The organism is Pseudomonas sp. NPDC086112 (assembly GCF_044746425.1).
Classification (GTDB): domain Bacteria; phylum Pseudomonadota; class Gammaproteobacteria; order Pseudomonadales; family Pseudomonadaceae; genus Aquipseudomonas.
The window spans coordinates 53,968-163,511 of sequence record NZ_JBIVCD010000009.1 but is presented as its reverse complement, the minus strand read 5'-3'; the positions used below and the strand labels follow the sequence as shown (position 1 = coordinate 163,511).

The 109,544-nt window shown below is 59.4% G+C and carries 98 protein-coding genes and 2 pseudogenes; 59 read left to right on the top strand and 41 right to left on the bottom strand.

The genetic code is table 11. The annotated features are described in order from the left end of the window. From ACIPLA_RS09640 to ACIPLA_RS09620, 5 genes are all read left to right on the top strand, one after another. Nucleotides 1-191: hypothetical protein (locus ACIPLA_RS09640; protein ID WP_401173015.1), on the top strand; the 191-nt coding region annotated here is incomplete at its 5' end. Between the two features lie 374 nt (nucleotides 192-565). Continuing rightward, nucleotides 566-1,453, top strand: coding sequence for a threonine/homoserine exporter RhtA (gene rhtA / locus ACIPLA_RS09635; protein ID WP_218397417.1), 888 nt, complete (start codon nucleotides 566-568; stop codon nucleotides 1,451-1,453). 168 nt (nucleotides 1,454-1,621) lie between these two features. Then, nucleotides 1,622-1,903 (top strand): hypothetical protein, encoded by a 282-nt coding sequence (locus ACIPLA_RS09630; RefSeq protein ID WP_192344142.1) that lies wholly within the window; start codon nucleotides 1,622-1,624, stop codon nucleotides 1,901-1,903. A gap of 98 nt (nucleotides 1,904-2,001) precedes the next feature. Then, on the top strand, nucleotides 2,002-2,742 hold the full coding sequence (locus tag ACIPLA_RS09625) for an SDR family oxidoreductase (RefSeq protein WP_123497452.1): 741 nt from the start codon (nucleotides 2,002-2,004) through the stop codon (nucleotides 2,740-2,742). A gap of 36 nt (nucleotides 2,743-2,778) precedes the next feature. After that, entirely contained in the window at nucleotides 2,779-3,375 is a 597-nt protein-coding gene (locus tag ACIPLA_RS09620) for a 2-hydroxychromene-2-carboxylate isomerase (protein WP_401173014.1), read from the top strand. Between the two features lie 58 nt (nucleotides 3,376-3,433). Here the strand turns inward: ACIPLA_RS09620 and ACIPLA_RS09615 are convergent, their stop codons facing one another. The 4 genes from ACIPLA_RS09615 to ACIPLA_RS09600 all read right to left on the bottom strand — a co-directional run bounded on the left by ACIPLA_RS09615 (nucleotide 3,434) and on the right by ACIPLA_RS09600 (nucleotide 7,651). After that, nucleotides 3,434-5,242 carry an aminopeptidase P family protein gene (locus tag ACIPLA_RS09615; RefSeq protein ID WP_218397420.1) on the bottom strand — a complete coding sequence of 603 codons (1,809 nt, stop codon included), beginning with the start codon at nucleotides 5,240-5,242 and terminating at the stop codon, nucleotides 3,434-3,436. A 55-nt stretch (nucleotides 5,243-5,297) separates the two neighbouring features. Further along, the gene (locus tag ACIPLA_RS09610; protein WP_401173013.1) at nucleotides 5,298-6,464 is read right to left on the bottom strand and encodes a cysteine desulfurase family protein; all 1,167 of its coding nucleotides are present in this window, start codon (nucleotides 6,462-6,464) and stop codon (nucleotides 5,298-5,300) included. Nucleotides 6,465-6,669: 205 nt separating this feature from the next. After that, a complete protein-coding gene (locus ACIPLA_RS09605) occupies nucleotides 6,670-7,284 on the bottom strand; it encodes a LysE family translocator (protein ID WP_218397424.1) in 615 nt (204 codons plus the stop codon). Nucleotides 7,285-7,381: 97 nt separating this feature from the next. Next, complete coding sequence (locus ACIPLA_RS09600; protein ID WP_008075566.1) at nucleotides 7,382-7,651, bottom strand: hypothetical protein; 270 nt, start codon at nucleotides 7,649-7,651, stop codon at nucleotides 7,382-7,384. A 223-nt stretch (nucleotides 7,652-7,874) separates the two neighbouring features. Between ACIPLA_RS09600 and ACIPLA_RS09595 the strand changes: the two genes are divergently transcribed. From ACIPLA_RS09595 to ACIPLA_RS09555, 9 genes are all read left to right on the top strand, one after another. Then, nucleotides 7,875-8,333: a VOC family protein gene (locus ACIPLA_RS09595; RefSeq protein ID WP_192344136.1), complete on the top strand. Its 459-nt coding sequence runs from the start codon at nucleotides 7,875-7,877 to the stop codon at nucleotides 8,331-8,333. Between the two features lie 359 nt (nucleotides 8,334-8,692). After that, nucleotides 8,693-9,898 (top strand): PepSY domain-containing protein, encoded by a 1,206-nt coding sequence (locus tag ACIPLA_RS09590; RefSeq protein WP_192344135.1) that lies wholly within the window; start codon nucleotides 8,693-8,695, stop codon nucleotides 9,896-9,898. Continuing rightward, a complete protein-coding gene (locus ACIPLA_RS09585; protein ID WP_218397426.1) occupies nucleotides 9,895-10,437 on the top strand; it encodes a thiamine pyrophosphate-binding protein in 543 nt (180 codons plus the stop codon). The genes ACIPLA_RS09590 and ACIPLA_RS09585 overlap by 4 nt, the downstream gene beginning before the upstream one ends. Continuing rightward, nucleotides 10,434-10,763 carry a hypothetical protein gene (locus ACIPLA_RS09580; RefSeq protein ID WP_218397428.1) on the top strand — a complete coding sequence of 110 codons (330 nt, stop codon included), beginning with the start codon at nucleotides 10,434-10,436 and terminating at the stop codon, nucleotides 10,761-10,763. Before ACIPLA_RS09585 ends, ACIPLA_RS09580 begins: the two co-directional genes overlap by 4 nt. Next, entirely contained in the window at nucleotides 10,760-11,335 is a 576-nt protein-coding gene (locus ACIPLA_RS09575) for a DUF6162 family protein (protein ID WP_218397429.1), read from the top strand. Before ACIPLA_RS09580 ends, ACIPLA_RS09575 begins: the two co-directional genes overlap by 4 nt. Before the next feature lie 35 nt (nucleotides 11,336-11,370). Further along, nucleotides 11,371-12,300: a metal ABC transporter substrate-binding protein gene (locus ACIPLA_RS09570; protein ID WP_401173012.1), complete on the top strand. Its 930-nt coding sequence runs from the start codon at nucleotides 11,371-11,373 to the stop codon at nucleotides 12,298-12,300. Between the two features lie 74 nt (nucleotides 12,301-12,374). After that, nucleotides 12,375-13,133: a metal ABC transporter ATP-binding protein gene (locus tag ACIPLA_RS09565; protein ID WP_401173019.1), complete on the top strand. Its 759-nt coding sequence runs from the start codon at nucleotides 12,375-12,377 to the stop codon at nucleotides 13,131-13,133. Further along, entirely contained in the window at nucleotides 13,133-14,032 is a 900-nt protein-coding gene (locus tag ACIPLA_RS09560) for a metal ABC transporter permease (RefSeq protein WP_218397434.1), read from the top strand. The genes ACIPLA_RS09565 and ACIPLA_RS09560 overlap by 1 nt, the downstream gene beginning before the upstream one ends. Then, nucleotides 14,033-15,004 (top strand): metal ABC transporter substrate-binding protein, encoded by a 972-nt coding sequence (locus ACIPLA_RS09555; protein ID WP_401173011.1) that lies wholly within the window; start codon nucleotides 14,033-14,035, stop codon nucleotides 15,002-15,004. Nucleotides 15,005-15,208: 204 nt separating this feature from the next. On the opposite strand, the gene ACIPLA_RS09550 is transcribed toward ACIPLA_RS09555, so the two are convergent. From ACIPLA_RS09550 to ACIPLA_RS09530, 5 genes are all read right to left on the bottom strand, one after another. Beyond that, nucleotides 15,209-15,436 carry an MbtH family protein gene (locus ACIPLA_RS09550; protein ID WP_007934245.1) on the bottom strand — a complete coding sequence of 76 codons (228 nt, stop codon included), beginning with the start codon at nucleotides 15,434-15,436 and terminating at the stop codon, nucleotides 15,209-15,211. Between the two features lie 81 nt (nucleotides 15,437-15,517). Continuing rightward, nucleotides 15,518-16,930 (bottom strand): aspartate aminotransferase family protein, encoded by a 1,413-nt coding sequence (locus ACIPLA_RS09545; protein ID WP_218397438.1) that lies wholly within the window; start codon nucleotides 16,928-16,930, stop codon nucleotides 15,518-15,520. Between the two features lie 143 nt (nucleotides 16,931-17,073). Beyond that, on the bottom strand, nucleotides 17,074-17,559 hold the full coding sequence (locus tag ACIPLA_RS09540; protein ID WP_218397440.1) for a GNAT family N-acetyltransferase: 486 nt from the start codon (nucleotides 17,557-17,559) through the stop codon (nucleotides 17,074-17,076). 263 nt (nucleotides 17,560-17,822) lie between these two features. Then, nucleotides 17,823-19,148, bottom strand: a complete 1,326-nt coding sequence (locus tag ACIPLA_RS09535; RefSeq protein WP_063341056.1) for an ATP-binding protein — start codon at nucleotides 19,146-19,148, stop codon at nucleotides 17,823-17,825. Then, nucleotides 19,145-19,825 carry a response regulator gene (locus tag ACIPLA_RS09530; protein WP_008075588.1) on the bottom strand — a complete coding sequence of 227 codons (681 nt, stop codon included), beginning with the start codon at nucleotides 19,823-19,825 and terminating at the stop codon, nucleotides 19,145-19,147. Before ACIPLA_RS09530 ends, ACIPLA_RS09535 begins: the two co-directional genes overlap by 4 nt. 336 nt (nucleotides 19,826-20,161) lie before the next feature. Here ACIPLA_RS09530 and ACIPLA_RS09525 point away from each other — a divergent pair, with 336 nt between their 5' ends. The 5 genes from ACIPLA_RS09525 (at nucleotide 20,162) to dsbG (ending at nucleotide 25,494) form a co-directional block, all read left to right on the top strand. Next, nucleotides 20,162-20,857, top strand: a complete 696-nt coding sequence (locus ACIPLA_RS09525; RefSeq protein WP_218397444.1) for a hypothetical protein — start codon at nucleotides 20,162-20,164, stop codon at nucleotides 20,855-20,857. Nucleotides 20,858-21,033: 176 nt separating this feature from the next. Continuing rightward, nucleotides 21,034-22,002, top strand: a complete 969-nt coding sequence (locus tag ACIPLA_RS09520; protein WP_401173010.1) for a tetratricopeptide repeat protein — start codon at nucleotides 21,034-21,036, stop codon at nucleotides 22,000-22,002. Between the two features lie 140 nt (nucleotides 22,003-22,142). Beyond that, on the top strand, nucleotides 22,143-23,885 hold the full coding sequence (gene dsbD, locus ACIPLA_RS09515; RefSeq protein WP_401173009.1) for a protein-disulfide reductase DsbD: 1,743 nt from the start codon (nucleotides 22,143-22,145) through the stop codon (nucleotides 23,883-23,885). Continuing rightward, on the top strand, nucleotides 23,885-24,751 hold the full coding sequence (locus ACIPLA_RS09510) for a TlpA disulfide reductase family protein (protein ID WP_218397450.1): 867 nt from the start codon (nucleotides 23,885-23,887) through the stop codon (nucleotides 24,749-24,751). Before dsbD ends, ACIPLA_RS09510 begins: the two co-directional genes overlap by 1 nt. Continuing rightward, on the top strand, nucleotides 24,727-25,494 hold the full coding sequence (gene dsbG, locus ACIPLA_RS09505; RefSeq protein WP_123497518.1) for a thiol:disulfide interchange protein DsbG: 768 nt from the start codon (nucleotides 24,727-24,729) through the stop codon (nucleotides 25,492-25,494). The genes ACIPLA_RS09510 and dsbG overlap by 25 nt, the downstream gene beginning before the upstream one ends. Nucleotides 25,495-25,614: 120 nt before the next feature. Here dsbG and ACIPLA_RS09500 read toward each other — a convergent pair whose 3' ends face one another. Together ACIPLA_RS09500 and ACIPLA_RS09495 are read right to left on the bottom strand one after the other, a co-directional pair. Further along, a complete protein-coding gene (locus ACIPLA_RS09500; protein ID WP_401173008.1) occupies nucleotides 25,615-26,427 on the bottom strand; it encodes an alpha/beta fold hydrolase in 813 nt (270 codons plus the stop codon). 209 nt (nucleotides 26,428-26,636) lie between these two features. Continuing rightward, the gene (locus tag ACIPLA_RS09495) at nucleotides 26,637-39,620 is read right to left on the bottom strand and encodes a non-ribosomal peptide synthetase (protein ID WP_401173007.1); all 12,984 of its coding nucleotides are present in this window, start codon (nucleotides 39,618-39,620) and stop codon (nucleotides 26,637-26,639) included. A 381-nt stretch (nucleotides 39,621-40,001) separates the two neighbouring features. Here ACIPLA_RS09495 and ACIPLA_RS09490 point away from each other — a divergent pair, with 381 nt between their 5' ends. Continuing rightward, nucleotides 40,002-40,550 carry an RNA polymerase factor sigma-70 gene (locus tag ACIPLA_RS09490; protein WP_007894994.1) on the top strand — a complete coding sequence of 183 codons (549 nt, stop codon included), beginning with the start codon at nucleotides 40,002-40,004 and terminating at the stop codon, nucleotides 40,548-40,550. A gap of 132 nt (nucleotides 40,551-40,682) precedes the next feature. Here the strand turns inward: ACIPLA_RS09490 and ACIPLA_RS09485 are convergent, their stop codons facing one another. From ACIPLA_RS09485 to ACIPLA_RS09475, 3 genes are all read right to left on the bottom strand, one after another. Beyond that, entirely contained in the window at nucleotides 40,683-41,696 is a 1,014-nt protein-coding gene (locus ACIPLA_RS09485; RefSeq protein ID WP_218397459.1) for a GNAT family N-acetyltransferase, read from the bottom strand. 112 nt (nucleotides 41,697-41,808) lie between these two features. Then, on the bottom strand, nucleotides 41,809-42,603 hold the full coding sequence (locus ACIPLA_RS09480) for an ABC transporter substrate-binding protein (protein ID WP_218397462.1): 795 nt from the start codon (nucleotides 42,601-42,603) through the stop codon (nucleotides 41,809-41,811). A gap of 93 nt (nucleotides 42,604-42,696) precedes the next feature. Next, nucleotides 42,697-43,323, bottom strand: a complete 627-nt coding sequence (locus tag ACIPLA_RS09475; protein ID WP_008015249.1) for a TetR/AcrR family transcriptional regulator — start codon at nucleotides 43,321-43,323, stop codon at nucleotides 42,697-42,699. Nucleotides 43,324-43,501: 178 nt separating this feature from the next. On the opposite strand from ACIPLA_RS09475, the gene ACIPLA_RS09470 reads away from it, so the two are divergent. The 8 genes from ACIPLA_RS09470 (at nucleotide 43,502) to ACIPLA_RS09435 (ending at nucleotide 52,936) form a co-directional block, all read left to right on the top strand. Continuing rightward, on the top strand, nucleotides 43,502-45,304 hold the full coding sequence (locus ACIPLA_RS09470; protein WP_218397464.1) for an acyclic terpene utilization AtuA family protein: 1,803 nt from the start codon (nucleotides 43,502-43,504) through the stop codon (nucleotides 45,302-45,304). Nucleotides 45,305-45,317: 13 nt separating this feature from the next. Next, nucleotides 45,318-46,247, top strand: coding sequence for an SDR family oxidoreductase (locus tag ACIPLA_RS09465; protein ID WP_218397466.1), 930 nt, complete (start codon nucleotides 45,318-45,320; stop codon nucleotides 46,245-46,247). Between the two features lie 2 nt (nucleotides 46,248-46,249). Beyond that, nucleotides 46,250-47,866, top strand: a complete 1,617-nt coding sequence (gene atuC / locus ACIPLA_RS09460; protein WP_401173006.1) for a geranyl-CoA carboxylase subunit beta — start codon at nucleotides 46,250-46,252, stop codon at nucleotides 47,864-47,866. Between the two features lie 67 nt (nucleotides 47,867-47,933). After that, nucleotides 47,934-49,091 (top strand): citronellyl-CoA dehydrogenase, encoded by a 1,158-nt coding sequence (atuD, locus tag ACIPLA_RS09455; protein WP_401173005.1) that lies wholly within the window; start codon nucleotides 47,934-47,936, stop codon nucleotides 49,089-49,091. After that, on the top strand, nucleotides 49,088-49,885 hold the full coding sequence (locus ACIPLA_RS09450) for an enoyl-CoA hydratase/isomerase family protein (protein WP_401173004.1): 798 nt from the start codon (nucleotides 49,088-49,090) through the stop codon (nucleotides 49,883-49,885). Before atuD ends, ACIPLA_RS09450 begins: the two co-directional genes overlap by 4 nt. A gap of 110 nt (nucleotides 49,886-49,995) precedes the next feature. Continuing rightward, nucleotides 49,996-51,957, top strand: a complete 1,962-nt coding sequence (locus ACIPLA_RS09445; RefSeq protein ID WP_401173003.1) for an acetyl/propionyl/methylcrotonyl-CoA carboxylase subunit alpha — start codon at nucleotides 49,996-49,998, stop codon at nucleotides 51,955-51,957. A 71-nt stretch (nucleotides 51,958-52,028) separates the two neighbouring features. Beyond that, nucleotides 52,029-52,577 (top strand): exonuclease domain-containing protein, encoded by a 549-nt coding sequence (locus ACIPLA_RS09440; RefSeq protein ID WP_192344109.1) that lies wholly within the window; start codon nucleotides 52,029-52,031, stop codon nucleotides 52,575-52,577. A gap of 74 nt (nucleotides 52,578-52,651) precedes the next feature. Then, on the top strand, nucleotides 52,652-52,936 hold the full coding sequence (locus tag ACIPLA_RS09435; protein WP_007895072.1) for a pyrimidine/purine nucleoside phosphorylase: 285 nt from the start codon (nucleotides 52,652-52,654) through the stop codon (nucleotides 52,934-52,936). Between the two features lie 73 nt (nucleotides 52,937-53,009). Here ACIPLA_RS09435 and ACIPLA_RS09430 read toward each other — a convergent pair whose 3' ends face one another. Beyond that, complete coding sequence (locus ACIPLA_RS09430; RefSeq protein WP_218397473.1) at nucleotides 53,010-53,813, bottom strand: MOSC domain-containing protein; 804 nt, start codon at nucleotides 53,811-53,813, stop codon at nucleotides 53,010-53,012. Nucleotides 53,814-53,974: 161 nt separating this feature from the next. Further along, a complete protein-coding gene (locus ACIPLA_RS09425; RefSeq protein WP_401173002.1) occupies nucleotides 53,975-54,910 on the bottom strand; it encodes a chemotaxis protein CheV in 936 nt (311 codons plus the stop codon). Between the two features lie 463 nt (nucleotides 54,911-55,373). Here ACIPLA_RS09425 and ACIPLA_RS09420 point away from each other — a divergent pair, with 463 nt between their 5' ends. From ACIPLA_RS09420 to ACIPLA_RS09410, 3 genes are all read left to right on the top strand, one after another. After that, on the top strand, nucleotides 55,374-55,844 hold the full coding sequence (locus ACIPLA_RS09420; RefSeq protein ID WP_123497547.1) for a hypothetical protein: 471 nt from the start codon (nucleotides 55,374-55,376) through the stop codon (nucleotides 55,842-55,844). A gap of 471 nt (nucleotides 55,845-56,315) precedes the next feature. Then, nucleotides 56,316-57,209 (top strand): sensor histidine kinase, encoded by an 894-nt coding sequence (locus ACIPLA_RS09415; RefSeq protein ID WP_401173018.1) that lies wholly within the window; start codon nucleotides 56,316-56,318, stop codon nucleotides 57,207-57,209. Further along, nucleotides 57,206-57,865: a response regulator transcription factor gene (locus tag ACIPLA_RS09410; RefSeq protein WP_123497551.1), complete on the top strand. Its 660-nt coding sequence runs from the start codon at nucleotides 57,206-57,208 to the stop codon at nucleotides 57,863-57,865. The genes ACIPLA_RS09415 and ACIPLA_RS09410 overlap by 4 nt, the downstream gene beginning before the upstream one ends. On the opposite strand, the gene yegS is transcribed toward ACIPLA_RS09410, so the two are convergent. Next, nucleotides 57,849-58,766: a lipid kinase YegS gene (gene yegS, locus ACIPLA_RS09405; RefSeq protein WP_401173001.1), complete on the bottom strand. Its 918-nt coding sequence runs from the start codon at nucleotides 58,764-58,766 to the stop codon at nucleotides 57,849-57,851. The genes ACIPLA_RS09410 and yegS overlap by 17 nt on opposite strands. A 325-nt stretch (nucleotides 58,767-59,091) precedes the next feature. Here yegS and ACIPLA_RS09400 point away from each other — a divergent pair, with 325 nt between their 5' ends. Beyond that, nucleotides 59,092-59,400 (top strand): hypothetical protein, encoded by a 309-nt coding sequence (locus ACIPLA_RS09400; protein ID WP_008075626.1) that lies wholly within the window; start codon nucleotides 59,092-59,094, stop codon nucleotides 59,398-59,400. Nucleotides 59,401-59,465: 65 nt separating this feature from the next. On the opposite strand, the gene glp is transcribed toward ACIPLA_RS09400, so the two are convergent. Beyond that, the gene (gene glp, locus ACIPLA_RS09395) at nucleotides 59,466-60,692 is read right to left on the bottom strand and encodes a gephyrin-like molybdotransferase Glp (RefSeq protein ID WP_401173000.1); all 1,227 of its coding nucleotides are present in this window, start codon (nucleotides 60,690-60,692) and stop codon (nucleotides 59,466-59,468) included. After that, nucleotides 60,676-61,215: a molybdenum cofactor biosynthesis protein B gene (moaB, locus tag ACIPLA_RS09390; RefSeq protein WP_008075630.1), complete on the bottom strand. Its 540-nt coding sequence runs from the start codon at nucleotides 61,213-61,215 to the stop codon at nucleotides 60,676-60,678. Before moaB ends, glp begins: the two co-directional genes overlap by 17 nt. A gap of 81 nt (nucleotides 61,216-61,296) precedes the next feature. On the opposite strand from moaB, the gene mobA reads away from it, so the two are divergent. Continuing rightward, a complete protein-coding gene (gene mobA, locus ACIPLA_RS09385; RefSeq protein ID WP_218397482.1) occupies nucleotides 61,297-61,899 on the top strand; it encodes a molybdenum cofactor guanylyltransferase MobA in 603 nt (200 codons plus the stop codon). 76 nt (nucleotides 61,900-61,975) lie between these two features. Then, the gene (locus tag ACIPLA_RS09380) at nucleotides 61,976-62,197 is read left to right on the top strand and encodes a YgdI/YgdR family lipoprotein (protein WP_007895056.1); all 222 of its coding nucleotides are present in this window, start codon (nucleotides 61,976-61,978) and stop codon (nucleotides 62,195-62,197) included. An 89-nt stretch (nucleotides 62,198-62,286) separates the two neighbouring features. Here the strand turns inward: ACIPLA_RS09380 and ACIPLA_RS09375 are convergent, their stop codons facing one another. The 3 genes from ACIPLA_RS09375 to ACIPLA_RS09365 all read right to left on the bottom strand — a co-directional run bounded on the left by ACIPLA_RS09375 (nucleotide 62,287) and on the right by ACIPLA_RS09365 (nucleotide 63,977). Beyond that, nucleotides 62,287-63,177: a pseudouridine synthase gene (locus ACIPLA_RS09375; RefSeq protein ID WP_401172999.1), complete on the bottom strand. Its 891-nt coding sequence runs from the start codon at nucleotides 63,175-63,177 to the stop codon at nucleotides 62,287-62,289. 73 nt (nucleotides 63,178-63,250) lie between these two features. After that, on the bottom strand, nucleotides 63,251-63,571 hold the full coding sequence (locus ACIPLA_RS09370; RefSeq protein WP_007895054.1) for a hypothetical protein: 321 nt from the start codon (nucleotides 63,569-63,571) through the stop codon (nucleotides 63,251-63,253). Nucleotides 63,572-63,734: 163 nt separating this feature from the next. After that, the gene (locus ACIPLA_RS09365) at nucleotides 63,735-63,977 is read right to left on the bottom strand and encodes a glutaredoxin family protein (protein WP_401172998.1); all 243 of its coding nucleotides are present in this window, start codon (nucleotides 63,975-63,977) and stop codon (nucleotides 63,735-63,737) included. A gap of 207 nt (nucleotides 63,978-64,184) precedes the next feature. Between ACIPLA_RS09365 and ACIPLA_RS09360 the strand changes: the two genes are divergently transcribed. Further along, entirely contained in the window at nucleotides 64,185-65,897 is a 1,713-nt protein-coding gene (locus ACIPLA_RS09360) for a cation:proton antiporter (protein ID WP_401172997.1), read from the top strand. Between the two features lies 1 nt (nucleotide 65,898). Here ACIPLA_RS09360 and ACIPLA_RS09355 read toward each other — a convergent pair whose 3' ends face one another. Then, entirely contained in the window at nucleotides 65,899-67,107 is a 1,209-nt protein-coding gene (locus ACIPLA_RS09355) for an ammonium transporter (protein ID WP_123497564.1), read from the bottom strand. Between the two features lie 305 nt (nucleotides 67,108-67,412). Here ACIPLA_RS09355 and ACIPLA_RS09350 point away from each other — a divergent pair, with 305 nt between their 5' ends. From ACIPLA_RS09350 to ACIPLA_RS09310, 9 genes are all read left to right on the top strand, one after another. After that, on the top strand, nucleotides 67,413-67,727 hold the full coding sequence (locus ACIPLA_RS09350; RefSeq protein ID WP_007895050.1) for a YqjD family protein: 315 nt from the start codon (nucleotides 67,413-67,415) through the stop codon (nucleotides 67,725-67,727). Between the two features lies 1 nt (nucleotide 67,728). Continuing rightward, the gene (locus ACIPLA_RS09345) at nucleotides 67,729-68,118 is read left to right on the top strand and encodes a phage holin family protein (RefSeq protein ID WP_007895049.1); all 390 of its coding nucleotides are present in this window, start codon (nucleotides 67,729-67,731) and stop codon (nucleotides 68,116-68,118) included. Then, nucleotides 68,115-68,456, top strand: coding sequence for a hypothetical protein (locus ACIPLA_RS09340; RefSeq protein ID WP_218397486.1), 342 nt, complete (start codon nucleotides 68,115-68,117; stop codon nucleotides 68,454-68,456). Before ACIPLA_RS09345 ends, ACIPLA_RS09340 begins: the two co-directional genes overlap by 4 nt. A 123-nt stretch (nucleotides 68,457-68,579) precedes the next feature. After that, entirely contained in the window at nucleotides 68,580-69,743 is a 1,164-nt protein-coding gene (locus ACIPLA_RS09335; RefSeq protein ID WP_401172996.1) for an EAL domain-containing protein, read from the top strand. Nucleotides 69,744-69,810: 67 nt separating this feature from the next. Beyond that, nucleotides 69,811-71,142 (top strand): deoxyguanosinetriphosphate triphosphohydrolase, encoded by a 1,332-nt coding sequence (locus tag ACIPLA_RS09330; protein WP_218397491.1) that lies wholly within the window; start codon nucleotides 69,811-69,813, stop codon nucleotides 71,140-71,142. 169 nt (nucleotides 71,143-71,311) lie between these two features. Next, complete coding sequence (locus ACIPLA_RS09325; RefSeq protein WP_192344095.1) at nucleotides 71,312-71,716, top strand: response regulator; 405 nt, start codon at nucleotides 71,312-71,314, stop codon at nucleotides 71,714-71,716. Between the two features lie 256 nt (nucleotides 71,717-71,972). After that, nucleotides 71,973-72,599, top strand: a complete 627-nt coding sequence (locus ACIPLA_RS09320; RefSeq protein WP_007895044.1) for a response regulator — start codon at nucleotides 71,973-71,975, stop codon at nucleotides 72,597-72,599. Between the two features lie 8 nt (nucleotides 72,600-72,607). Continuing rightward, nucleotides 72,608-76,252 carry a transporter substrate-binding domain-containing protein gene (locus ACIPLA_RS09315; RefSeq protein ID WP_401172995.1) on the top strand — a complete coding sequence of 1,215 codons (3,645 nt, stop codon included), beginning with the start codon at nucleotides 72,608-72,610 and terminating at the stop codon, nucleotides 76,250-76,252. 49 nt (nucleotides 76,253-76,301) lie between these two features. Continuing rightward, nucleotides 76,302-79,247 (top strand): HD domain-containing phosphohydrolase, encoded by a 2,946-nt coding sequence (locus tag ACIPLA_RS09310; protein WP_401172994.1) that lies wholly within the window; start codon nucleotides 76,302-76,304, stop codon nucleotides 79,245-79,247. Here ACIPLA_RS09310 and ACIPLA_RS09305 read toward each other — a convergent pair whose 3' ends face one another. Beyond that, complete coding sequence (locus ACIPLA_RS09305) at nucleotides 79,248-79,730, bottom strand: GAF domain-containing protein (RefSeq protein WP_008075659.1); 483 nt, start codon at nucleotides 79,728-79,730, stop codon at nucleotides 79,248-79,250. Then, a complete protein-coding gene (locus ACIPLA_RS09300) occupies nucleotides 79,727-80,617 on the bottom strand; it encodes an ATP-binding protein (protein ID WP_192344092.1) in 891 nt (296 codons plus the stop codon). Before ACIPLA_RS09300 ends, ACIPLA_RS09305 begins: the two co-directional genes overlap by 4 nt. 154 nt (nucleotides 80,618-80,771) lie before the next feature. Between ACIPLA_RS09300 and ACIPLA_RS09295 the strand changes: the two genes are divergently transcribed. Continuing rightward, nucleotides 80,772-83,093: a response regulator gene (locus ACIPLA_RS09295; RefSeq protein ID WP_218397497.1), complete on the top strand. Its 2,322-nt coding sequence runs from the start codon at nucleotides 80,772-80,774 to the stop codon at nucleotides 83,091-83,093. Here ACIPLA_RS09295 and ACIPLA_RS09290 read toward each other — a convergent pair. The 3 genes from ACIPLA_RS09290 to msrB form a co-directional block, all read right to left on the bottom strand. Further along, the gene (locus ACIPLA_RS09290) at nucleotides 83,077-83,538 is read right to left on the bottom strand and encodes a MarR family winged helix-turn-helix transcriptional regulator (protein WP_007895038.1); all 462 of its coding nucleotides are present in this window, start codon (nucleotides 83,536-83,538) and stop codon (nucleotides 83,077-83,079) included. The genes ACIPLA_RS09295 and ACIPLA_RS09290 overlap by 17 nt on opposite strands. After that, on the bottom strand, nucleotides 83,535-84,020 hold the full coding sequence (locus ACIPLA_RS09285) for a glutathione peroxidase (RefSeq protein WP_008075665.1): 486 nt from the start codon (nucleotides 84,018-84,020) through the stop codon (nucleotides 83,535-83,537). Before ACIPLA_RS09285 ends, ACIPLA_RS09290 begins: the two co-directional genes overlap by 4 nt. A gap of 187 nt (nucleotides 84,021-84,207) precedes the next feature. Then, a complete protein-coding gene (msrB, locus tag ACIPLA_RS09280; RefSeq protein WP_123723198.1) occupies nucleotides 84,208-84,603 on the bottom strand; it encodes a peptide-methionine (R)-S-oxide reductase MsrB in 396 nt (131 codons plus the stop codon). A gap of 225 nt (nucleotides 84,604-84,828) precedes the next feature. On the opposite strand from msrB, the gene ACIPLA_RS09275 reads away from it, so the two are divergent. Both ACIPLA_RS09275 and htpX read left to right on the top strand, forming a co-directional pair. Next, nucleotides 84,829-86,040, top strand: a complete 1,212-nt coding sequence (locus ACIPLA_RS09275) for a pyridoxal phosphate-dependent aminotransferase (protein ID WP_123497595.1) — start codon at nucleotides 84,829-84,831, stop codon at nucleotides 86,038-86,040. 317 nt (nucleotides 86,041-86,357) lie between these two features. Continuing rightward, nucleotides 86,358-87,248 carry a protease HtpX gene (gene htpX / locus ACIPLA_RS09270; RefSeq protein WP_218397501.1) on the top strand — a complete coding sequence of 297 codons (891 nt, stop codon included), beginning with the start codon at nucleotides 86,358-86,360 and terminating at the stop codon, nucleotides 87,246-87,248. A 195-nt stretch (nucleotides 87,249-87,443) separates the two neighbouring features. Here htpX and ACIPLA_RS09265 read toward each other — a convergent pair whose 3' ends face one another. Further along, a complete protein-coding gene (locus ACIPLA_RS09265) occupies nucleotides 87,444-88,097 on the bottom strand; it encodes a thiopurine S-methyltransferase (RefSeq protein ID WP_401172993.1) in 654 nt (217 codons plus the stop codon). A 103-nt stretch (nucleotides 88,098-88,200) separates the two neighbouring features. Between ACIPLA_RS09265 and ACIPLA_RS09260 the strand changes: the two genes are divergently transcribed. Next, complete coding sequence (locus ACIPLA_RS09260) at nucleotides 88,201-88,968, top strand: DODA-type extradiol aromatic ring-opening family dioxygenase (protein ID WP_401172992.1); 768 nt, start codon at nucleotides 88,201-88,203, stop codon at nucleotides 88,966-88,968. Nucleotides 88,969-89,186: 218 nt separating this feature from the next. On the opposite strand, the gene ACIPLA_RS09255 is transcribed toward ACIPLA_RS09260, so the two are convergent. Beyond that, nucleotides 89,187-90,860 (bottom strand): DEAD/DEAH box helicase, encoded by a 1,674-nt coding sequence (locus ACIPLA_RS09255; RefSeq protein ID WP_007899905.1) that lies wholly within the window; start codon nucleotides 90,858-90,860, stop codon nucleotides 89,187-89,189. Nucleotides 90,861-91,282: 422 nt separating this feature from the next. Here ACIPLA_RS09255 and ACIPLA_RS09250 point away from each other — a divergent pair, with 422 nt between their 5' ends. Further along, nucleotides 91,283-92,074, top strand: coding sequence for a crotonase/enoyl-CoA hydratase family protein (locus ACIPLA_RS09250; protein ID WP_192344086.1), 792 nt, complete (start codon nucleotides 91,283-91,285; stop codon nucleotides 92,072-92,074). Between the two features lie 110 nt (nucleotides 92,075-92,184). Here ACIPLA_RS09250 and ACIPLA_RS09245 read toward each other — a convergent pair whose 3' ends face one another. Further along, a complete protein-coding gene (locus ACIPLA_RS09245) occupies nucleotides 92,185-92,940 on the bottom strand; it encodes a spermidine synthase (protein WP_123501247.1) in 756 nt (251 codons plus the stop codon). Between the two features lie 151 nt (nucleotides 92,941-93,091). On the opposite strand from ACIPLA_RS09245, the gene ACIPLA_RS09240 reads away from it, so the two are divergent. Next, entirely contained in the window at nucleotides 93,092-94,438 is a 1,347-nt protein-coding gene (locus tag ACIPLA_RS09240) for a class II 3-deoxy-7-phosphoheptulonate synthase (protein ID WP_007899909.1), read from the top strand. A gap of 89 nt (nucleotides 94,439-94,527) precedes the next feature. On the opposite strand, the gene ACIPLA_RS09235 is transcribed toward ACIPLA_RS09240, so the two are convergent. After that, nucleotides 94,528-95,757, bottom strand: coding sequence for a winged helix-turn-helix domain-containing protein (locus ACIPLA_RS09235; RefSeq protein ID WP_218397504.1), 1,230 nt, complete (start codon nucleotides 95,755-95,757; stop codon nucleotides 94,528-94,530). 64 nt (nucleotides 95,758-95,821) lie between these two features. Beyond that, nucleotides 95,822-96,037, bottom strand: a complete 216-nt coding sequence (locus ACIPLA_RS09230) for a DUF1127 domain-containing protein (RefSeq protein ID WP_008075682.1) — start codon at nucleotides 96,035-96,037, stop codon at nucleotides 95,822-95,824. Nucleotides 96,038-96,133: 96 nt separating this feature from the next. On the opposite strand from ACIPLA_RS09230, the gene ACIPLA_RS09225 reads away from it, so the two are divergent. Further along, nucleotides 96,134-96,988, top strand: a complete 855-nt coding sequence (locus tag ACIPLA_RS09225) for a LysR substrate-binding domain-containing protein (RefSeq protein ID WP_007899911.1) — start codon at nucleotides 96,134-96,136, stop codon at nucleotides 96,986-96,988. Here the strand turns inward: ACIPLA_RS09225 and ACIPLA_RS09220 are convergent. Further along, nucleotides 96,978-97,716, bottom strand: a pseudogene (locus ACIPLA_RS09220) (sulfite exporter TauE/SafE family protein). The gene ACIPLA_RS09225 and the pseudogene ACIPLA_RS09220 sit on opposite strands and share 11 nt — an antisense overlap. A 123-nt stretch (nucleotides 97,717-97,839) precedes the next feature. Here ACIPLA_RS09220 and ACIPLA_RS09215 point away from each other — a divergent pair. The 4 genes from ACIPLA_RS09215 to ACIPLA_RS09200 all read left to right on the top strand — a co-directional run bounded on the left by ACIPLA_RS09215 (nucleotide 97,840) and on the right by ACIPLA_RS09200 (nucleotide 101,123). After that, a complete protein-coding gene (locus ACIPLA_RS09215; RefSeq protein ID WP_401172991.1) occupies nucleotides 97,840-98,796 on the top strand; it encodes a LysR family transcriptional regulator in 957 nt (318 codons plus the stop codon). 69 nt (nucleotides 98,797-98,865) lie between these two features. Then, nucleotides 98,866-99,327, top strand: a complete 462-nt coding sequence (locus tag ACIPLA_RS09210) for a MarR family winged helix-turn-helix transcriptional regulator (RefSeq protein ID WP_007899914.1) — start codon at nucleotides 98,866-98,868, stop codon at nucleotides 99,325-99,327. A 330-nt stretch (nucleotides 99,328-99,657) separates the two neighbouring features. After that, nucleotides 99,658-100,077 (top strand): organic hydroperoxide resistance protein, encoded by a 420-nt coding sequence (locus ACIPLA_RS09205; protein ID WP_401172990.1) that lies wholly within the window; start codon nucleotides 99,658-99,660, stop codon nucleotides 100,075-100,077. Between the two features lie 32 nt (nucleotides 100,078-100,109). After that, the gene (locus ACIPLA_RS09200) at nucleotides 100,110-101,123 is read left to right on the top strand and encodes an alpha/beta hydrolase fold domain-containing protein (protein WP_401172989.1); all 1,014 of its coding nucleotides are present in this window, start codon (nucleotides 100,110-100,112) and stop codon (nucleotides 101,121-101,123) included. 158 nt (nucleotides 101,124-101,281) lie between these two features. Here ACIPLA_RS09200 and ACIPLA_RS09195 read toward each other — a convergent pair. Together ACIPLA_RS09195 and earP are read right to left on the bottom strand one after the other, a co-directional pair. Continuing rightward, nucleotides 101,282-101,850: pseudogene (locus tag ACIPLA_RS09195) on the bottom strand (elongation factor P). Nucleotides 101,851-101,898: 48 nt separating this feature from the next. Then, complete coding sequence (gene earP, locus ACIPLA_RS09190; RefSeq protein WP_401172988.1) at nucleotides 101,899-103,056, bottom strand: elongation factor P maturation arginine rhamnosyltransferase EarP; 1,158 nt, start codon at nucleotides 103,054-103,056, stop codon at nucleotides 101,899-101,901. Nucleotides 103,057-103,180: 124 nt separating this feature from the next. On the opposite strand from earP, the gene ACIPLA_RS09185 reads away from it, so the two are divergent. Together ACIPLA_RS09185 and ACIPLA_RS09180 are read left to right on the top strand one after the other, a co-directional pair. Continuing rightward, a complete protein-coding gene (locus ACIPLA_RS09185; protein ID WP_008075695.1) occupies nucleotides 103,181-103,579 on the top strand; it encodes a hypothetical protein in 399 nt (132 codons plus the stop codon). A gap of 14 nt (nucleotides 103,580-103,593) precedes the next feature. Beyond that, nucleotides 103,594-104,076 carry a transcription elongation factor GreAB gene (locus ACIPLA_RS09180; RefSeq protein ID WP_401172987.1) on the top strand — a complete coding sequence of 161 codons (483 nt, stop codon included), beginning with the start codon at nucleotides 103,594-103,596 and terminating at the stop codon, nucleotides 104,074-104,076. A 3-nt stretch (nucleotides 104,077-104,079) separates the two neighbouring features. Here the strand turns inward: ACIPLA_RS09180 and cysB are convergent, their stop codons facing one another. The 5 genes from cysB to ACIPLA_RS09155 all read right to left on the bottom strand — a co-directional run bounded on the left by cysB (nucleotide 104,080) and on the right by ACIPLA_RS09155 (nucleotide 108,039). Beyond that, entirely contained in the window at nucleotides 104,080-105,054 is a 975-nt protein-coding gene (cysB, locus tag ACIPLA_RS09175; RefSeq protein WP_007899921.1) for an HTH-type transcriptional regulator CysB, read from the bottom strand. Nucleotides 105,055-105,167: 113 nt separating this feature from the next. Then, on the bottom strand, nucleotides 105,168-105,671 hold the full coding sequence (locus ACIPLA_RS09170) for a universal stress protein (RefSeq protein WP_007899922.1): 504 nt from the start codon (nucleotides 105,669-105,671) through the stop codon (nucleotides 105,168-105,170). A 97-nt stretch (nucleotides 105,672-105,768) separates the two neighbouring features. Beyond that, the gene (locus ACIPLA_RS09165) at nucleotides 105,769-106,674 is read right to left on the bottom strand and encodes a 5'-nucleotidase (protein WP_008075703.1); all 906 of its coding nucleotides are present in this window, start codon (nucleotides 106,672-106,674) and stop codon (nucleotides 105,769-105,771) included. A gap of 25 nt (nucleotides 106,675-106,699) precedes the next feature. Continuing rightward, a complete protein-coding gene (locus ACIPLA_RS09160; RefSeq protein ID WP_401172986.1) occupies nucleotides 106,700-107,656 on the bottom strand; it encodes a putative 2-dehydropantoate 2-reductase in 957 nt (318 codons plus the stop codon). Next, on the bottom strand, nucleotides 107,653-108,039 hold the full coding sequence (locus ACIPLA_RS09155; RefSeq protein WP_123501229.1) for a co-chaperone YbbN: 387 nt from the start codon (nucleotides 108,037-108,039) through the stop codon (nucleotides 107,653-107,655). Before ACIPLA_RS09155 ends, ACIPLA_RS09160 begins: the two co-directional genes overlap by 4 nt. On the opposite strand from ACIPLA_RS09155, the gene ACIPLA_RS09150 reads away from it, so the two are divergent. Both ACIPLA_RS09150 and ACIPLA_RS09145 read left to right on the top strand, forming a co-directional pair. Then, on the top strand, nucleotides 108,038-108,466 hold the full coding sequence (locus tag ACIPLA_RS09150) for a PilZ domain-containing protein (RefSeq protein WP_192344076.1): 429 nt from the start codon (nucleotides 108,038-108,040) through the stop codon (nucleotides 108,464-108,466). The genes ACIPLA_RS09155 and ACIPLA_RS09150 overlap by 2 nt on opposite strands. Nucleotides 108,467-108,609: 143 nt before the next feature. Continuing rightward, nucleotides 108,610-109,544, top strand: a 935-nt coding sequence (locus tag ACIPLA_RS09145; RefSeq protein ID WP_401172985.1) for a 3-deoxy-7-phosphoheptulonate synthase, incomplete at its 3' end; no start/stop codon positions are given.

Here is a 109,544-nt window from a genome sequence, read left to right as displayed (position 1 = left end):
TCCACAAGCACCCACACGAATTGCTTGATTCAGTTGTTAAAGAGCGGTTGGTTAAGATCTTTCGTCTCAACCGAGGCGCGCATTCTACAGCAGCCCCTGTTACTGTCAAGCGGTTATTTTCAGAAGTTTTCAAAGTTTCGTTTAGGAATCTTCAACAACTTCAACCACTTGCGCTTCCGATCTCTCGTTAGCGGGAGGCGAATTCTACAGCGTTACTCGCTGCTGTCAACACCTCTTTTTCTCCGCTTTCGACCGAGAAGACCGAACCGTCAATAAGGCGAAAACACACTGCCTTACCAACTCCTTCTGGCTTCGATGAACTGAAGCGTAACCGCTGCCGAAAACTGCGTAACTCTTTGTTTATCAAGGAGTTTTCCGTTTCGACTGCGCCGGAAGTGGGGCGAATTATAGACCTCCAGAATCTGCCGTCAAGCCCTGATTTGGTTTTTCTATCAGGATGTTAAAAAGCCCTGCTTATATATAGACGCGCCCGCAACGAATGCGCAGTATATTGCCCAACACATACAACAATACTCTCGCTTGCCACTTCGGACGATGCCACGCAATGAATGACCACCCCCGCAGCCTTGCCTCGACCCTGTTCTCGGTTGGCCTGCTCTTGATAGCCATGGCATCAATCCAGTCCGGAGCCTCCCTGGCCAAAAGCATGTTCCCGGTTATCGGTGCTCAAGGAACGACCACCCTGCGACTGATCTTTGCCAGTGTGATCATGCTGCTGATATTGCGCCCATGGCGAGCGAAGCTCACTGCGAAATCCCTGCGCACCGTTATCGTCTACGGGATGGCGTTGGGCGGCATGAACTTCCTCTTCTATATGTCCTTGCGCACTGTCCCCCTGGGTATCGCCGTAGCCCTGGAGTTCACCGGCCCATTGGCAGTCGCTATTTACGCCTCACGTCGAGCGATCGACTTTTTATGGATCGCTCTGGCAGCCCTGGGTTTACTGTTATTGATTCCGACAGGCGCCACGAGCGCGGGCATCGATCTGGTCGGCGCAGGTTATGCCCTCGGTGCTGGTGTCTGCTGGGCGCTGTACATTCTGTTCGGCCAGAAGGCTGGCGCTGATAATGGGGTGCAGACCGCTGCGTTGGGCGTGATGATTGCCGCCCTGTTCGTAGCGCCCATCGGCATTGTCCACGCTGGCGCTGCGCTACTGACACCCTCGTTGATTCCCGTGGCCATCGGGGTCGCCATTTTGTCCACCGCCCTGCCCTACACCCTGGAGATGGTCGCCCTCACACGGATACCAGCCCGGACCTTCGGTACATTGATGAGCATCGAACCCGCGATCGGTGCGCTGTCCGGCCTGTTGTTTCTCCAGGAATACCTTTCCCTGTCACAGTGGTTGGCTATCCTGTGCATCATTCTGGCTTCCGTCGGCGCGACCATGACCATGGGGAGTAGCGCCAAGCCTGTGGTCGCAGCAGATTGAAACAAGATTGACGAAGGTCTGGTATTTGCCGCTCAATTAGGCCATGTTTGGGCTACGTAACTCAGTGTCAGACATGGATTTTTTCAGATAGGGACATCAGAACGCTTCAAGCAAAAGCGAATGCAGGCAGACCCAGGCACAGATCCGGGGCCGCTATTAAGGACAGCAATGAAACGAATTTTGATACTGATCGCCGTACTTGCAATTGCGGGCTGCGCAGCGACCTCGAAACCCCAGACGAAACACGGCAAGAAAGGACTGCATATCAATTGTTCGGGGCTCTCGTCCTCGTGGGACAAGTGCTACACCAGCGCCGCCAATTCGTGCGCGCCCAAGGGTTACAAGGTCATCGCCAAGTCAGGGGATGCGGTGGAAGAACCCGGTGACTATCCCTTCGGCCTCAATCCTGCCGGCTATACCAGCCGCAGCATGATCGTCATCTGCAAGTAACCCTCCCCTCCTATCGGGCTTGCATAGCCCGATAGGCGCTTCGCTCCAATACTGCTAACGTTTGTCAGTCAATGACCGTTCAGCAAAGGGCGATATCCATGACCACCGCTATCAATAACAAGAAGATCGTACTGGTCGTCGGCGCGGGCGATGCCACCGGCGGCGCCATCGCCAAACGTTTTGCCCGTGAAGGGTATATCGCCTGCGTCACACGTCGCAGCGCAGACAAACTCCAGCCATTGGTAGAGTCCATCACTGCCAGTGGCGGCGAGGCCCACGGTTTTGCCTGTGATGCGCGTAATGAAGAAGACGTGATAGCGCTCATCGAGCAGATCGAAACCGAGCTCGGCCCCATCGAAGCGTTCGTCTTCAATATCGGCGCCAATGTGCCGTGCAGCATCCTCGAAGAAACCGCCCGCAAGTATTTCAAGATTTGGGAAATGGCCTGTTTCTCAGGGTTTCTCAACGCCCGTGAAGTGGCCAAGCGCATGGTCACCCGCCAACGGGGCACGATCCTGTTCACCGGCGCCACTGCTGGCTTGCGCGGCGCCGCGGGTTTCGCCGCCTTCGCCGGGGCGAAGCACGGGATTCGCGCCTTGGCGCAAAGCATGGCCCGCGAACTGGGACCGATGAACATCCACGTCGCCCACGTCGTAGTGGATGGCGCCATCGATACCGATTTTATCCGCGACAACTTCCCGGAAAAATACGCGACCAAGGATCAGGACGGCATCCTCAATCCCGAGCACATCGCCGACAACTATTGGTACCTGCATAGCCAGCCACGGGACGCCTGGACCTTCGAACTGGATCTGCGCCCCTGGAACGAACGCTGGTAAGCCCTCCCCTACAACAATAAGAAGAGCACATCGACCATGAGCAAAACCGTGGAGTTCTTTTTCGACCTCGGCAGCCCCGCCACTTACCTGGCCCATACCCAACTGCCAAAGATCTGCAAACAGACCGATAGTCAGCTGATCTACAGACCGATGCTGCTGGGTGGCGTCTTCAAAGCTACTGGCAATGCTTCCCCCATCACCGTACCGGCCAAGGGTCGCTACATGTTTCAGGACCTGGACCGCTATGCCAAACGTTATGGCGTACAGCTGAAGTTCAACCCGAACTTCCCAATCAATACCCTGATGCTGATGCGCGCTGTCACAGGTATGCAACTACGCCACCCCGAACGCTTTCAGGCGTTTATCGATTGCCTGTTTCACGCCCTTTGGGTTGAGGGATGCAGCCTCGATGATCCTGCGACTGTTGCCGCCGTGCTGACGCAAAACGGTTTCGATCCAAACGAGGTGCTGGCAATGACCGCCGATGAAACCGTCAAAGCCGCCCTCAAGGAAAATACTGAGGAAGCGGTGCAACGCGGTGTATTCGGTGCGCCGAGCATGTTTATAGGTGATCAGTTGTTCTTCGGCCAGGATCGGCTGGACTTCGTCCTTGAAGCCCTACTTGCGCAATAACAAGCGCCTGCCTATGACCTGAGCCAGGCGCTGGAAACAGCGCCTGGACTCAAACCGCTCAAATAGCCGCGGTTCGGGTGTTCAACCATTCGAGGGCCGCACCGTTGAGCAACGGGCTCAGGCGTTCACGCACCTCGGCGTGATAACCGTTGAACCACTGCTTTTCGTCTTCAGTCAGCAGCGACGGTTCCAGGCAACGGGTGTCGATCGGGCACAGAGTCAGGGTTTCGAATTTCAGGAACTCCCCGAATTCGCTCTTGCCTGCTTCACGATTCAATACCAGGTTCTCGATCCGCACACCCCAGCGGCCCGGACGGTAAGTGCCCGGTTCGATGGAGGTGATCATGCCTGGCTGCATCGCTGTTTGCGGTGCCGCCGCGGCCTGATAGGCGATGACTTGCGGACCTTCGTGAACATTGAGGAAATAGCCGACGCCGTGACCGGTGCCGTGGCCGTAGTCGACGCTTTCGGCCCAGATCGGCGCGCGGGCAATAGCGTCCAGCAACGGCGACAGAATGCCTCGTGGAAACTGTGCACGGGAGAGCGCAATCACGCCTTTGAGTACGCGGGTGCAATCGCGCTTCTGCTCGTCAGTCGGCGTACCCACCGGCACCATTCGGGTGATGTCGGTGGTACCGCCCAGGTATTGGCCGCCGGAGTCGATCAGCAACAGGCCGTCACCCTCGATCACCGCGTGTTCTTCTTCGGTGGCGTGGTAGTGCGGCATCGCTCCGTTGGCGTTAAACGCGGCAATGGTGTTGAAGCTCAGCGAGACATAATCCGGACGTCGGGTACGCGCCGCGGTCAGGTGTTCGTCGATGGTCAGTTCGGTGATGCGCTCACGCCCCCAAGCCGCTTCCAGCCAGGCGAAGAATTCGCACAGCGCCGCGCCATCCTGCTCCATGGCTCGACGAATGTGTTCGGCATCGGCCAGGCTTTTCTGCGACTTGGCCAGAGTGGTCGGGTTCAGGCCTTCGAGCAGTTTCACGCCGCTGTTCAGGTTATCCAGCAGACCGGCCGTGACCCGCGCCGGATCGACTTGCAGGCTCTCGCCGCTCGGCACGGCGCGCAAGGCGTCGGTTACTTCGCTGTAATCGCGCAGGGTCACGCCGTCCTGTTCGAGAATGGCGCGCAGCTCGGCGCTCACTTTGCTCAGGGCGACGAACAAGGTGGCCTGCCGCTGGCTGATCAGGGCGAAGGACACGAACACCGGATTGAACGACACGTCGCCGCCGCGCAGGTTGAACAACCAGGCGATGTCATCGAGGGTGGCGATGAAGTGCCAGTCGGCACCGCGCTCTTTCAGCACCTCACGCAGTTTGGCGAGTTTTTCGCCACGGCTGACCGTTGCCTGAGGCGGCAAGTGTTGATAGATCGGCTCATTCGGCAGACTTGGACGATCACTCCAGACTTCATTCAGCAGATCGATGTCGGTGCGCAGACGTGCGCCGCGTTCTTCGAGTTTGCTGCTCAAAGTACGCGCGGAGGCCATGGCCATCACCGCGCCATCGACTGCAACGACACCGCCTTCAGGGGTTTGCTCGGCCAGCCAATCGAGCGGGCCGGGTTGACCCGGTTGCAGCTTGACCAGCTCGATGCCGCTGCCCTTGAGCTCCTTGCTCGCTTGTTCCCAATAGCGGCTGTCGGCCCAGACGCCGGCAAAATCCGGCGTAACGATCAGCGTGCCCACCGAGCCATGAAAACCCGACAACCACTGCCGTCCCTGCCAATAGCCCGGCAGGTATTCCGACAGGTGCGGGTCGGCTGACGGCACCAGCAGCGCATGAATACCCTCCCGGCTCATCAACTCACGGGTTTGCGCCAGGCGCTGGGGTACCAATCCATTGGTCAAAGGCTGTGTACTCATCGTGTCTCCTGCTAACCACTCATCATTATTATTCGGTGCCGATCGGAGCCGGCGCTTAAGGACCTGTCGCCCAGAATGCCGGAGCACTGGCGCAAATTGCTTTAATCAGGTGTACCGCTTGATCGATATCCTGCTCGGTGGTGAAACGCCCCAGGCTCAAGCGAATGGTGCGACTGGCCGAGCGTGCGTCATGCCCTAGGGCCAGAAGCACATGGGACGGCGCATTGCTGGCAGAATTACAGGCCGAGGTCGCGGAAAACGCGATCGAGGTGCTCAACGCCGCGGAACTGAACTCGCCTTCGTTGAAAGTCAGGCTCAAGGTATGGGGAATGCGCTGGGTCGAACTGCCATTGAGACGCACGCCGGGGATGCTCAGCAGCGGTTCAAGCAAGCGTTCACGCAGATGCGCGATGGTGGCTTTCTCTTCATCGAACAATTGCGCCGCCAACGCGAAGGCTGCACCCATTGCGGCAATCTGGTGCGTCGCCAGCGTGCCGGAGCGCAACCCGCCCTCATGACCGCCGCCGTGGATCTGCGCCTGCAGACGCAGCTGCGCACGAGGGCCGACATACAGCGCGCCGATGCCTTTTGGACCGTAGACCTTGTGCGCCGAGAACGACATCAAATCCACCGGCCACCGGGCCAGATCGATCGCCACTTTGCCCGCGCCCTGAGCCGCATCAACGTGAAATAACGCATCGCGATCACGCACCGCCTGGCCGATGGCCGGGATGTCGTTGAGGGTGCCCAGTTCGTTATTGACCAGCATCAACGACACCAGAAAGGTATCCTCACGCATCGCTTCGCTGACCGCTTGTGGAGTAATCAGGCCATCGGCATCGGGCACCAGATATGTCACCGCAACGCCTGCGTCCTGCAACTGTTTTGCAGTGTCGAGAATCGCTTTGTGTTCGATCTGGCTGGTGATGATGTGGCCGCCGGAAACACCGCGGGCCTGGGCCACGCCCTTGAGGGCAAGGTTGTTGGATTCGGTGGCGCCGGAGGTCCAGACGATCTGTTCCGCCTGGGCGCCCACCAATTCGGCCACCTGGCGCCGTGCTTGCTCGACCGATTGCCGGGCCTGTTGGCCGAAGGCGTGGGAACTGGACGCAGGATTGCCGAAGTTACCGGTGAAACCCAGACACTCGACCATGACCTTGATGACCCGCTCATCCACCGGCGTGGTGGCGGCGTAGTCGAAATACAACGGACGTTTATTCATAAAAGACTCGCAGAGCGTGTTCCGGGATCAGGAAGCTCGTCACTGGAAATGTCAAAGCGCCGCCTCATGAGCGACGCCGAATTTTCAGAACGACAGCAATACCTGATCGGAGGCCATTAAAGAAGAACAACTTCATTTAAAAGTGCGTAGGAACGCTCCTGAAGTCGAGCTTAACAGGCATCGGGCCACCGGATGAAGCAATGCGTCAGCTAAAACTGTCGAGCAATAAAGGATACAGCGAAGCCACCAACAGTAAGGCCATACCCCAGTTGAACAGCCGCAACCAGCGGCGATCGCGCAGCACATTGCGCAGCAGCGTGCCGCAACCGGCCCACACCCCAACGCTTGGCAGGTTGATCAAGGCGAAGACCGCGGCAATCACAATCACATTGGTGAAATAGCCCTGCATCGGCGTGTAGGTGCTGATGGCACCGATGGCCATGATCCAGGCCTTGGGGTTGACCCATTGAAACGCTGCCGCCCCCAGATAACTGATCGGCCTGCCCTCACCCTGTTCACCCTCGGCTACCGGCCCGGAATGAGCAATCTTCCACGCCAGGTACAGCAAATACGCCGCGCCGACATAGCGCAACACGGTGTAAAGCATTGGATAGGTTTGAAACACCGTGCCCAGGCCGAAACCGACAGCGACCACCAGGACGAAGAAGCCACAAGTGATGCCCAGCATGTGGGGAATGGTGCGCTGAAAGCCGAAATTCACGCCAGAGGCCAGCAACATGGTGTTGTTCGGACCGGGGGTGATCGAGGTGACAAGGGCAAACAGGGCAAAGCCCAGCAGCAGGTCGAGCGAGAGTGTCATGGGTGGCAGTCCATCAGGGTCAGGTATTGACCCTATCGCACGCCTTGAGGGAAACCCATGGACAGTTGCGTGAAAGTTCGAGCAGTACAGTTGTCACTCAGCTTTGGCGGCCGTGCAGCTGTACTGCGCGTTCGGCGTTCATCTCGCCTTGTTTGTCGAAACTGAACGATTTTGCCGGCTGGCCGAGCAATTCGGCTTTCTTCGCATGGTACTCGTCGAAGGACAAGCCACGACGATTCAGCGCCTCCAGCGCCAGTTCCCGGGTTTCTTCAGCGGTGTAGGGCCTCAATTCCGGTGAAACATGGCTGGCACATCCGGCGAGAACGGAGATGGCGAGCAGCAAGAAAGTGGCGAGCAGAGATTTCATTTCGGGCGTCCGCATATCTGTGTTTTGGTCAATGAACACAGGCTACCCGTGCCGCTCGAAGGGTAGAAATCAACGCTCTCGATAGTGGGTATCGGATCAAAAGATCGCAGCCTTCGGCAACTGCTCGTCGGGCACTCGGTTGCGGGAAAAGGGCTGACCTATAGTTATTCGACCGGAAATCGGCGAAGGAACACCTTAACCCCACAACAAAAGGAGAACCGTCATGAGCGTAAAACCTATTCCAGAGGGTTATCACAGCATCACCCCTTATCTAGGCATTCAGAAAGCTGCCGAAGCCATCGACTTCTACAAGAAGGCCTTTGGCGCCACCGAAGTCATGCGCCTGGCCATGCCCGATGGCGGCATCGGGCACGCTGAGCTGCGTATTGGTGACTGCCCGATCATGCTTGGCACACCCTGCGACCAGGGCCCATTGAGCAACCCGGACAAGTCGCCGTCCGTGGGGCTGCATCTGTATGTGAACGATGTGGACAAGTCCTTTAAACAGGCCATCGATGCCGGTGCCACGCAGGTGTCCGAGGTCAAGGATCAGTTTTATGGCGACCGTTCGGGGACTTTGAAAGATCCCTACGGGCATCTATGGTTTCTGGCCACGCGCAAGGAGGATCTGACTCAGGAGCAGATCGAACAGCGGGCGAAGGAGATGTTTAAGCAGGGTTGAGTTTTCCAGTGAATGTTCGGGCCTCTTCGCGAGCAAGCCCGCTCCCACAGTTGATCGGCTGCGTACACATAATGTGTGTTCGACACCAATCCAATGTGGGAGCGGGCTTGCTCGCGAAGAGGCCATCACCTTCAACATCCAATTTGACTGTCAGACCTTTTCGCAAATAAACCCGCCCCCCGTCCAGCCAGCAACACGAAACATTTACTTTCATATCCCCTTTCGGGATTTCCGATGCTCATACGTCTTATTTAGATGCAGTCGGTCGCGTAGGCAAAAGCCACGGCCGGACTTTTCATGGACCGCACCGCTGGGAAGCCCACAGCAGTAGTCCTCTCATCGAAACAAGACCTTTAATCATGTCGAAGAAATCCCGCTCAAAACTCTGGTTTCTGGTCCATAGCTGGCTGGCGCTGCCCATCTGGTTTTTTGTATTGATCGTCTGTGTGACCGGCACGCTGGCGGTGGTCAGTCAGGAAATCGTCTGGCTGGCCAACCCGCAAATGCGCGCCAGCGCGCCTTCAGACGACGCGCCGCTGCTCAACTATGACCAGATTGTCGCCGCCATCAAACAGGCCGAACCCCAGACGCTGGTCCAGGGCATCAGTCGCCCCGACGAGTCGCATTTCGCCCTCGACGTGGACGTCAGTTACCCGGACGGCCGCTCGGTGACGGTCTATGTGAACCCCTATAGCGGGGTGATTCAGGGCACCGCTCCACAATTCAATTTCAAGGCATTCACCCGCGCACTGCATGGCTGGTGGCTGGTGCCGTTCACCAACGGCTACAGCTGGGGCTGGTATCTGGTGTCGTTCCTCGGGCTGCCGATGCTGGCGTCGCTGGTGACCGGGTTGGTGGTCTACAAACGGTTCTGGAAAGGCTTCTTTCGACCGACCCTGCGCATTCGCCATGGCGCGCGGATTTTCTGGGGCGACTTTCATCGGCTCAGCGGCATCTGGTCGATCTGGTTCATTGCGGTGATCTCGATCACCGGTGTCTGGTTCCTGATCAAGGCGATTCTGTTCGACAACCAGATTTCGATTACCACGGAACCGGTGGTGTCGGTCGTCTCGCGTGAAAGCGTGCCGTTGACCACCACCGGCAAGCCGGCCCCGATGATCAGCCTGGAACAGGCGATCAAGGTCGCTCAGGAGCAAATCCCTGGACTTGACGCCAGTTTCGTCACCCTGCCGAGCAACGCTTACAGCCATCTGTCCGTGGGCGGTCGTAGCTGGTATCCCCTGATGTACCAGACGGCCGAGGTCAACCCGTACAACGGCGATATTGCCAGCACACGGCTGCTGTCCGATCGCTCCAGCCTGGAATTCGTGACCGAGTCGATGCGTCCGTTGCACACCGGTGACTTTGGCGGGATCTGGATCAAGCTGATCTGGTTCTTCTTCGGTTTGCTGCTGAGCATGATGGTGCTCAGCGGCTTGCTGATCTGGACCAAACGCACCGCCCTGGCCACCGCCAATGCGTTCAAGCGCAGCAACAAGGCGCCGCGCCCGGTGTCGAGACCGCAAACGGTCATGAACCGCCAGACTCCGGAGGGCAACCTGTGAGCAAGACGATCACTGCACCGCAGCCTTCGCGTGCGAGCCTTCTTTGGCGCAAATGGCGCTTCCACATCAACATTTTCTTGCTGCTGATCCCTTTGGGCTTCATGCCCAAATACTTTGCCGACGCCTCGCTGTTTCGCGGTGACAGCGGACTGGGGGAGCGGGAAATCGGCGAAATCCAGGTCGGCCCCTGGAGCCTGCAACTGGCCGAACTGCGCAACGAAGCGCCCCTGTTGACCGGCCCCGCCGGCTACATGAAAGGCTTCAACGCAGCGCTGTGCGAACGCTGTCGCGATCAGGTCAAGGCGACTTACCTGCGCATCGGCAAACCCCGCAGCCTGCGCGCGGCCGGTGCGATTTTCTTCGGTACGCCGTACCGCATGGGCGCAATGCTGCCGGTACCCGAAAAGACCAAAACCGACGCCGAGCTGTGGATCACCATGGAAGGCTGGGACGGCGCCATGCATCAAGCGTCCATCCCCCTGAGCCAGGCATCCCCGGCCACCCTCGCCTGGCTGAACAAACAAGGAGGCAAACCATGATCAACGCTTTTCGCCCTCTGCACGCCGTTTTACTGGTGCTCTGCGCCGCCTTCAGCACCAGCGCCCAGGCTCACAACCCGATGTGCGAATGCAAGGCCATCGATGCAGAACAGATCCAGTGCACCGGCGGTTTCTCCGACGGCAGCGGCGCGCCGGGCGTGACCCTGGACGTGATCGGCTACGACGAAACCATTCTGGTGCCGGGCAAACTCGGCGCCGATTCGACCCTGACGTTCAAGAAGCCCGGCGCTGAATTCTATGTGCTGTTCGACGCCGGTCCCGGCCATGTCGTCGAGATCGACCAAGCGGACATCCAGGCCCCATGACGACACCAACCACACACATCGTCCGCCCGGCCGGCGCCGGCCATGAAACCCTCTATGTGTTGCTGCTGTGCCTGATGATCCTGGCGGTTGCCGGCTCCGTGGTCGCCTGGCGCGGCGAGGCTCAGGAAGTGAGCAGCGTTGGCAGCCATCAACTGGATGCCCGTCGTGATCTGAGCGCCTCCGAGCAAGGTATTTACGCCGACCTGCGGGTCACGCTGGATGAAATTCATCTGTTGCGTCAGGAACAGCAAACATTGCCCACACCTTCCACCCTCGCCGATGAAGGTTTTGCGCCGTTTGCCCAGGACGCCAGTTCCGTCAGCCGCGGTGGCCATGCCTGGCAGTTGCTGGACACCAAGGCCTACTTCGGCCAGAGCCAGGTCCCAACCGTGGCCGGTTCGTTTCTGATGCGCTTGACCGCTGAAGACGACACCGCGCCGGACATCTGGCTCAACCGCGGCAGCGCCCTCCCCGTTCCGAACGATCTCACCGATGCTGCGCTCAACGGCGCCGGCTGGCAGCAGATCGTCGCGCAATTCGATGCCGGCGTCACCCGCCAGCATCGGCATTGAACCCTAGCCTTCACCCGAGAGAAGACCGCTTTCCCATGCCTAGTTCATCTCAACGTCAGTCCTTTTTTCGTCTGCTGATGGTCGGCCTGTTTGCCTGTTTGCTGACACCTCTGGCCATTGCCGACGAAGCCAAGCGCCTGCGCATCGGTATCACCCTGCACCCTTATTACAGTTACGTGGCCAACATCGTCGGCGACAAGGCCGAAGTGGTGCCGTTGATCCAGGCCGGTTTCAACCCCCATGCCTACGAGCCGCGGGCCCAAGACATCAAACGCATCAGCGGGCTGGACGTGGTCGTGCTCAACGGCGTGGGCCATGACGACTTCGCCGACCGCATGATCGCCGCCAGCGAAACCCCGAACATCAAGGTGATCGAAGCCAACGAAAACGTGCCTCTGCTGGCCGCCACCGGCGTTGCTGCCCGGGGTGCCGGCAAGGTGGTCAACCCGCACACATTCCTGTCGATCAGCGCTTCCATTGCCCAGGTCAACAACATCGCCCGGGAACTGGGCAAGCTCGACCCGGCCAATGCCAAAACCTATACACAAAACGCTCGCGCCTACGGCAAACGCCTGCGGCAGATGCGCGCCGACGCCTTGGCAAAACTGACCCAGGCGCCGAACGCCGAGTTGCGCGTGGCCACCGTCCATGCTGCCTACGACTATCTGCTGCGCGAGTTTGGCCTGGAAGTGACCGCCGTGGTCGAGCCGGCCCACGGTATCGAACCGAGCCCCAGCCAGCTGAAAAAGACCATCGATCAGCTGCGGGAGCTGGACGTGAAAGTGATCTTCTCGGAGATGGATTTTCCGTCCACCTACGTCGAGACCATTCAGCGTGAGTCCGGGGTGAAGCTGTATCCGCTGTCGCACATTTCCTATGGCGAATACACCGCCGACAAGTACGAAAAAGAAATGACCGGCAACCTCAATACCGTGGTCCGCGCGATTCAGGAGTCCGGCGCATGACGGCTCAAGAAACCATCACTGAATCCCCTGTGGGAGCGGGCTTGCTCGCGAAGAGGGAGTATCCGTCGACATCAATGTTGACTGACCCAGCGCTTTCGCGAGCAAGCCCGCTCCCACAGGTTTCGGGGCCGACCCTGGATTTCGCCGAGGTCAGCCTCACGCTGGGTCGCACGACGATCCTCGACAAGGTGACCTTTCAAGTCCGGCCCGGCAGCGTGCATGCACTGGTCGGCCCTAACGGTGGCGGCAAGAGCTCGCTGATCAAGACCCTGCTCGGGCAGATGCCGCATCAGGGTCGCTTGAGCCTGCAATGGCCCGGTGAACCGGGGACCATCGGCTACGTGCCCCAGGCGCTGGAGTTCGATCGCGGTTTACCGATGACCGTCGATGACTTCATGGCCGCCATGTGCCAGCGGCGCCCGGCGTTTCTCGGGTTGAGTAAACACTACGCGGCGGCCATCAGCGAAGCACTGGAACGGGTCGGCATGCAGGACAAACGCAAGCGGCGCATGGGCGCATTGTCCGGCGGTGAGCGCCAGCGCGTTTTGTTGGCCCAAGGGCTGATTCCGGCGCCGCAATTGCTGGTACTCGATGAGCCAATGTCGGCCCTCGATGAGGCCGGCATTCAGGTGTTCGAACGGTTGCTGGGCGACTGGCGCCAAAGCGGCATCACCGTGCTGTGGATCGAGCATGATCTGGAAGCGGTCGGGCGACTGGCGGACCGGGTCACCGGGCTCAATCGCCGGGTGCTGTTCGATGCCACGCCGAAACAGGCACTGACTCCGGAGCGACTGCTGACCTTGTTCTCGACCCATCCCCGGAGCACTGCCTGATGAGTTACGAAGCCTTTCGTTTGATGGTCCAGGGCTGGGCCTCGTCGGGTTACCTGCCGGAAGCGCTGGCCTATGGATTTGTGGTCAACGCGCTGCTCGCGGGGCTGTTGATCGGCCCGGTGTTGGGCGGCTTGGGTACGCTGGTGGTGGTCAAGCGTTTCGCGTTTTTCTCCGAAGCGGTGGGCCATGCGGCGCTGACCGGTGTGGCCATCGGCATTCTGCTCGGCGAGCCCTACACCGGGCCTTATGGCAGCCTGTTCGGTTACTGCCTGCTGTTCGGCATTTTGCTCAACTATTTACGCAACCGTACGGGGCTGGCGCCGGATACTTTGATCGGTGTGTTCCTTTCTGTGTCGTTGGCGTTGGGCGCCAGCCTGTTATTGATTCTGGCGGGCAAGATCAATGTGCACATCCTGGAAAACGTGCTGTTCGGTTCAGTGCTGACAGTCAACGGCAATGACCTGCTGGTGTTGGCCATTGTTGGTTCGCTGGTGATGGCGCTGGCCCTGCCGTTGTACAACCGCATCATGCTCGCCAGTTTCAATCCGCAACTGGCGGCGGTACGCGGTGTGGCGGTGAAGACTCTGGATTATCTGTTCGTGATTCTGGTGACCCTGATCACGGTGGCGGCGGTGAAAGTCATCGGGGCGATTCTGGTCGGCGCACTGTTGGTGATTCCTGCGGCGGCCGCGCGATTGCTCAGTCAGTCGTTGAAGGGTTTTTTCTGGTGTTCGGTGCTGATCGCCACGGTCAGCACGTTGTGCGGAATTCTCGCGCCGATTGTCTTTGACCTGCCTGTCCCGTCCGGTGCCGCGATCATTCTGGTGGCCGGTATCGCCTTCGCCCTGGCCGCGATTGCTCGTGGCATCGTTCCAAGTCTGAAAGGGAACCTCGGATAAATGTCTTTTTCTCTGCGTCAATTGACCCTGGCGCTGACCTTGTGTGGGCCAGCCTCGTTCAACGCATCCGCCACCGATACCTTCGAACCGATGCGTCTGCTGGCCAATCACGGTGTCGGTAACACCGCGCTCTTCGCCTCGACTTCAACGCACAAAGTGCTGGTGCTGGCGGCGTTGCCTGTGACCTACGGTCTGGGTGCCCTGCTGCTGGAGGGCACCGATGTCAGCCTTGAGCGCGCCGCGCCGGCCAACCTGCCCGGCAGTCGGCAGACCGCTTATTTCACCGGCCGTGGCGCTCAAGCGCTCAATAAGCTGGCGATCGACGCCGATGCGGTCATCGGCCTGCGTTCGCTATGGCCGGATGATCCGCTGTACCCGAACGCCCGTCGCAGCAATATCCGCATCATTGAAATCGACGCCGCCCGCCCGGTGGATGGCGCCCTGCCCGGCATCGCCGTACAGCCTGGCAGCAAGATCGACGGCTTGAACAGTCAGCCTTGGTTGGCCAGCAACAACATGGGCCGGATGGCGGATGTCATGGCGGCAGACCTGGTGCGCCTGGCGCCAGCGGCCAAACCGAAGATAGACGCCAACCTGGCAGCACTCAAACAGCGCCTGCTCAAGCTCAGCGCTGACAGCGAATCACGCTTGGCCAATGCCGACAACTTGAGTGTGATGAGCCTGAGCGATCATTTCGGCTACCTGATCGGCGGCCTTAACCTGGAGCTGATCGGCCTGGATGCACGGCCGGATGCCGAGTGGACGCCGGAGGCGCTCAAACAACTGGGTGCGACGCTCAAAGACAATGACGTGGCGGTGGTATTGCATCATCGCCAGCCGCCGGACGCGGTGAAAGCGTTGATTGCCGAGACGGGTAGTCGGTTGGTGGTGTTGAGTGTCGATGCGGCGGATCCGGTGGCCGAATTGGAAGGGAATGTGGGTTTGGTGATTAAAGGGTTGGACGGCGCGTAACGTCAGTTGCACCGTGTAATCGTTCTTCGCGAGCAAGCCCGCTCCCACATTTGATCGGTGGTGATCGTAAATTCTGTGATCGACACAAATCCACTGTGGGAGCGGGCTTGCTCGCGAAGGCGGCCTGACAGGCAACACGGAATCCAGACCAAGAAAAAGCCCGCTGAACCGGTAAGATCAGCGGGCTTCTTTTTGCGCGGTGACTCAGTGAGCCACAGCCGCCTGTTCTTCCATTTTCTGGCGCAAGCTCAGTGGACGCATGTCGGTCCAGACCTCTTCGATGTAGGCCAGGCATTCCTTTTTCAGGCCGCTCTTGCCCACGGTGCGCCAGCCTTGTGGCACGGCTTTGTAGTCGGGCCAGATCGAGTATTGCTCTTCGTGGTTGACCACGACCTGAAAGAGGATGTCCTCGCGGTCGAATACTGACGTCATGCTGTCTCTCCATCGCTGTAGGGTGGGCTGCACGCCGTGCGCAGCCGTTATGTAGAAGGAACGTTCAAGGCACCAAAAAATTTAGAGGCTGGCAGTGGCTGCGGCCATGGCCCTGCCGAAAATGTCGGCCACCCGATCGATTTCTGCTGCTGTGATCACCAACGGTGGCAGGAAACGCACGACACCGCCGTGACGCCCGCCCAGCTCGAGGATCAATCCGCGTTTGAGGCATTCGCGCTGCACCAACGGCGCCAGACGAGCGAATATCGGTGGATGGCCTTGAGCGTCCGGCGCGCCGGTCGGGTCGACCAGCTCAACGCCCAGCATCAAGCCCCGTCCACGGATATCGCCCAGTTGCGGGAAGTCCCGTTGCAGGATGTGCAGGTGTTCACTCAAGCGTTCGCCCATGGCAGAGGCGTGCTCGCAAACCTTGTGCTCTGTCAGGTAGCGCATCACCGCAGAGCCTGCGGCCATTGCCATCTGATTACCGCGGAAGGTCCCGGCATGGGCGCCCGGCAGCCAGGTGTCGAGCCAGTCGCGATAGACCACCACCGCCAGCGGCAGGCTGCCGCCGATGGCCTTGGACATCACCACCACGTCCGGAATAATCCCGGCGTGCTCGAAGGCGAACATCTTGCCGGTGCGGGCAAAACCGCTCTGGATCTCATCGACGATCAGCGCTACGCCGGCCTTCTCGGTGATGCGTCGCACGCCGCGCAGCCAGTCGAGATCGGCCGGAATCACCCCGCCCTCGCCCTGTACCGCTTCGACGATCACCGCAGCGGGCAATTGCACGCCGGCCTCTGGATCATTCAGCAGGTTTTCCAGGTAACTCAGGTTGACCTGCACCCCCTGCGCACCGCCGAGCCCGAACGGGCAACGGTAATCGTAGGGATACGGCATGAACTGCACGCCACTGCTGAGCAACGCACCCAACGGCTTTTTCGGCCCCAGACTGCCCATCAGGCTCAACGCGCCCTGGCTCATGCCGTGGTAACCGCCCTGGAACGACAAAACCGTGCTGCGCCCGGTGGCGGTGCGCACCAATTTCAGCGCGGCTTCTACCGCATCGGTACCGGTGGGGCCGCAGAACTGAATCTTCGCTTCAGCGGCCAATGCCGGCGGCAATAGACCGAACAGGTCCTGAACAAACTGATCCTTCACCGGCGTGGTCAGGTCGAGTGTGTGCAGCGGCAGTTCATCGGTCAGCACTTGCTGGATCGCTTCGATCACCACCGGGTGGTTGTGTCCCAAAGCCAGAGTCCCCGCACCGGCCAGGCAATCAATGAAACTGCGGCCTTCGACATCCTCGACATAAATGCCCTTGGCTCGCTTGAGTGCCAGGGGAATGCGCCGCGGATAGCTGCGAGCGTTCGACTCCTGCTGGCTTTGACGAGCCAGCAATGGCGATTCGTTGAACTGATAAAGCGTCTCGGCAGGCGTCGGAACGATCCGGGCAGGCTGATCTTCGATAAGGCTGATAGCGACTGACATCTCTCGATCCCTCAATACGCTGTTGATAGTGACCAAAACTGCACACCGGGCAGGTGCGCGTTCCGGTCACGGGGCGCACTTGCAGGTTTTCCTGTTCTGGAAACGCATCAGGACCTCAAGGATTTAGACCCTCGATCAGCTTTCTATGAAGGTGGTGACAGCGCCTTGTGCATGGGAATGGCGTGGAGTCCCGCCACGGTGAAGGTTTCAGCGCAAGCCCGGTAACCCAGACGGTGGTAAAACGCCTCACCGGTACGGGTGCTGTTGAGCCGCGCGTGAGGCAAACCCTGAGCGATCAACCAGGTTTCGAGATCCTGCACCAATGCTTGTCCGGCGCCTCGTCGAAACCATTCCGGCTGTACATAGCAGAACGCGATCTTGCCGCTGATCGCCGCCATGGCGACGCCGATCGGTTTGTCCTGCAACAGGGCGATGTTCAGGTACAAGCGCGAGTCGACCAGCCAGGGTTGCACGTGTTCGATGGTTTTGTTGTGAGTCCAAGCGGCGACGGTTCGCGGATCGTTGCGATGATCCAGCGCGCAGCCGACGCGAATGGAGCGCTCGACGATGCGGCTGATGATCCCGGCGTCGGCAGGCGTTGCCTTGCAGATGTGTATCGATGCATCCATGGCGCTGTTACCTCAATCCATTGAGTCAAAGCTGCCAGGGACGATAACGTTGTGGGCGCCGGGTGGCTAATGGAGAGACGTTACATTTGGTGTGCGACACAGACCAGCTATCTGATTCAGGATAGTCACAGGTCCTGTGATCACACAGATCCACTGTGGGAGCGGGCTTGCTCGCGAAAGCGATTTCACATTCAACAATGATGTTGGCTGATACTCCGCCTTCGCGAGCAAGCCCGCTCCCACATTTGCTCTGCGATGGCTTGTCAGACCGGTTGCAAAGGCATGGTCAGCTCGACCCGCAAGCCATCCGGGCGGCTGTCGAAATGCAGGGTGCAGCCGCAACGCTGGACGATGGCCTGGACAATCGCCAGGCCGAGGCCGCAACCGGTGCTCTGGCCGTTGCGCCAGAAGCGTTGGGTCAGGTGTTGCAGGTCATCTTCGGCAATCCCCGGGCCGTGGTCGCGGACCAAAAAGCGCACGCGATTGTTGGTGGTTTCCAGGCTCAGCTCCACGGCCCCATTTCCTGGGGTATGGCGCAGGGCGTTGTCGAGCAGGTTGCGCAATGCGGCAATCGACAGCACCGCAGGCATTTGCAGCGGCGCATCGGAGAATGTGGTCGGCAACTGAAACTTGATCCGCTGACGATCACCGCTGGCAGCATCCTGAATCGCCAGTTTCGCCACCTGTTCGGCGCTGCATTGCACGCCATCATCGAACGACAGACTGCCCTCGACGCGCGCCAGCAGCAGCAATTGTTCAAGCGTGCGGTGAAGTCGGTCAGCGCCCTCCTCAGCCCGCGCCAGGGACTGATCCCGGGCGCTGCCTTCAGTCATGCGCGCCACTTGCAGATGGGTTTTGATCGCGGTCAGCGGGCTGCGCAATTCATGCGCGGCATCACCGGTCAGGCGCCGCTCGCGCTCGATGGTCTTGCCAATACGCAGGAACAACTGATTCTGGGTTTCCAGCAACGGTTGCAGTTCGCTGGGCAACGGCTGGATTTGCAACGGTTCCAGGGAATCGGCACTGCGTCGCATCAGCGCATCGCGCATACGATTGAGCGGTGCCAGCCCCTGACCGATGCCGAGCCACAACAGACACAGGCAGCCGAGCAGCGCCACGCCGACCGGTACCGAGGCCGCCAGCAGAATGGACATGTTCAGCGCTTCGCGCTCGATTTGCCGGTCGGCGGTGGTAATGCGCACATCACCGCGCGCCAGGGTGAAGCTGCGCCAGGGTGCGCCGTCGATCATTTGATCATGGAAGCCCATTTTTTCGGCTTCCAGGGTTTGTTCGGGGCTACTGTGGCTGCGGGCCAGAATTTCGCCGCGCAACGAGCTGACCTGACAGGCCATGCCGCCAGGGATGCTCAGCTGTTCAGCGCTGAAATGGGTCCCCTCGCCCTTGCTCGGCAACGCCGGCAGTTGCTCCAGCAGCCCGGCTACCATCCGCGCCGACGCCACCAGCCGCTGGTCCAAGGAAAACATCATCTGGTTGCGCAGATCACTGAGCATCCAGGCGGCGGCCAGGGCCCAGATCAGCGCAAACGCGGCGCCGAGGGTCAGGCTCAGGCGCAAACGCAGACTCATCACTTCGATTGCTCTCCGCCATCGGCCGGCCCCAGGCGATAGCCCAGGCCACGCACGGTCTCGACGATGCCGTTGCCGAGTTTGCGCCGCAGGTGATGGATATGGACGTTAAGGGCGTTGCTCTCCAGTTCGTCATTGAAACCGTAGACACTGTCCTTGAGTTGCTCGGTGGACAACACCCGGCCACGGTTATGCAGCAAGGCTTGCAACAGCGATTGTTCACGGCGCGACAAATCAACGGGGCGGCCGCCAAGCAGGGTTTCTCGGCTGCTCGGGTCGTAGGTCAAACGGCCATGTTCAATCAGGTTGACGCTGCGACCCGCCACCCGTCGCAACAGCGTATGCAGACGGGCGGCGAGTTCGCGCAGGTCAAACGGTTTGAGCAAGTAGTCATCGGCACCGGCTTGCAGGCCGTCGACCCGGTCGGTGACCGAATCCCGCGCAGTGAGGATCAGCACCGGGATTTCGAGGCCATGGTGACGCAACTGCTGCAACAACTTGAGGCCATCTTCGTCCGGCAGGCCGAGATCGAGCACCATGACGTCGAACTCGGCCACCTTGAGCATCGCCCGGGCGGCGGAAGCGGTGGCCACGTGTTCCACCGTCAGGCCCTGGGCCGTGAGGCCGGCAACAATGCCGCTGGCAATCAGCTCATCGTCTTCGCAAACCAGTACGTGCATGGGAGCTCCATGAGCAAAAACGCGAGTCAAACAGATGTGGATTAAGCCGCAATTATGGCAAGCCCTACGGCCGACGAGAAGCAGGCCTTTCGTTCACTGGTCGTCCGGCGTACCAGATGGGTATTTGATGATCGCCTTAATCATTTTGACACCCCCCTCTTAGTTGACATGAAACATATCAGTCTCAAACCGAAACAATCAACCCACAAAAAGCCATATCAAAGATCAATATCTAACGATAGTCTGACTCCGACATTAACACCCTACACTACCAGGTTCGAAGAGATTCCATTTATTTACTAAAACACTCTTCAGCCAACTGAAAGGAATCAGATCATGCCGACACTCAAGAATTTTGTTGCCGTCGATTGGCGCGCAGGAAAAGATAAAATTTACTTCTTCTTCAAAGACAGCAATACATACTCCAGATTTGATCTTGGCGAGAACAAGGTTGACGAGGGATATCCTGCCGAGATAACAGCCGATAACTGGGGAAGCTTTCACGCTCACGTCAAAGATCTGCGTTTCGGCTTTACAGTCACTGGGGTTGGGGGCCACCCGAACGGAGGTGATGACATTTTATGGCTGTTCTATTATGCCAATGGCACTCCGATGGTCTGTAAGTACGACCAGGATTACGACAAAGTAACCGGAACCTATCGTCTTGAAGATTCGTTGTGGCACTCGCTACTTCCTTATTTCGACCGCATCGTGGCCGGCACATGGTGGGAAATATTCGGCTTCAAATATCTATTCAAGTTTTTGACGAATGATGGACACTACATCAACTTCAATTACAGAACACAAAAAACATCAATAAAGCCCATCACACCTGACTCCTGGCCCGGATTGGGACCTTACAAAAACCGAATCATAACAGCCGTGCAAAACGACGCCCCGCTTTTCGACAGTTATTTCTATATCTTTCTGACCAACAACAGATACATCAGATACAACATAAAGGACAACAGGGCAGAGACAGGACCGACAATAATAGATGACGAATCCTGGCCAGGGTTGATACAAGACTGAGACGGCATCGGATTCCGCTGCCAGGGAGGATCATGCCTTGGGCCGGGGGACCGCTGTCTTTTCTCCAGACAGGTGCTTCCCCGCGCGTCATATATATATGTAACGCACGTCCTCCTTCTCACCTGAATAACCTGTGTGCGTACCACCCCAATTGTCCACTCACACAGGTATTGACTATGTATACACACTCATCCGCTTTGACGACGCTGTTCAGCTTGCTCAACACATTGAGCTCGCTGATTGCCCGGTTGACCAATGAGCAAGAAACCGCCAGAAAAAAGGGGCTGGAGCTCTACAACCTGGGGGAATACCGGGATTCGGAGGCTTATCTGACCATTGCCGCCACCGCTGGAGATCGTGAATCGCAGTACGCACTCGCAGAAGTCATCAGGCGCCGGGAAAACAACCTCAAGGAGGAGGATAAAACCCACGCCGACAGAGATTGGTACGCCCTGGCAGCAGCTCAGGGCGACGTCTACGCCCTGCTGCGATTGGCTGATGACGCGTCCCTTAAGCAAGCCAAAACACTTGCGCAAGGGCGTGCCGACAGCGGCGATGGCGAAGCCATGCTTCAACTTTATGAAATAACCAAGGATATCGCCTGGCTGAAAAAATCGGCTGAAGCAGGTTTTCTGGAAGGGCAATACATACTCGCCATCGTGTATGACAAGGACCACACCCTCATTCCGGATGCGATTGAACGCAGGTCCACTATCGACCGCTGGCTCAAACGTGCGGCCGAGGCGGGGTTCTCCCGGGCGATGCACTGGTACAGCAATCGCCCACCCGTTAGCCATGATCTTCCCACCAAGAGAGAGTGGCTGATCAAAAGGGCGCAATTGAACGATGTAAACGCGGTGCTCGAGTACGGCTATGGGTTGGGTGGCGTCTATGAGGATGAGAATGGCATCGATACCGAATATGGCTTCGAAAAGAACCTGATCAAAAGTTACGGCCTCATTTGGCTGGTGCTCGATACTTCTCGGGAATCCCCGCGCTACAACACCGCGTTTAACAATCTTTCAATCATTGCGCAGGACATGTCCAAAGAAGACATAGAAGCCGGCAAGGCATTTGCGCAAGAGTGGAAGCGTACACATCCCCCACTGTCGGAATTCAGATTGACCTACAGCGATCTTCAGTAAGCCATTAAGGATGATTCGCGCTGTGAATCCTGGATTCCAGCGCGAATCAGCCTGGCTAATAATCATGTCCTGCTCGTTAACACCGGGTTAATCGGCAGCCATCATCGTGCTCGGCAATTGCAATGTTTAAGGCTTTGTCGATGCGCGGTTTTCTTGTTTTTCTTCTCTGGCTGTTTGCCAGCCTTGCTCAGGCACAGCCGGGGAACAATCCATTCGACAAAAAACCCGACTTTCTACCCATCGAAAAAGCGTTCATCTTCACCTCCGAGCGCCTGGCGTCCGGTGAAACGCAATTGTTCTGGCAGATTGCCGACGGTTACTACCTGTACCAAAAACGCCTGAAGTTCGACGATTTGCCGGCGCAGTACAAACCGGTGTTGCCTGAAGGTGAAGCTCACAGCGATGAGTTTTTCGGTGAACAGCAGGTTTATCGCCAAGGCCTGGAACTGAAGATCCCGGCGGGTGCCAGCGGCCAGATCAAGGTGGGTTTCCAGGGCTGTGCCGATGCCGGGTTGTGTTATCCGCCCCACACTCAAGTGGTGTATTTAGGCAACACCACAATGCCGAGCCTTTTAAATGAGGCACCGGATCAAGCCTTGGCAAGCGACCTGCAACAACGGGCGCTGGGCTGGAGCTTGCTGGTGTTCTTCGGCTTGGGCTTGCTGCTGGCGTTCACGCCGTGCTCGTTGCCGATGTTGCCGATTCTGGCGGGGTTGATCGTTGGCAGTGGCGCCACACCCAAGCGCGGTTTTGCACTGGCCGGCAGCTACGTGATCAGCATGGCACTGGTGTATGCGGCGATGGGCGTGCTGGCTGCGCTGCTCGGGGCGAACCTTCAGGCACTGCTGCAGAATCCATGGCTGCTGGGCAGCTTTGCGGCGGTGTTCGTGCTGCTGGCCTTGCCGATGTTCGGTTTCTTCGAGCTGCAATTACCGGTAGCGGTGCGTGATCGACTGGAACATGTTTCGCGCAATCAGCGCGGTGGCAACCTGATCGGTGCCGGTTTGCTGGGAGCCTTGTCCGGCCTGCTGGTGGGACCGTGCATGACCGCCCCATTGGCCGGCGCCCTGCTCTATATCGCCCAGAGCGGCAATGCGCTGCACGGCGGGCTGATTCTGTTCGCCATGGGCATCGGCATTGGTATACCGCTGCTGTTGCTGGTGACTGTCGGTAATCGTTTCCTGCCCAAACCCGGTGCCTGGATGAACCTGCTCAAAGGTGTGTTCGGCTTCCTGTTCCTCGCTACTGCGCTGCTGATGCTGCGCCCGGTACTGGATGAATCGCTGTGGCTCGGCTTGTGCGGAGCCTTGCTGCTGATCGCCGCCTACAGCGCCTGGAAGCAGTCGCAGGGGTTTGGCCGCGTCGCCCATCTGTTCGGTGCCAGTTCATTGCTGTTGGGGCTGTGGGGCAGTCTGCTGGTGGTGGGTGCCGCCGGTGGCAGTGACGACCCGTACCAGCCGCTGCAGGTCTATAGCATCAGCCGTGACGGCACCGGCGCAAGCCCTGTCAGTCACGACGCCTTTACCACGATCAAGGAGCCAGCCGCACTGCAACGGGAGCTGGATGCCGCTCGGGCTCAAGGCCAATGGGTGCTGCTGGATTACTACGCCGACTGGTGTGTGGCGTGCAAAGTCATGGAAAAACAGGTCTTCGGCAAAGCGCAGGTCCTGCAAGCACTCAGCGATGTGCGCTTGCTACGGCTGGACGTCACCGCCGACAATGCCGCCAGCCGCAAACTGCTCGGCCGTTATAAAGTGCCGGGGCCGCCAAGCCTGTTGTGGATCGGCCCCGACGGCGAAGAGCGCCGCAGCCGGCGCATCACCGGTGAGGTCGATGCCGGCACCTTCCTGCAACGCTGGACCACCACCCGAGACGCTCGTTAATGCTGACCTTTACCCTCGGCACCTTTGCCATCGCACTTAATCACTTGCTGCTGATCAGTGCCCTGGCGCTGGCGACTTTTGTCGGCTGGCGGGTGGCCAAGCGTGGTGGCGAGAACCCGGAGTCGGTGCTGTTCAGCTTGTTCCTGCTGGGCCTGCTGGCGTCCCGGGTCGGTTTCGTGATTGCCTACTGGGCGCAGTATCGCAACGATCCATGGCAGATCATCGACCTGCGCGACGGTGGTTTTCTCGCCTGGCCCGGGGTGGTCGTGCTGTTACTCGCCGCTGTGTATCGAGGCTGGCGTCGCCCGGGCCTGCGCCGGCCGTTGGGCTTTGGCGTGGTCAGTGGTCTGTCATTCTGGCTGCTGGCAACCTTCTCTCTGAATATTTATGAACAAGGCACGCGCTTGCCGCAGATCACCCTGCGCAATGCCGCCGGCCAAACGGTGCAACTCAGCGATTACCAGGGTGGCCCGCTGGTGATCAATCTTTGGGCCACCTGGTGCCCGCCGTGCCGCCGGGAAATGCCAGTGCTGGAAAACGCCCAGCAACAGCGTCCGGACCTGACCTTTCTGTTCGTCAACCAGGCCGAAAGCATGCAAAGCGTCAGCACCTTCCTTGAAACCCAGGGCCTGAGCCTGACTAACGTGCTGTTCGATGGCCGCGGTCGCTTGGGTCAGGCCGTGGGTTCCATGGCATTGCCGACTACGCTGTTCTATAGCCCCGACGGGCACCTGCTGGGCAGCCATCTGGGCGAGCTCTCTGAAGCCAGCCTGGCCCGCGCCCTGGAAAACTTCGACACCCCGAACCCGGCCACCCCGGCCACGCCTTCAAGGAAATTGCCATGCTCCGCCTCCGCCACCTGCTGACGTTAACCCTGGGTGCCGCCCTGCTGCACTTGCCGTCGGTACAGGCCGAAGAATTGCCTGAAGCGATCAAGAAGATCGAAGCCAAGGGCGCCAAAATTGTCGGCACCTTCGACGCGCCCGACGGCCTGCGCGGTTATGCAGCGCAGTACCAGAACCGCGGCATGGCGCTGTACCTGACCCCGGACGGCAAACATGTACTGTTGGGCAACTTGTACGACGCCGAAGGCAATGACCTGAGCAGCGCGCCGTTGCAGAAACTGGTCTACGCGCCAATGGCCAAGGAAATCTGGGGCAAGATGGAAGCGAGCAACTGGATCGGTGACGGCAACAAGGATGCACCGCGAATCGTCTATCTGTTCAGTGACCCGAATTGCCCGTACTGCAACATGTTCTGGGAACAGGCGCGGCCCTGGGTCAAGGCCGGCAAGGTGCAGTTGCGGCACATCATGGTCGGCATCATTCGCGAAGACAGCCCGGGCAAATCCGCCGCGCTGCTGGCTGCCAAAGACCCGCAGAAAGCGTTGGCAGACCATGAGAAATCCGGCAAGGACAGCTCGCTCAAAGCCCTGAAAGATGTGCCGCCGGCGATTCAGGCAAAACTCGCGGCGAACATGCAGTTGATGGAAGACCTGGAACTGGCCGCCACCCCGGCGATTTTCTACATGGATGACAAGGGCCAGCTGCAACAGCAGCAAGGCGCGCCGACACCGGAGAAATTGGTGAAGATTCTGGGGCCTAAATAACCGCACCGGCCTCTTCGCGGGCAAGCCTCGCTCCTACAGGATTTACGTGTTCTCGATTATTGCGAACGACTCAAATCCTGTAGGAGCGAGGCTTGCCCGCGAAGGCGTCCGCCTGATCGACTAAGTTCTCTCAGCCAAAAACTCCAACAGCACATCTGTAACAAACTGCGGATTCTCCAGATTGGAGATATGCCCCGCCTCCGGCACCAGCACAAACGGGCAACCAATCAACTCGGCCATTTCTCTGGTTTCCGACGGCGGTCGCGGTTTGTCCTGATCGCCGCACATCAACAGCGTGGTTTCAGGGTTCAGTTCACCCAGGCGCGGCAACAGATCATCACGACCAAAGGTAATCCGCCCCATCGGCACGATGCTTTCACGCAAGCGGTCGGCCGGCAGCGCAGCCAGTTTGGCGCGGAAATCCTGATACAGCGCCGACTGCGGATCGATGCCCGGACGGAAGAAGATCGGCACCACTATATCGAGCAGTTGCGGCGAGATCACACCACTGTCTTCGATCTGCTGGAACAGCGAGAAATAGTATTGGCGAGTCGGTTCCGGCTCGACGCCGACGTAGGTGTCCATCAGCACCAGACCATTGAGCCGCTGCGGTGCTGACAGCGCCAGTCGAACGCCCCACATGCCACCCACCGAAAGACCGACCAGCGTGACGCGATCGATGTCCAGATGATCGAGCAATGCCAGGGCCTGGCGTGCTACGTCATCCAGCGACTTTGTGCATTCGGGCATCCGCCCGGATTGGCCATGGCCCCACAGGTCCAGGGCGATGACCCGATAGTGCTGCGACAGCGCCGCAATCTGCGGCGCCCACATGGCTTGGTCCCACAGGTAACTGCCGGCCAGCAGTACCGCAGGGCCTGTGCCTTGATCAATGTAGTGAAGCGCTTGTCCATCAACCGTTACGAAGGGCATCGACTGTCTCCCTGGTGAAATCGGATCCATTAAAAAAAGCACAGGAAGACTGAGCCGCATGAGGCCCGGCAGTCAACCCGGAGCTTTGTGGTGTCTGTGATGCCGCCTTCGCGGGCAAGCCTCGCTCCTACGGTATTGTGTCGATCAATCGACGCGGACCTGTAGGAGCGAGGCTTGCCCGCGAAGAGGCCCTCACCAACGCTAAAGAACTACAGCCCCTCCAACGCCGCCATCAGGTCATTCAACCGATCCACCTTATCTTCGGTAATGTCGCTCGCCGCCAACCCGTCGATATACTCGGCCAGCTCCGCCACCGTGCTGCACTCGAACATCGCCCGTAGCGGCACGTTGCGTTGCAGGGCTTTTTGCACCCGCGAGGCGATCTGTGTGGCCAGCAACGAATGCCCACCGAGCTCGAAGAAGTTGTCACGCACGCCGACCTTCTCGACCTTCAACACCTCGGCCCAAATATCGGCCAGGGTCTGTTCCAGCTCATTGCGCGGCGCCTGATAGTCCTGGCTCTGCAACTGGCCAATCTCCAGCGCCGGCAAGGCCTTGCGATCAAGTTTGCCGTTGGCGTTGAGCGGCATCTTGTCGAGCCACAACCAGTGCAGCGGCACCATGTATTCCGGCAATTCAGCGCGCAGGCATTGCTTGATGCGCTCAAGTCGTTCGTTCGGATTCAGCGCCGACTCCGCTGCGACCAGATAGCCGACCAAATGCTTGCCGTTGACGCCTTCCTGCACACTCACCGCCGCGTCGCGAACTTCCGGCTGCTCGTGCAGACGGGCCTCGATTTCACCCAGTTCGATGCGGTAACCGCGGATCTTCACTTGATGATCGATACGCCCAACATATTCCAGCACGCCGTCACTGCGACGTCGGGCCAGGTCGCCGGTGCGATACAGGCGATCCCCCGGCGCACCGAACGGGTTCGGCACAAACACCTGAGCGGTACGCAACGGATCGCTCACATAGCCGCGCCCCACACCGGTACCAGCCACGCACAACTCACCCACCGCTCCCAATGGCACCAACTCCAGCGCGCCATCGAGCAGGTACAAACGGTTGTTGTCGGTCGGCGTGCCTATCGGCAGATAACTGCCGCGCGTCGAGGCCAGATCGACGCGGAAGAACGCCACATCGTCCGAGCATTCCGCTGGTCCGTAAGCATTCACCAAACCAATCTGCGGATAACGCAGCAACCACTGATGCGCCAGTTCCGGCGGCATCGCTTCGCCGGTCGGCAGCATCCAGCGCAGGCCATCGAGGCTCATGCGGTCCTGGGCGAGCATGCCCTGAATCAGCGACGGCACGCTTTCCAGCACGGTGATGCCCTGGCTCTGAACGTGAGCCAACAAACCTTGCGGATCGTGGGCGACGCTGTTCGGTACGATGTCCACCCGAGCGCCGAACAGCGGTGCGGCGAGGAACTGCCAGACTGAAATATCGAAGCTTTGCGAAGCGGTCTGGGCGATCACGTCGGCCTCGCTCAGTTTCAGGTACGGCACCTTGCTCAACTGGTTATTGAGCATGCCGCGCTGCTCGACCATCACGCCCTTCGGCAGGCCAGTGGAACCCGAGGTGTAAATCACGTAAGCGAGGTTGTCCGGGCCGCTGTAAATGCCCGGATTGGCCACCGAAACATCACTCGCCTGCACCTCTTCCCAGACCAGCAATCGAGGTCGATTGGCACAACCGAACTCTTCCAGCAGGGCGACGGCTTGTTCACGACACGCCTGAGTGCAGACCAGCAACGGCGTGCGGCTCAGGTCAATGATCCGGCTCAAGCGCTGACTCGGCAGGCCCGGGTCCAGCGGCAGGTAACCGGCACCGGCCTTGAAGCTGCCGATGATCATGCCCAGCAGATCAAGGTTACGTTCGGCGAGCAGCGCCACCGGTTGATCCAGGCCGACGCCGGCCGCAATCAGCGCATGGCCGAGACGGTTGCTGCGCTGGTTCAGCCCAACGTAGCTGTGCTGCTGATCCAGGCAACTGGCGGCAACTCGCTGCGGATGCTTGGCGACCTGCGCTTCGAACAACGAGACATAGCTGTGCTCCAGCGGATAGTCGTGTTCGCTCTGGTTGCAGCCATGGATCAGGAAGTCCTGCTCTTCATTGCCCAGCAGTGGCAGATCGGCCATGTCGCCATGGAAGCCTTCGACCAGCGCCAGCAGCAGGCGCTTGAATTCGCCGAGCATGCGTTCGACCGTGGGTTCATCGAAATAACGCTGGTCGTAGGACAGGTGCAAACCAAGGTCATCGCCCGGATAACACACCGCCGTCAACGGGAAGTTGGTGTGGGTGCGGCCCGAATCCGAGGTCGCGTTGAAGCTCTGCGCACGGTCCAGCACTGAGACTTCCACCGGGGCGTTTTCGAACACGAACAGGCTGTCGAACAGCGGCTGGCCTTTAGGCAGTTCGCTGTTTTCCTGGATGCTCACCAGCGGCAGGTATTCGTACTCGCGCAGCTGCATGTTGCTGTCGAGCAAGCCAGTGAGCCACTGCCGAACGCTGCATCGCTGATCGTCCTCGGGCATTTTCACCCGCAGGGCGATGCTGTTGATGAACAGCCCGACGGTGCGCTGCATCTGCGGCATTTCCACCGGACGCCCGGCCACCGTGACGCCGAACAGCACGTCGCGATCGCCGCTCAAGCGACGCAGCACCAGCGCCCACGCCGCTTGGGCGAAGGTGTTGATGGTCAACTGATGGGCCTGGGCCAGTTCGCGCAGTTGCGCACCATCGCGGGCATCGAGTCGGGTATAGCGGTCGCCGACGATCATGCCGCCGCTGTCGCCGGCATGTTCACGCAGGAACGGCCGGTCGCTCGGAATCGGGGTGGTGCGCTCGAAACCTCGCAGGTTCTGCTGCCACCACTGCCGCGCTTCGGCCAGGCTCTGGCGTTGCAGCCAGCCGATGTAATCGCGATAACGCGGCGGCACGGCCAGCTGCGCTTCGCGACCTTCGCTGAGGGCGGTGTAGATCTCGAAGAAATCGTTCATCAACAGCGAACGGCACCAGGCATCGATGAGGATGTGGTGGTTGCTCATCATGAACCAGTAACGCGCCGCGCCCACGCGGATCAAGCGCAAGTGGAACGGTGCCTGGTTGAGCAAATCGAACCCGGCCTCGCGCTCGCTTTTCAGCAGCGCCTGCAACTTCGGCTCTTGCTCGGTTTCGGCAACCGAGCTCCAGTCCAGATATTCGATCGGCGTGCTGCCCGGTTTGTGGATCACTTGCAGCATGTCTTCGCCGACGTTCCAGCAGAACGAGGCGCGCAAGGCTTCGTGTCGGGCGATCACCGCTTGCCAGGCCTGAGCGAAACGTTGCGGGTCGAGCTCACTGTTGATGCGATAGCGATCCTGCATGTAGTAGAGGCCGGTGCCCGGTTCGAGCAAGGTGTGCAGCAGCATGCCTTCCTGCATCGGGGTCAGCGGGTAGACGTCTTCAATCATCGCCGCCGGGACGGGCAATGCGTCGAGTTGCGGCTGAGTCAGTCTGGCCAGCGGGAAGTCCGACGGCGTCAAGCCGCCCGCGTTGTCGCTCAGGCAATGCTGGATCAGGCTGTGCAATTCGCCCAGATACGCTTCTGCCAGTTCGGTGATGGTTTGCACATCGTGACGTTCGGCGCTGAAGGTCCAGCGCAGTATCAACTCACCGCCGTAGACCTGACTGTCGACGCTCAGCTCATTAGGCAGCGGCGCATGTGGATCGTGGGCCGCGCCCACTGGTTCATCCAGCGGACGGAACAGCGCATCACTGCCGAAGCTCTGGTCGAACTGACCCAGGTAGTTGAAGGTGATCGGCGCCACCGGCAACGCAGCCATGGTCTGACGGCACAGGCCATCGGCCAGATAACGCAGCACGCCATAACCCAAACCTTTGTGAGGCACGGCGCGCAGTTGCTCCTTGATCGCTTTGATCGAGGCACCCTGTTCACTCACGGGTGTGAGGCGCAGCGGATAGGCGCTGGTGAACCAACCAACGGTGCGGGTCAGGTCGATCTCGTCGAACAGGGTTTCGCGACCGTGGCCTTCGAGTTGAATCAACGCTGATTCGTGACCGCTCCAGCGGCACACCACACGGGCCAATGCGGTCAGCAGCAGGTCGTTGACCTGGGTGCGATAGGCCGTCGGCGCCTGTTGCAGCAGTTGACGGGTGCGCTCGCTGTCGAGGCGCACGCTGACGGTTTGCGCGTGACGATTCTGTTGACCGCCCTGAGGCCGATCACAGGGCAATTCAGCGCTTGGGCCGGCCAGTTGCGTCTGCCACCAGCTCAATTCTTCACGCAGGGATTCGCTGCCGGCATAAGCCTGCAACCGTGCGGCCCAGTCCTTGAAGCCGCTGGTTTTCGCCGGCAGTTTTACTGACTGTCGGGACTCGAGTTGACGATAAACCGTTTGCAGATCGTCCAGCAGCACCCGCCACGACACCCCGTCCACCACCAGGTGGTGAATGGCAATGAACAGCCGTTGTTGCCCCTCGGAATCGTCGACCAGCAGCGCCCGCATCAGCGGCCCTTGCTCAAGGTCGAGGCTGCGTTGGGCATCGGCGAACAGCGCCGCGCAGTTGTCCATGGCCGGCACGTGCACCTGCCACAGCACGGCAGCGTCGGAAACCGCCTGGTGCTCGGCCTGCCAATGGCCGTCAACCTCGGTGAAACGCAGGCGCAAGGCGTCGTGCTGTTCGATCACCGCCAGCAGCGCTTGCTCCAGACGATGAGGCTCGAGCGCCACGGTCGGCTCCAGCAGCAACGCCTGGTTCCAGTGTTGACGCTGTGGAATGTCGGTATCGAAGAACCAATGCTGAATCGGCGTCAGACGCGATTCACCGCTCAGCAGGCCTTGCTCGGCGGTGATCTGCTCGGTGCGGGTCGCGACGGCGGCCAGCGTCTGCACGGTCTGGTGCTGGAACAGGTCACGCGGGCTGAAGTGGATGCCCTGCTGCCGCGCACGGCTGACCACCTGGATCGACAAAATCGAATCGCCGCCCAGTTCAAAGAAGTTGTCGTTGAGACCGACCTGCTGGACGTTCAGCACTTCGCACCAGATCCCGGCCAGGGTCAGTTCAAGTTCATTGCTCGGCGCCACGTACTGCTGACGATTCAACTCCGGGTCCGGCGCCGGCAGTGCGCGACGATCGAGTTTGCCGTTGGCGGTCAGCGGCATGCTGGCCAGCAGGATCAAGTGCGTCGGCACCATGTAATCCGGCAACTGAGATTTGAGGTGCGCCTTCAACGCTTCGCGCAATGCAGTTTGTTGCGCTTCATCCTGTTCGGCGACGTCGGTGACCAGGTAGCCGACCAATTGCTTGCCGCTCGGCGCATCGAGTGCCAGCACCACCGCTTCACGCACGGACTCGTGTTCCAGCAAACGGGTTTCGATCTCTCCCAGTTCGATGCGGAAACCACGGATCTTCACTTGATGGTCAATGCGTCCCAGGTACTCCACCAAGCCATCGGCACGCTGACGGACAAGGTCGCCGGTCCGGTACAAACGTCCGCCGTTCACTGCAAAAGGATCGGCAACAAACCGTTCGGCGGTCATGCCGGGACGCTGGTGATATCCCTGCGCCAGGCCGGCACCGCCGACGTACAACTCGCCCGTCGCGCCTTGCGGCACCAACGCCAGATCGGCGTCGAGGATGTAGGCGACGCGGGCGCCAATCACACTGCCGATCGGCACGCTGCCCAGCCCCTCCTCCAATTGCTCGGGCGCCAGGCTGGCGAGCGGCATGACCACGGTTTCAGTCGGGCCGTAAGCGTTGAAAAACAGGCTCGGTTTGAACGCCGCGCGAATCCGATGCAGGTGTTCGCCGGTCAGGGCCTCGCCGCCGGTGATGCACATGCGCACCGGCAGGGTTTCGCCCAGGGTCGCCAGCCATTGCGCCAACTGGCTGCCGTAGCTCGGGGTGAAACCAAGAATGTTGATGTTGTGGCGACGAATCAGCCCGCAGATTTCTTGCGCATCCCATTGGCCTTGCGCACGCAGGACAACTTGCGCGCCACTCAACAGCGGCACCAGCAGACGCTCGGTCGCGGCATCGAAGTTGATTGAATAGAAGTGCAATTCGCAGTCATCGGGGCGCATGCCAAAGCGCTCGATCACCGCGCAGCAGTGCATGGCGATTTCACCGTGGGACACCACCACGCCTTTCGGTTTGCCGGTGGAGCCCGAGGTGTAAATCAGGTACGCCTGATGTTGCGGCAGGCTGATAAACGGCAGCTCAGTGGCCGGGTAATTGGCCAGTTCGACGGCGTCTTCTTCCAGGCACCAGCGGCCAACGCTGGCCGGCAGTTCACCGAGGGCCGCGAACATCGCCGCATCGCTGAGCAGCAAACCGATGCCGCTGTCTTCAATCATGTAGTGCAAGCGGTCCAGCGGGTACTCCGGGTCCAGCGGCACATAGGCGCCGCCCGCCTTGAGGATCGCCAGCAGGCCGACGACCATCTCCAGCGAACGCTCCAGCGCCAGACCGACCCGCACCTGTGGCCCGACTCCGCGCTCGCGCAGCATCCAGGCCAGACGATTGGCGCGACTGTCGAGCTCGGCGTAGCTCAGGGTTTGCCCGGCGAACGTCAGGGCCGGTGCGTCTTTGCGTGCCAACGCCTGCTCGCTGAACAGGTGATGAATGCACTGGTCTAGGCGATGTTCGCCCGGTTCGACGCCGAGGCTGTCGAGCAGGTTTTGCTGTTCAGTGGCTTCCAGCAACGGCAGTTCGCTGAGGCGTTGTTGTGGATCGGCGAGCAACGCCTCCAGCAGGTTGCGCCAGTGCCCGGCCATGCGCGCAATGCGCGGCTCATCGAACAAATCGGTGCTGTAGGTCAGGCAGCAACCGAGGCGATGGTCGAGGTCAGTGACTTCCAGATTGAGGTCGAACTTGGTCGCTCGCGCATCGTTGGCCAGGTACTCGACCGTCATCCCGGCCAGGGTTCGGCTCTGCTGGAATTCCCAGCGCTGCACATTGCACATCACCTGGAACAGCGGGTTGTAAGCCGCACTGCGGGGCGGCTGCAAGGCTTCCACCAAATGATCGAACGGCAGATCCTGATGGGACTGGCCTTCGATCACCGTGTGACGAACCTGCTCGAACAACTCGCCGACAGACATCTGCCCGTCGAGCTGGCAACGCAGCACTTGGGTGTTGAGGAACGCGCCGATCAGCCCTTCGCTTTCCGGGCGAATGCGGTTGGCCACCGGCGCACCTATGCGCAGATCGGTCTGGCCACTGTAGCGATAAAGCAGCACGGCCAGGGCGGCAGTCATGGTCATGAACAGGGTCAGACCGTTGTCTGCGTTGAAGGCACGGACCCGCGCCGCAAGATCATCGCTCAGGTCGAAACGGAACAGTTCGCCCTGATGGCTTTGCACCGGCGGACGCGGACGATCAGCCGGCAATTCCAGCAGTGGATGCTCGCGGCCCAGTTGCGCGGTCCAGTAATCGAGTTGGCGCTGACGTTCGCCGGATTCCAGCCACTGACGCTGCCACACGCTGTAATCCAGGTACTGCACCGGCAGCGGTTGCAGCGGCGAATCGCGATCATCGACGAAGGCTTCGTAGAGCGCGCTCAATTCCCGGGCAAAAATGTCCATCGCCCAGCCTTCGGTGACGATGTGGTGCAGGGTCAGGACGAAGTAATGCTCCTGCTCGGCAGTCTTGACCAGGCAAGCTCGCAGCAGCGGTCCGGTTTCCAGATCGAAAGGCTTATGGGCTTCGTCATCGGCCAGTTGCTGGACCTGCCATTCGCGGCCATCGACATCCAGCGTGGTGAAATCCTTCCAGTCCATGCACAGGCGGGTGTCTGGATGAACCTGTTGCCGGGCCACGCCGTCGACGCTCGGGAAGGTCGTACGCAGGGTTTCGTGACGCATGATCAGCGCTTGCAATGCTGCTTCGAAACGCCCGACATCCAGCACGCCGCGCAACCGCGCCATGCCGCCGACGTTGTAGGCCGGGCTGTCCGGTTCCATCTGCCAGAGGAACCACATCCGTTGCTGGGAATAGGACAGTGGCACCGGTTGGCTGCGGTCGACCTTCTCGATCGGCGGCTGCTTGTTGGTTTTGCCGCTGGCCTGGATCAAGCGAACCTGTTCGGCAAACGCGCCCAGTTCACTGGCTTCGAACAGCGCACGCAATGGCAACTCGACGTCGCAGACCTGGCGGGTACGGGAGATGATTTGCGTGGCCAGCAAAGAATGGCCGCCGAGGGCGAAGAAGTCGTCGCGCAGGCCGATCTGCGTTTGGCCCAGCACCTCGCGCCAGATACCGGCGATTTGTTGTTCAAGGGCAGTGACCGGTTCGACATGTTCGCGGATTTGCCACTGAGGTTCCGGCAAGGCGCGACGGTCGAGTTTGCCGCTTGGGCTCAGGGGCATTTCATCCAGACGCATGAGTTGCGCCGGAACCATGTATTCCGGCAGCTCAGCCGCCAGCGCGGTTTTCAGGCGCGTGGTTTGAGCATCGATGGTTTCGCTGGTTTCAGTGGCGGTGTAGTAACCGATCAACTGTCCGCCCGCCGCCGTTTCGCGCACCAGCACCACCGCTTGGGCGACGCCAGCCTGCGCCAACAGACGCGCTTCGATTTCTTCCGGCTCGACACGAAAACCACGCAGTTTGACTTGCTGATCGAGACGTCCGAGGTATTCGATCACGCCGTCGGCGGTCCAGCGCGCACGGTCACCGGTGCGGTACAGACGTGCGCCCTGCTCGCCCAGCGGATCGACCACAAAGCGTTCGGCGGTCAGCGCCGGACGGTCGAGATAGCCTCGGGCCAAACCGATACCGCTGATGCACAACTCACCCGGCACACCGGCCGGTACCGGATTGAGGTCACTGTCGAGCACGCGGCACAGCACGTTGCCCAATGGCCGGCCAATCGGCGAGCGCTCGCCATCGGCGGTTGTGCAGTGCCAGTGAGTGACGTTGATCGCGGTTTCGGTCGGGCCGTAGCGGTTGTGCAGTTGCACCGCTGGCAGGTGTTCCAGCACCCGGTTGCGCAGTTCCGTGGGCAAGGCTTCGCCGCCGGAGAACAGCCGGCGCAGGCTGGTGCAGTCGGCGCTGAGCGGTTCATCAATGAACAAGGAAAGCAACGGCGGTACGAAGTGCAGCGTGGTCACGCCGAACTGCTGGACCAGTTGCGCAAGGCGATGAGGATCGCGATGCTCACCGGGGCCGGCGATCAGCAGGCGGCACCCGGTGATCAGCGGCCAGAAGCACTCCCACACCGACACGTCGAAACTGATCGGCGCTTTTTGCATCAGCACATCGGTTTGGTCCAGACGGTAGGTGGCTTGCATCCACTGCAACCTCTCGGCAAGGGCTGCATGCGTATTGCCAACGCCCTTCGGCTGACCGGTGGAACCGGAGGTGTAAATCACGTAGGCCAGGTTGTCGCCGTGCAGGTGCAGACCGGGCGCATGGCTTGGCCAGTTCTCCAGATGCAGGGCGTCCATAGCAATCACGCTGACGCCGTCGGTGGCCGGCAGGCGGTCGAGCAACCCGGTTTGGGTCAGCAGCAACTCGACGCCACTGTCGCTGAGCATGTAGGCCAGGCGCTCGGCCGGGTAATCCGGGTCCAGCGGCACATAAGCGCCGCCGGCCTTGATGATCGCCAGCAAGCCAATCAACAACTGCGGCGAACGCTCGGCGGCGATGGCCACGCACACGTCCGGGCCGACGCCTTTGTCGCGCAGGTAATGCGCCAAGCGGTTGGCCTGGGCGTGCAGTTCGGCAAAATTCAGGCTGCCGCCGTCCCACAGCAGCGCGGTGCGCTCCGGGGTCTGGCGCGCTTGTTCGTTGAGCAACTCCGGCAGCCATTGACTGGCCGGGGTGCAGGGTGCGGCGCTCCAGGCGGATTGCTGATCGTGCTCACTCGGGGTTAGCAGTTGCAGGTCGCCGATGGCGGTTTTCGGTTGCTCACAAATGGCTCGCAGCAGGTTGCTGAAATGCTCGGCCAGGCGCTCGATGGTCGCGGCGGCGAACAGCTCGCTGGCGTAGTCGAACGACAAGCTCAGGCGACCATTGCGGTCTTCTTCGCTGTGCAGTTGCAGATCGAACTTGGCTTCGCGACTGTGCCACGGCAGCTCTTCGACGAGCAGTCCCGGCAAGCGACGCAGTGCAGTGAGATCCCGTTGCTGATGGTTGAACATCACCTGGAACAAGCCCTGCTCGCGGGCCTGGGGGAAGGCTTCGAGCAATTGTTCGAACGGCAGGTCCTGATGCGCTTGCGCGCCCAATGCGGCTTTACGGGTTTGCGCCAGCAACTCAACGAACGGCAGTCGCGAATCCACCTCGGCGCGCAGCACCTGGGTGTTGATGAAAAAGCCAATCAGCCCTTGGGTTTCCAGACGCGGACGGTTGGCATTCGGCACGCCGATGCGGATGTCGCGTTGACCGCTGTAGCGATGCAGCAGGCTCTGGAATGCCGCGAGCAGCAGCATGAACGGCGTCGATTCATGGGCCTGGGCGGTCTGGCGAATGGCATCGCTCAGACGCTTGTCCAAACGCCGCGTGTGACGGGCTGCGCTGTAAGTGTGTTGCGTCGAGCGCGGATGATCGGTGGCCAGGCTCAGGGTCGGATGATCAACGCCCAACTGCGCTTTCCAGTAAGCGAGTTGACGCTCGCCCTCCCCTTGCGCCAACCACTGACGCTGCCAGCTGCCGTAGTCGGCGTATTGAGTTAGCAACGCTGGAAGGCTGGCGGTCTGGCCTTGAGAGGCTGCCGCATACAGGCGCGAGAATTCGTCGATCAGCACGTTCATCGACCAGCCGTCGGCGATGATGTGGTGCATCGTCACCAGCAGTTGATGGCCTTCATCGCCGAGGCGCACCAGGGTCACCGACAGCAGCGGGCCTTTTTCCAGATCGAACCGGGTGCGGGCTTCATCCTCGCGGATTTGCTGCGCGCGGGCTTCACGCTCGGCGTCTGGCAGGTCGCTGATATCGATTACTTGCAGGTTGAATTCGCCGGCAGCAATGACCTGTTGCAGGGCTACGCCATCACGCTCGAAAAACCGCGTGCGCAGGGATTCGTGACGCTCGATCAGTTGCTGGAAACTGGTGCGCAAGGCGTCTTCGTCCAGTTCGCCGCGCAGGCGCAAGGCACCGGGAATGTTATAGGCGCTGCTCTGCGGGTCGAGTTGCCAGGTGATCCACAGACGGTTTTGTGCCAGGGATTGCGGCATGGCGTCGCTGCGCGACAGCGTGGTGATCGCACCTTGAGCCTGGCCGCCATCCTGTTGTTGCCGGGCGATCGCCGCAGCGAATGCGCAAAGGGTTGGTGCTTCGAACAACAGGCGCAGGTTCAGCTCCAGCCCCAGCTCTTCACGCAGGCGCGCGACCACTTGAGTGGCGGCGATGGAGTTGCCGCCGAGCAGGAAGAAGTGATCATCGGCGTTGACCTGTTTGACGCTTAGCTGCTGGCACCAGATATTGCCGATCAAGGTTTGCAGCTCAGAGCCCGATTCGCTTTCAGATGAGTTTGCGATGTCTGCCGACGGGAACAGCGCATAGCTGTCGAGGCTGCCATCGGCCAGGCGATTGCGGCACGCCGAGCGTTGCAACTTGCCGCTGGACGTCTTCGGCAGCGCCCCCGGATTGAGCAATACCACCACGCTCGGTGCTTGCTGATACGCCTCGGCCACCGCTTGACGGATGGCTTTGATCAGCGCCTCGGGCGGCAGGATTTTCTGCACGCTGCGGCTGATTTCCGCGGCGATGCCGATGCCTTCCTGCCCTTCGAGGTTGACCGCGAACGCGGCCACGCGACCTTTGCGCACCATCTCCACTTCACGCTCGATGGTCTGCTCGATGTCCTGCGGATAAAGGTTATGACCACGAACGATCAGCATGTCTTTCAGGCGCCCGGTGATGAACAGCTCACCATCACGCATAAAGCCCAGGTCGCCAGTGCGCAGCCAGGTGCGACCGGCGTGCTGGACGAACGTTTTGGCCGTGGCTTCGGGGTTGCGCCAGTAGCCATGGGCGATGCTCGGCCCGGTAGCCCAGACTTCACCGATCGCGTTATCGGCGAGTTCTTCGAGCGATACGGAATCGACAATCAGCACCGCGTGATCCGGCTGGCTGATGCCGCAGCTCATGATCGGACTGCCATCGCCCGGTTCGGCTCGGTTCTGCGCGAGCGCCTGATCATCCACGCGCAACGATGGAATGCCCTGGCCGCGCGGGCTGCCGGCAACGAACAACGTGGCTTCCGCCAGGCCGTAAGAGGCCATGAAGCTGTCCGAGGTAAAGCCACACGCAGCGAATTTCTCGGCGAAGCGTTCCAGGGTGTCGAGGCGAATCGGTTCGGAACCGGAATACGCCACGCGCCAGCCACTCAGGTCGAGGCGTTCCAGCGCCGATTCGCTGACCCGTTCGCTGCACAGTCGATAGGCGAAGTCCGGCCCGCCGCTGATGGTGCCGCCGTATTCGCTGATCGCCTCTAGCCAGCGCACTGGCCGACCGAGGAAGTACGCCGGCGACATCAACACGCACGGCACGCCGCTGAAAATCGGCTGCAACAGGCCGCCGATCAAGCCCATGTCGTGGTACAGCGGCAGCCAGCTGACGATCACGTCATCAGGGTTCAGATCGATGCCGAATCCGTGGCGAATCAGCAGTTCGTTGGCCACCAGGTTGCCGTGACTGACTTGCACGCCTTTAGGCAACGCAGTGGAACCGGAGGTGTATTGCAGGAAGGCGATGTGGTCGCCGTGCAAGTCCGGCGCGACCCAGCGTTCGGCCAAGGCGCTGTCGAGGGTGTCGACACACAGCAGCGGCGGCGCCTCGTCGATTTGCAGTAACGCGTCGCGCAGGTCGGCGCTGGTCAGCAGCAAGCGCGGCTCGGCATCGCTAATGATCGACAGCAGACGTTCCTGGTGATGACGACGGGTCGATTCAGGCGGATAGGCTGGCACCGCGATCACGCCGGCGTACAGACAGCCAAAAAACGCCGCGACGTAATCCGGGCCGCTGGGAAACAGCAACACCGCGCGATCGCCAAACGCAGCCTCGGCCTGCAACGCGCCGGCAATGGTTCGCGCCCGTTGGTCGAGCTCACGATAACTGAGCACCACAGCCTGATCCTGGGTTTCGGCGAGAAAACGCAAGGCCACCCGGTCCGGCGTCAGGGCCGCACGGCGCTGAAGGGCTTGGACCAGTGTGCTAGGGAGTTCGAACGCGTCGGTCATGAGGTTTCCTGCCTGAATTCGGCTTGCAAGTGGAATCGGTTTTCGTACGTCACGCCCGTTCATGGGCATGCAGGACGCGGTCTTCGCCGACCGCGCAAGGCTTGGGAATGCTGGTTTGGCCGGGGCTTGTGCCCGCAGCCATTCACCAATGAGAACGGATGAAGTCTTGAAATAATTAGTCGCCAGGCTTGAGCGCCGGCAGGCTTGCAGTCAGGTAGGTGAGTCAGCGTGTCGCCGTTCTCACTGTGCTTTTTTGTGACGCATTAATTCTCTTTCTCAATTGACAATCATTATCATTCATCCTAATTTGTCGCTCGATGTGTAGGACGACTCCGACCCACTTGTCGTCCCACGACCCTATTTGCAGCAAGGTGATTTCCAATGACGGAACAAGTATCCACAAGCAGGTGCGATTCACCGCTACTTCAGGCCTTCGTCGACAACCGACTGATTCTGGTCAAGATTGCCGCCCGCATCACCGGTTGCCGATCACGCGCCGAAGACGTGGTGCAGGATGCGTTCTTCCGGCTGCAATCGGCGCCGCAGATCACGTCGTCAATCAAGGCGCAGCTCAGCTATCTGTTCCAGATCGTGCGCAACCTGGCGATCGACCATTACCGCAAGCAGGCGCTGGAGCAGAAGTATTCGGGCCCGGAAGAGGAAGGTCTGAACGTGGTGATTCAGGGCGCTTCGCCGGAAACCTCGCACATGAACTTCTCGACCCTGGAAAACATTGCCGATGCGCTGACGGAGTTGCCCAGCCGCACCCGTTACGCCTTCGAGATGTACCGCCTGCACGGCGTACCGCAAAAAGACATCGCCAAGGAACTCGGCGTCTCGCCAACCTTGGTGAACTTCATGATTCGTGATGCGCTGGTGCATTGCCGCAAAGTGTCGGGCAATCGTGCGGATACCTTCGCGCGCCGTTAAAAGCTTCGCGGGCAAGCCTCGCTCCTACAGTGTTGTGTCGCTTACATTATTTGTGAACGACACAACACTGTAGGAGCGAGGCTTGCCCGCGAAGACTGACTCAAGCCCGCAACAGACCTTGAGCCTTACGCATCAAGCCAACGAACACCGATCAAAAAACCGCTCACGCCCCAACACCATCAGCGCCGCGCGCTTGTGCGGGAAGTCGAACTCTTTTTCGCAGTGGAAACACTGATTGTGCATATGCCCGATCATCTTCGCGTTATCGGCGCGAGGCTCGGCGACCACCCGTTGAGTGCGTGGATCATCGAGAAACAGGTAATGCACCAGCGCCGATAGCCAGCTCGCCACCTTGTGCGGCCCGCGGTGATGTTCTTCGCCCACCAGCATGTGAATGCCACGGTCGTAATCACCGGCATCGTAGAACGGCGCAATGCGATCTTCCTTGGCCCAGTAGGCTTCGAAATAGGCAAACGGCTGATCATCGAAGCAGCCGATCAGCGTCAAGGTATGCGGGTCGGCTTCGAGCTTGCTCAGGTATTCGCGATGCTTCTCGAGACTGCCCTCCTCCTGCCAGAAACTCGCCACCCGCGGGCTGTTCTGCCAGCGGTTGAAACGCGCCAGGTCATGCTCGATTTCTACCGTGCGCAGGGAAACCCACGCACCGAGCCGTGCGTCGAAGCGTCGATACACCTCGCCACGGGGTTTCACCGCCCGCAATGGATGGCGCTTGCCGCTACTGATGACCATTTGCTGCGGATAGCTGCCGGTGCGCGACTCACCCAGCCAAGGCTGAGGCAATTGCCAGAACAGCGTGCGTTCGCAGCGATACTGGCCGGTGACTTCGGTCGCGATCAGCAATCCGCTGAGCAAGGCTTCGGTGGGCACGTCATCGAGTTGCCAGGTCAGACGCTGACACGCCGCGTCACGGGCAAACAGCCAATAGCAAGCCGCCCAGAATGCCTGGCCGTCAGTACGGCCGAAACGCTCCTCCAGCCGCAGATGCAATTGCGGCTCGCGGGTCAGCCGCAGCTCGATCAACGGTTGCCCTTGCAGGCTGAGGCTCAGGCGGCTGGCGGTTTCATCGGCTACAAGACAGTTGCCTGACGGCAAGGCCAGGGTGGTCAGGTCATTCAGATTGGACATGGGTGGGGCTCACGGTAATCGTCGACAGTTCAACGATGTGACGTGAGCCGGGGCTGGAAATTTAAGCGCAGTCGCCAAATGCTCGTCTCATGGCACTAATCAGGGGCACGATTCAGAGCTTGCGCACCGGCACCAGGGCAATTTTGTAGGGATCGAAAATCTTCAGCATCTGCCCATTGTCTCGCAGGCCTTGCAGCAACTTGCCGAATGCTTCGCCAGTAATCGGCGCCTGCGGGCGAATCAGCGCGTAATGGTGATAGACCTGATCGATCCGTTGCGACACCAGCAATTGCTCGCCGACTTTCTCGTTACGCAGCAGGTAATCGCTCAGGTACGAACGTGTCACCAAGGCAATGTCCGCCCGCCCGCGCAGCACCATCAGCAAGTTGCTGTCATGGGAATAGGTCAGCGTGGCCTTGTAGGCGTCGGCCAGATACTTGGGATCGGCATTGAAATTGGCAAACTCGTAGTGATAGCCGCTGTACAGCGCCAGACGCTTGCCCGTCAGGTCCTTGAAGTAATTCTCATCGCGACCGGGTTGCTTCTGCGCGACAAAGATTTCTGCATCTTCCAGCCCCATGTCGACGAGGGTGTGCGGGATCTCCTTCCAGCCCCAGTCCGGGTTTTCGAAAATAGCCATATCGACCCGGCCTTCCTTGAAGTCGTTGAAACGCCGGGGAATCGAGGTCGGTACCAGTACAAACTGATAATCGGTTTGCAACTGATTCAAGGCTTCCACCAGTTGCGGCAGCAGACCGGTGTCGGCACCGTTCTCCGGGCGCACGGTGTAGGGTGGAAAATGCGCGGCACCGACCCGCACCTGTTGCGCAGCCTGAGATGGCAACACGCAGCACACTGCAAGCGCCGCCAGCAAAAGCCGAGACACTGTTCGAATTGGTGAAGACATCAAAACAGCCTACTCCCCGAAAAAAATATCCATCAATGTATTCAAGCTAGGCGGTTTCGCCGACTTAGCCAGTTTCTTGCCGAGATAGACGGCTTACTGCCGTTCTTCAAGCACCAGAATCAACGCCTCATCGGCCAATTGATCGAGACTCATGCTGCCATCGGCACGAAACCAGGTGGTGGTCCAGGATAACGCGCCCGTCAGGAAACGGCGGGTGATGAACACGTCGCCACGGATAAAACCGGCGTCCTTGGCTTCGCCCAGCACCTGCAACCAGATGTCTTCATAAATATCACGCAGCGCCAAAACTTGCGCCTGACCTTCCGCTGACAGCGAACGCCACTCATATACCAGCACCGCCATGGCCTCGCCGCTGCCGCCCATGATCGACTGCAATTCGCAGCGAATCAGCGCCAAAACCCGCTCGCGCACACTGCCGGCCTCGGCCAGGGCTGCACGCATCAACGCGGTGTTGTAGCGAATGGTCTCCTCCATCACTGCCCGCAAGATCTCATCCTTGCTTTTGAAGTGATGAAAAATACTGCCTGACTGAATACCCACCGCACTGGCCAGGTCACGCACGGTGGTACGTTCATAACCTTTATTACGAAACAGGTGAGCGGCCACTTGCAGCAGTTTGCCGCGGGCGCTGTCCGGGTCGGTCAATTGGCCGCTGTCGACCAATTCGCGCATCACCCTCAGGGCTTTTTGCTCGTCCACCCGTTCTCTCCTACAGTCGATCAATCAATTGCGCCGCTGGCCGCTAAAACAGCAGGGTTGCGCGGGCAATTTAAGCTGGCGGGGGCGACCAAGCAAGCGCTTGGGCAGAAGATATTTCAGCCGTTTACAAACCAAGCGCTTGCTTGGTAGTCTCAAAGCACTTCTGTCGGAGGTGGTTATGGAATTGACTGCGCCTAAAACAATCCGCATCGGGTGCGCCAGCGCATTCTGGGGCGACACCTCGACCGCCGCCGAGCAACTGGTGGAAGGCGGGCGGCTGGACTACCTGGTGTTCGATTATCTGGCCGAGATCACGATGTCGATCATGGCCGGGGCGAGGATGAAAGATCCGGCGGCCGGCTACGCCAGCGACTTCATCGAAGTCCTCAGTCCCCTCCTCAACCAGCTCGCGGAGCAGAAGATCCGCGTCATCAGCAATGCCGGCGGCGTCAATCCACAAGCTTGCGCCGCTGCCCTGCAAGCGGCTTGCGACAAGGCCGGGGTGACGCTGAAGATTGCCGTGCTGTCGGGTGACGATCTGCAGCCGCAGTTCAAACACCTGAGCAGCCTTGGCCTGCATGAGATGTTCAGTGGTACGCCCCTGCCGCCGATGTGCGTATCGACCAACGCCTACCTCGGCGCGCCGGGCATCGTCGAAGCCCTGCGCCTGGGCGCCGACATTGTGATTACCGGGCGCGTGGTCGACAGCGCCGTGGTCAGCGCCGCGCTGGTGCATGAGTTCGACTGGTCGTGGCACGACTACGACAAACTCGCCCAGGCTGCATTGGCCGGGCACCTCATTGAATGTGGCGCCCAGTGCACCGGCGGCAATTTCACCGATTGGCACGACGTGCCCGATTACGAACACATCGGTTTTCCGATCGTCGAAGTCGGCGCCGACGGCCAGTTTATCGTCAGCAAACCCGATGGTTCCGGCGGCCTGGTTACGCCCCTGACCGTTGGCGAGCAGATGCTGTATGAAATCGGCGACCCGCAGGCCTATTTGCTGCCCGACGTGGTGTGCGATTTCAGTCAGGTCAAACTCGTGCAGCAAGGCAAAAACGCGGTACAGGTGCATGGCGCAAAAGGCTTGCCGCCGACCGATCACTATAAAGTCAGCGCCACGTATCCGGACGGTTTCCGCTGCACCGCCAGTTGCCTGATCGCCGGGATCGATGCCGTGGCCAAGGCCCGACGGGTCAGCCAGGCGATCATCAACAAAACCTCGGAAATGTTCAGCCAGCGCGGCTGGGCGCCCTACAGCGAAGTGAACATTGAGTTGCTGGGCAGCGAAGCGACTTATGGCCCCCACGGCCAGCGCCAGGACAGCCGCGAAGTGGTGATCAAACTCGCCGTGCGCCACCCAAGCAAACAGGCCTTGGTTCTGTTTTCCCGGGAAATCGCCCAAGCCGCCACCGGCATGGCGCCGGGGTTGACCGGGATCGTCGGCGGGCGGCCGACGGTGTACCCGCTGATTCGGCTGTTTTCATTCCTGATCGACAAAACGGCCTGCACCCTGCAAGTCGACCTCGCCGGTGAGCGCCACCCGTGCGCCCTGCCCGCCCTCGATGTACTCGACCCGGATGACTTGCCGCTACCGTTCGATCCACCCCAACCCACCGAGCGCGCCGACGCCAGCGTAGCCCTGATCAAACTCGCCGTGGCGCGCTCAGGCGACAAGGGCAATCACAGCAACATCGGCGTCATGGCCCGCCATCCCGACTACCTGCCATGGATCGCCGAGGCGCTGACACCTGAGGTGATGGTCGACTGGATGAGCCATGTCCTCGACCCGATCCACGGACGTGTCGAACGCTGGTATTTACCCGGCACTCAGAGCTTTAATTTTCTTCTGGAGAACGCGCTCGGCGGCGGTGGCGTGGCCAGCCTGCGGATCGATCCGCAAGGCAAGGCGTTCGCCCAACAACTGCTGGAGATCCAGATTCCGGTGCCGCAGCACATTGCTGATCAGGTCAACTAGAGGACCGTCGCCCATGGCTTATGACTCGATTTTCAAACCCGACCTGTTCGCTGGCCAGAACATCATCGTCACCGGTGGCGGCAGCGGCATTGGCCGTTGCACCGCCCATGAGCTCGCAGCCCTCGGCGCGCAGGTGCTGCTGGTGGGGCGTAATGCCGAGAAACTGAAAAAGGTCGCCACCGAAATCACTGAAGACGGGGGGAAAGCCAGCTGGCAGGTCTGCGATATCCGCGATGAAGACGCCGTCACGCAATTGGTCAGCGAACTGATCCGCAAACACGGGCCGATTCATGGGCTGGTCAACAATGCCGGCGGGCAGTACCCCTCGCCCCTGGCGTCGATCAATCAGAAAGGGTTCGAAACCATACTGCGCACCAACCTGGTGGGCGGTTTTCTGATGGCCCGTGAGGTGTTCAATCAGTCCATGAGCAAGCACGGCGGCGCCATCGTCAACATGCTCGCCGACATGTGGGGCGGCATGCCCGGCATGGGTCACTCGGGCGCGGCGCGCTCGGGCATGGACAACTTCACCAAGACCGCCGCGTTTGAATGGGGCTATGCCGGCGTGCGGGTCAACGCCGTCGCGCCAGGCTGGGTCGCTTCCAGCGGCATGGACACCTACGAAGGTGCGTTCCGGGCCGTAATCCCGACCCTGTGCGAACACGTACCGCTCAAGCGCATCGGCACCGAATCGGAAATCAGCGCGGCGATTGTTTTCCTGCTCAGCCCGGCAGCCGCTTTTGTCAGCGGCAGCACGTTGCGCATCGACGGCGCCGCCAGCCTCGGCGGGCGGGCCTGGCCAATGCACAAGGCGCAGAACAGTCATTCCTACAACGGTTTTCACCGCGCCTATTTACCCGAAGTACTCAGACCCGACGCGTCCAAACCTGACGCCTCCAAACCAGACGTCTCCAAACCAGATGAATCCAAGGACAAGGAATAACCATGCCGGTCATCCAGTCCCAGGTAGACCCGTTCAGCGAATCGTTCGCCCGTCACCGTGCGGCCATGCTGGCCGGCATTGAGCAGGTCCGCCAGCTCGAACAGAACCTGCTGAGCAAAGCCGCCGAAGCCAAGCCCAGGTTCGACAAGCGCGGGCAACTGCTGCCCCGGGAGCGACTTAACCTGCTGCTTGACCCCGGCGCGCCGTTCCTCGAACTGGCGAGCCTGGCCGGCTACAAGCTGCACGACGACAAGGACGGCAGCTCGGCCGGCGGCGGTTTGATCGCCGGGATCGGTTACGTGTCCGGCGTGCGGGTTTTGGTGGTGGCGAACAACAGCGCGATCAAGGGCGGAACCATTTCCCCCAGCGGTTTGAAAAAATCCCTGCGCCTGCAACAGATCGCCATGGAAAACAAATTGCCGGTAATCACCCTCGCGGAAAGCGGAGGCGCCAACCTCAATTACGCGGCGGAGATTTTCGTCGAAGGCGCGCGCAGCTTTGCCAATCAGGCGCGGATGTCGGCCATGGGCTTGCCACAAATTACCGTGGTCCATGGCTCGGCCACCGCGGGCGGCGCGTATCAACCGGGGTTGTCGGATTACGTGGTGGTGGTGCGCGGCAAAGCCAAGCTGTTTCTTGCCGGGCCGCCGCTGCTCAAGGCCGCCACCGGTGAAGTCGCTACCGATGAAGAACTGGGCGGCGCCCAGATGCACGCGCAAACCGCCGGCACCGCCGAATACCTGGCCGAGAACGATGCCGATGGCGTGCGCCAGGTGCGCGAGATCATGAGCCTGTTGCCGTGGAACGATCAGTTGCCATGGTTACCCGAACGTCGGTGGGAAGAACCGCTCTACCCCATCGACGAACTGCTGGGGCTGATCCCGGATGACCCGAAAAAGCCCTACGACGTGCGCGAAATCATCGCCCGGATTGCCGACGCGTCGAACTTCCTCGAATTCAAGGGCGAGTTCGACCAGCAAACGATCTGCGGGCATTTGCAGATTCAGGGTCGAGCCTGCGGCTTCATCGGCAACAACGGCCCGATTACGCCCAAAGGTGCGAGCAAGGCTGCACAGTTCATTCAGCTCTGCGACCAGAGCCAGACGCCCCTGCTGTTTTTCCACAACACCACCGGTTTCATGGTCGGCACCGAGTCGGAACAACAAGGGGTGATCAAGCACGGCGCGAAAATGATTCAAGCGGTGGCCAATGCCCGAGTGCCCAAACTGACGATCGTCGTCGGCGGTTCCTACGGCGCTGGCAACTACGCAATGTGCGGTCGTGGCCTCGACCCGCGCTTCATCTTCGCCTGGCCCAACAGCCGCACCGCGGTGATGGGCGGCGCTCAGGCCGGCAAAGTGCTGCGGATCGTCACCGAAGCCAAACAGCTCAAGGACGGGTTGGTGCCCGACCCGAAAATGCTCGACATGCTGGAACAAGTCACCGCGCAGAAGCTCGACAGCCAGTCCACCGCGTTGTATGGCAGCGCCAATCTATGGGACGACGGGCTGATCGATCCGCGGGACACCCGCACGTTGCTCGGGTACTTGCTGGACATCTGCCATGAGGCCGAAGTTCGTTCGCTGCAATCCAACAGTTTCGGCGTAGCCCGTTTTTGATGACGCGGAGCGTCTAAGGCTGATTCCCACGCAGAGCGTGGGAACGATCACAGGAGAACAATAAAAAATGATCTTCACCCAGGAACACGAAGCACTGCGCCGCACCGTCCGCCAATTCGTCGATAACGAGATCAATCCTCACGTCGAGGAATGGGAAAAGGCTGGGCGCTTTCCGATCCATGAGATCTTCCGCAAGGCGGGCGACCTCGGTCTGCTGGGGATTTCCAAACCGGAAAAATTCGGCGGCATGGGGCTCGACTACAGCTATTCGATTGTGGCCGCCGAAGAGTTCGGCACCATTCATTGCGGCGGCATTCCGATGTCCATCGGCGTGCAGACCGACATGTGCACCCCGGCCCTGGCGCGTTTCGGCTCCGATGAGCTGCGCGAAGAGTTCCTGCGGCCGGCAATCACCGGCGAGCAGGTTGGCTGCATTGGCGTCTCCGAAGTCGGTGCCGGCTCCGACGTAGCAGGCTTGAAAACCACCGCCCGCAAGGACGGCGACGACTACGTGATCAACGGCAGCAAGATGTGGATCACCAACTCTCCGAGCGCCGATTTCATTTGCCTGCTGGCCAACACCTCGGATGACAAGCCGCACATCAACAAGTCGCTGATCATGGTGCCGATGAACAGCCCCGGCATCAGCCTCAGCTCGCACCTGGACAAACTCGGCATGCGCAGCTCGGAAACCGCCCAGGTGTTTTTCGACAACGTGCGCGTGCCACAGCGCAACCGCATCGGCCACGAAGGCGCGGGGTTCATGATGCAGATGCTGCAGTTCCAGGAAGAACGATTGTTCGGCGCGGCGAACATGATCAAAGGCCTGGAGTATTGCGTCGACAGCACCATCGAGTATTGCAAGGAGCGCAAGACCTTCGGCAATGCGCTGATCGATAATCAAGTCATCCATTTCCGCCTGGCCGAACTGCAAACCGAAATCGAATGCCTGCGGGCGCTGGTCTATCAGGCCACCGAGCAATACATCAAAGGCCAGGACGTCACCCGTCTGGCGTCCATGGCCAAACTCAAGGCCGGGCGACTGGGCCGGGAAGTCAGCGACAGTTGCCTGCAATATTGGGGCGGCATGGGCTTCATGTGGGACAACCCGGTGGCGCGGGCTTACCGCGACGTGCGGCTGGTGTCGATCGGCGGCGGCGCCGACGAAATCATGCTGGGGATCATCTGCAAACTCATGGGCATCCTGCCGGGGAAAAAGAAATGAACACCCTTCCCGTTTGCCAGACCCTGTTGCTCGAACGGCATAACGGCGTCCTGCACATCACCCTCAATCGCCCCGACAGTCGCAACGCCATGAGCCTGCAAATGGTCGCCGAGCTGCGCGCGGTGCTGGCGGCGGTGCGCGATGACCGGCAGGTTCGCGCGTTGGTGATCGGCGGTGCCGGCGGGCATTTTTGTGCCGGTGCCGACATCAAGGACATGGCCAATGCCCGCGCTCAGGGTCAGACGGCCTACCGCGAATTGAACCGTGCGTTCGGCGCCTTGCTGGAAGAAACCCAGCACGCGCCGCAAGTGGTCATCACGGTGCTGCAAGGCGCGGTACTTGGCGGCGGCTTCGGTCTGGCCTGCGTCAGCGATATCGCGATGGCCGATCATCAGGCGCAATTCGGCCTGCCGGAAACCAGCCTCGGCCTGTTGCCGGCGCAGATCGCACCGTTCGTGGTGCAGCGCATCGGCCTGACCCAGGCCCGCCGACTGGCCCTGACCGCCGCACGGTTCGATGGCACCCAGGCCCGGCGCATGGGATTGGTGCATTTTGTCGAGCATGACCCGCAAGCCTTGGCCGAGCGCCTCGATGAGGTGCTGGCCCATGTGTTGTGTTGCGCCCCGGGGGCGAATGCGGCGATCAAAAAACTCTTGCTGGCGAGTGCGGCGCAACTCTCGGATGGCCTGCTGGATCAGGCGGCCGAGTGGTTCAGTGACGCAGTGACCGGGGATGAAGGGATCGAGGGGACGATGGCCTTTGTGCAAAAGCGAAAACCGGGTTGGGCGATTTAAGAGCTTCGCGGGCAAGCCTCGCTCCTACAGGGGTATCACGCAGTCCGTAGGAGCGAGGCTTGCCCGCGAAGAGGCCCTCACATTCACCGCAAAAACCAAGGGAATAACCCATGCCCGCCTTCAGCAAAATCCTGATCGCCAACCGCGGTGAAATCGCCTGCCGCATCCAGCGCACTGCGCAAGCGCTGGGCTACCGCACCGTTGCAGTATTCAGCGACGCCGACGCCGATGCCTTGCATGTGCAGATGGCCGACGAAGCCGTGAACATCGGCCCGGCCTCGGTGCAGCAGTCTTACCTGAACATCCCGGCAATCATCGACGCCGCCCGGCGCACCGGTGCCGATGCGATCCACCCCGGTTACGGCTTCCTCTCGGAAAACGCAGAATTCGCCCGCGCCTGCCAACAGGCCGGCATCATCTTCATCGGCCCGAGCCCCGAGGCCATTGAACTGATGGGCAGCAAACGTCTGTCGAAACTCGCCATGATCAAAGCGGGCGTGCCCTGCATCAAAGGCTATCAGGGCAGCGAACAGGACGACGCGACCTTCGGCCGTGAAGCCGAACGCATCGGCTATCCGCTGATGATCAAGGCCAGTGCCGGCGGCGGCGGTCGTGGCATGCGCCTGGTGCACAGCGCTGAAGAGTTGCTGGAGCAGATTCGCACCGCACGCTCCGAGGCGCGGCATGGGTTTGGCAGCGACGAACTGATCCTCGAGCAAGCCTTGATCGACCCGCGTCACGTCGAGGTTCAGGTGTTCGGCGATCAGCACGGCAACCTGATCTACCTTGGTGAGCGCGATTGTTCGATCCAGCGTCGCCACCAGAAAATCATCGAAGAAGCGCCCTGCCCGGTAATGACCGCCGAGTTGCGCCAGGCCATGGGCGAAGCTGCGCTCAAGGCGGGGCGCGCGGTGAATTATGTCGGCGCCGGCACTGTGGAGTTCCTGCTGGATGCTCGCGGGCAGTTTTACTTTCTGGAGATGAACACCCGGCTGCAAGTGGAACACCCGGTGACAGAGCTGATCACCGGCCTCGATCTGGTGGCCTGGCAGTTTCACGTGGCCGAAGGACTGCCACTGCCGTTGCAACAGGAGCAGGTTCAGCTCAACGGCCATGCCATGGAAGTGCGTCTGTATGCCGAAGACCCAGCCCAAGGATTTCTGCCGCAAACCGGGCGAATCGCAGCCTGGGAACCTGCGTTGCCGGGCGGTGTGCGGATCGACCATGGCTTGATCGAGGGCCAGTCTGTCAGTCCGTTTTATGACCCGATGCTGGGCAAGCTCATCGCCCACGGCGCCACCCGCGAAGAAGCCCGGCGCAAGTTGTTGCGGGCGGTGCAGGACAGCGTGCTGCTGGGCGTGCAAAGCAATCAGCGCTTGCTCGCCTGTCTGCTGGAACATCCACAGTTCATCAGTGGCGAGTTCAGCACCGGGTTCATCCCCACGCACTTCGTCGATCATCCCTATCTGCATCCCCATTTGCCGAGCGCCGAAGAACTGGCCATCGCTGCGGCGCTGTTTTATCAGGCTTCAGCGCAGGCTCACCGCGTCCCGCTGGCCGGTTGGCGCAACAACGCCAGCGTGCCTTTGCACTACCGAATCGGCCTGGAGGATCAGGACTGGCCGGTGGAATTGAACGCTGAATCTGGCGAACCTTGCCGCATTCAGGTCGGCGCTCGCACCCTTGAATTGAAGGTTATCCAGTGCGACGACCACTGGGCCACGCTGGAAATCGACGGCATCCGCCAACGCCATGCCTATCGCCTCGAGGCCGGGCAACTGTGGTTGTTCACGCGCCCCGGCAGCCTGCGGCTGGTCGATCGGACCCAGGCACTGGTCAGCAGCCAGGCTAATGTCAGTTCCGGCACGCTCAAGGCGCCAATGGACGGGGCGATCGTCGACGTACTGGTCAATGAGGGCAGCCCGGTCAGCAAAGGCCAGCTATTGGTGGTGCTCGAAGCAATGAAAATGGAGCATCCGCTCAAATCGGGGATTGACGGAGTGCTTAAACGCTTGCAGGTCAGGGTCGGCGATCAGGTTAAAAATCGTCAGATTTTGTTAGAGGTCGAATAAGCCGCTAGGCGGATCCGCCGGGTTTGGCTACGCTCAAGCCCTATCAGGACGCGGATACCAGGAACCCTGCGATGCCTCACTGGTTGGTCATTGATCTGGAAGCCACCACCGATGAGGGCGGCTGGCCAGTCACGGAAATGGAAATCATCGAAATCGGTGCCACCCTCGTGGACCGCAAGGGCCAGGAACTGGATCACTTCCAGTGCTTCGTGCGCCCGTTGCGCCGGCCCTTGCTGACGCCGTTTTGCCGGGAACTGACCCACATCACCCAGGCCAATATCGATGCCTCACAGCCGCTCACCGACATCTGGCCGTTGTTCGAGCGCTGGCTCGCCCAACATCACGCGAGCCTGGAAGGCTGGGCCAGTTGGGGCGATTACGACCGCAAACAACTGCTTCAGGACTGGCAGCGCCTGCAACTCGACAGCGCCCTGAGCCGAGTGCCGCACATGAACCTCAAGCAACGCTTCGCCAAGGCTTGTCGGCTGGAGCGCCCGCTGGGGCTCAACGGGGCCCTGCAACTGGCGGGCCTGCAGTTCAACGGTCAGCAGCATCGAGCACTGGAAGACGCGCGCAATACTGCGCGTTTGTTACCGCTGATTTTCCCCGCTAATCCTTGAGTGCAGGAGGTGACGCCTATCGACACCTTGTGCATACTGGCCGGCCCTTTTTAGCCCTTTTCGAGGAACCGCCCATGTTTAAAGTCAACGAGTACTTCGACGGCACCGTCAAGTCGATCGCCTTTGGCACCGCTGAAGGTCCAGCGACCATCGGCGTCATGGCACCGGGCGAATACGAATTCGGCACCAGCCAGCGTGAAATCATGCACGTGGTGTCCGGCGCCCTGACCGTCAAACTGCCTGACAGCGACACCTGGGAAACCTTCGCCGCCGGCAGCCAGTTCAACGTACCCGCCAACAGCAAATTCCAGCTGAAAGTGGCCGTCGACACCGCTTACCTGTGCGAATACCGCGGCTAAACCCCCGGATTTTCACAGCGACAAAAAAATGCCCGTGTCCTTGGACGCGGGCATTTTTTATTTTGAAGGGCTTTTATTCGAGAATCGTCACGGGCATGCCGACTTCAAGCCGGCCATTGCCGTCGTTGACCAGATTCTGCCCGAACATCGCGCCGTCGGCCTCGGTGCGGTATTTCTGCAATGTGGCCAGCGGTTCACGATCTTCGCTGCGTTCGCCGGTCTGCGGGTCGATGGTGGTCAGAATGCAGCGTGAGCAGGACTTGACCACGCGGAACTCGACATCGCCAATGCGGATGCGTTTCCAGCTATCTTCGGCATACGCTTCACTGCCCTCGATCACCAGATTGGGCCGGAAACGCAACATCTCCAGCGGCCGCCCGACCTTGCTCGACAAGTCTTCCAGCGACGCCTGACCAATCAGCAATAACGGAAAGCCATCGGCAAACGCCACCTGATCATCGTCCTTGCCATAGCCGGCCTGGGTGGTCCGCGCGCGATCAAGCGGCACTTGCACCAGACGCGTTGGCTTGCCGATGAACTCACTGACCCAGGCACCCGCCGCATCGCCGGCATCGGGGACGCGCAAGGTGTCGCGCCAGATGGTCACCCCGCGCAGATCGGCCTCGCCGTCAGGCAACGCAATATCGATCGGTGAATGACCCGGGGCACTGAGGGTCAAGCCGCCGCCGGCATTCCACAACGCCGACAGCTGACTCATTTTGGCGACCGCGCGCTGGGTCAGAAAGCGCCCACTGGCTTCGTCCACCAGCATCCAGCGTCGATCACCGTCCAGTCCCAGCTTGTCCAGGCTGACCTGATTGAGGGGCTCGCCCTTGCCGGATTTCAATGGAAAACGATAAAGCGCGCTCAGACGCATGGCCAACTCCCTGGTGGGTAAAAACGCCACCCTATACGAGCTTGATGGCCGAATCAAAGCCCTATTGAGAGCGCTTGCCCGCTTTTCGTAGGAGCCAGGCTTGCCGGCGAAAGCACTCTTAAGGACGCCTTCGCCGGCAAGCCTGGCTCCTACGTTCCGATTCAGGCAGGTATTGCGTCGAGCATAAGGCGCTGGCGCACCACGTCGACGAGTTTGTCGGGCTGGAATTTGGAGAGGAAGTTGTCGCAGCCGACCTTCTTCACCATCGAGTCGTTGAAGCTGCCCGACAGCGAGGTGTGCAAGACCACATAAAGCCGGCGCAAACGGGGGTCGTTACGGATTTCGGTGGTCAGGCGATAGCCGTCCATCTCCGGCATTTCCGCATCGGTGAAGATCATCAGCAGCTTGTCGGTCATGACTTCGCCCGTATCGGCCCAGGCCTTGAGCATGTTCAGCGCCTTCAAACCATCGCTGGCAATGTGCATCTTCACGCCCAATTGGCCCAAGGTGTCGCGCAACTGCGACAAGGCCACGTTAGAGTCATCCACCAGCAGCACTTCACGGCCACGGGCACGCTCCAGCACCGGATCGTCGAGTTTGTCGCGCGATACCTTGGCGTTGTACGGAACGATCTCGGCCAGGACTTTCTCGACGTCGATGATTTCCACCAACTGATCATCGACCTTGCTGATGGCGGTCAGGTAATGCTGGCGACCGGCACTGGCCGGCGGCGGCAAAATGGCTTCCCAGTTCATGTTGACGATGCGGTCCACGCCACCGACCAGAAACGCCTGCACCGAGCGGTTGTACTCGGTGACAATAATGGTACTGGTGGGACTTGGCACCAACGGGCGCATGCCGATGGCCTGGGACAGGTCGATCACCGGCAGCGTCTGGCCACGCAGGTTGACCACGCCGCAAACAAAGGGATGGCGTTGCGGCATCAGGGTTAGCTTCGGCAGCTGAAGCACTTCCTGAACCTTGAAGACGTTGATCGCAAACAATTGCCGTCCGGCCAGCCGAAACATGAGAATTTCCAGGCGATTCTCACCCACTAGTTGCGTGCGTTGGTCTACCGTGTCGAGAATGCCGGCCATTAATGACTCCTGGGCTTGTTCTGATGAATTCACTAAAGGGAGTTATCGGCTGTTTTTGCCGGACCTTGACCCCCAGACAAAATGCCAGGCTCAGGCATTGATGTCACATTAACATCATGCTTTACTGGCTCCGTGATTTTCATCTGCTTCCTTCCCTGCGGCGCGACCTCGGTTTGCACGTTAGGTTCCCCTGCGTAAGGGATTCCCCTAGTAACAATCAGGCCCAACCTGATATTCGCAATATCCAATAGCCATTAATGTGACGCCATTCTCATTGCATGAATGGAGTCAGGCTTTTGTGTGCGATTGCAGGTCAGTGGCCATCCACCCTCTCGAGTTCCCCTGCCGGCGCTCAAACCTGCCGGAGCGCGATATCACGAAGGCTTGGCAGCGCGGGGACACATATGGTTCTCGTCGGCACACACGACATTCCCTCATCTGACACGACGTTGTGGAGATAAGCATGCCGAACGACACCAAAGAGTGGGCTCAGCGATTTCCGGAATTTCTCGTTGAGGCTGAAACACTCTTGGCCAAATCCGAGGAATGCCTGAGTCATTTGCAACTGATCAGCAATGACAAGGACGCCATCGATTGCATGCTCAGCACCCTTCTCAAGCTGTCCAGCAAGGCCGATGCCTTGGCACTGGCGGCGGTCTCGGAGTTCTCGCTGCATATTCATGGATTACTGAGCTGCGCGCAGAACCACATGGACCTGCACGATCAAGCCCTGGACGCGCTCAAGGACTGCTTCACATTATTGGCCTGGCAACTCGAACTTATCGATCAGACTACCGGCCAACTCGGTCTCGATGACACTGAACAGACCTCACTGATAGAAGCGTTTGCGTTTCAAGTGGGACAAAGTCAGTTTCAGCCGCCCAGCCATGCCAGACCCTTCAGGTTGGTTTCGTTTTCGGAACGGCAAGCTTAAAAACATCAGCCCTGGCCGTGTTGTGCTTTTCTATTGCCATGACGCCGCCCTATAACTTGATGCGCTCATGCCGCAATTGAATGGGTCATTGCGTCGAAGACAGTTCGAGATAGTTATCCCTGTCTCGACTTCAGATAGTGCCTGGCAATAAAAACAAAATGCCTGGCAATCGATATCTTCCGACGACAACAATCGAAAGTTTTTCCATTATGGAACCATCGTCCAAAAACTGTATTTTGATTATATAGAGCTATATACCGAACGCGACCAACGGTATGTTAAGTGGTAGTATGCCGACCATTAGTTGACGCCAATTAATGGCAAAGTGATCCAGCCAAGCCCCCTGAAGGCTGCATTTCCAGCACTGCACCACAGCCATGAAGGCGACTTCACACAACGATTTCCACCCAGAGACCCGTCAGCCCTTGTGGCCGGTCTGCCCGCAGCGAACATCTATTGGCTCCATCCGCTATGTACGCCAGCCTCAAGTCAATTACCCTGTGGCCACCCTCCCGAAAAAACGCGCGCCGGTTTACGCTTTTTCTGTGTATCTGTTCGACGCTTGGCAGCCTGCTGGTCTACAGCTTGTCCATGTCTGTGCCGTTGAGTCTGCTGGTGCTCAATAGTGCAGCGCTGACCTGTGTCTGGGTGGGACATTGCCTTTCGCGCAAATCGATAAAGTTTCAACCTCAAGAACTGGCTGACCGTCTGCTGCAAGTGCAGGAAAACGAACGCCATCGGCTCAGTCGGGAACTGCATGATGACATCGGTCAATTGCTGACCGCCGCGAAACTTCAAAGTGAATGGCTCAAACGTCGAATGCCCGAAGAACTGCAGGGTCAGTGTTCGGTACTGTGCGAAACGCTGGACGAAACACTCACCAAGGTGCGAGATGTGTCGGCCATCCTGAATCCGCGGCAACTGGCCAGTCTCGGGCTGGAAGCCAGCCTGCGAGCACATTTACTCAGGACCCTGGCCAATACCTCCGTGCACTGGAGCCTGGAATGCCATCAACGCCTGACGGGCATACCGGAGGAAATGGCGGTGGCAGCTTTTCGCATCACCCAAGAAGCGGTTACCAATATACTGCGTCACGCCGAGGCCAGTAATTTGTTGGTCCGCCTGCAACGCCTGCCCCAAGGCCTGACGTTGTTGATCAGCGACGACGGCCTGGGTTTCGCGCCAGCGGCAGATCCCGCTCGCGAGGGGCAACGCGGAATGGCCGGGATGTCGGAACGGATCGATCAGTTAGGTGGCACACTGACCGTGACCAGTGAGCCGGGCAAAGGCACTCAAATCGAAGCACTCTTCCCCTGGGCGCCCCGTGCGCTAGAACGGGCCAGTACGAATAAGGTTATGCATTGACTTGTAACTTACTTCTGGTGGATGACCACTCGCTTATCAGGGCTGGCGTGCGCGCCCTGGTGCTGGATATTCCCGGCTATGCGGTAATCGGGGAGGCCAATGACGGCTCGCTGTTAGTCGAGATGGTCGAGCAGCTGTCCCCGGACATCATTCTGCTGGATATTTCCATGAAGGAAACCGGTGGTCTTGAAGCCTTGCAGCGACTCAAGCGCGTACGCCCGCAGTGCAAAGTGCTCATCCTGTCGATGCACACCGACCCGGCGCTTATCATGCAGGCCCTGGAATCAGGGGCTCATGGCTACCTGCTCAAGGACACCACGGCCACCGAACTCGAACATGCGCTGGATGCCTTGCGCAATAACGAACGCTATCTGAGCCCGGCCATTGCCCATACAGTCATCAACCAGGCGCTGACTCGAGCGCAGAAAAATCAGGCGCAAACCCAGGACTCGCACAACCTGACGGCACGTCAGCTGGAAATCCTGCGACTGATTGTTCGCGGAAAATCCACCCGGGAAATCGCCAATGGCCTGGCTCTGAGCATCAAGACTGTCGAAACCCACCGCTCGCAGATCATGAAACGCTTGCAGATCTACGATGTGGCCGGCCTGGTGCTGTTCGCCGTGCGCGAGCAAATCATCAGTCTGGACGATTAACTGGATTCGAGACGCTCAGCAGCGGCGAGCCTTCGGGCAAATGCACACGCAATGCCGCCGGGCGCGCCGAGAAACGCAGACTGTCGCCCTCCAGAGGCTCACCATCAAGGTTGATATAAAGGCCCTCCGAGACTTTGATCTCCACCCATGGCAAGCGAGCTCGTACGAACATGTTGTCGATGCCGAAGCCATCGGCCAGCAAATCTTTCAAGGTACCGACCACTTCCTGTGGCGCGGGCAAAATGCTGATATCCAGCAGACCATCGTCAGCCAGCGCCAGCGGGCACAACACATGACCACCGCCAGCCTGTCGGCCATTGCCAATGCCCAATGCCAACAATTCGCCGCGCCAGTGAAAATCTGGCCCCTGCAACTCGCCATAGGCCGCATGCAACTCACTGAAGCGCGATAAACCCGTGAAGAGATAAGCGGCGCCGCCAAGAATTTTTTTCAGATCTTCGGAGGTATTGGCCGTGACCTGACTGCCAAAGCCGCCAGTGGCCATGTTCAGGAAAACCTGACCGCCGACTTCCCCCAGATCAATGGTTCGCGGGACAGCCTCCAGAAGATCCAACGCCTGAGCGGGCTCCAGAGGCACACCGGCAGCACGCGCAAAATCATTGGCGGTGCCCAAGGGCAAAAGTACCAGACTGGCCTGCGTCGAATGCGCCGCCATGGCTTCAGCGATGTCACGCAAGGTACCGTCGCCGCCGCCGGCAATCAGTTGCGTATAGCCTGCCGTCAGCGCTTCTTCCACCAACCGCTGCGCATCACCGGCCTCCCAGGTCAGTCGAACAGCCAGTTTCCAGCCCTGCTGGCGCTTGCCTTCGACGGCTGCACGGACCTCCTCATTGAGTGCCTGCTTGCCATGCAGAATCAACAGTGCCTTGCGCTCGCTCATTTTTGCCACTCCCCTATCCGCAATTCCATGGAATATGTTGACCTCGCAGCCCCTGATAAAAGTCGACTGGATTTCAATTATTTCCAAGGGAAGGAAACGTGAGTCCTACAGAGCGGTATTTTTTCGTACAAAACATGAGGAATCGGCTCAATTGACCCATCCGAACAATTGGTACACCGTTGGGTCTCTGTTATCAGTGATTACCCGTTTAATTTACACAGGGATGTGAAAACAATGAATGAAACCCCCTTAAGGGCCTCAAAAAGCGCAAGCAACAACGGCATCGATCACCTGAATGGTTTTAACGCAAGGAGCCAGTTAGTCCATGCAAAGCCATGACCTCAGACTACCGGTAACCCCGGTCGCGCCGTTCGCAGAAAATCGCGCCAATCATCAGGCTGAACTCAAAAACAGCGCAAAGCACGCCGGAGAAGTGGACATGGAACCTCGCGTCATTGAACTGGAGACACACCTCAAGTACATCCGCAGAGACATGGATGAAGTCCGGGGTGACGTCAAATCCATCAAACACAGGCTTGCCTATTCAGCTGGCGCAACAGCCGTGATCCTGGGACTTCTGGCCTGGATCGCCAACAGCCGCTTCGATCAAGTCGTGACACTTCTGGCACATTAAGAAATGGTCACGCACGCAAGCCCGTTGCGATCAACCGGGCTTGCGGGGCAAAACCAGTGCCTGTATCAGCTCAAGACTTCACTCAGCGGGATGAAGCTCACCCAATCACCCTCGATCAGCGTACGGTCCTCCAGCACCTCAACCAGACCGTCAGCCCAGGCAGCACTGCGCAGTACGCCAGAGCTCTGATTCCTGTAGATGATTGCCCGGCCATTCTCCAGACGTCCGCGCAAGTACTCACGTCGGTTACCCGCCTTTGGCCAGACGAATCCTGCCGGCACCTGAAACTTCAGGGGCTCGACTTCTTTCACGCCTTGGCGGCGCAAAAGGTAGGGCCTTGCCAACAGAGCAAAAGTCACCAGGGTAGACGCCGGATTGCCGGGTAAACCGATCACAGGCACGCCGCGAAAATGCCCGAACGTCAGCGGTTTGCCTGGTTTGATGGCAAGCTTCCACAGCGTCAATTCGCCCTCTTCCCGCAAGGCAATGCCCAGAAAGTCGGCCTCTCCCACCGATACGCCACCAGTCGAGAGAATCAGGTCGACATCCTTCAACTCACCGAGGCGGGCACGAGTGGTCGCTAAATCATCGGGAAGAATACCGGCATCGATCACCTCACAACCCAACCGCTGCAACCAGCTGCAAAGCAACACTCGATTACTGTTGTAGATCTGTCCTGGCCCAAGGGCCTGACCAGGCTCAATCAACTCATCACCGGTAGACAAGACCGCAACACGAACCTTACGAACCACGTCCAGCTCAGCGCATCCCAGTGATGCCGCCAGCCCCTGCTCAATAGACCCCAGACGCGTTCCGGCGGGCAGGATCAGCTCACCGACGGTGGCTTCCTGACCTTGTGGACGGATGTTCTTTCCTGGGGTCATGGTTTCGGTGAAACGTACCCGCTCATCCGCCTGAGCCTCGGCGTTCTCCTGCATCTCGACACAGTCGGCACCGGCGGGCACAGGCGCGCCAGTGAAGATCCGCGCACAAGTACCTGGTTTCAAGGGCTCCGGGGCCTGGCCTGCAAAAATCTTCTGACTGACCACCAACGGCTCTCCCGTCCAGTCGGCCAGGCGCAAGGCATAACCGTCCATGGCACTGTTGGGCCAAGGCGGCAAATCAAGTGTCGAGACCAGGTCAGCGGCCAGTACACGCCCCTGAACCTGCGCCAACGGCAAGCGTTCGTGCTCACGAATCTTCGAGGCGTCGGCCATTCCCAGTAAACGCGCCAGTGCCACCTCGACAGCCATCAGACTGCCAGTCTTGCCTGGCTTACCCACGGGTTTCACAGGGTGCCGCCTGTTTCAGATGAGCCACGAAATTGCACGGACGGTGACGAGAATCCAGTTGCTCGGCGAGAATGCCGTCCCAACCGGTGCGCACCGCGTTGGTCGAGCCCGGCAAGCAGCACACCAGCGTGCCATTTGCCAGACCGGCCAAAGCCCGGGACTGAACCGTCGATGTGCCGATATCCGCTACCGATATCTGCCGGAACAATTCACCAAAACCATCGACCTGTTTATCCAGCAGGCAACTCACGGCTTCGGGCGTGCTGTCGCGACCGGTGAACCCGGTACCGCCGGTGATCAGCACCACTTGCACGACCTCATCAGCAATCCAGTTGGCGACTTGCGCGCGAATTTTGTAGAGGTCATCTTTAAGCAATACACGGGCCGCCAGGTTATGTCCGGCAGCGCTCAAACGGTCGACGAAGACCTGGCCTGAGGTATCGGTTTCCAGGGTACGGGTATCGCTGACAGTCAGCACCGCGATGTTGAGCGGTGCGAAAGGTACATCAGCCTTGGCTTTCATAGGCTCGTCCAGTTGTAGGAGAAACAGCCCGGTGTTATATCACAGCGCCTCATTTTTTCGCCGCCCTCATGGAGAAGTGTAATGACCTCGAATACACCTCTGGCACCTTGCTCCATTCTGCTCCTGGCCGGCGGTCGCGGCCAACGCATGGGCGGTCAGGACAAGGGATTGCTGGATTGGCACGGCGAACCGCTGATCGCGCATCTGCACCGCAAGACGCGCCCGCTGAGTGATGACCTGATCATCTCCTGCAACAGAAACCTGGAAAAATATGCGCCTTATGCGGATCAGTTGGTCCATGACGACGAAGGCGACTTTCCGGGGCCGTTGGCGGGTATTCGCGCAGGCTTGAGAGCCGCCCGCCATACTCACCTACTGGTGCTGCCCTGCGATGTACCACGCATCGATGCCGCGCTGCTCCAGGACATGCGTGAAACCGCCGGACAGCATCCGGACAAACCGCTGATGCTGCGCCATGGCGAACACTGGGAACCCTTGCTGTGCATGATTCCCGTCGCCCTTTCAGCGGCTTTCGAAACCGCCTGGAACGAAGGCGAGCGCAGCCCGGGCCGCCTTATGCGCAAGCTGGGCGCCACAGCCCTGCAATGCCCGGATAACGACCCCCGTCTGGCCAATCTCAATACGCCGGAACTGTTAAGCACACACCACACTGTGTCAGACTGACACGCGAAGGAACTTGCGCGCGTTGTATACGTCTCAAGCTCAGCAACCAAAAGAATCCCCATTCGGAGACACACCCATGACTCAACGGACCCTCGCCACTTTCATGCTCGCACTGGGCCTTGCCACCCTCGCCGGTTGCGCATCGCCTACAGTGATCACCTTGAATGACGGTCGAGAAATCCAGGCCGTCGACGCGCCTAAGTACGATGAAGAATCGGGCTTTTACGAATTCGAACAACTGGATGGCAAGCACACCCGCGTCAACAAAGATCAGGTCCGTACTGTTAAAGATCTGTAATCTTTACGGCGACAACCAGATACAGAAAAGCCCGCTTTTAAAGCGGGCTTTTTCGTGGCTGAAGAAAAGCAGGGTCGTTAGCCCTGTGATCACCACTGCAAGGTGATGGTGCTTTCGAATTCTCTTTCCTGCCCCGTGACCGGATCGACAAATCGCAGCCCCTGGGCCAACAGCTTCAAGGGGTTGGCATAGTCATCTTCTACGTCCTTGAGCACCTGCGGATAGAACGGATCATTGCAGATGCTGGCCCCTAGGGCTGTCATGTGAACTCGCAACTGATGTTTCTTGCCCGTCACCGGGTACAGCGCATAACGCCAGAGTTCACCGTTTTTTTCCCTGACCTCGACAGCCGTCTCGGTATTGCTGACTCCCGGACCTTCTTGCATGCGAAAAAACGGCTCGCCATCGATAAGTCGACTTTTATGAACCAGCGGGAAGGAGTGTTCCGGCAATGCCCGGGCGATTGCTTCATAGCGCTTTTCGATCTGGCGTGCAGGAAACAAGGATTGATACGCCGACCGACTCTGAGGGTTGGCTGAAAACAGCACCAGCCCCGCCGTATGCCGGTCAATGCGATGCAAAGGCACCAGATGCGGGTTATCCAGGCGACGGATCAGCCGCCGCAGCAATGTCTGCTCCACGTATTCGCCCGCCGGAGTCACGGGCAGAAAGTGTGGTTTGTCCGCCACCACCAGATGCTCGTCGGCATAGAGGATCGACTCCACCACCGGGATCGGTTTTTCGTCCGGCACCTCACGGAAATAATGAATCCGCAGACCTTCCTTGTAAGGCAGGTCCAGGGGGATCGGCAGGCCTTGCCCATCAAGGACACGACCGCGAGCAATTCTGTCCAGCCATTGTTCACGACCGATGGCGCTGAAGTGTTCGCACAGGCAATCGAGGACGGTCTGCCACGTCCCCGGCGGCAGATAGAGCGTGCTGGCCTGGTTGTGTGCGGCAGAAAAAGATGAAGTGGACATACGAAAAGCTCTAACCCCTCAATACAGAGCGGCATTATCCAACAGTGGCCGGAACGAACCTAGAAGAGAATCCTCAGGCCGGTATCGACTGTGTGCGAGCGGCCGCTTCGGTGAACTCCTTGAGCCAGCGCAGCACATCGACCGCTTCCCAGCGCCCCGGATCATAAAGCGCATACAACAACCCCTGATAGCCCACGACATCCAGCTGCCGGTGGTAGCCCGCACGCTGGAACAAGGCTTCGATTTCGGCGAAACAGGTATTGAAATGCAATTTGTTGAAGGGTGTTTTCCCCTCCGTGACCAGACCATCCAAACGCAGTTCGAGGACAGCCTCGCGCACCACGTCCGCCGACATCCGGTTCACGCTGTTCTTCAATTGCTCGACATTGACCAAGGTTCATCCCTCTGACGTCCGGGATCGCCTGCGTAAACCCGAAACCGGGGAAAGCATGGCAGGCAATCGGAGTTACTGTATGAACATACAGTAACCGAATAACCTACCTTTGGCCAAGGGATGAAACGAGGATCGCGACAGGTGGGGCGCATCGCCAGCAGCGTCAGGGTTCGCGCAGGAACGCCACCACTTCATCGGCACTGAACGGCCAGCTCAGCTCTGCGCCGGTATCGACCCGTCGCAACACTGGGATACGCAGACTGTAGGCTTCGAACCACGTTTCGTCGTCAGCGATATCCACCAGTTCCACCAACAGACCACGCTCGACAAACTCCATCAGCATGGCTTCGGCGACTTCACAAAGATGGCAACCAACGGTGCCGAACAACTGACATTCAGGAGGCATGACGACAAGACCCATCGAAGTAAGCGCTCATTCTAGGCCCGCGATCAAAAGCAGTCGAGCCGATGCCCTATCTGTCTGAGCAATGGCATTTCAAGAGATTTCGGCAAACTCCTGACGCACATCATTCGCCTTAACGGCCATTTGCGCGATGCTCGCGTCCTTTTTACTTCTACGCTTGAGTAGCCAGAACCCTCACCGGAGTTTTTTGTGTTCGCCAATCTGTTGATCATCTTCACCGCCTCTTTGGTAGTGATTGCGCTGTTCCAGCGCCTGCGCTTGCCACCGGTGCTGGGTTACCTGTGCGTAGGGCTGATGATCGGACCGACCGCGTTCGACTGGGTGAATGAAAGCGAAGAGTTGCCCGACCTTGCCGAGTTGGGCGTGGTGTTCCTGCTGTTTTCTCTCGGGCTTGAATTTTCCCTGTCGAAAATGCTCGCACTGCGCCAAGTGGTGTTTGGCCTGGGCAGCCTGCAAGTGCTGGTTTCCGGGGTCGCGCTGGGGGTGTTGCTGATGCTGTTCGGCATGCCAACCACGCCGGCATTGTTACTCGGTGCCGGTTTGGCGCTGTCGTCCACCGCCATTGTCAGCAAGGAGTTAAGCAGCCTCGGTGAGCTTTTCAGCCGCCACGGCCAGAATGCCATCGCCGTGCTGTTGTTCCAGGACGTGGTCGCTGTTTTGCTACTGACTCTGGTCCCGGTGTTCGCCGGTAATAGCGACCAGGTTTGGTATTGGGCTCTGCCATTGACGCTGGGCAAGACTGTCGTGCTGTTCGTCGGCCTGCTGCTGGTCAGTCGCTGGTTTTTGCCACGGCTGTTTCATGAAGTCGCCGCGTCCCGGTCCGCTGAGCTGTTCGTGCTGTTGGCACTGGTGATCGTTCTGCTGACGGCCTGGCTGACCCACCTGCTCGGCCTCTCCCCAGCCCTGGGCGCCTTTCTCGCTGGCATGCTACTGGGGGAAAGCCACTACCGACATCAGATCGAGGCGGACATCCGTCCGTTTCGCGACATTCTGCTCGGGGTATTCTTCGTCAGCATCGGCATGTTGATCGACTTGCGCTTGTTTGCCAGCCACGGCTTGCTGATTCTCGGACTGACGCTGGGATTACTGCTGATCAAAGGCACCGTGGTCGCGCTGCTGGTCAAATGGCGCGGCAGCGATGTCGAAACCGCCTGGCGCAGCGGCCTGGCCTTGGCTCAAGGCGGTGAATTCTGTTTTGCCCTGATGACGCAAATGCAGCAGAACAAACTGATGCCCGCCGACTTCGGTGGCCTGCTGCTGGCTGCCACGTTCTGCTCGATGCTGGTGACGCCTTTACTGCTGCGCGCCGCTCCCCACATTGCCACACGCCTGCACCACAAGCCCAACGAAGAAGCCGAACTCGAAAAAATCAGTGCACTCAACGCAGGCTTGCACAATCACGTAGTGATCTGTGGGTATGGCCGCGTAGGTCAGTCCATCGGGCGCGTCCTGCGTAATGTAGATCAACCGTACATTGCGCTGGATACCGACCCGGTGCGGGTTCAGGAAGCAGCCGTCAATGAAAGCTGCGTTCATTACGGCGATTCACGTCGCGGCGAACTGCTGGTGGCGATAGGGCTGGAACGCGCCAGACTATTGGTGGTCGCCGTGGATCAGACGGACATCGCACTGTTGATACTCAAGGAGGCACGCCGGTTCAACCCGAGTGTATCGATCCTGGTGCGCACACGGGACGACAGTCAGTTGGCCGAGTTGAAGGCGGCCGGTGCCAGCGAAGTCGTACCCGAGTTGCTGGAGTCGAGCCTGATGCTCGTCTCCCACGCGCTGATCATGCTGGGCATACCCGGCCAGCAGGTGCGAGACCGGGTCGACCAGGTACGGCGTGACCGCTATCGCCTGCTGCACGGCTTTTACCCCGGTGCCGACGATGAGGAACGCTGATTCAATCCTGGCTCACGGCACCGATCTTGTGCACCGACAAGTCCGCGCCGTAATACTCCTCTTCCTGGCTCAGGCGCAGACCATGGAACGCCTTGATTACGCCATACACCGCAAAACCGCCGGCAAGCGCCACGATCACACCCAGAGAAGTGCCGATCAACTGACTGATCAGGTTCACGCCCCCCAAACCACCCAAGGCGGTTTGACCAAAGATGCCGCAAGCGATCCCGCCCCAGACACCACACAGTCCATGCAGAGGCCAGACGCCCAGCACATCATCGATATGCCATTTGCCTTGGGCGGCGGTAAAGCACCAGACAAACAGTGCCCCGGCGATGGCACCGGTCACCAACGCGCCCACCGGGTGCATCAGATCCGATCCGGCGCAGATCGCCACCAGTCCGGCCAATGGGCCGTTATGCAGGAAGCCCGGGTCATTGCGCCCGACAATCAACGCCGCCACGGTGCCGCCGACCATGGCCATCAACGAATTCACCGCGACCAGCCCGCTGACCCCTTGCAGTGTTTGAGCGCTCATTACGTTGAAGCCGAACCAGCCAACGATCAGAATCCAGGAACCCAACGCCAGAAAGGGAATGCTCGACGGTGCGAATGCCACCAGTCGTCCATCGCGATAACGACCTTGCCTTGGGCCGAGCAACAACACCGCCGCGAGTGCCAGCCAGCCACCCATGGCGTGAACCACCACAGACCCTGCGAAGTCATGGAAACTGGCACCGAAGCGTTCCAGCAACCAGGCTTGCAGACCGAAGTTGCCATTCCAGATCATGCCTTCGAAGAAGGGATAGATGAACGCCACGATCAGCGCCGTCGCACACAACTGCGGGACGAACCGGGCGCGCTCGGCGATGCCTCCGGAAATGATTGCCGGTATCGCCGCAGCAAAGGTCAGCAGAAAGAAAAACTTCACCAGCCCATAGCCATGATCGGCAGTAATCACCGCCGCCGGCTGCATGAAAGTGACTCCGTAGGAAATCCAATAGCCTATAAAGAAGTAGGCCAGGGTCGAAATGGCGAAGTCGCTGAGGATCTTCGACAAGGCGTTGACCTGGTTTTTTTGTCGAACCGTACCCACCTCGAGAAAGGCGAAACCGGCGTGCATGGCCAGGACCATGACCGCACCGATAAGGATGAACAACGTGTTGGAGCTATGGACCAGACTGTCCACAGCACTTTGCAGATTTTCCATGGATTGGCAGACCTGAAGGCTGAAAAAAGCACCAAAGCAGTTCGCGCAGAAGGCTGGCGCACCAAGTTGCAGCCGATCCAGACTGAACCGCTGATCCGGATGAACCGCTTTGGCGCACAAGAACGGAACCTTTGCGCGAGTTTTGATTATTTGAGTTAAGGTTTTCCTTAAATCATGCCCAGCAACAGCGCAACGGCGCAGGCTGACGCACCACGACATAGCAAAAGTTGTACCAGTCATTTGTACTGAACCTTCACGCAAGGCTCATACTCGAACGCTTCAGAAGCCACTCACGGAGATCACCAATGGCACGCACCACAGCAAAGACTGCTCAAGAAGTTCTGATGGAAGATTTTCAGACACTGGTCACCGACACTGAAAGGTTGCTGGAACACACCAAATCCCTGGCTGGCGATCAAGCCGATGAGTTGCGCCAGCAGATCCATGACAGTCTGCTGCGCGCGCGGGAAACCCTGAAATTGACCGAAGACTCTGTGCGCGAGCGCGGCAAAGCCGCTGTCACCGCCACGGAAGATTACGTCCAGGCCAACCCATGGCAATCGGTCGGAATCGCGGCTGGCGTGGGCTTCCTGATCGGCCTGCTGGCCACTCGGCGCTAATATGGCGATCGGCGAATCCGGCCCGTCCGCGACGGGCACCGGCTCATCCCCGCGGCGCCTCGGTGCCGCGTTTCTTGGACTGCTGCACAGTCATGTCGAACTGTTTGGCATTGAATTGCAGGAACAAAAAGCACGCACGGTAAGCCTGTTGTTGTTTGCAGGCCTGACGCTGGTCTTTGCCTTGTTATTGCTGGTGGGCTTGTCGACGCTGGTGTTGATCCTGTTTTGGGACACCTATCGCCTGGCAGCAATCATCGGGCTCTGTGTGTTCTATACCCTCGCCGCGTTGTTCTGTGCGATGCGCTTGAGAGCAGCGATTTTCGATGAATCCTCGCCCTTCCACGGCACCCTGGAAGAGTTGGCCAATGATCGGGAGCGTCTGTTGCCATGAGCCTGTCTGAACTTCCCCGCAACAGCTCGCGCACGGAAATGCGCAAGGCGCTGATTCGCCTGCGCATGGAAATGCATCGCCAGGAAATTCGCCACGAATCCCAACAGCTGCTGCATCCCTTGCAACGGGTGCGTGGCATGACGCAAAACCTGCAAGACGGTCTCGGCATCAAACACGCCCCGCTCTGGGGCATCGCGGCCGTGATCGGGTTGGGCTTTCTGACCGGCAAGGGTGCCAAGGGTGGAGGTATCGGCAGCCTGACCCGGCTGGCTCGCCTGGGCGTCACGCTGGGGCCACTGATCAAGCTGATCATGCAGAACTCTTCGCGCAAACACTAATCAGTCCTGTTTGGCTGCATTCTTGCAACACCACCAGGATTAACCTCTTTATCGAGAGGTTAGTCCTGCGTGCCTGCTTGGTGTCCAGGTTTACCCGGAACAAAACCTTACTAAGGAGGCCTCGTGATCGACGGGCAACCGCTCGCCTGCTTTCAGCCGTTCATCGATACCGCCACGGGCCGCATCGCTGGCGTCGAGGCGCTGGGTCGACTGCGTCAGGCCGACGGTCAACTGTCCTCGGTAGGACCGCTGTTCGCCGACCCGCGAACCCCCGCCATCGCCCTGCGTCGTCTTGATCGCCAGATTCGCGATGATGCGCTGAGCCGTCTGCATGAAGCGCCCCCGGACTGGTTTCTCAGCCTCAACATATCGCCCCGCTGGATCAGTCGCTTGCACCGGGACCAGGCACTGCCAAGCCTCAAGCAGCTGAGCAGGCATGGCGTCGACGCGCAACGAATCGTCTTTGAGATCACCGAACTGGGCGGCGACAGCCAGCGTCTTGCCGAAGTCGTGGCCCGTTACCGACAAGCCGGGGCGCGGATCGCCATTGATGATTTCGGTGCCGGTTACTCTCAGCTCGATCGCGTGCTGGCCCTGCAACCGGACATTCTCAAGCTCGACATGCGATTGTTCCAGGCCGCCGCATTGGGAGGCCCCAGCAGCGAGGTGGTGAAGGCACTGGCGCAAATGGCGGAGAAAACCGGTTGCTGGATTATCGCTGAGGGCGTGGAAACCGAAGCTCAACTGAATTTTGCCCTGGAGTGTGGTTCTCGCTACGTACAGGGCTTTCTCTTCGCCCGTGCGCAAGCTGATTTCTTCGCCACAGATGCCTTTGTCGAGCGCTTCGCGCAACTGCGTCAGCGCTATGTTCAGCAAAAACTGGCTGAGCGCGCTCGCCTGATGATCATGCGCCAGCAACTCAGCGAACTGATGACCATCCTGCAAGCCTGGGCTCAAGCCAGCGCGCCCCTCAGCACCTTGCCGCAACTGGAAGCGTTTCCCTGGTTATTGCGTTTTTATCAATGCGACCGCCACGGCACGCAGCTGACCCCCAATCTGGAATGGCGCAACAACAGCTGGGAAGCCGATAACCGCTACCTGGGCCATAACTGGTCATGGCGCCCCTACTTTTATCACTTGCTGGCCGAGGGTTGGGATGAGCGCCGGCTGACGCTTTCCAACACTTACCGCGATGCCACCAGCAATCAATACTGCCTCACCGCCGGGCAATTCTTCGATAACGGCGAGCGACTGCTGCTCATCGATATCGATGCCGCGGGGCTCTAGTTCTCCTTGCAGGGACCGGCGCGAACCGGGAAGCTAGGGGATCAGTCACCTGACGGAGAAACCAGCCTTGGATTGGCAAACCCTGCTCACCCGCGAACGCCTCGGAAAGCCTGTGCACAGCCCGGAAGAACTCGGCCGCAGCCCTTTCCATAAAGACCACGACCGCATCATTTTCTCGGGCGCGTTTCGCCGTCTCGGGCGCAAGACCCAGGTCCATCCGGTCTCCAGCAACGATCACATCCACACACGCCTGACCCACTCGCTGGAGGTCAGCTGCGTCGGCCGTTCGCTGGGTATGCGTGTCGGTGAAACCATCCGTAGCGCCCTGCCCGACTGGTGCGAACCGAGCGATCTGGGCATGGTGGTGCAATCGGCTTGCCTGGCCCATGACATCGGTAATCCGCCCTTCGGTCATTCCGGTGAAGACGCGATCCGCCACTGGTTCCAGCAGGCCGCCGGCCGTGGCTGGCTGGATGCGATGAGCGAAGCCGAACGCAACGACTTCCTCAATTTCGAAGGCAATGCCCAAGGTTTCCGGGTACTTACCCAGCTTGAATACCACCAGTTCGAAGGGGGGACCCGGCTGACCTACGCCACGCTGGGCACCTACCTCAAATACCCGTGGACTGCCCGGCACGCCGACTCACTGGGCTACAAGAAGCACAAGTTCGGCTGTTATCAGAGCGAACTGCCACTGCTGGAACAGATCGCTCACAAGCTCGGTCTGCCCCAACTGGACGAACAACGCTGGGCGCGCCATCCACTGGTGTACCTGATGGAGGCCGCCGACGACATCTGCTACGCGCTGATCGATCTGGAAGATGGCCTGGAGATGGACCTGTTGGAGTACACCGAAGTCGAGTCCCTGCTGCTGGACCTGGTGGGTGACGATCTCCCGGAAACCTATCGCCAGCTCGGCCCGCAAGATTCGCGTCGGCGCAAACTGGCGATCCTGCGGGGCAAAGCCATCGAACACCTGACCAACGCAGCAGCCCGAGCGTTCGTCGAGCAACAGGATGCGCTGCTGGCCGGCACGCTGGCTGGCGACCTGGTGGAACACATGCATGGTCCCGCCAAACGTTGCGTCTTGAATGCCAAGGACATGGCGCGCAAAAAAATCTTCCAGGACAAGCGCAAGACACTCCACGAAATAGGCGCCTACACCACCCTGGAAATCCTGCTCAACGCCTTTTGCGGCGCGGCACTGGAGCAACACAACGGCCGTACGCCATCCTTCAAGCACCGCCGCATACTCGACCTGTTGGGCAACAATGCACCCGACCCTCACGGCCCTTTACACACCTCCTTCTTGCGCATGATTGATTTCATCGCCGGCATGACCGACAGCTATGCCGGAGAAATGGCGCTGGAAATGACCGGTCGTTCAAGCCACCGATAAAAACGTATCGATCAGCCTGTCAGAGAGCTCTGAGCGGCTGATCGAATTCTCGACATTCATCTGTATTTCAACGCCGACAGAATCGCCCTACACCTTGTGCGGAGCGGACTGATCGATTGTTCGGCCATCTCGCGAAATAATCGCACTCCCTTTGCTCGACAGATGACTCATGAAAACTCCTGTGTTCAAACATGATTGGCGCATCTTGCTGGTGGAAGATCATCCCTTTCAGCTACGGGCGACTCAGTACCTGCTCGAGAGTTTTGGCTTCACCCAACTGACCGCCACTGACAGTGCCAGAGGCGCCTTGCAACAAATGCTCAAGGCTGCGCAACCGTTCGACATTCTTCTTTGCGACCAATGCCTGCCCGACCTTGCAGGCCTTGATTTGATCGAATACGCCAGTCACCGGGGGATGATCAGGCAGGCAATACTTCTGAGCAGTCTGACATCCGTCGAACTGGACAAACTTAAAGTCATGGCCTACGAACATGGATTGCCCTTGCTCGGTTACTTGATCAAACCATTGAAACAATCAGACTTCAGAAACTTATTGACCTTGGCCTCCATATAAAAACACGAAAACCCAAACACACTAAAACAATGACCAGCGTATAGATTCAGACCTCTAACTCAATGCCTTCCATCGTTTGACTAGTCCTACCAGACTTTTGCCTTTCCTCATGCAAAACCTAGTTGATACGTAGTCCCATTCTTCTTCAGTTGTAGGACTTTTCCTATATTGCCGCTGTAGCTCCCTCAGTTCATGCGGCCCCACAACTATCTGAGCTAAGGTGCGCGCATTATTTGTGCACGTATGGGATTTGATTATGAACTCCGTTTTTATTGTCGACGATCACCCTGTCATCCGCCTTGCGGTTCGAATGTTGCTGGAACATGAAGGTTACAAAGTCGTCGGCGAAACTGACAATGGGGTCGATGCTATGCAGATGGTTCGCGAATGCATGCCTGACCTGATCATCCTCGATATCAGCATTCCCAAACTGGATGGGCTGGAAGTTCTTTCCCGTTTCAACGCCATGAGCACACCCTTAAAAACACTGGTATTAACTGCACAGTGTCCGACACTTTTCGGTATTCGCTGCATGCAGTCCGGTGCATCGGGCTATGTATGCAAACAGGAAGACCTCAGTGAACTGATGAGTGCGATCAAAGCAGTTTTATCTGGTTACAACTACTTCCCCAGTCAAGCGTTGAACCCTGTTCGTCGTGACGACGCGCGCTGGGCCGACCTGGAATTGTTCAAATCCGTCAATGATCGAGAACTGATGGTATTACAACTTTTCGCCCAGGGTCGTACAAACAAAGAAATTGCCAAAGGCATGTTTCTCAGCAACAAGACGGTCAGCACTTATAAAAAACGACTGATGCAGAAACTCAAGGCCAAATCCCTGGTTGAACTCATCGATATGGCAAAACGTAACGCGTTAGTGTGAGAAACAGGATGCCCAGCCGTTTCAAGGATTGTCTGATACTCATGGCCGCGGGTTTATGCCTGAGCACTTCAGTACTCGCGGCTCAGACAGCCAGCGAACACTACACCCTGCTCAGTCGTTCAACGGCCGGGCACATGGAAGTCCAACTGGATACCTCACAACGACAATGGGTCAAAGACAAACGTGAATTGATCCTGGGTACATCGGCCCCGGATTATCCTCCTTTCGACCTGACCCTCAGCGGCCACGACTATGAAGGTTTCACCGCCGATTACGCAGGCATCCTCGGCCAGGCCATAGGGTTGCCGGTCAAGGTTCAGCGCTTCGCCTCCCGAGGGGCCGCTATCGAGGCGCTGGAAAAAGGCCAGGTAGACATGCTTGGCACCGCCAATGGGTTCGAGGCCGACAATGCCGACATTGCCCTGTCCACGCCTTATGCGGTGGATCAACCGGTACTGGTGACACGAGAAGGAGAAACCAGATCGCTGACCGATGGACTTGCCGGCATGCGGCTCAGCATGGTGTATCACTATCTGCCTCTGGACGAAGTCAGGGCGCTGTATCCGAAGGCAATCATCACCTCTTACCCGTCCTACCAGAATGCAATCAATGCGGTTGCCTTCGACCAGGCCGACGTTTTTCTCGGCGACACCATTTCAACCCACTACATGATCAACAAGGGGTATTTGAACAACATCCGCATGGCCAACTTCGGTAAACACGAAGCCCATGGTTTCAGCTTTGCCGTGCAGAAGGACAATCCGGATCTGCTCGCGATCATCAACGCAGTCCTCAAGGCCATCCCCACCAGCGAGCGAGAAAACATCGCAAAACGCTGGAGTGCCGGCAGCGACATTCTTCTCACCGATCACAAGCTGCAACTCAGCCACAGTGAAGAGCGCTGGCTGGCACAACATCCAGTCGTGCGCGTCGTGGTCAATGAAGCGTTTGCGCCACTGACGTTTTTCGACAGCGACGGCAACTTTCGGGGCGTCACGGCTGATCTGCTCGAGCTGATCAGATTGCGCACCGGTTTGCGTTTCGACATCCAGCGCAGCCGAAGCGATGACGAGATGATCGAGCAGATCGCTAACCATCAGGCCGACCTGATCGCTGCCCTGCTCCCCAGCGTTCAACGTGAAACGACGTTGAGCTTCAGCCGTCCCTATCTGGAAAACTCCTTTGTGCTGCTGACGCGCAAAGCGGCCGACAGCCCGACAAACCTCACGCAATTGCAGGATAAACGCCTGGCCATCGCCCAAGGCAACCCACTGGTGGATTACCTGCGCAGCGAGTTTCCGCGGATCAACCTGGTTGAAACCCCGGACACGTTCAGTGCCGTTGAGTTGCTCGCCGAGGGCCAGGCAGAAGGTGCGGTGAACTCACTGGTGATCGCCAACTACTTCATTTCATCGCGGATCTTTGAACAGACACTTCAGATCAGCACCACCATCGGTACCCGACAGGCAGCGTTTTCCCTGGCGACCGGGCGCGACGCCAAGGAACTGAATGCCATCCTCGACAAGGCACTGCTGAGCATCGCCCCCGAAGAGCTGGGCATCATCAACAGCCGCTGGCGCGGCTATTCAGCAGCCTCGCAAAGCACCTGGCGCAACTATCATCGCGTGTTCTATCAGATCGTTACAGGCGCCGGCGTGTTGCTGCTGATATCCGTTGCCTGGAACGCCTATATGAGGCGCCAGATCAAACAGCGGCAGGCGGCCGAGCGCGCATTGAACGATCAACTGGAATTCATGCGATCGCTGGTCAATGGCACGCCTCATCCCATTTACGTGCGTGATCGCCAGGGATTGCTGCAAAGCTGCAACGACAGTTATCTGGAAACCTTCTGCGCGAAACGCGAAGACATCATCGGTAAAGGCGTCGTACAAGGCACCCTCGGCAACCTCTTCGAAGCACGGGAATATCAGGCGGACTACCAGCGCGTCATGGCCGAGGGAACGCCGCTGATTCTCGACCGTCCGTTGCACATCGAAGACCGCAAGCTGACGATCTATCACTGGATTCTTCCCTATCGCGACTCCAGCGGTGACGTGCAGGGCGTCATTGGCGGCTGGATCGACATCAGCGAACGCCGGCAACTGGTCGATGAACTACGGGCCGCGAAGGAACAAGCCGATGCTGCCAACCGAGCCAAAAGCACCTTTCTGGCGACCATGAGCCATGAGATCCGCACGCCCATGAATGCGATCATCGGCATGCTCGAACTGACGCTCAAACGTATCGATCACAGTCATCCGGATCGGCCAGCCATCGACGTCGCGTACCACTCGGCGAAAGACCTGCTGGAACTGATCGGGGACATTCTTGATATTGCGCGCATCGAATCCGGGCGTCTGAACCTGAGCCCGGAGCGCGTCAATCTGGCTGAAACCGTAGCCTCGGTGGTGCGGATTTTCGATGGACTGGCCCGGCAGAAAAATCTCGGACTGCAACTGGAGTTCAGCCCTGCCAAACCGACCACCGATGTCGTGTTGGACCCGATGCGCTTCAAGCAGGTGCTGTCCAATCTGATCAGCAATGCCATCAAGTTCACGCAACAGGGCCAGGTCAGGATCAGCGTCGAGTTGCAGTCGACCGACGAGCCCGACCGGGTCCAGTTGCAGTTACTGGTGGAAGACAGTGGCGCAGGAATCAGCGAGCAGGATCAACAGCGGTTGTTCGAGCCTTTCGTCCAGGCCGATAACTCCGGCCAGTTAGCCAGAGGTGGTGCGGGGCTGGGCCTGGTGATCAGTCGCAATCTGTGCGAAATGATGGGCGGCAGCCTGCAATTGAACAGTCAATCGGGCGTCGGCACGCAGGTCCGCATTTCGCTGAACCTGGCCACCCTACCGACGGAACAGATGCCGGAATCTGTCGAGCCGCAAATCCAGCCAAGCACTACCCCCTTGAACGTGCTGGTGGTCGATGATCATCCAGCCAATCGCTTGCTCATGTGTCAGCAACTGGAGTTTCTGGGGCATCGGTTCAACGTCGCAGCGGATGGCAAGGCGGGGTTCGAAGCCTGGAAGAGTCAGCCATTCGACCTGGTGATTGCCGATTGCAACATGCCGATCATGAATGGATATGAGCTGGCCAGGGCCATTCGCCAACATGAACAGCACCTGCAACGCCCCCCCTGTACCGTTCTGGGTTTCACCGCCAACGCACAGCCGGAGGAAAGACAACGCTGCAAACTGGCCGGGATGGACGATTGCCTGTTCAAACCCCTCAGCCTGACGGCCTTGAGCCAGAGGGTCGAAGGCATCACGCCGACGGTCCGCGCACCGGCCTTCAGTCTGGAGGGGCTGCACCTGTTGACCGGTGGCAACCCGACGCTGAACCAGCGATTGTTGACCGAACTGCTGAACAGCACCCGCCTGGACCGCAGAGCGCTGCTGGCATTATCCGGGTCAAAGGACCGGCAATCACTCCTCGACATTGCCCACAAAATCAAGGGCGCGGCCCGAATCGTCCAGGCCTGCCGGCTGATCGACAGCTGCGAGGCGCTCGAACAGGCCTGCAATAACAGGTTCCACCACGATGAAGTGGCCGATTGCAGCAAGGCCATGGAGCGCGCCATGCTCGAACTGGAGCAATCATTGCAACAACAGATGGCACGCCATGACAAAAGCACAATGAAGGAGCATTAACTATGCTTGGGGGCTGAGCAGTGTGTTAATCATCATGGAGAAAGCTGCAATGCCCAACCCACTGCGTCCGGATCAACGCCGGTTTCCTCTGCACATCCATATCAGCGTGATGTTCACCTTCCTGTTGTTACTGACCGGGGTGGTACTGGGTATTTTCAACTATCAGCAAACCACCCGGATCATCCTTTCCAGCAGCGAAAAACTCTTCAACCGCATCGAGCAGGATGTCCGTCTGGGCCTGCATCGCATCTATCAGCCGATTCGTCATCTGCTCAACCTGCTGGCGGACAACCCGGCGACCCAGGCGCCCGACCTTGAGCAACGCCTGGCGTTGCTCAAGCCCTTCAGCCAATCGCTCAAGGACAATCCCGACCTGGCCTCGCTGTACCTGGGCTACGCCAATGGCGACTTCTTCATGGTTCGTCCCCTGCGTACCGTCACCCTGAAAACACAAGTCAAGGCACCGGCCACGGCGGCGTATCAGGTGTGGAGCATCGAGCACCCAAGCGGCGGTCAGATCCGCTCCCAATCATTGTTTTTCGATCAGAACCTGGCCCTTGTCAGCCGCCAGGACAACCCCGACGAGACCTACGATCCCCGTACCCGCGCCTGGTTCTCCAGCGCCCTCGGCAACCACGATCAGATCACCACCGAGCCCTACCTTTTTTTCTCCACCCACAACGTCGGCACCACACTGGCCCGGCGCAGTGGCGAGCATGCAGTGATGGGGGCCGACCTCACGCTGGCTGAACTGTCCGCGACCCTGGCCGAACATGTGGTGACCCCCAGTACCGAAATTGTGCTGTTCGATGCCCAGGGCAATGCCATCGCTTACCCCGACAGCAGCAAACTGATCGTCGACGATCAGACCGCCCGGCTGATCAAAGCCGCCGATCTGAGCCCCACGCTCGCGGCTCTGCTCACCAGCCCCTCCGAGGTCAATCGCCTGAACACCGCGGGCCGTCAATGGATCGTGGCGCGCAGCAGCATCCAGGAGGGTGGCCCGCAGGGACTGCAACTGGCGCTACTGGTGCCGGAGGACGAATTGCTCGTCGATGCCTACCGCATACGCTGGCAAGGCGCGTTGATTACCCTGGCGACGCTGCTGTTGTGCCTGCCGATGGGTTGGCTGACCTCGAGAATCCTGGTCAAACCCTTGCGCGCCCTGGTGCAGGAAGCCGATGCGATTCGCAGTTTCGATTTCAACTTTCCGGCCTCCCGTCGCTCGCCGGTGCTTGAAGTCGACCAACTGAGCGTGTCGATGGCGCGCATGAAAGACACCCTGGCGAGTTTTTTCCAGATCACCGACAGCCTGAGCGCCGAGACCCGTTTTGCCCCGCTGCTGCAACGGGTGTTGTTTGAAACCGTAAAGATCGGCCAGGCCCAGGCCGGTCTGCTCTATCTGCGGGAAAGTGATGACGATCGCGTGGAGCCTCATGCGCTGGTCATCCATGGCAACTCACAGACGTTGCCGTCATTCGCCATTCAAGGACACACGCCTCAGGATCCGCAGAGCCCTCAATGGATGCAGAAATTGTCGAACGCCGACAATGTCGTCACCAGCCTGGGGTTCGAAGAGGCGGGAGATTTGCAGAAGGTTTTGCTCGCACTGGAGTGCCCCAGGGTTCATCTGATCGGTATCCGGCTGCACAATCGCCATAACGAAACCGTCGGCCTGCTGATCCTGCTGCTGGCAGACAGCGGCACGCAGGAAGACCTGGAAAAACTTCGCCCGGACCGCATCGCGTTTCTCCAGGCGGTTTCCGGTGCAGCCGCCGTGAGTATCGAAAGTCAGCGCCTGCAAGCCAAACAGAAACAGCTGCTGGACTCTTTTATTCAACTGCTGGCTGGCGCGATCGATGCCAAGAGTCCCTATACCGGCGGTCATTGCCAACGGGTGCCGGCACTGACGCTGATGCTGGCGCAGGCGGCCGCAGCCAGTCAGGCCCCGGCCTTCAGCAGCTATCGGCCCACCGACGATGAGTGGGAAGCCTTGCACATCGCTGCCTGGCTGCATGATTGCGGCAAGATCACCACGCCGGAATACGTGGTCGACAAAGCCACGAAGCTTGAGACCCTGAACGACCGCATCCACGAAATCCGCACACGGTTCGAAGTGCTCAAGCGTGATGCCTGGATCAACTATTGGCAGGCCATCGCACTAGGGGGTGACGAGCAGCCTCTGGCGCAATTACGCCATGCGAACCTGGCGGCGCTGGATGATGATTTCGCGTTCATCGCCCGCTGCAATCTTGGCAGCGAGGCCATGGCCGAGGCCGATCTGCAACGCCTGAACACCATCGCTCAACGCACCTGGACCCGAACCCTGGACGATCGACTGGGGGTTTCGTGGGAAGAGAACCGTCGTCAGGCACGGACCCCGCCGCCGACTCTGCCGGTCAGCGAGCCGCTGCTGGCGGATAAACCCGAACACCTGATCGAACGCGCCGACAGTGAACTGATTCCGGCCGACAATCCGTGGGGATTCAAGCTTGACGTGCCACGCTACAAGTACAACCGGGGCGAGCTCTACAACCTGAGCATCACCCGAGGCACCCTGACCCGCGAGGAGCGTTACATCATCAATCACCACATGGTGCAGACGATTCTGATGCTCAGTCACCTGCCCTTCCCCGGCCACCTCAATAACATCGCGGAGATCGCCGGCGGCCACCACGAAAAAATGGACGGCACCGGTTATCCCAAACGCTTGAAGCGCGAAGACATGAGCTTGCCGGCGAGGATGATGGCGATTGCCGATATCTTCGAAGCGCTGACCGCCGCCGACCGCCCCTACAAGAAAGCCAAGTCCTTGAGCGAAGCGCTGGGCATCATGGCCACCATGTGCCGTGACGCCCACATTGACGCTGAATTGTTCGGGCTGTTCATCAACGACGAAGTCTATTTGCAGTACGCCAACCGTTTTCTCGACCCACGACAGATTGATGCGGTCGACCCGTCAAGCCTGCTGATCAAGGCCGGCTTGATGGCCTGATCAGCAGTCGGTCAGACGCAGGAAAATCGCTGCCAGTTGCTCGATACCGGCCTGATCTTCAGCAGTAAAACGTGCAAGTTTCGGGCTGTCGAGGTCCAGCACACCGATCAGTCGACCGTCCTTGACCAACGGCACCACCAGCTCACTGTTCGAGGCACTGTCGCACGCGATGTGCCCGGGGAACGCATGTACATCTTCGACCCGTTGAGTCTGCAAGGTGGCCGCTGCCGCGCCGCACACACCACGACCGAATGGAATTCGTACACAGGCGATCTGCCCCTGAAACGGGCCAAGCACCAGTTCTTCGTTGCGATTAAGGTAGAAGCCGGCCCAGTTCAGGTCATCGAGCTGGTTGAACAGAAACGCCGAAAATTGTGCAGCGTTGGCGATAAAATCACGCTCGTCTGCCAGCAGTGATTCCAGCTGCGCCCACAGCATGCCGTAGCCCTCCAGGCCCTGGCCGCTCTTTTGTAAATCGATCATGCCTTGTGCTCCAACAGCTTCAGCCCGACCCAATAGCGGGCAAATTGATACGCGCAACGTCCGTTGCGATTGCCCCGGCCCGTGGCCCAGCGCACTGCGAGGATGTCCAGCTCTTCGTCACGCTGCCACTCAAGGCCGGCCTTGTCGGCCAATTGGCCGATCCAGTGTTCGACGACGTTGAGGAAATGCTCCTGAGTAAACGGATAGAACGACAGCCACAGGCCAAAACGGTCCGACAGCGCGATCTTGTCTTCCACCGCCTCACTGGGATGGAGTTCGCCATCGACCCTTTTCCAGTTCTCGTTATCGCTTTCCTTTTCCGGCACCAGATGGCGACGGTTGGAAGTGGCGTACAGCAGAACGTTATCTGGCGCCTGTTCGAGAGAACCATCGAGCACGCTCTTGAGCACGCGGTAATCGCCCTCGCCCGAATCGAACGACAGGTCATCGCAAAACAGCACAAAGCGCTGAGGCAACTTGGCGATCTGCTCGACCACGCGCGGCAAGTCCGCCAGGTGATCGCGTTCGATCTCGATCAGCCGCAAGCCACTTTTGGCGTGTTCCGACAGCAAGGCACGCACCAGCGACGATTTACCGGTGCCTCGCGAACCCCAGAGCAAAGCATGGTTGGCCGGCATGCCATCGAGGAACTGGCGGGTGTTGCGGCCCAGTTGCTCCAGTTGCCGGTCAACGCCGATCAAGTCGGACAAACGCGTGTCCAGGCTGACTTGCAGCGGCAACAGAAAACCGCTGCGCCCCTCGCGCTGCCAGCGTGCGGCCAGGCAGTGCGCCCAGTCGATGGCTTGCCGAGGCGCGGGAAGCAGCGGCTCGATACGGGCCAGAACGGCATCGGCGCGTTCAAGAAAAGCATTCAATCGGGAATCCACGTCTTCTCCTCGGGCACGTTCACGGTAATGATGGCGGTACAACGACGAAACACAGCGCCTACACCCCCTATGGGTGTTTTGCGAGAACATCGGTATCCATTGATGATCGACTATGCTTGAGCAGCGAAGGGAAACGGAAGTGGTTCAACATCCCATGGATATCAAGTTCAGCCACCGGCTGTCGTACAAACAGGCCAGGATTACGGTGCTGGCCGGCTTCATTCTGGGCACGCTGCTCAGCCTGCTGCAAATAGGCATCGATTATGCCAGCGAAGACGCCTCCATCAACCGCGAAATACTGTCCTTGCTGGAAATCAGCCATAACCCCGCATCTCGCATCGCTTACAACATCGATGCCGAACTTGCTCAGGAACTGGCCCTGGGTCTGTTGCGCTCGCCGGCAATCATCGGCGCGCAATTGACCGACAACAACAATACCGTGCTGGCCAGCGTCAAACGTCCGGGCCTGGAAAACAATGACCGGATGATCAGCGACTTCCTGTTCGGCGCCAACCGGCAGTTCGCAGACCGCCTTTACCTCGACCACTTGCCGGACGAATCCCTCGGGACCTTGCAACTGGAAGTCGATACCTACACCTTCGGCAGTCGTTTCCTGCGCCGGGCCGAAGTGACCCTGCTCAATGGCTTCGCGCGCAGCCTGATTCTCACGGGCATTCTGCTGGCGCTGTTTTATGTGATGCTGACCAAACCGCTGGTGCGGGTTATCCGCGAACTCAGTGGCCGTGATCCGCGCAGCGCGGAACCGACGTTGCTGGAGTGTCCGATGGGGCATGAAAACGATGAAATCGGAGTCTTGGTCAAGGTCGCCAATCAACAGTTTGAAAACATCGCCACCGAAATCCAGCAACGGCGAAACGCCGAAAACCGCCTGACCGACTACCTCTCGCAACTGGAAAACATCGTCTCGGCCCGCACCGCGGAACTCAAGGCGATCAATTCCCGCCTCAGCCAATCGAACGAGGAGCTGGAGGTCGCCCGCAGCACTGCCCTGGACATGGCCGAAGCGCGTTCGGTATTCCTGGCCAACATGAGTCATGAAATCCGCACGCCCCTCAACGGTCTGCTGGGCATGATCGCGCTCTCGCTGGACGGCCCGCTCAACGCCGAGCAGCAGCAACAACTGTCCATCGCCCATGACTCGGGCAAAGTGCTGGTGGAACTGCTCAACGATATTCTCGACCTGTCGAAGTTCGATGCCGGCCAGCTCGAACTCGAACACATTCCGTTCGACCTTGGTTCGCTAATCGAAGACACCGCCAACCTGCTGTCCCAGAACGCCGCGCCCAGTGTCGAGCTGGCATGCCTGATCGACCCGCAATTTCCCGCTCTGGTGCTCGGTGATCCGACCCGGGTCCGGCAGATCGTCAGCAACTTGTTGTCCAACGCTCTCAAATTCACCCGTTTCGGACGGGTCGATGTGCGTCTTTCAACGTTCGAAGACGGTGTGCGAATCGAAGTCTGCGACACTGGCATCGGCATCGCCCAGGATGCGCAGGTGAAAATCTTCCAGCCCTTCACCCAGGCCGGTGCCGGTATTACCCGGCAATTTGGCGGCACCGGGTTGGGCCTGGCGCTGACTTATAGCCTCTGCGAAGCCATGCAAGGGCGTCTGACGATCAGCTCGGAAGCGGGCTTCGGCAGCCAGTTCTGCGCCGACCTGCCCCTGCCCTGCCATACCCGGGCCATTTCCCCGGCCGCACTGCGGGGCAACATCGTCGCGATCACCGCCGCCAGCAGCGGTCTGGCGGAACTGCTGCACAGTCTGCTGCCCAGCTGGGGCCTCGACTATCAGCAGCGTTCCATTGATGACCGGTTGATCGGGCTGAAGCCGGATGTGCTGATCACCGACTGCCCCGAATGCCTGTTTGGCCTGCGCCCTACCTTCACCGCGCCGATTCTGCTGGTGACCGCCTACGGCAGTTTCCTGCCCAGCGACCAAGTCAACGCCCTCGCGCCCTTGCAGCAACAGGCGCGACCTCTGGCGCGCAATGCGCTTTACCAGACATTGCGGCGGATCTTGCAGCCGGAACTCACCACCATCAACGGGGCGCGGATCGAAGCCATCTCACCCCTGCGACGCGGACGCATCCTGCTGGTGGAGGACAATCCGGTCAATCAGTTGGTGGCCAAAGGCATGCTCGGAAAACTCGGTTGCGAGGTGAGCGTCGCGGCCCACGGCGGCGAAGCGCTGGATCAGCTTGAGCAGAGCGAATTCGATCTGGTGCTCATGGACTGCAACATGCCGGTGATGGATGGCTATGAAGCCAGTCGGCAGATTCGTCGCAGCGGGCGCTGGCCACAGCTGCCCATCGTCGCCCTGACCGCCAACGCCATGTCCGAAGAGCGCGAACGCTGCCGTGCGGCGGGCATGAGTGACTACCTGGCCAAACCTTTCCGCCGGGAAGAACTGGCTGCTTTGCTCGACTTGTGGATACCTACTACGACAGCGCTTTGATTTGCCCCAGCAGGTGATCGAGGCCATCGCGCAGATCATTCAGGCGATCCAGATCGACACCGCTATCGCATAACAGCCGGGCCTTGAGCGGCCCGACCTGATCGCGCAAAGCCTTGCCGGCGGGCGACAGGCTCAAGTGCACCTCACGCTCATCGCGCGCCGAACGCTGACGCTGCACCAGTTGCAGTTGCTCAAGGCGCTTGAGCAGCGGCGTCAAGGTTCCGGAATCCAGCGCCAGGCGCTCACCCAAGGCCTTGACCGTCGGCTGCTCCGGCGCCGTCTCCTGCCATTCCCACAACACCAGCATCGCCAGGTATTGCGGGTAGGTCAGGCCCAACTGATCGAGCATAGGCTTGTAGGCACGGATCACCGCCCGCGATGCGGCATACAGCTTGAAGCAGAGCTGACTGTCGAGCTTCAGCGAATCAACTGACAACGTGTTCATTTGAGCAGGGCTTCGATCTCGCGGCTCAGGTCCTGCGGCTTGGTCGCCGGAGCAAAGCGCTTGACCAACTTGCCATCCTTGCCGATCAGGAACTTGGTGAAGTTCCACTTGATGCCCTGGGATCCCAGCACGCCCGGTGCGCGTTTTTTCAGCTGAACGAACAGTGGATGGGCGCCGGCACCATTGACTTCGATTTTCTTGAACAGCGGGAAGCTCACCCCGTAGTTCAACTCGCAGAACTCGGAAATCGCTCCCTCGTTGCCCGGCTCTTGCTTGCCGAACTGATTGCAGGGAAAGCCGAGCACCACCAGGCCTTGATCCTTGTAGGTCTGCCACAACTCTTCGAGACCTTTGTATTGCGGGGTGAACCCGCATTTACTGGCGGTGTTGACCACCAGCACTGCTTTGCCGGCGAAATCGGCCAGGGTCTTTTGCTCGCCCTTGATGGTGGTGCAAGGGATGCTCAACAGGTTGTCGCTCATGGCACGAACTCCGAGTGGAAGAACAAAGACCAAACATAGCGAGCAATTGAATTGTGTGCAATTTAAATTGTGAGACGCTGATCCTCTGTAGGAGCGAAGCTTGCTCGCGAAGGCGTCTTAACATTCAACACTGATGTTGACTGACCCGACGCCTTCGCGAGCAAGCTTCGCTCCTACGGGGCTCGCCTTACTCGCGGGGAACGAGGTCCAGGCACACCGAGTTGATGCAATAACGCAGGCCAGTGGGTGGCGGACCGTCCGGAAAAACGTGCCCAAGGTGCGCATCACACTTGGCGCAGACCACTTCGGTGCGGATCATGCCGTGGCTGACATCACGGATCTCGACCATGGCGCTGTCGCCGATCGGCGCGTAGAAGCTCGGCCAGCCGCAGCCGGAATCGAATTTGGTCTTTGAATCGAACAGCGGCGCATTGCAGCAGATGCAGTGGTAAACACCGTCGACCTTGCTGTCGTTGTACTTACCGGAGAACGGCCGCTCGGTGCCCTTGAGGCGGCAAACGTTGTACTGCTCCGGATCGAGCATGGCCCGCCATTCTTCCAGGGTTTTTTCCAACTTTTCCATGATCACACCTCAGCAGCTGAAAAAGCCCGATCTGTACCTTTTCCACGGATCGGGCGGCACGTATGATTGCGCCTCGTCAAACGCCAGTCTGGCAGCCAGACCACGCGCATTCAAACGGATTATGAGTGCCGCCACTCAAGGCGTCAGGCCTGTGTGAATACGCAGGATTCCCAGTACGGTCGTTCATACGCCGCCTGGATCGTTCATTTTCGGGAACACATCGCCATGCAGGTCAGCAAATCGAACAAGCTCGCCAACGTCTGCTACGACATTCGCGGCCCAGTGCTCAAGCACGCCAAACGCCTGGAAGAGGAAGGCCATCGCATCCTCAAGCTGAACATCGGCAACCCGGCGCCCTTTGGTTTCGAAGCGCCGGATGAAATCCTTCAGGACGTGATTCGCAACCTACCGACCGCCCAGGGCTACAGCGACTCCAAGGGCCTGTTCAGTGCCCGCAAGGCCGTGATGCAGTACTACCAGCAAAAACAGGTGGAAGGCGTCGGCATCGAAGACATCTACCTGGGCAACGGCGTTTCCGAGCTGATCGTGATGTCGATGCAGGCCCTGCTCAACAACGGCGACGAAGTGCTGGTGCCGGCTCCCGACTATCCACTGTGGACTGCCGCAGTCAGCCTGTCGGGCGGCAACCCGGTGCATTACCTCTGCGACGAGCAGGCCAACTGGTGGCCGGACCTGGCCGACATCAAGGCCAAGATCACGCCGAACACCAAGGCGCTGGTGATCATCAACCCGAATAACCCGACCGGTGCGGTGTACTCGAAGGAAGTGCTGCTTGGCATGCTGGAACTGGCCCGTCAGCACAATCTGGTGGTGTTCTCCGACGAGATCTACGACAAGATCCTGTACGACGATGCCGTACACATCTGCACCGCCTCGCTGGCACCAGACCTGCTGTGCCTGACCTTCAATGGTCTGTCCAAGTCCTATCGCGTGGCCGGTTTCCGCTCCGGCTGGGTCGTCATTTCCGGCCCGAAACATCATGCCCAAAGCTACATCGAAGGCATCGACATGCTGGCCAACATGCGCCTATGTGCCAACGTGCCGAGCCAGCACGCCATTCAGACCGCGCTGGGCGGCTATCAAAGCATCAACGATTTGGTGCTGCCGCAAGGGCGTCTGCTGGAACAGCGCAATCGTACCTGGGAGCTGCTGAACGACATTCCGGGCGTGAGCTGCGTCAAGCCGATGGGCGCGCTGTATGCATTCCCGCGGATCGACCCGAAAGTCTGCCCGATCCACAACGACGAGAAATTCGTGCTCGACCTGCTGCTCTCGGAGAAACTGCTGGTGGTACAAGGCACGGCCTTCAACTGGCCATGGCCGGACCACTTCCGTGTGGTCACCCTGCCACGACTCGACGACCTGGATCAGGCGATTGGCCGGATCGGTAACTTCCTCAAATCCTATCGCCAGTAAGTGGCCTGTCACCGTGCGACGCGGGTTAAAGTCGCACGGTGATTAATTCAGCAACACATCTGTGCACCCTACCCTGTATCGTTGTTTCAAGCGCTGACGGACGACACGTTTCATGCCCGCGCCTAACAACGGCGGGGGCCTGCGACGCTAATTAGCTGACAACCGTTTCCCATGCCGACGTCGGAAATACCCTTCAAGCCGCTAGACTGTTGCTGTAGGACACAGTTTGAAATAGTCACTCGGTTGAATAGCCCGGTGCAGCACCTTATATACCCCGCAGTACGCTACATCTTTAGCACGAGGAGATTTCTACAACCATGATGCGCATTTTGCTGTTTTTGGCCACTAACCTGGCGGTCGTGCTGATTGCCAGCATCACCCTGAGCCTTTTCGGCTTCAACGGGTTCATGGCGGCCAATGGGGTTGATCTCAACCTCAATCAGCTGCTGATTTTCTGTGCGGTCTTTGGTTTCGCCGGTTCCCTGTTCTCGCTGTTCATCTCCAAGTGGATGGCGAAAATGAGCACCAGCACCCAGATCATCAGCCAGCCGCGCACCCGGCACGAGCAATGGCTGCTGCAAACTGTCGAGCAATTGTCCCGCGAAGCCGGGATCAAGATGCCCGAAGTCGGGATTTTCCCGGCCTATGAAGCCAACGCCTTCGCCACCGGCTGGAACAAGAACGATGCACTGGTCGCGGTTAGCCAGGGCTTGCTCGAGCGTTTCTCGCCGGATGAAGTGAAAGCCGTTCTGGCCCACGAAATCGGCCACGTGGCCAATGGCGACATGGTCACCCTGGCGTTGATCCAGGGCGTGGTGAACACCTTCGTGATGTTCTTCGCCCGGATCATCGGTAACTTTGTCGACAAGGTGATCTTCAAGAACGAAGAAGGCCAAGGTATCGCCTACTACGTAGCGACCATCTTCGCTGAACTGGTCTTGGGCATCCTGGCCAGCGCCATTGTCATGTGGTTCTCGCGCAAACGCGAATTCCGTGCCGACGATGCCGGTGCACGCCTGGCGGGTACCAGTGCAATGATCGGTGCCCTGCAGCGTCTGCGTGCAGAACAAGGGCTGCCGGTGCACATGCCGGACACGCTGAATGCCTTTGGCATCAATGGTGGCCTCAAACAAGGGTTCGCCCGTATGTTCATGAGCCACCCGCCTCTGGAAGAGCGAATTGACGCATTGCGTCGTCGGGGCCAATAAATTCCGCACTAAAAGAAAAGGCCCGCAGCGATGCGGGCCTTTTTTTGTCTGCTTGATAGGGTGTTCTCAATGGCCTCTTCGCGGGCAAGCCTCGCTCCTACAGGTCTTGTGTCGTTCACATAATCGGCGAATAACACAAAACCTGTAGGAGCGAGGCTTGCCCGCGAAGGGGCCGACACAAACAACACAAATCTATCAGCTGGAAATCCGATACACCCGCTCCTCAAGCCGCGTGACACCGGCCTCAAGAAACTTCCAGCTCTCACCCAGGACGTCCTGGTCTTCCAGAATCTTCAGCGCCCACACATCGCCGAACAACCGCTGCACCTCATCATCCAGCACCGCAAACGGCGGCCCGTCCATCTGCGCCTGATCGTAATCCAGGGTAATCAACAGCCCCAGAGAATCCTTCGGCAGAATGCGAATCAAATGAGCCGCGTATTGCTCACGCATCGCCGACGGTAGGGCAATCAACGCCGCACGGTCGTACAACCCGCTGCAGTCGGCCACATCGCCTGCCGTCAACTCAAAGAAATCGCCACACCACAATTCGATTGAACCGGCACGGTAGACCTTGAAAGGCCCCTGTTCACTGATGTCCGGGTCAAATTGATGCTCAGCGAAGAAATCCTCCACGGCCTTTTCCGACAGCTCAATCCCCAAGACCTCATGACCTTGGTGCGCCAGCCACAACAGATCCAGACTTTTCCCACACAGCGGCACTAGAACACGAGCGCCCTCTTCCAGGCCCAACGCTGGCCAAAACCGTTGCAGATGTGGATTCACTTCCGGCAGATGAAAGCCGATCTGATTCGACGCCCATCGTTTGTGCCAAAACTCCGGCTGCATAATTAACCCCGAAAAATTCGATCAAAAGACCCTAAAACTTATATTAGATTTAGATCAATGATCTGACTGAAGATGGTGCCATCTTACTCTCAGGAGCTCATTCATGTTCCCCAGCCTGTATATCTCTCATGGCTCCCCGATGCTAGCCCTGGAACCCGGTGCCAGCGGACCGGCTCTCGCGCGTCTGGCCGCTGCATTGCCGAAACCCAAAGCCATCGTGATGGTTTCCGCGCACTGGGAAAGCAGCGAACTGTTGGTCAGCGGCAACCCTCAGCCTGAAACCTGGCACGACTTCGGCGGCTTTCCGCAGGCCTTGTTCGAGGTGCAATACCCGGCCCCGGGCAATCCGCAACTGGCGGCGGAGGTGGTCGAGCTGCTGAAGGCCGATGGCCTGCCGGCGCGCATCGACAGCCAGCGACCGTTCGATCATGGCGTTTGGGTACCCTTGTCGTTGATGTATCCGCAGGCTGACATCCCGGTGGTGCAGGTCTCGCTGCCCACCCGTGGCGGCCCCGCCCTGCAAACTCGCGTCGGCCATGCCTTGGCCAGCCTGCGCGAGCACGGCGTGCTGTTGATCGGCTCCGGCAGCATCACCCACAACCTGCGCGAACTGGACTGGCACGCAGGCCCGGAAAGCGTCGAACCCTGGGCCAGGGCGTTCCGCGACTGGATGATCGAGAAGCTTGAAGCGAATGACGAAGCCGCATTGCACGACTATCGTCAGCAAGCTCCTAATGCTGTGCGCAGCCATCCGAGTGACGAGCATCTGCTGCCACTGTACTTTGCCCGTGCGGCTGGGGGTGAGTTCAGCGTTGCCCATCAGGGATTCACCATGGGAGCTCTGGGCATGGATATTTATCGCTTTGGCTGACAGGTAGACCGAGTCGCCCCCCTTCGCGAGCAAGCCCGCTCCAACACTGGATCTGCGACGTACATAAATTCTGAATTCACTGAAGATCAAGTGTGGGAGCGGGCTTGCTCGCGAAGGGGGCGACACAGCTCTCCAGGCAAGACATCAAACAGCAGGCAAAAAAAATCCCCGAACCAGTCGGGGATTTTTTATGTGCGATCAATCAGCTCGAGAGCGGATCAATCTTCGCGATAGCGACGCAGCTTCAACTGCTTACCGGCAACGCGAGTGTCCTTCAGTTTGGTCAGCAGCTTCTCCAGACCATCTTCCGGCAGCTCGACGAGGCTGAAGCTGTCACGCACCTGGATGCGACCGATGGCTTCACGCGCCAAACCGCCTTCATTCAGGATGGCGCCCAGCAGGTTCTTGGCAGCGATACCATCACGCGCACCCAGCGCGGTACGGCAACGAGCACGACCTTCAGCCAATGGAACCGGAGCACGACGCTCACGATCACCACGGTCCGGACGATCACCGGAACGCTCTGGACGATCGCCACGCGGTGCGTTGTTCGGCACCAGTGGACGTTCTTTCTCGATTGCGGCCAGGGTCAGCGCCTGAGCGTTGGTTGCCTTGCGCAGCAGAGCAGCGGCCAGTGCACGCGGGGTGCAACCGATGTCGGCGGTCAGGCGATCCAGCAGATCACCGTGAGTCGATTCGGCATCAGCGACCAGCGGCGACAGGCTGTTGGTCAGTTTCTTGATGCGAGCATCGAGAACCGCCTGGGCGTCCGGCAGACGAACTTCGGCAACCTTCTGACCGGTTACACGCTCGATCACTTGCAGCATGCGGCGCTCACGAGGAGTCACCAGCAGCAGTGCACGACCTTCGCGACCGGCACGGCCGGTACGGCCGATACGGTGAACGTAGGACTCAGGATCGTACGGCATGTCAACGTTGAACACGTGAGTGATGCGCGGAACGTCCAGGCCACGAGCGGCAACGTCGGTCGCCACAACGATGTCCAGACGGCCATCCTTGAGGGATTCGATCACGCGCTCACGCTGGTTCTGAGCAATGTCACCGTTCAGCGCAGCGGCTTTGTAGCCTTTGGCTTCCAGGGCACTGGCCAGGTCCAGGGTCGCTTGCTTGGTGCGCACGAACATGATCAGGGCGTCGAAATCTTCCACTTCCAGCAGGCTCAATACAGCCGAGGTCTTCTGGTCAGCGTGAACCAACAGGTGAGCCTGTTCGATCGCGGTAACGGTCTGAGTCTTGGTCTGGATCTTCACGTGTTGCGGATCGCGCAGATGGCGTTCGGCAATGGCACGGATCGACTGCGGCAGGGTGGCCGAGAACAATACGGTCTGACGGGTTGCAGGCAGGGCCTTGAAGATAACTTCGAGGTCGTCCATGAAACCCAGTTTGAGCATTTCATCAGCTTCGTCGAGAACCAGGTGGTTCACGGTAGCCAGAACTTTTTCGTCACGACGCAGGTGGTCGCACAGACGGCCCGGCGTGGCGACAACGATCTGTGCGCCATTACGGATTGCTTTCAGTTGTGGGCCCATAGGCGCGCCGCCGTAAACGGCCACAACGGTAACGCCCGGCATTTGCTTGGCGTAGGTTTCGAAAGCGGTTGCTACTTGCAGCGCCAACTCACGGGTTGGCGCCAGGATCAGGGCTTGCGGCTCGCGCTTAGCAGGATCGATGCGATGCAGGATCGGCAGGGCGAACGCAGCGGTTTTACCCGTACCGGTTTGCGCCTGACCAATCATGTCGTGACCGGCCATGATGATCGGGATCGATTGCTGCTGAATAGCCGAAGGTTCTTCGTAGCCGGTCGCAATGACAGCTGCAAGAATATTCGGATTAAGATTAAAAGCGGCGAAGCCGCCGGTTTCCTGGGTCATGGGTCTGCCTCTAAGTGCATCCGCAAAGACCCATGCTCCAAAGCTGCGCATGCCGTGTAAGACTCAAGAGTCGCCCTGGCTGCTTTGTCGGCGGGGATTTGCGAAAACGAATGAATGAAAAAGATTCGTCAAGGAAGAGTCCGCTGTGCGGACGTGCAGCCGAAGCTGGCTTCGGGGAATTGCGCTACCTAAACGCGGCCCGGTTAAAGGCCGGCGCGCACTATACCGGAATTCGCCCAAAAAGGGAGCTTTTTTTATCGGAAAAAACCGGCGCATACCGTTGTGTCACGGGCTTTGCGGATAATTGTGCGACGGTCTATTTTGCAAAGGCCCGGCCCTGCTGACGATGGCGCTAAAACGGTTCACTCTAGCGACGCAGCCCCTTCGGTCTGACACCCCTTCCCCACCCGAGGAAATGCCCCATGAATCAGCCCAGTCCCAGTCGTGTAACCCGTGAACGACACGGTCATGTCCTGATGATCGGTCTGGATCGGGTGGCCAAACGTAATGCCTTCGACCTCGACCTGCTCAACGAACTCAGCCTGGCCTATGGTGAGTTCGAGGCCGACAGCGAGGCGCGGGTGGCGGTGGTGTTCGGCCATGGCGAGCATTTTACTGCCGGGCTCGATCTGGTCAGCGCCGGCGCGGCCCTGGCCGAAGGCTGGCAGGCGCCGCCCGGTGGCTGCGACCCATGGGGCGTGCTCGCAGGCCCTCGGGTCAGCAAACCGGTGATTGTCGCGGCGCAAGGCTACTGCCTGACCGTTGGCATCGAGCTGATGCTGGCCGCCGACATCAACCTGTGCGCCAGCAATACCCGTTTTGCCCAGAAGGAAGTGCAGCGCGGAATCTTCCCGTTTGGCGGCGCGACCTTGCGCCTGCATCAGGTCGCCGGCTGGGGCAATGCCATGCGCTGGCTGCTCACCGGCGATGAATTCGACGCCCATGACGCCTTGCATCTGGGGTTGGTGCAGGAGGTCATGGCCAGCGAGGATTTGTTGCCGCGGGCCATTGAATTGGCGGAGCGGATTGCCCGACAGGCACCGCTGGGGGTTCAGGCGACGTTGATGTCGGCCCGGCAGGCACGCTATGAGGGTGAAATGGCGGCAGCTCAGGCCTTGCCGGCGCTGGTGAAAAAATTGTTGAACAGCGAGGATGCCAAGGAGGGTGTGCGGTCGATGATCGAGAAGCGGCCGGGGGTTTTCAAAGGGGTTTGAGGGATGTATTGGCTGCGAGGCCCTCTTCGCGAGCAAGCCCGCTCCCACATTAGAACGCGATCCAATGTGGGAGCGGGCTTGCTCGCGAAGGGGCCCTTACAGGCAACCATTCAAGTCGCAGGCCGAATCGCCTTGATCAACGACTGCAACGAATACCCCAATCGCGGTGCCAGGCCTTCAGCGCGCGCGATCAGCCCATCCATGTCCAGTTCCTGATCCAGCTCCGATGGCACGATCAGAATTACGTTGCCCTCTTTGACTGGCAACTCCCAGTAATGCCGGTGATAGAGACCGCGCAACAACGCCGCCCCCAACGGTCGACCATCGTCGGTGGCCCACTGGTTGATCACCAGCCAGCCACCCGGGTTCAACCGTTTCTGACAGTTTTCCAGAAAACCCCAGGCCAGATGCCCGACACCCGGCCCGACATCGGTATAGAGGTCGACGAAAATCAGATCGGCCGGCTCAGCCGTTTCGAGTAGTTCCAAGGCATCGCCGACGCGGATGTACAGGCGTGGATCGTCATCGAGCCCGAGGTATTCGATGGCCAGGCGCGGTACATCCGGGCGCAGCTCGATGGCTTCGACGTCTTCCAGCGGCAGGAACTTGAGGCAAGCCTGGGTCAGCGTGCCTGCACCGAGCCCGAGAAACAGCGCGCTTTCCGGCAGCTCGTGGCACAGCGCGCCAATCAGCATCGCCCGGGTGTAATCGTACTCGAGCCAGCTCGGGTCAGCGGTGAACACACAGCTCTGTTCGATGGCATCACCGAACTCCAGGAAACGGTAATCGGCCACTTCCAGCACGCGAATCACGCCGAACTCATCCTGTACCTCGGCGAGCAGATGCTCGACGCGCTCCTCAGTCATTTCGTCTCCTGATCGTCACCGGGATCCGGCAACGTAATAAGACCGCGTGGGTGGCGCGGCAAAGGCGCGATTGTCCGCGAAGCGACGGGAACAGGTCACGCACTAATTGCTGATAACATAACCGTCCGAGCGTAAAACACTAGAGACTGCAATGAGCCAACCCTGGAGCCCTGACAGCTGGCGCGCCCTGCCGATCCAGCAACAACCTCAATACCCCGACGCAGCGCATTTGCTGCACGTCGAGCAAACCCTGGCGAGCTATCCGCCGCTGGTGTTTGCCGGTGAAGCCCGGGAGTTGCGCCGTCAGTTTGCCGAAGTGACCCAGGGCCGGGCGTTTCTGTTGCAGGGCGGCGACTGCGCCGAGAGCTTCGCCGAATTCTCCGCCGCGAAAATTCGTGACACGTTTAAAGTGTTGCTGCAAATGGCGATCGTCATGACCTTCGCCGCCGGTTGCCCGGTGGTCAAGGTCGGACGCATGGCCGGCCAGTTCGCCAAACCCCGTTCGGCCAACGATGAAACCATCAACGGCGTGACGCTGCCGGCTTACCGTGGCGATATCGTCAACGGCATCGGTTTCGACGAAAAAAGCCGTGTACCGGACCCGGATCGTCTGCTGCAGTCTTACCACCAGTCCACCGCGACCCTGAACCTGCTGCGTGCCTTTGCCCAGGGCGGCTTTGCCGACCTGCATCAGGTGCACAAGTGGAACCTGGACTTCATCGCCAACTCGGCGCTGGCCGAGAAATACAGCCATCTGGCCGACCGCATCGATGAAACCCTGGCCTTCATGCGCGCCTGCGGCATGGACAGCTCGCCACAACTGCGCGAAACCAGTTTCTTCACCGCCCACGAAGCGCTGCTGCTGAACTATGAAGAAGCCTTCGTGCGTCGCGACAGCCTGACCAACGACTACTACGATTGCTCGGCCCACATGCTGTGGATCGGCGACCGTACCCGTCAACTGGACGGTGCGCATGTCGAATTCCTGCGTGGGGTGCACAACCCGATCGGCGTGAAGGTCGGCCCGAGCATGAACCCCGAAGACCTGATTCGCCTGATCGATGTGCTCAACCCGGACAACGACCCGGGTCGCCTGAACCTGATTGCGCGGATGGGCGCGAACAAGGTCGGCGATCACCTGCCGCAGCTGATCCGCGCAGTGCAGCGCGAGGGCAAGCAGGTGCTTTGGAGCTCCGACCCGATGCACGGCAATACCATCAAGGCCAGCAGCGGCTACAAGACCCGCGACTTCGCGCAGATCCTTGGCGAAGTGAAACAGTTCTTCCAGGTTCACGAAGCGGAAGGCAGTTATGCCGGCGGCATCCACATCGAAATGACCGGGCAGAACGTCACCGAATGCATCGGCGGCGCGCGGCCGATTACCGAGGATGGGTTGTCGGATCGTTACCACACCCACTGCGACCCACGGATGAATGCCGATCAGTCGCTGGAATTGGCGTTTTTGATTGCTGAAACCCTGAAGCAGGTTCGGCGCTAAACCGCATTAAACCCTTCGCGGGCAAGCCTCGCTCCTACAGGAATTCACGATCCCTTGTAGGAGCGAGGCTCGCCCGCGAAGGCGTCGGTTCAATCACCCTCAATCTGTGCCAATGCCACCCGCAACCGCGCCGCACTTGCCCGCGGGCAATTCAATTGAATCTGCGCAAGCCCCAACCAATCCGCCATCTGCCGCAGATTCACCGCCAACGCCAACATCCCCGCCTCATCCAGCCCCGGCTCCTCCTCGTGCACGGCATGCACCGCCAACCGGCCCAACGCCCGTTCGGCGCGCAAGTCGACCCGCGCAGCAACCCGCTCATTGTGCAAAAACGGCAATACGTAATAGCCATAGATGCGCTTGTGCTGCGGCGTATAAATCTCCAGCCGATAACGGAAATCGAACAATCGCTCGGTACGACTGCGCTCCCAGATCAGCGAATCGAACGGTGAAAGCAGCGCACTGGCCTCAACCTTGCGCGGTACTTTCGGCTCTGCCAGGCAATAGGCCGGTTGCCGCCAGCCTTCAACTTCACAGACCCGCAGATCACCCGCCTCTACCAACTCCGCCAGCCGCGGCCGGCTGTCTGCCGGGCTCAGGCGAAAATAATCCCGCAAGTCCTTTTCTGTACCGACACCCAAAGCCGTGGCAGCGTGCAGTAACAGGCCGCGCTGAGCCTCGGCCTCGCCGAGCAAAGGCTGCTGAAGAATCGCCGAAGGAATCACCCGCTCCGGCAAATCATAAAGCCGTTCGAACCCGCGCCGGCCGGCCACGGTCACTTCACCGGCAGCGAACAACCATTCCAGCGCATGCTTTTCCGCGCTCCAGTCCCACCACGGCCCTGCCCGCTCCTGACGGGTCGACAAACTGCCCGCACCCAGCGCACCGAGTTCCTGAACCGACGCCAACACGCGGCGAATCGTGTCTTGCTGCTCACGACCGAAGCGCGCCAGTCGCTGATAGATATCTTCGCCGCGGGTTGCACGCTGCATGCGCCAGCGCATCAAGGGGTACATCGACAAGGGCAACAAAGACGCTTCATGGCCCCAGTACTCGAACAATGTGCGTCGACGGCCCTGACTCCAGGCAGCCTGATCGAGCAAGTCGGAGGAGTAATTGCCAAGACGGGAAAACAAGGGAAGGTAGTGCGAACGCACCAACGCATTGACCGAATCGATCTGCAGAATGCCCAGGCGCTCGATCAGCCGGTTGAGCTGAACCGGTTTGATCGCCGCCGGCGGCTGACGCCCATTGAACCCTTGGGCAGCCAGCGCCAGACGCCGAGCCTGTTTGAGGGAAAAAGACAGTGTGGCGGGCATGAGCATCTCCTTGTCTGCTCGCAACCTACCTCACCCGCAAGTGGTTTGTGTAGCGATGGCATCATCATTTATGCATCGGATCATCCCAGAACGGTCTTACCGTCTCATGCTCCACATCCGCACGGCTCACGCCGATATCCTTCAGTGCTTCGTCGCTCAAGCCCGCCAACATTTCACGTTCACGGTGAAGTTCGTACCAGCGACTAAACTTGTGCAGCAGATCGGATACCGCGTGGATTGAGAATTTTTGTTCCGTTACATGCTCGTTGTGACCTTTCATCGTGTTGCCCTCCTTTAGGGATGGCTCAAGTCTCGCGCCAGCGCTAAGATCAATCCAACGAATGTTTCTGATGGCATACATCTCGGAGATTGATGAATGTCCGCCTACCCCAGTATCGACACCGATGTACTGCGCACCTTCGTCGCGATTGCCGATCAGGGCGGTTTTACCCGCGCCGGTGAAATGGTCAACCGCACCCAGTCGGCGGTGAGCATGCAGATGAAACGCCTGGAAGAGGACGTGTTACAGCGCCAGCTGTTCGAACGCGACGGGCGCCAGGTCAAGCTGACCGCCGAAGGCCAGGTATTGCTGGGCTATGCGCGGCGCATCCTCAAACTCCACAGCGAAGTCTTCAATACCCTGCGCGAGCCGCACATGGTCGGCACGGTACGCATCGGCACACCCGACGATTACGTCATGCGCTTTCTGCCGGGCATCCTGTCGCGCTTCGCGCAGTTCTACCCGCTGATCCAGATCGAGGTTCACTGCGAATCGACCCGGCAGCTGTTGCAGCGCCAGGACCTGGACCTGTCCATCGTCACCCGCGAGCCGGGCAACGAGATCGGCCAACTGCTGCGCAAGGAGCGTTTTGTCTGGGCCGAAGCCCAATGCTTCAGCGCCCATGAGCAAACACCGCTGCCGTTGGCGATGTTCAACAGTGATTGTTTCTGCCGCCTCTGGGCATGCAATGCCCTGGATGCCATGGGCCGCGACTACCGCATTGCCTACAACAGCTCCAGCCTGTCGGCATTGATGGCCGTGGTCAGCGCGGGTCTGGCGATCACCGCGCAGCTGGAAAGCCTGATCACACCGGACATGCGTATCCTTGGCGCCAACGAAGACCTGCCGCTGCTGCCGGAAGCCAGCATCATGCTGATCCGCAACCTGAACAACCCTTCGCCGATCACCGAATGCCTGGCCGAGCACATCGTCGAAGGTTTCAAACTTTAAACGCGAGCATCACCGCACAAACCACCAGAAAACCACAGAACAGCCCGCGCAGAAGCCGCTCCGGCAATGCGTGGGCAATTCTCACGCCCCAACTGATGCTCATCAATCCACCAACCGCCAACGGCACACCGATCGCCCAATGCACCTGATGGTGCACCGCATAAGTCGCCAGGGTGACGCCCGTACTCGGCAACGCCAGCGCCAGCGCCAATCCCTGGGCAACCACTTGAGTGGTACCGAACAGGCTGGTCAACACCGGCGTTGCCACCACCGCCCCGCCCACTCCGAACAGTCCGCCCATCGTCCCGGAAGCCGCGCCGAGCACACCCAGCCACGGCCAGGAATAGCGCATCTGCGAAGAGGCCGGTGCGTTGGTGGTGAAACATTCGCATCAGGTTGTAGGCCGACAGCGCGATCAGGAAAGCGACGAAGCCCAAGCGCATGGTTTGCGCATCGATACCCACCGCCCAGATCGAACCGATCCAGGCAAAGCAGAACCCCATCGAGGCCAGTGGCAGCGCATGCTGCAATTCGATGCGATTGCGCTGGTGATAGCGCCACAGCGCCAGCATCACGTTCGGCACCACCATCACCAGCGCCGTGCCTTGGGCGATCTGCTGATCGAGACCGAACCACACGCCCAGCAGCGGGATCGCGACCAACCCGCCACCAATGCCGAACAGGCCGCCGAGGGTTCCCAAGGCCGCGCCAAAAACCAGATACAACATGAACTCAATCACGGGGCGTTTTTCCTTTTGTGAGGCTGTTCATCCTACGCAGTCGGCTCTGGCGGGGAAACGCACAGCAACGCACAATGGCTGTGCCAATTTCGCACAAGCGCAAACAAAACCATGAACCCCAATCAATTGACCGAACAACTTGGCCTGTTTCTCGATGTGCTGGAAAGCGGCAGTTTTTCCGCTGCGTCCCGACGCCATCCATTGACGCCTTCGGCTGTGGCGCGACGCATTGACAGCCTGGAAAACGCCGTTGGCAGCCAGTTGTTCATTCGCAGCACCCATGCGGTGCGCGCTACCCCGGCCGGGTTGGCTTTTGCTGAGCGTGCGCGGCGGATCGTCGCTGAACTGCGCCTGGCCCGGGCGGAAGCGGTGTCCCTGAGCAGTGCGCCTGAAGGCTTGATTAGGGTGGATGCGCCGGCAGCGTTCGGACGACGACACCTGGCGCCGGTGATTGCCGATTTCCTGACGCTTTACCCTGGCCTCGACGTGCAATTGCACCTGATCGACAGCTTTGTCGACATGCAAGGCTCGAATCTGGGCAAGGTCGATCTGGTGTTGCGTGCCGGGCAGATGGCCGATACCCGACTGGTGGCGACGCCGCTGGCGAGCATGGTGCGCATCGCCTGCGCCAGCCCCGATTACTTGCAACGCCGTGGCGTGCCGACCGATCCGGCGCAGTTGGTCGACCATGATGGCCTCGACTGGGAGGGCTTGGCTCCGCCCTTCGCCTGGCGCTTCGAACGGGATGGGCAGAAGCACTTGCACCGGCCAGCGCGAATCCGCATGAGCGCCAACAATGCCGAGGCGCTGGTCTGCGGTGCACTGGCCGGGTTGGGCATCGCGCACTTGCCGACCTGGCTGGCCAGCGAATATTTATTACGCGGCGAACTGCTGCCGCTGTTCTGCGAAAACGGCCTGCCAAAACCGGAAAGCACCGGCATTTATGCGTTGCGCCTGGAGCAGCAACCCAGTTCGCGCAGCCGCTTGTTACTGGAATACCTGAAGACCCGTTTCAGCCCCATACCGCCGTGGGATCTGTCGCTACAAACCAATCTGGACCGCCACTAGTCCAGAATTATCTGGCGCATTAAAGATTCGCCCGCTAGATTTATGACGATCACTGATCAAGGCTTTGAAATGAACACCGAGCGCAACAACCCGGACAACTGCGACGACCTGCTGCTGGACAATCAGGTCTGCTTCGCCCTGCATTCCACCTCGCTGCTGATGACCAAGGTTTACAAGCCACTGCTGCAAGCGCTGGGCCTGACCTATCCGCAGTACTTGGCAATGATGGTGTTGTGGGAAAAGGATGGGCTGACGGTCGGCGAAATCAGCACCCGACTGCTGACCGATCCCGGCTCCCTCACCCCACTGCTCAAGCGCCTGGAGGCCGAAGGCCTGCTGAGCCGCACCCGCAGCCGTGAAGACGAGCGAGTAGTGATTGTCGAACTGACCGAGCAAGGCCGTGCACTGCGAGACAAGGCACGGGGCATTCCCCAGTGCATCCTTGGTGCCAGCGGACAAACGCTGGAACAGCTGAAAAAGCTGCAAGCGGATCTTCAAGCGCTGCGTAGTCATCTGCAAGACAGCCTTTAGACCGCGTAATCGTTCTTCGCGGGCAAGCCTCGCTCCTACAGGTTTTCGGTCATAGCATAATTTGTAAACGACACAAAACCTGTAGGAGCGAGGCTTGCCCGCGAAGACGTCCTCCCCGTCGCAAAAAAAATTTCACCACGCAAAAATCCGCACGAAAGCCTCTACCTCAAGCCTCTCCTCCCCAATCGAATTGCTGAATGACGACTCAAAACAAATTTTTTCGAAAATTTATCTTGCGCACTAAATATTAGCGAGCTACATTCACCTCGCACTTACTTAGCGCGCAAACATTTAGCGCAAAAATATCAAAACCCGAACGAGGCTCACACCATGCAAACTCTCTACACCGCAATCGCAACCTCCACTGGCGGCCGTGACGGTCGTTCGATCTCCAGCGACAACGTCCTCGATGTCAAACTCGCCACCCCGAAAGAACTCGGTGGTGCTGGCGGTGCGGCAACCAACCCTGAACAACTGTTCGCAGCCGGCTACTCCGCCTGCTTCATCGGCGCGCTGAAATTCGTCGCCAGCCAGACCAAACGCAAAATCCCGGACGACGCATCGATCACCGCCCATGTCGGCATCGGCCAGATCCCTGGCGGTTTCGGTCTGGACATCGACCTGCACATCAGCCTGCCGGGCCTTGAACAAGCCGACGCACAAAGCCTGGTCGAAGCTGCCCACCAGGTTTGCCCGTACTCCAACGCCACCCGTGGCAACGTCGATGTGCGCCTGCACGTTACCGTCTAACTGCTGACTCCAAGGCCTGACAGGAAATGAATATGAACACTTTCAGCAACGTCTTGACCGGTACCCTACTCGCCCTGTCCATCAACAGTGCATTCGCAGGCAATGGGGTTGAACACAACACCCAGGCGTTCCTCGATGTACTGAATGCCGGCACCGGCAAACCGATGGAACAGCTCACCCCTGCCGATGCCCGCGCGGTGTTGGTGGGCGCGCAGGCCGGGGTGAAACTGACGCTGCCCAAAGCCGATATCAGCGAGAAAACCATCCAGGTCGACGGCCAACCGATCAGCCTGACCATCGTTCGGCCGGCCGGTGTCAAAGGCGAGCTGCCGGTGTTCATGTTCTTCCACGGCGGTGGTTGGGTGCTGGGGGATTTCCCGACCCACGAACGGCTGGTTCGGGATTTGGTAACGGGTTCGGGCGCGGCGGCGGTGTTCGTCAATTACACCCCGTCGCCGGAGGCGCATTACCCGGTGGCGATCAACCAGGCCTACGCTGCGACGAAGTGGGTGGCCGAGCACGGTAAAGAAATCAACGTCGACGGCAAACGTCTGGCCGTGGCCGGCAACAGCGTCGGCGGCAACATGGCAGCCGTGGTTGCGCTGATGGCCAAAGATAAAGGCACGCCGGCGATTAGGTATCAGGTGTTGTTGTGGCCGGTGACTGACGCCAGCTTCGAAACGGCGTCTTACAACCAGTTCGCCGAGGGGCACTTCCTCACCAAAAACATGATGAAGTGGTTCTGGGACAACTACACCACTGATGCCAAGCAACGGAACGAGATCTACGCCTCACCGCTGCGGGCGACCACTGCGCAACTCAAGGGCTTGCCACCCGCGCTGGTGCAGACAGCCGGCGCCGATGTGCTGCGCGATGAAGGTGAAGCCTACGCCCGTAAACTCGATGAGGCTGGCGTAGCGGTCACGTCGGTTCGCTACAACGGCATGATCCATGACTACGGCTTGCTCAATGTCGTGAGCCAGGTGCCCGCGGTGCGTTCGGCGATGTTGCAGGCTTCTGAAGAGCTCAAGCAACACCTGAAATAACAACCTTTGTAGGAGCGAGGCTTGCCCGCGAAGGCGTAGTGTCAGTTGGCATCAATGTCGAATGATTAATCGCCTTCGCGGGCAAGCCTCGCTCCTACAAGGGCACGCACAAAAAAGCCCGACTCAATGGTCGGGCTTTTTCATTCCTCAAGCTGTGCTTATTTAGCACGGCCTTTGTAGGAACCGCCTTCGCGGGTATCGATCTCGATCATGTCGCCGATTTCGATGAAGTCAGCAACCGACAGCTCGGTACCGTTCTTCAGTTTGGCAGGCTTCATCACCTTGCCGGAAGTGTCACCGCGAGCGGAACCTTCGGTGTAGTCAACCTGACGCACGATAGTGGTCGGCAGTTCTACGGAAACCAGACGCTCTTCGAAGAAGATCGCTTCGCAAACATCGGTCATGCCTTCTTCAACGAAAGGCAGAACGGCTTCGATGTCTTCAGCGTTCAGCTCGTACATGGTGTAGTCAGTGGTGTCCATGAACGTGTAGGTGTCGCCGCTGATGAAGGACAGGGTCGCTTCTTTGCGGTCGAGGATTACGTCGTCCAGCTTGTCATCGGCGCTGTAACGATCTCGGTCTTGTAACCGGTCAGCAGGTTTTTCAGCTTGGTCTTCATGATCGCGCTGTTACGACCCGACTTGGTGAATTCAGCTTTCTGAACCAGCCAAGGAGCGTTTTCGAGACGGATCACGGTACCGGGTTTCAGTTCTTTACCAGTTTTCATTGCGAATATCCGAATTTGGATGGGATTTACAAAAATCTAGGCCGCGTATCATATCCAATTTAGGTAAAACTGTACCAGCGCTGCGGCAAGATCTGCCTGCAAGGCTTGTTCCAGACACCATGTCTCGGCATGTTTTTCCAGTTCAGGCCAGTGTTTGCGGGTTGATTTCCAGTGATCGGTCATTGTCTCACCTGCATTCCATGCCCGCCATAGACCGCTGATCGCCTCGCGGGCGGGCCCGGACAGGCCTTGGGTGTACAGGGCCAGGAAGGCGTCGAGCTTATCCAGATGGATATCTTCGTCCTGCCGATAGATGTGCCAGAGCAGCGGCCGGCCTGCCCATTGGGCGCGGACGAAGGAGTCTTCGCCACGCACAGCGTTGAAATCGCAGCTCCACAGCAGCAGGTCATATTGATCCTGCCGGACGAACGGCAGCACTTGCACGGTCAAGGCGCTGCGCACATGCACCGCCCCGGCCGTCAGCCCATCCACCCCGAGCCAGCGTTCGACGTCGCCGAGAATCCGCCCTTCGGGCACCAGCAGATGAGTCGGCGTCGAGTCGCCAGCCATCGCGTCGAGCCAACTGGCCAGCCCGGTATTTTCGTAGGCAAACAGCGAGATCAGTTGGGCATTCGGCGCGCGATCAATTCCCAAGCCTTGCAGGAATTCTTGCTGAGCTTGCGGACTTTGCTGAAACTGCCGACGCCGCTCCAGCAATCCGCTTTCACGCAACAAGCCACCAGTGCCCTTGCGAAAGCCCGGGAAGAAAAAGAACTTCTGCACGTTCTTGTACTTCACCGATGGCAAGCCGTGGCAGCCGACGACCCAGTCTTCGGCACTCAGGTAATCGAGGTTCATCCACAGCGGCGGTTTTTCCCGTTCGGCCATGGCCTCCATGTAGGCACTCGGTAACTGGCAGGCGAACGCGGCGATGACGACATCGGCGGCTTCGGTGGGCTGCCAGTCCGCCGACCATTGTCGCACCTCGACACCCTGCTGCCACTGCTGCGCAGCGTTGATGTCGATGTCCGGACACAAACGCTCGAAGGCGCGCAGATCATCGACCCACAAGCGCACCGCCATTGAATGTTCGGCCACCAGTTGTCGGGCCAGGCGCCAGGTCACACCGATGTCGCCGAAGTTGTCGACCACGGTGCAAAAAATATCCCAGCGCCAGCGGTTTTTCACTTGAGGCATTTCAGGCATTCCAGGCTCCCGTTGGCAAAGGCGCCGATTGTCCGCATAAATTACCCCGTGCAGAAGAGCCGACGGCGATAAATCTTCATGCGACAATCGCCACTCGCCCGCGACCACCCGCCAGGAGGCAGTAATGCCCTACCGTCCCAACCCGCGCCGTCCCTTGCCGATCCAGTTTAATGCGCTGCAACTGACCGGCAGTATTGCCCTCGGTTTGTGGCTGGGATTCATCGCGATCGCACTGACTTGCTGGCTCGCCTGGCGCTTGTTGTTCAACGAGCAATTGGCGCCCTTGGCCCAGGCGGTGGAGCAACTGGCCAAGCCACCGGTGATTGAGCAACCCGCCTCGCAGAACCCGATGTTCGAACAGTACGAGGATCACCTGCGCAGGAATGAACAACAGCAAATGGTGGAACAGGCCAGAAGCAGCAAACACAACCTGTCCAATCCAAAATGCCAGTTCTGGCTGCAGCAGAATCAAACGGCGCCGAGCGAAAAAAGCCGCGCCAACGTCCTGCAATTCTGCGACTGATCAAGAAGCTCTCCATGCACAAGCCGACCGTCCACCAACTGATTATCGACAAGCTGCGGATCGATCTCGACATCGCCGAACGTGCCGCGCAAACCGCTTACGAAACCGCGACCCACGAAGAAAACATAGCCGAAAACAAGTACGACACGCTGGGGCTGGAGGCGTCTTATCTGGCGGCCGGACAGGCCAGACGAGTGGAAGAAATCAGGCAGTCATTGGCCCTTTGCCAGAACCTGACATTACGGCCTTATGACGATCAGCGCGGCATCGAAGTCGGTGCACTGATGGGCCTGGAAGACGAAAAGGGTCGCGAACAATGGCTGTTCCTGGCCCCCGACGCGGCCGGGCTGAAGATCGATCTGGTGGGGCAATGGATTACCGTCATTACCCCTCGCTCGCCGCTGGGCAAAAGCCTGCTGGGCAAGTTCGAAGGGGATGAAGTGGAGATTCTGGTGGCGGGCGCTCGGCAACAGTTTTCTGTCACCGAGGTGATCTAGCGATTAATGCACCGGCAGTTCAACGCCGTCGAACAGCTCTTCCAGTTCCTGTTTGTTGTGGCACTGAATGGCCTTGGCCATGACTTCGCGGGTCAGGTGTGGCGCGAATTTCTCGATGAAGTCGCACATGAAACCACGCAAGAAGGTGCCGCGACGGAAACCGATTTTGGTAATGCTGGATTCGAACAACTCGCTGGCATCGAGCACCACCAGATCGCTATCGAGTTTGGTGTCGACCGCCATTTTCGCCACGATGCCCACGCCCAGGCCCAGACGAACATAAGTTTTGATCACGTCGGCGTCGGCGGCGGTGAACACCACTTTGGGTGTCAGACCACGATGGCTGAAGGCTTCGTCGAGTTTCGAACGGCCGGTAAAACCGAACACGTACGTCACGATCGGGTATTCGGCCAAGGCTTCGAGAGTCAGCTTCGACAGCTTGGTCAGCGGGTGGCCTTGAGGCACGACCACGCAGCGGTTCCAGCGGTAGCACGGCATCATCACCAGGTCGCCGAACAACTCCAGCGCTTCGGTAGCGATGGCGAAATCGACGGTGCCGTCAGCGGCCATCTCGGCGATCTGCATCGGCGAACCCTGGTGCATGTGCAGGGCAACGTCCGGGTATTGCTTGATGAAATTGCTGATCACCGGTGGCAACGCATAACGCGCCTGGGTGTGCGTGGTGGCGATCGACAGGGTACCTTTTTTCTCGTTTGAGAATTCCTGGGCGATCTGCTTGATGCTTTCAACTTTGCGCAGGATTTCGCCGGCGGTGGTGATGATGCGCTCGCCAGCCGGGGTAACCCGGGTCAAGTGCTTGCCACTGCGGGCGAAAACCTCGACCCCCAATTCGTCTTCCAGCAGGCGGATCTGTTTGCTGATGCCCGGTTGCGAGGTGTAGAGGCTTTGGGCGGTAGCTGAAACGTTGAGGTCGTGGTGCGCCACTTCCCAGATGTAGCGCAATTGTTGAAGCTTCATATGAATCCCTCAAAGCAGGTAGACGCCACGGGCATCAGCGACGATATATAACTATATTAATGGTTTGATTAATAAATCTAGAACTTTTTTATCAAAACGCCATTATTCGTGTCCTAGCGATCCCCTTTGCGGCGACGTTCCATCAGCGGCACCAAATAGACCGGCACTCTGGACAGTTGCAACACGCGCGCAGCGGTTCGGCCCAATGGCGTTTCCGCGCCAGCGCCATGACTGTGACTTCCTACGATCAGCAAATCGACGGAGAGTTTCTGCGCCTGGTCGAGAATCACCTGCGACGGATCGCCCTGCAGCACCCGCACTGCCCGAATCCGTTCCAGGTCCTGCTCCCCCTCATCCCCCAGCTCTTCGCGAAAGCTGTCGAGCACCCGCTGCTCGATATTGGCAATCACCGTATTGAGGCCCTGACTGTGAAACTCGTTCAAGGCCTGCTCATCGAGGTAACTCTGAAGCACCGATTCGGCGAACAACCCCATCGGCTCAACCGCGTGCACCACATACAAGTCGGCATTGAATGTTCGAGCCAGTGCCAACGCATGCTGCATCACAAAAGGTGCGTACAGACCGAGGTCGGTGGCATACAGCATCGAATGAATCATAGGGACCTCCTTTAATGCCAACATGGCGGAGATTGATTCAGCTTAGCAGTGCCGTGGCGAGTGCGGCGTTCGGCTCAACGCATTGAACCGCAGCGCTTTAAATCGACGGCTCGTTACTGATGCCATGCGGCACGTGACCGGTGGCGACCACTTCGCGGGCCAGCTCGCAATGGCCGGCCTGGTCATCGAAAAATACGTCGGCAGCAAAGGCTTCGAGAAAAGCCGATTTGGTCAAACCGCCTAGGAACAGCGACTCGTCCAGACGGATGTCCCATTCGCGCAAGGTGCGGATCACCCGTTCATGGGCCGGCGCCGAGCGTGCAGTCACCAGTGCGGTGCGGATCGGACAGGCATCGTCGGGGAACTCGCGCTGCAGAAGGTTGAGCGCCGCGAGGAAACCTTTGAACGGCCCACCGCGCAAAGGCTCGCGGGCGGCCTCACGCTCGCTGGCCTGAAACGCTGCAAGGCCTCCCGATTGATAGACCCGCTCCGACTCATCGGAAAACAGTACCGCGTCACCGTCGAATGCAATGCGCAATTCATCGCTGGCGGCGCGACTGGCACCGCCCGACAGAATAGTCGCTGCCGCGAAACCGGCATCCAGCGCACTGCGCACATCGTCGGAATGGGTCGAAAGAAACAGGTCGCAACCAAAGGCCTTCAGGTACGGATAAGGACTGCGCCCGCCGACAAATGCCGCGCGCGAAATCGCCAAGCCATAATGATGAATCGAATTGAAAACCCGCAGGCCGGTGTCGGCGCTGTTGCGCGACACCAGGATTACCTCGACCCGGGCACGGCCGAGACTGGCGTTCAGGTTCAGGAGTTTTTCGACTAACGGGAACGCATCGCCGGGCTCGAGAATTTCGTCTTCGTGTTCGATCTGGTACTGCCGATAGGCCTCGACGCCGCTCGACAGATAAACCTTGTGGCTCTCGCTCAAGTCGAACAGTGCTCGCGAAGAAATCGCCAACACCAGTTTGTCGTCTATGCCATTGGCCATGCCCTTCCCTCTCCTTTTGACCGACTCAGTGATTACGTCGGTCGATAAAACTCAAGCTGCGATACAAGGCTTCTATTCGCGGCAACTCACATCCCGCCGCTTTCGCCGCTGCCAGTGGCCGAGTGTAGATGGCATCCAGCTCCAGCGGTCGCTTGTGCAGGAAGTCGTGGTACATGCTCGGCCAATAGTCGGGCATTTTCTCAGTCATCATGAACAGATAATCGGCGTAACCCGGCGGCATGTCGTGACCACAGGCCTTGGCCCCCTGAACCACCTCGGTCATCAAGGCCTGAATCAGCGCGCGGCTGTCGGCATCCGTCATCAATGGCGTGGTGCTGGCCCCAAGCAGAACCGACAGGCCGTTGTAGGGGATATTCCACACCAGTTTCTGCCAGCGCGCCTGATGCAGGTTCGGCATGGCCTGGGCGTCGATGCCGGCGGTGCGAAACAACCTGGCGCCCTCTTCGACGATGTTCATGCGCGCCTGTTCATCGGCGGCGGGGCCGCTGTGATAGCCGACGTTCACCGCACCGAGCGCCTGATGGGTAATGACCCCTGGGCCGGCGCGATGGACGCAAATCAGACAGAGCCCGCCCAGCAGGTGCAGCGAGTCGGGGAGCAACTCGCGCAGACTGTCTTCAACGTCCAGGCCATTTTGCAGCAACAGCACTTTGGCATCAGGCGCCGCGGCTTGAATAATGGCGGGGGCCAGGTCCGCGTTACTGGTGGTCTTGGCGCCCACCAGCAACCAGTCGCACGGCGGCATGTCGGCAGCCGACGAATAAGCCTGAACCGGGTTCAGGACCAGCGGCCCCAACGACGCATGATCAAGATGCAAGCCGCGTTCGGCCACCGCTGAAAACTCACTGCGCAACAGGAAATGCACATCGAAGCCGGCACGCGCGAGCATCAACCCGTAGAAACCACCGATCGCGCCGGTTCCGATAATGCCGATTGTCGGTTTGGTCCCTGTATCTGTCATGGCAACTCCTCTGCTTGTCGACTCAACGCCTGCCCCACGGCTTCGTTGAGCGCTGTGCGGGTCAAACGCGACTGTAGTGCCCCAAAGAATTCACCGTCGCGCACTACAAACAGCGCCGGTAAATGAAAGACCCGATAACGCTCGACCACGCCACCATTGTTCCCGGCATCGATCCAGCACAGTCGATCGACCGCCAGATCGAACGTGGGCAATTGCTCACGGGCAAAACGGCAACTCGCGCAGCCGACGCTGGTAAAGATCACCAGGGAAATGCCGTTCATCGCCAACAGCCGTTGGTCGGCGTCGAAATCGGTCAGTTCCGATTCGACCACTATACTGGGAGAAACGATGTCAGATGGCCGACACAGGGAGTCCGTGTTCATGGGACGTTATCTTCCTCATCCTGACGATGTACCCGTCGAATTGACGTTGCTCAAACATGAGTGCATTTCGCGGCAACAGCTGCACACTATCAGCCTCGGCGGCGTGGCTTGCAATTACCACCGCGGATGGCGAAGGGGCACCGCACTTCAAGTGCGCATGCCGACCCTGAGCACCACAATCTGTTACCTGGGCTATGTGGCGTGGTGCCTGCGACGAAAACGCAGCTACCTGGTGGGCATCGCTTTTGTCGACGAACAGACCCTGTTCAGCGCGCGAATGGGTGAGCAGGTTTGCCAGATCGAACGTTACTGCCGTCAGCACGAACTCCAAAGCGAACAGGTGAACAACCAGACCCTGGCCCTCGAATGGGTCCAGCTGCACGCCAACGAGTTCTCCCACGACACGGTTCGCAAGGCATTTGCATAGGTAATGCTGGATTAAACCGGTGTCTGCCCATTGTCGAGCCACGGTGTAACGCGCTAAGGTTCGGCTCCCCGACGCGCTTAATTTGCTGTGCTCCGCCGCGCGGGTTCGCTGGCGGCCGGCACCCGTGACCTGACGAGTAAACGATGGCTGATTTACCGATCAACGACCTTAACGTCGCCTCCAACGAGACCCTGATCACTCCCGATCAGCTCAAGCGTGATATCCCTCTGAGCGACGCTGCCCTGCGCACCGTCACCAAGGGCCGCGAAGTCATTCGCAACATTCTTGATGGCACCGACCACCGCCTGTTCGTCGTGATCGGGCCGTGCTCGATCCATGACATCAAGGCTGCCCACGAATACGCCGAGCGTCTGAAAGCACTCGCGGCAGAAGTGTCCGATACCTTGTATCTGGTCATGCGTGTGTATTTCGAGAAACCACGCACCACCGTCGGCTGGAAAGGCCTGATCAACGACCCGTACCTGGACGACTCGTTCAAGATTCAGGATGGCCTGCACATTGGTCGTCAGTTGCTGCTGGACCTGGCCGAAATGGGCCTACCGACCGCAACCGAAGCCCTCGACCCGATCTCCCCGCAATACTTGCAGGACCTGATCAGCTGGTCGGCGATCGGTGCACGCACCACCGAATCCCAGACTCACCGTGAAATGGCTTCCGGCCTGTCCTCGGCTGTCGGCTTCAAGAACGGCACCGATGGCGGCCTCACAGTGGCCATCAACGCCTTGCAATCGGTCTCCAGCCCGCACCGCTTCCTGGGCATCAACCAGGAAGGTGGCGTGTCGATCGTCACCACCAAGGGCAACGCCTACGGCCACGTGGTGTTGCGCGGCGGTAATGGCAAACCGAACTACGATTCGGTCAGCGTCGCGCTCTGCGAGCAAGCGCTGAACAAGGCGAAGATCAAGCCGAACATCATGGTCGATTGCAGCCACGCCAACTCCAACAAGGACCCGGCCCTGCAACCGCTGGTGATGGAGAACGTCGCCAACCAGATCCTCGAAGGCACCCAGTCGATCATCGGCCTGCTGGTCGAGAGTCACCTGACCTGGGGCTGCCA

Excerpts from the sequence above, each read along its gene's own strand:
- ACIPLA_RS09615 (WP_218397420.1), bottom strand. The coding sequence starts at position 5,242 with ATGAGTACACAGCCTTTGACCAATGGATTGGTACCCCAGCGCCTGGCG.
- atuD (WP_401173005.1), top strand. The coding sequence starts at position 47,934 with ATGATCTTCACCCAGGAACACGAAGCACTGCGCCGCACCGTCCGCCAA.
- ACIPLA_RS09415 (WP_401173018.1), top strand. The coding sequence starts at position 56,316 with ATGTACGCCAGCCTCAAGTCAATTACCCTGTGGCCACCCTCCCGAAAA.
- ACIPLA_RS09215 (WP_401172991.1), top strand. The coding sequence starts at position 97,840 with ATGAACCCCAATCAATTGACCGAACAACTTGGCCTGTTTCTCGATGTG.
- ACIPLA_RS09550 (WP_007934245.1), bottom strand. The coding sequence starts at position 15,436 with ATGACGTCAGTATTCGACCGCGAGGACATCCTCTTTCAGGTCGTGGTC.
- ACIPLA_RS09545 (WP_218397438.1), bottom strand. The coding sequence starts at position 16,930 with ATGTCAGTCGCTATCAGCCTTATCGAAGATCAGCCTGCCCGGATCGTT.
- ACIPLA_RS09625 (WP_123497452.1), top strand. The coding sequence starts at position 2,002 with ATGACCACCGCTATCAATAACAAGAAGATCGTACTGGTCGTCGGCGCG.
- ACIPLA_RS09555 (WP_401173011.1), top strand. The coding sequence starts at position 14,033 with ATGTCTTTTTCTCTGCGTCAATTGACCCTGGCGCTGACCTTGTGTGGG.
- htpX (WP_218397501.1), top strand. The coding sequence starts at position 86,358 with ATGATGCGCATTTTGCTGTTTTTGGCCACTAACCTGGCGGTCGTGCTG.
- ACIPLA_RS09350 (WP_007895050.1), top strand. The coding sequence starts at position 67,413 with ATGGCACGCACCACAGCAAAGACTGCTCAAGAAGTTCTGATGGAAGAT.
- ACIPLA_RS09230 (WP_008075682.1), bottom strand. The coding sequence starts at position 96,037 with ATGAAAGGTCACAACGAGCATGTAACGGAACAAAAATTCTCAATCCAC.
- ACIPLA_RS09470 (WP_218397464.1), top strand. The coding sequence starts at position 43,502 with ATGGAATTGACTGCGCCTAAAACAATCCGCATCGGGTGCGCCAGCGCA.
- ACIPLA_RS09275 (WP_123497595.1), top strand. The coding sequence starts at position 84,829 with ATGCAGGTCAGCAAATCGAACAAGCTCGCCAACGTCTGCTACGACATT.
- ACIPLA_RS09495 (WP_401173007.1), bottom strand. The coding sequence starts at position 39,620 with ATGACCGACGCGTTCGAACTCCCTAGCACACTGGTCCAAGCCCTTCAG.
- ACIPLA_RS09560 (WP_218397434.1), top strand. The coding sequence starts at position 13,133 with ATGAGTTACGAAGCCTTTCGTTTGATGGTCCAGGGCTGGGCCTCGTCG.
- ACIPLA_RS09340 (WP_218397486.1), top strand. The coding sequence starts at position 68,115 with ATGAGCCTGTCTGAACTTCCCCGCAACAGCTCGCGCACGGAAATGCGC.
- dsbG (WP_123497518.1), top strand. The coding sequence starts at position 24,727 with ATGCTCCGCCTCCGCCACCTGCTGACGTTAACCCTGGGTGCCGCCCTG.
- ACIPLA_RS09255 (WP_007899905.1), bottom strand. The coding sequence starts at position 90,860 with ATGACCCAGGAAACCGGCGGCTTCGCCGCTTTTAATCTTAATCCGAAT.
- ACIPLA_RS09620 (WP_401173014.1), top strand. The coding sequence starts at position 2,779 with ATGAGCAAAACCGTGGAGTTCTTTTTCGACCTCGGCAGCCCCGCCACT.
- ACIPLA_RS09380 (WP_007895056.1), top strand. The coding sequence starts at position 61,976 with ATGACTCAACGGACCCTCGCCACTTTCATGCTCGCACTGGGCCTTGCC.
- ACIPLA_RS09310 (WP_401172994.1), top strand. The coding sequence starts at position 76,302 with ATGCCCAACCCACTGCGTCCGGATCAACGCCGGTTTCCTCTGCACATC.
- mobA (WP_218397482.1), top strand. The coding sequence starts at position 61,297 with ATGACCTCGAATACACCTCTGGCACCTTGCTCCATTCTGCTCCTGGCC.
- ACIPLA_RS09610 (WP_401173013.1), bottom strand. The coding sequence starts at position 6,464 with ATGAATAAACGTCCGTTGTATTTCGACTACGCCGCCACCACGCCGGTG.
- ACIPLA_RS09260 (WP_401172992.1), top strand. The coding sequence starts at position 88,201 with ATGTTCCCCAGCCTGTATATCTCTCATGGCTCCCCGATGCTAGCCCTG.
- rhtA (WP_218397417.1), top strand. The coding sequence starts at position 566 with ATGAATGACCACCCCCGCAGCCTTGCCTCGACCCTGTTCTCGGTTGGC.
- ACIPLA_RS09205 (WP_401172990.1), top strand. The coding sequence starts at position 99,658 with ATGCAAACTCTCTACACCGCAATCGCAACCTCCACTGGCGGCCGTGAC.
- ACIPLA_RS09425 (WP_401173002.1), bottom strand. The coding sequence starts at position 54,910 with ATGGCCGGCATTCTCGACACGGTAGACCAACGCACGCAACTAGTGGGT.
- ACIPLA_RS09155 (WP_123501229.1), bottom strand. The coding sequence starts at position 108,039 with ATGAACACGGACTCCCTGTGTCGGCCATCTGACATCGTTTCTCCCAGT.
- ACIPLA_RS09485 (WP_218397459.1), bottom strand. The coding sequence starts at position 41,696 with ATGTCCAATCTGAATGACCTGACCACCCTGGCCTTGCCGTCAGGCAAC.
- ACIPLA_RS09570 (WP_401173012.1), top strand. The coding sequence starts at position 11,371 with ATGCCTAGTTCATCTCAACGTCAGTCCTTTTTTCGTCTGCTGATGGTC.
- cysB (WP_007899921.1), bottom strand. The coding sequence starts at position 105,054 with ATGAAGCTTCAACAATTGCGCTACATCTGGGAAGTGGCGCACCACGAC.
- ACIPLA_RS09315 (WP_401172995.1), top strand. The coding sequence starts at position 72,608 with ATGCCCAGCCGTTTCAAGGATTGTCTGATACTCATGGCCGCGGGTTTA.
- ACIPLA_RS09400 (WP_008075626.1), top strand. The coding sequence starts at position 59,092 with ATGCAAAGCCATGACCTCAGACTACCGGTAACCCCGGTCGCGCCGTTC.
- ACIPLA_RS09440 (WP_192344109.1), top strand. The coding sequence starts at position 52,029 with ATGCCTCACTGGTTGGTCATTGATCTGGAAGCCACCACCGATGAGGGC.
- ACIPLA_RS09510 (WP_218397450.1), top strand. The coding sequence starts at position 23,885 with ATGCTGACCTTTACCCTCGGCACCTTTGCCATCGCACTTAATCACTTG.
- ACIPLA_RS09375 (WP_401172999.1), bottom strand. The coding sequence starts at position 63,177 with ATGTCCACTTCATCTTTTTCTGCCGCACACAACCAGGCCAGCACGCTC.
- ACIPLA_RS09465 (WP_218397466.1), top strand. The coding sequence starts at position 45,318 with ATGGCTTATGACTCGATTTTCAAACCCGACCTGTTCGCTGGCCAGAAC.
- msrB (WP_123723198.1), bottom strand. The coding sequence starts at position 84,603 with ATGGAAAAGTTGGAAAAAACCCTGGAAGAATGGCGGGCCATGCTCGAT.
- ACIPLA_RS09590 (WP_192344135.1), top strand. The coding sequence starts at position 8,693 with ATGTCGAAGAAATCCCGCTCAAAACTCTGGTTTCTGGTCCATAGCTGG.
- ACIPLA_RS09295 (WP_218397497.1), top strand. The coding sequence starts at position 80,772 with ATGGATATCAAGTTCAGCCACCGGCTGTCGTACAAACAGGCCAGGATT.
- ACIPLA_RS09325 (WP_192344095.1), top strand. The coding sequence starts at position 71,312 with ATGAAAACTCCTGTGTTCAAACATGATTGGCGCATCTTGCTGGTGGAA.
- ACIPLA_RS09540 (WP_218397440.1), bottom strand. The coding sequence starts at position 17,559 with ATGGATGCATCGATACACATCTGCAAGGCAACGCCTGCCGACGCCGGG.
- ACIPLA_RS09520 (WP_401173010.1), top strand. The coding sequence starts at position 21,034 with ATGTATACACACTCATCCGCTTTGACGACGCTGTTCAGCTTGCTCAAC.
- ACIPLA_RS09445 (WP_401173003.1), top strand. The coding sequence starts at position 49,996 with ATGCCCGCCTTCAGCAAAATCCTGATCGCCAACCGCGGTGAAATCGCC.
- ACIPLA_RS09265 (WP_401172993.1), bottom strand. The coding sequence starts at position 88,097 with ATGCAGCCGGAGTTTTGGCACAAACGATGGGCGTCGAATCAGATCGGC.
- ACIPLA_RS09150 (WP_192344076.1), top strand. The coding sequence starts at position 108,038 with ATGGGACGTTATCTTCCTCATCCTGACGATGTACCCGTCGAATTGACG.
- ACIPLA_RS09595 (WP_192344136.1), top strand. The coding sequence starts at position 7,875 with ATGAGCGTAAAACCTATTCCAGAGGGTTATCACAGCATCACCCCTTAT.
- ACIPLA_RS09185 (WP_008075695.1), top strand. The coding sequence starts at position 103,181 with ATGCCCTACCGTCCCAACCCGCGCCGTCCCTTGCCGATCCAGTTTAAT.
- ACIPLA_RS09450 (WP_401173004.1), top strand. The coding sequence starts at position 49,088 with ATGAACACCCTTCCCGTTTGCCAGACCCTGTTGCTCGAACGGCATAAC.
- ACIPLA_RS09420 (WP_123497547.1), top strand. The coding sequence starts at position 55,374 with ATGCCGAACGACACCAAAGAGTGGGCTCAGCGATTTCCGGAATTTCTC.
- ACIPLA_RS09345 (WP_007895049.1), top strand. The coding sequence starts at position 67,729 with ATGGCGATCGGCGAATCCGGCCCGTCCGCGACGGGCACCGGCTCATCC.
- ACIPLA_RS09165 (WP_008075703.1), bottom strand. The coding sequence starts at position 106,674 with ATGGCCAATGGCATAGACGACAAACTGGTGTTGGCGATTTCTTCGCGA.
- ACIPLA_RS09600 (WP_008075566.1), bottom strand. The coding sequence starts at position 7,651 with ATGAAATCTCTGCTCGCCACTTTCTTGCTGCTCGCCATCTCCGTTCTC.
- ACIPLA_RS09210 (WP_007899914.1), top strand. The coding sequence starts at position 98,866 with ATGAACACCGAGCGCAACAACCCGGACAACTGCGACGACCTGCTGCTG.
- atuC (WP_401173006.1), top strand. The coding sequence starts at position 46,250 with ATGCCGGTCATCCAGTCCCAGGTAGACCCGTTCAGCGAATCGTTCGCC.
- ACIPLA_RS09235 (WP_218397504.1), bottom strand. The coding sequence starts at position 95,757 with ATGCCCGCCACACTGTCTTTTTCCCTCAAACAGGCTCGGCGTCTGGCG.
- ACIPLA_RS09530 (WP_008075588.1), bottom strand. The coding sequence starts at position 19,825 with ATGCACGTACTGGTTTGCGAAGACGATGAGCTGATTGCCAGCGGCATT.
- ACIPLA_RS09170 (WP_007899922.1), bottom strand. The coding sequence starts at position 105,671 with ATGATTCATTCGATGCTGTATGCCACCGACCTCGGTCTGTACGCACCT.
- ACIPLA_RS09245 (WP_123501247.1), bottom strand. The coding sequence starts at position 92,940 with ATGACTGAGGAGCGCGTCGAGCATCTGCTCGCCGAGGTACAGGATGAG.
- ACIPLA_RS09565 (WP_401173019.1), top strand. The coding sequence starts at position 12,375 with ATGTTGACTGACCCAGCGCTTTCGCGAGCAAGCCCGCTCCCACAGGTT.
- ACIPLA_RS09285 (WP_008075665.1), bottom strand. The coding sequence starts at position 84,020 with ATGAGCGACAACCTGTTGAGCATCCCTTGCACCACCATCAAGGGCGAG.
- ACIPLA_RS09480 (WP_218397462.1), bottom strand. The coding sequence starts at position 42,603 with ATGTCTTCACCAATTCGAACAGTGTCTCGGCTTTTGCTGGCGGCGCTT.
- ACIPLA_RS09500 (WP_401173008.1), bottom strand. The coding sequence starts at position 26,427 with ATGCCCTTCGTAACGGTTGATGGACAAGCGCTTCACTACATTGATCAA.
- ACIPLA_RS09575 (WP_218397429.1), top strand. The coding sequence starts at position 10,760 with ATGACGACACCAACCACACACATCGTCCGCCCGGCCGGCGCCGGCCAT.
- ACIPLA_RS09240 (WP_007899909.1), top strand. The coding sequence starts at position 93,092 with ATGAGCCAACCCTGGAGCCCTGACAGCTGGCGCGCCCTGCCGATCCAG.
- ACIPLA_RS09160 (WP_401172986.1), bottom strand. The coding sequence starts at position 107,656 with ATGACAGATACAGGGACCAAACCGACAATCGGCATTATCGGAACCGGC.
- ACIPLA_RS09225 (WP_007899911.1), top strand. The coding sequence starts at position 96,134 with ATGTCCGCCTACCCCAGTATCGACACCGATGTACTGCGCACCTTCGTC.
- ACIPLA_RS09630 (WP_192344142.1), top strand. The coding sequence starts at position 1,622 with ATGAAACGAATTTTGATACTGATCGCCGTACTTGCAATTGCGGGCTGC.
- yegS (WP_401173001.1), bottom strand. The coding sequence starts at position 58,766 with ATGAGCGAGCGCAAGGCACTGTTGATTCTGCATGGCAAGCAGGCACTC.
- ACIPLA_RS09200 (WP_401172989.1), top strand. The coding sequence starts at position 100,110 with ATGAACACTTTCAGCAACGTCTTGACCGGTACCCTACTCGCCCTGTCC.
- ACIPLA_RS09580 (WP_218397428.1), top strand. The coding sequence starts at position 10,434 with ATGATCAACGCTTTTCGCCCTCTGCACGCCGTTTTACTGGTGCTCTGC.
- ACIPLA_RS09525 (WP_218397444.1), top strand. The coding sequence starts at position 20,162 with ATGCCGACACTCAAGAATTTTGTTGCCGTCGATTGGCGCGCAGGAAAA.
- ACIPLA_RS09250 (WP_192344086.1), top strand. The coding sequence starts at position 91,283 with ATGAATCAGCCCAGTCCCAGTCGTGTAACCCGTGAACGACACGGTCAT.
- ACIPLA_RS09490 (WP_007894994.1), top strand. The coding sequence starts at position 40,002 with ATGACGGAACAAGTATCCACAAGCAGGTGCGATTCACCGCTACTTCAG.
- earP (WP_401172988.1), bottom strand. The coding sequence starts at position 103,056 with ATGCCTGAAATGCCTCAAGTGAAAAACCGCTGGCGCTGGGATATTTTT.
- ACIPLA_RS09435 (WP_007895072.1), top strand. The coding sequence starts at position 52,652 with ATGTTTAAAGTCAACGAGTACTTCGACGGCACCGTCAAGTCGATCGCC.
- ACIPLA_RS09320 (WP_007895044.1), top strand. The coding sequence starts at position 71,973 with ATGAACTCCGTTTTTATTGTCGACGATCACCCTGTCATCCGCCTTGCG.
- ACIPLA_RS09365 (WP_401172998.1), bottom strand. The coding sequence starts at position 63,977 with ATGCCTCCTGAATGTCAGTTGTTCGGCACCGTTGGTTGCCATCTTTGT.
- ACIPLA_RS09355 (WP_123497564.1), bottom strand. The coding sequence starts at position 67,107 with ATGGAAAATCTGCAAAGTGCTGTGGACAGTCTGGTCCATAGCTCCAAC.
- ACIPLA_RS09180 (WP_401172987.1), top strand. The coding sequence starts at position 103,594 with ATGCACAAGCCGACCGTCCACCAACTGATTATCGACAAGCTGCGGATC.
- dsbD (WP_401173009.1), top strand. The coding sequence starts at position 22,143 with ATGCGCGGTTTTCTTGTTTTTCTTCTCTGGCTGTTTGCCAGCCTTGCT.
- ACIPLA_RS09305 (WP_008075659.1), bottom strand. The coding sequence starts at position 79,730 with ATGATCGATTTACAAAAGAGCGGCCAGGGCCTGGAGGGCTACGGCATG.
- ACIPLA_RS09605 (WP_218397424.1), bottom strand. The coding sequence starts at position 7,284 with ATGACACTCTCGCTCGACCTGCTGCTGGGCTTTGCCCTGTTTGCCCTT.
- moaB (WP_008075630.1), bottom strand. The coding sequence starts at position 61,215 with ATGAAAGCCAAGGCTGATGTACCTTTCGCACCGCTCAACATCGCGGTG.
- ACIPLA_RS09290 (WP_007895038.1), bottom strand. The coding sequence starts at position 83,538 with ATGAACACGTTGTCAGTTGATTCGCTGAAGCTCGACAGTCAGCTCTGC.
- ACIPLA_RS09430 (WP_218397473.1), bottom strand. The coding sequence starts at position 53,813 with ATGCGTCTGAGCGCGCTTTATCGTTTTCCATTGAAATCCGGCAAGGGC.